Origin of the sequence: Flavobacterium ardleyense (assembly GCF_033547075.1) — a bacterium.
GTDB classification, from domain to species: Bacteria; Bacteroidota; Bacteroidia; order Flavobacteriales; family Flavobacteriaceae; genus Flavobacterium; species Flavobacterium ardleyense_A.
The window spans coordinates 980,414-1,095,756 of record NZ_CP137891.1; the positions used below are offsets into that span (position 1 = coordinate 980,414).

The 115,343-nt window shown below is 36.5% G+C and carries 96 protein-coding genes and 3 tRNA genes (2 of these 99 running past the window's edge); 51 read left to right on the top strand and 48 right to left on the bottom strand.

The features are described 5' to 3' along the window. Window positions 1-837 carry the beginning of a GNAT family N-acyltransferase gene (locus SBO79_RS04220; RefSeq protein WP_318642267.1) on the bottom strand. 972 nt of this gene lie to the left of the window's left edge, so 837 of the gene's 1,809 nt are visible here — the first part of the coding sequence; its start codon is at window positions 835-837; its stop codon lies off the left edge, out of view. Window positions 838-976: 139 nt separating this feature from the next. Here SBO79_RS04220 and SBO79_RS04225 point away from each other — a divergent pair, with 139 nt between their 5' ends. Together SBO79_RS04225 and SBO79_RS04230 are read left to right on the top strand one after the other, a co-directional pair. Beyond that, window positions 977-1,738, top strand: coding sequence for an exodeoxyribonuclease III (locus SBO79_RS04225; protein ID WP_318642269.1), 762 nt, complete (start codon window positions 977-979; stop codon window positions 1,736-1,738). A 37-nt stretch (window positions 1,739-1,775) separates the two neighbouring features. After that, window positions 1,776-2,741, top strand: coding sequence for an OmpA family protein (locus SBO79_RS04230; RefSeq protein WP_318642271.1), 966 nt, complete (start codon window positions 1,776-1,778; stop codon window positions 2,739-2,741). Between the two features lie 77 nt (window positions 2,742-2,818). On the opposite strand, the gene SBO79_RS04235 is transcribed toward SBO79_RS04230, so the two are convergent. From SBO79_RS04235 to panC, 8 genes are all read right to left on the bottom strand, one after another. Beyond that, window positions 2,819-3,325 (bottom strand): pyridoxamine 5'-phosphate oxidase family protein, encoded by a 507-nt coding sequence (locus tag SBO79_RS04235; protein ID WP_318642273.1) that lies wholly within the window; start codon window positions 3,323-3,325, stop codon window positions 2,819-2,821. Window positions 3,326-3,344: 19 nt separating this feature from the next. Beyond that, window positions 3,345-3,716 carry a SpoIIAA family protein gene (locus SBO79_RS04240; RefSeq protein ID WP_318642274.1) on the bottom strand — a complete coding sequence of 124 codons (372 nt, stop codon included), beginning with the start codon at window positions 3,714-3,716 and terminating at the stop codon, window positions 3,345-3,347. Window positions 3,717-3,950: 234 nt separating this feature from the next. Further along, window positions 3,951-5,918 carry a biosynthetic peptidoglycan transglycosylase gene (locus tag SBO79_RS04245; protein ID WP_318642275.1) on the bottom strand — a complete coding sequence of 656 codons (1,968 nt, stop codon included), beginning with the start codon at window positions 5,916-5,918 and terminating at the stop codon, window positions 3,951-3,953. A gap of 11 nt (window positions 5,919-5,929) precedes the next feature. Next, the gene (gene radA, locus SBO79_RS04250) at window positions 5,930-7,291 is read right to left on the bottom strand and encodes a DNA repair protein RadA (RefSeq protein ID WP_318642276.1); all 1,362 of its coding nucleotides are present in this window, start codon (window positions 7,289-7,291) and stop codon (window positions 5,930-5,932) included. Between the two features lie 4 nt (window positions 7,292-7,295). Further along, complete coding sequence (locus SBO79_RS04255) at window positions 7,296-8,432, bottom strand: alpha/beta hydrolase (protein WP_318642277.1); 1,137 nt, start codon at window positions 8,430-8,432, stop codon at window positions 7,296-7,298. 72 nt (window positions 8,433-8,504) lie between these two features. After that, window positions 8,505-9,473 (bottom strand): lysylphosphatidylglycerol synthase transmembrane domain-containing protein, encoded by a 969-nt coding sequence (locus tag SBO79_RS04260; protein WP_318642278.1) that lies wholly within the window; start codon window positions 9,471-9,473, stop codon window positions 8,505-8,507. Between the two features lie 2 nt (window positions 9,474-9,475). Further along, complete coding sequence (gene panD, locus SBO79_RS04265) at window positions 9,476-9,826, bottom strand: aspartate 1-decarboxylase (RefSeq protein WP_318642279.1); 351 nt, start codon at window positions 9,824-9,826, stop codon at window positions 9,476-9,478. A gap of 13 nt (window positions 9,827-9,839) precedes the next feature. After that, window positions 9,840-10,682 (bottom strand): pantoate--beta-alanine ligase, encoded by an 843-nt coding sequence (gene panC, locus SBO79_RS04270; protein WP_318642281.1) that lies wholly within the window; start codon window positions 10,680-10,682, stop codon window positions 9,840-9,842. 105 nt (window positions 10,683-10,787) lie between these two features. Between panC and SBO79_RS04275 the strand changes: the two genes are divergently transcribed. From SBO79_RS04275 to glmS, 3 genes are read left to right on the top strand one after another with little or no spacing between them, the layout of a single operon-like run. Continuing rightward, window positions 10,788-11,594: a glycogen/starch synthase gene (locus SBO79_RS04275; protein ID WP_318642282.1), complete on the top strand. Its 807-nt coding sequence runs from the start codon at window positions 10,788-10,790 to the stop codon at window positions 11,592-11,594. Between the two features lie 19 nt (window positions 11,595-11,613). Beyond that, window positions 11,614-13,224: a BamH family beta-barrel-assembly machinery protein gene (locus tag SBO79_RS04280; protein ID WP_318642283.1), complete on the top strand. Its 1,611-nt coding sequence runs from the start codon at window positions 11,614-11,616 to the stop codon at window positions 13,222-13,224. A gap of 6 nt (window positions 13,225-13,230) precedes the next feature. Continuing rightward, entirely contained in the window at window positions 13,231-15,078 is a 1,848-nt protein-coding gene (gene glmS, locus SBO79_RS04285; RefSeq protein WP_318642284.1) for a glutamine--fructose-6-phosphate transaminase (isomerizing), read from the top strand. A gap of 81 nt (window positions 15,079-15,159) precedes the next feature. On the opposite strand, the gene SBO79_RS04290 is transcribed toward glmS, so the two are convergent. Next, complete coding sequence (locus SBO79_RS04290; RefSeq protein WP_318642286.1) at window positions 15,160-15,630, bottom strand: META domain-containing protein; 471 nt, start codon at window positions 15,628-15,630, stop codon at window positions 15,160-15,162. Window positions 15,631-15,962: 332 nt separating this feature from the next. Here SBO79_RS04290 and SBO79_RS04295 point away from each other — a divergent pair, with 332 nt between their 5' ends. The 5 genes from SBO79_RS04295 (at window position 15,963) to SBO79_RS04315 (ending at window position 24,195) form a co-directional block, all read left to right on the top strand. Then, window positions 15,963-18,773 carry a carboxypeptidase-like regulatory domain-containing protein gene (locus SBO79_RS04295; RefSeq protein WP_318642288.1) on the top strand — a complete coding sequence of 937 codons (2,811 nt, stop codon included), beginning with the start codon at window positions 15,963-15,965 and terminating at the stop codon, window positions 18,771-18,773. Window positions 18,774-18,801: 28 nt separating this feature from the next. Continuing rightward, window positions 18,802-20,277, top strand: coding sequence for a G-D-S-L family lipolytic protein (locus SBO79_RS04300; protein WP_318642290.1), 1,476 nt, complete (start codon window positions 18,802-18,804; stop codon window positions 20,275-20,277). Window positions 20,278-21,317: 1,040 nt separating this feature from the next. Then, window positions 21,318-22,829, top strand: a complete 1,512-nt coding sequence (gene atpD, locus SBO79_RS04305; RefSeq protein ID WP_318642292.1) for a F0F1 ATP synthase subunit beta — start codon at window positions 21,318-21,320, stop codon at window positions 22,827-22,829. Window positions 22,830-22,858: 29 nt separating this feature from the next. Next, complete coding sequence (locus SBO79_RS04310; RefSeq protein ID WP_318642294.1) at window positions 22,859-23,140, top strand: F0F1 ATP synthase subunit delta/epsilon; 282 nt, start codon at window positions 22,859-22,861, stop codon at window positions 23,138-23,140. 767 nt (window positions 23,141-23,907) lie between these two features. Then, window positions 23,908-24,195, top strand: a complete 288-nt coding sequence (locus tag SBO79_RS04315) for a helix-turn-helix domain-containing protein (RefSeq protein ID WP_318642296.1) — start codon at window positions 23,908-23,910, stop codon at window positions 24,193-24,195. 171 nt (window positions 24,196-24,366) lie between these two features. Here SBO79_RS04315 and SBO79_RS04320 read toward each other — a convergent pair whose 3' ends face one another. After that, window positions 24,367-25,329 (bottom strand): mechanosensitive ion channel family protein, encoded by a 963-nt coding sequence (locus SBO79_RS04320; RefSeq protein ID WP_318642297.1) that lies wholly within the window; start codon window positions 25,327-25,329, stop codon window positions 24,367-24,369. Window positions 25,330-25,520: 191 nt separating this feature from the next. Here SBO79_RS04320 and SBO79_RS04325 point away from each other — a divergent pair, with 191 nt between their 5' ends. The 9 genes from SBO79_RS04325 (at window position 25,521) to SBO79_RS04365 (ending at window position 35,639) form a co-directional block, all read left to right on the top strand. Continuing rightward, the gene (locus tag SBO79_RS04325) at window positions 25,521-25,862 is read left to right on the top strand and encodes a hypothetical protein (RefSeq protein ID WP_318642299.1); all 342 of its coding nucleotides are present in this window, start codon (window positions 25,521-25,523) and stop codon (window positions 25,860-25,862) included. 281 nt (window positions 25,863-26,143) lie between these two features. Then, window positions 26,144-26,380, top strand: coding sequence for a hypothetical protein (locus SBO79_RS04330; RefSeq protein WP_318642301.1), 237 nt, complete (start codon window positions 26,144-26,146; stop codon window positions 26,378-26,380). Window positions 26,381-28,476: 2,096 nt separating this feature from the next. Beyond that, complete coding sequence (locus tag SBO79_RS04335; RefSeq protein WP_318642303.1) at window positions 28,477-29,619, top strand: aminotransferase class I/II-fold pyridoxal phosphate-dependent enzyme; 1,143 nt, start codon at window positions 28,477-28,479, stop codon at window positions 29,617-29,619. A 502-nt stretch (window positions 29,620-30,121) separates the two neighbouring features. Further along, a complete protein-coding gene (locus SBO79_RS04340; protein ID WP_318642305.1) occupies window positions 30,122-30,988 on the top strand; it encodes a TraB/GumN family protein in 867 nt (288 codons plus the stop codon). 351 nt (window positions 30,989-31,339) lie between these two features. Further along, complete coding sequence (locus tag SBO79_RS04345; protein ID WP_318642307.1) at window positions 31,340-31,843, top strand: RNA polymerase sigma factor; 504 nt, start codon at window positions 31,340-31,342, stop codon at window positions 31,841-31,843. After that, window positions 31,833-32,438, top strand: a complete 606-nt coding sequence (locus tag SBO79_RS04350) for a hypothetical protein (protein ID WP_318642309.1) — start codon at window positions 31,833-31,835, stop codon at window positions 32,436-32,438. The genes SBO79_RS04345 and SBO79_RS04350 overlap by 11 nt, the downstream gene beginning before the upstream one ends. Window positions 32,439-32,492: 54 nt before the next feature. Next, window positions 32,493-33,116 carry a dethiobiotin synthase gene (gene bioD / locus SBO79_RS04355; RefSeq protein WP_318642311.1) on the top strand — a complete coding sequence of 208 codons (624 nt, stop codon included), beginning with the start codon at window positions 32,493-32,495 and terminating at the stop codon, window positions 33,114-33,116. Window positions 33,117-33,147: 31 nt separating this feature from the next. After that, entirely contained in the window at window positions 33,148-34,425 is a 1,278-nt protein-coding gene (bioA, locus tag SBO79_RS04360) for an adenosylmethionine--8-amino-7-oxononanoate transaminase (protein WP_318642313.1), read from the top strand. Between the two features lie 44 nt (window positions 34,426-34,469). Beyond that, the gene (locus tag SBO79_RS04365) at window positions 34,470-35,639 is read left to right on the top strand and encodes a beta-ketoacyl synthase N-terminal-like domain-containing protein (RefSeq protein WP_318642315.1); all 1,170 of its coding nucleotides are present in this window, start codon (window positions 34,470-34,472) and stop codon (window positions 35,637-35,639) included. Here SBO79_RS04365 and SBO79_RS04370 read toward each other — a convergent pair. Continuing rightward, a complete protein-coding gene (locus tag SBO79_RS04370; protein WP_318642317.1) occupies window positions 35,636-36,109 on the bottom strand; it encodes a regulatory protein RecX in 474 nt (157 codons plus the stop codon). The genes SBO79_RS04365 and SBO79_RS04370 overlap by 4 nt on opposite strands. Before the next feature lie 381 nt (window positions 36,110-36,490). Between SBO79_RS04370 and SBO79_RS04375 the strand changes: the two genes are divergently transcribed. Beyond that, on the top strand, window positions 36,491-42,148 hold the full coding sequence (locus SBO79_RS04375; protein ID WP_318642319.1) for a RemA C-terminal-like gliding motility protein: 5,658 nt from the start codon (window positions 36,491-36,493) through the stop codon (window positions 42,146-42,148). A 100-nt stretch (window positions 42,149-42,248) separates the two neighbouring features. On the opposite strand, the gene bioB is transcribed toward SBO79_RS04375, so the two are convergent. The 4 genes from bioB to SBO79_RS04395 all read right to left on the bottom strand — a co-directional run bounded on the left by bioB (window position 42,249) and on the right by SBO79_RS04395 (window position 47,336). Then, entirely contained in the window at window positions 42,249-43,331 is a 1,083-nt protein-coding gene (gene bioB / locus SBO79_RS04380) for a biotin synthase BioB (RefSeq protein ID WP_318642321.1), read from the bottom strand. Window positions 43,332-43,708: 377 nt separating this feature from the next. Further along, window positions 43,709-44,167, bottom strand: a complete 459-nt coding sequence (locus SBO79_RS04385) for a hypothetical protein (protein WP_318642323.1) — start codon at window positions 44,165-44,167, stop codon at window positions 43,709-43,711. A gap of 116 nt (window positions 44,168-44,283) precedes the next feature. Further along, window positions 44,284-45,213 carry a bifunctional riboflavin kinase/FAD synthetase gene (locus tag SBO79_RS04390; RefSeq protein WP_318642325.1) on the bottom strand — a complete coding sequence of 310 codons (930 nt, stop codon included), beginning with the start codon at window positions 45,211-45,213 and terminating at the stop codon, window positions 44,284-44,286. Between the two features lie 98 nt (window positions 45,214-45,311). Next, on the bottom strand, window positions 45,312-47,336 hold the full coding sequence (locus SBO79_RS04395) for a T9SS type A sorting domain-containing protein (RefSeq protein WP_318642327.1): 2,025 nt from the start codon (window positions 47,334-47,336) through the stop codon (window positions 45,312-45,314). A gap of 181 nt (window positions 47,337-47,517) precedes the next feature. Between SBO79_RS04395 and SBO79_RS04400 the strand changes: the two genes are divergently transcribed. Then, complete coding sequence (locus SBO79_RS04400; protein WP_318642328.1) at window positions 47,518-50,211, top strand: zinc-dependent metalloprotease family protein; 2,694 nt, start codon at window positions 47,518-47,520, stop codon at window positions 50,209-50,211. Window positions 50,212-50,288: 77 nt separating this feature from the next. On the opposite strand, the gene SBO79_RS04405 is transcribed toward SBO79_RS04400, so the two are convergent. From SBO79_RS04405 to SBO79_RS04420, 4 genes are all read right to left on the bottom strand, one after another. Further along, window positions 50,289-50,801 (bottom strand): hypothetical protein, encoded by a 513-nt coding sequence (locus tag SBO79_RS04405; protein WP_318642330.1) that lies wholly within the window; start codon window positions 50,799-50,801, stop codon window positions 50,289-50,291. Window positions 50,802-50,847: 46 nt separating this feature from the next. Continuing rightward, window positions 50,848-51,414: an aminoacyl-tRNA hydrolase gene (pth, locus tag SBO79_RS04410; RefSeq protein WP_318642331.1), complete on the bottom strand. Its 567-nt coding sequence runs from the start codon at window positions 51,412-51,414 to the stop codon at window positions 50,848-50,850. Between the two features lie 344 nt (window positions 51,415-51,758). Further along, a complete protein-coding gene (locus tag SBO79_RS04415) occupies window positions 51,759-52,370 on the bottom strand; it encodes a 50S ribosomal protein L25/general stress protein Ctc (protein ID WP_318642333.1) in 612 nt (203 codons plus the stop codon). A gap of 29 nt (window positions 52,371-52,399) precedes the next feature. After that, on the bottom strand, window positions 52,400-53,341 hold the full coding sequence (locus SBO79_RS04420) for a ribose-phosphate pyrophosphokinase (RefSeq protein WP_318643431.1): 942 nt from the start codon (window positions 53,339-53,341) through the stop codon (window positions 52,400-52,402). A 271-nt stretch (window positions 53,342-53,612) separates the two neighbouring features. Between SBO79_RS04420 and SBO79_RS04425 the strand changes: the two genes are divergently transcribed. Next, window positions 53,613-53,692 (top strand) — tRNA-Leu (locus tag SBO79_RS04425). A gap of 262 nt (window positions 53,693-53,954) precedes the next feature. Here SBO79_RS04425 and SBO79_RS04430 read toward each other — a convergent pair. From SBO79_RS04430 to SBO79_RS04445, 4 genes are all read right to left on the bottom strand, one after another. Continuing rightward, the gene (locus SBO79_RS04430) at window positions 53,955-54,962 is read right to left on the bottom strand and encodes a virulence RhuM family protein (RefSeq protein ID WP_318642335.1); all 1,008 of its coding nucleotides are present in this window, start codon (window positions 54,960-54,962) and stop codon (window positions 53,955-53,957) included. 184 nt (window positions 54,963-55,146) lie between these two features. Further along, on the bottom strand, window positions 55,147-55,704 hold the full coding sequence (locus tag SBO79_RS04435) for a hypothetical protein (RefSeq protein ID WP_318642337.1): 558 nt from the start codon (window positions 55,702-55,704) through the stop codon (window positions 55,147-55,149). 159 nt (window positions 55,705-55,863) lie between these two features. Next, window positions 55,864-57,297, bottom strand: a complete 1,434-nt coding sequence (asnS, locus tag SBO79_RS04440; protein ID WP_318642339.1) for an asparagine--tRNA ligase — start codon at window positions 57,295-57,297, stop codon at window positions 55,864-55,866. 229 nt (window positions 57,298-57,526) lie between these two features. Further along, window positions 57,527-59,959, bottom strand: a complete 2,433-nt coding sequence (locus SBO79_RS04445) for an efflux RND transporter permease subunit (protein ID WP_318642341.1) — start codon at window positions 59,957-59,959, stop codon at window positions 57,527-57,529. A 182-nt stretch (window positions 59,960-60,141) separates the two neighbouring features. On the opposite strand from SBO79_RS04445, the gene SBO79_RS04450 reads away from it, so the two are divergent. The 3 genes from SBO79_RS04450 (at window position 60,142) to SBO79_RS04460 (ending at window position 61,338) form a co-directional block, all read left to right on the top strand. Continuing rightward, window positions 60,142-60,390, top strand: a complete 249-nt coding sequence (locus SBO79_RS04450) for a hypothetical protein (RefSeq protein WP_318642342.1) — start codon at window positions 60,142-60,144, stop codon at window positions 60,388-60,390. Window positions 60,391-60,500: 110 nt separating this feature from the next. After that, window positions 60,501-60,902 carry a ribonuclease E inhibitor RraB gene (locus SBO79_RS04455; protein WP_318642344.1) on the top strand — a complete coding sequence of 134 codons (402 nt, stop codon included), beginning with the start codon at window positions 60,501-60,503 and terminating at the stop codon, window positions 60,900-60,902. 106 nt (window positions 60,903-61,008) lie between these two features. Beyond that, window positions 61,009-61,338 (top strand): DMT family transporter, encoded by a 330-nt coding sequence (locus tag SBO79_RS04460; RefSeq protein WP_318642347.1) that lies wholly within the window; start codon window positions 61,009-61,011, stop codon window positions 61,336-61,338. Here the strand turns inward: SBO79_RS04460 and SBO79_RS04465 are convergent. The 3 genes from SBO79_RS04465 to pyrH form a co-directional block, all read right to left on the bottom strand. Next, window positions 61,335-63,815 carry a DUF5686 family protein gene (locus SBO79_RS04465; RefSeq protein WP_318642349.1) on the bottom strand — a complete coding sequence of 827 codons (2,481 nt, stop codon included), beginning with the start codon at window positions 63,813-63,815 and terminating at the stop codon, window positions 61,335-61,337. The genes SBO79_RS04460 and SBO79_RS04465 overlap by 4 nt on opposite strands. A gap of 102 nt (window positions 63,816-63,917) precedes the next feature. Continuing rightward, window positions 63,918-64,481, bottom strand: a complete 564-nt coding sequence (frr, locus tag SBO79_RS04470; RefSeq protein ID WP_318642351.1) for a ribosome recycling factor — start codon at window positions 64,479-64,481, stop codon at window positions 63,918-63,920. Window positions 64,482-64,528: 47 nt separating this feature from the next. Further along, window positions 64,529-65,236 carry a UMP kinase gene (gene pyrH, locus SBO79_RS04475; RefSeq protein ID WP_318642353.1) on the bottom strand — a complete coding sequence of 236 codons (708 nt, stop codon included), beginning with the start codon at window positions 65,234-65,236 and terminating at the stop codon, window positions 64,529-64,531. Between the two features lie 363 nt (window positions 65,237-65,599). Between pyrH and SBO79_RS04480 the strand changes: the two genes are divergently transcribed. Further along, complete coding sequence (locus SBO79_RS04480) at window positions 65,600-66,625, top strand: glycosyltransferase family 9 protein (RefSeq protein ID WP_318642355.1); 1,026 nt, start codon at window positions 65,600-65,602, stop codon at window positions 66,623-66,625. 173 nt (window positions 66,626-66,798) lie between these two features. On the opposite strand, the gene SBO79_RS04485 is transcribed toward SBO79_RS04480, so the two are convergent. Together SBO79_RS04485 and SBO79_RS04490 are read right to left on the bottom strand one after the other, a co-directional pair. After that, window positions 66,799-67,362, bottom strand: a complete 564-nt coding sequence (locus tag SBO79_RS04485; protein WP_318642356.1) for a magnetosome magnetite crystal formation protein family — start codon at window positions 67,360-67,362, stop codon at window positions 66,799-66,801. Between the two features lie 369 nt (window positions 67,363-67,731). Then, window positions 67,732-68,376, bottom strand: coding sequence for a hypothetical protein (locus SBO79_RS04490; protein ID WP_318642358.1), 645 nt, complete (start codon window positions 68,374-68,376; stop codon window positions 67,732-67,734). 418 nt (window positions 68,377-68,794) lie between these two features. Here SBO79_RS04490 and SBO79_RS04495 point away from each other — a divergent pair, with 418 nt between their 5' ends. From SBO79_RS04495 to SBO79_RS04510, 4 genes are all read left to right on the top strand, one after another. Further along, window positions 68,795-69,565, top strand: a complete 771-nt coding sequence (locus SBO79_RS04495) for a TatD family hydrolase (protein ID WP_318642360.1) — start codon at window positions 68,795-68,797, stop codon at window positions 69,563-69,565. 65 nt (window positions 69,566-69,630) lie between these two features. After that, window positions 69,631-70,767: a 1-acyl-sn-glycerol-3-phosphate acyltransferase gene (locus SBO79_RS04500; protein ID WP_318642362.1), complete on the top strand. Its 1,137-nt coding sequence runs from the start codon at window positions 69,631-69,633 to the stop codon at window positions 70,765-70,767. Continuing rightward, the gene (locus SBO79_RS04505) at window positions 70,760-71,788 is read left to right on the top strand and encodes an asparaginase (RefSeq protein ID WP_318642364.1); all 1,029 of its coding nucleotides are present in this window, start codon (window positions 70,760-70,762) and stop codon (window positions 71,786-71,788) included. Before SBO79_RS04500 ends, SBO79_RS04505 begins: the two co-directional genes overlap by 8 nt. A 55-nt stretch (window positions 71,789-71,843) precedes the next feature. After that, a tRNA-Ser gene (locus SBO79_RS04510) sits at window positions 71,844-71,928 on the top strand. 1,163 nt (window positions 71,929-73,091) lie between these two features. Here SBO79_RS04510 and SBO79_RS04515 read toward each other — a convergent pair. Continuing rightward, on the bottom strand, window positions 73,092-73,637 hold the full coding sequence (locus SBO79_RS04515; protein WP_318642366.1) for a DUF4494 domain-containing protein: 546 nt from the start codon (window positions 73,635-73,637) through the stop codon (window positions 73,092-73,094). A gap of 821 nt (window positions 73,638-74,458) precedes the next feature. Here SBO79_RS04515 and SBO79_RS04520 point away from each other — a divergent pair. From SBO79_RS04520 to SBO79_RS04540, 5 genes are all read left to right on the top strand, one after another. Continuing rightward, complete coding sequence (locus SBO79_RS04520) at window positions 74,459-74,689, top strand: SRPBCC family protein (protein WP_318642368.1); 231 nt, start codon at window positions 74,459-74,461, stop codon at window positions 74,687-74,689. 47 nt (window positions 74,690-74,736) lie between these two features. After that, entirely contained in the window at window positions 74,737-76,416 is a 1,680-nt protein-coding gene (locus tag SBO79_RS04525) for an alpha/beta hydrolase-fold protein (protein ID WP_318642370.1), read from the top strand. Window positions 76,417-76,553: 137 nt separating this feature from the next. Next, window positions 76,554-77,009, top strand: coding sequence for a putative signal transducing protein (locus SBO79_RS04530; protein ID WP_318642372.1), 456 nt, complete (start codon window positions 76,554-76,556; stop codon window positions 77,007-77,009). 153 nt (window positions 77,010-77,162) lie between these two features. Next, window positions 77,163-77,822 carry a hypothetical protein gene (locus SBO79_RS04535; protein ID WP_318642374.1) on the top strand — a complete coding sequence of 220 codons (660 nt, stop codon included), beginning with the start codon at window positions 77,163-77,165 and terminating at the stop codon, window positions 77,820-77,822. A 109-nt stretch (window positions 77,823-77,931) separates the two neighbouring features. Next, window positions 77,932-78,348 (top strand): YidH family protein, encoded by a 417-nt coding sequence (locus SBO79_RS04540; RefSeq protein ID WP_318642376.1) that lies wholly within the window; start codon window positions 77,932-77,934, stop codon window positions 78,346-78,348. 405 nt (window positions 78,349-78,753) lie between these two features. On the opposite strand, the gene SBO79_RS04545 is transcribed toward SBO79_RS04540, so the two are convergent. Then, complete coding sequence (locus tag SBO79_RS04545; RefSeq protein ID WP_318642377.1) at window positions 78,754-80,136, bottom strand: T9SS type A sorting domain-containing protein; 1,383 nt, start codon at window positions 80,134-80,136, stop codon at window positions 78,754-78,756. Between the two features lie 245 nt (window positions 80,137-80,381). Between SBO79_RS04545 and SBO79_RS04550 the strand changes: the two genes are divergently transcribed. Further along, window positions 80,382-81,068 (top strand): porin family protein, encoded by a 687-nt coding sequence (locus SBO79_RS04550; protein WP_318642378.1) that lies wholly within the window; start codon window positions 80,382-80,384, stop codon window positions 81,066-81,068. On the opposite strand, the gene SBO79_RS04555 is transcribed toward SBO79_RS04550, so the two are convergent. From SBO79_RS04555 to SBO79_RS04565, 3 genes are all read right to left on the bottom strand, one after another. Then, window positions 81,051-81,674 (bottom strand): hypothetical protein, encoded by a 624-nt coding sequence (locus SBO79_RS04555; RefSeq protein ID WP_318642379.1) that lies wholly within the window; start codon window positions 81,672-81,674, stop codon window positions 81,051-81,053. The genes SBO79_RS04550 and SBO79_RS04555 overlap by 18 nt on opposite strands. A gap of 13 nt (window positions 81,675-81,687) precedes the next feature. Then, entirely contained in the window at window positions 81,688-83,163 is a 1,476-nt protein-coding gene (gene rpoN / locus SBO79_RS04560; RefSeq protein ID WP_318642380.1) for an RNA polymerase factor sigma-54, read from the bottom strand. A 183-nt stretch (window positions 83,164-83,346) separates the two neighbouring features. Next, the gene (locus SBO79_RS04565; protein WP_318642382.1) at window positions 83,347-84,189 is read right to left on the bottom strand and encodes an Omp28-related outer membrane protein; all 843 of its coding nucleotides are present in this window, start codon (window positions 84,187-84,189) and stop codon (window positions 83,347-83,349) included. Window positions 84,190-84,280: 91 nt separating this feature from the next. On the opposite strand from SBO79_RS04565, the gene SBO79_RS04570 reads away from it, so the two are divergent. The 3 genes from SBO79_RS04570 (at window position 84,281) to SBO79_RS04580 (ending at window position 86,554) form a co-directional block, all read left to right on the top strand. After that, window positions 84,281-84,757: a TlpA family protein disulfide reductase gene (locus tag SBO79_RS04570; RefSeq protein WP_318642385.1), complete on the top strand. Its 477-nt coding sequence runs from the start codon at window positions 84,281-84,283 to the stop codon at window positions 84,755-84,757. An 8-nt stretch (window positions 84,758-84,765) separates the two neighbouring features. Continuing rightward, window positions 84,766-86,451, top strand: coding sequence for a DUF6029 family protein (locus SBO79_RS04575; protein WP_318642386.1), 1,686 nt, complete (start codon window positions 84,766-84,768; stop codon window positions 86,449-86,451). Window positions 86,452-86,480: 29 nt separating this feature from the next. Next, a tRNA-Ala gene (locus SBO79_RS04580) sits at window positions 86,481-86,554 on the top strand. A 326-nt stretch (window positions 86,555-86,880) separates the two neighbouring features. Here the strand turns inward: SBO79_RS04580 and SBO79_RS04585 are convergent. The 6 genes from SBO79_RS04585 to SBO79_RS04610 all read right to left on the bottom strand — a co-directional run bounded on the left by SBO79_RS04585 (window position 86,881) and on the right by SBO79_RS04610 (window position 95,131). Then, entirely contained in the window at window positions 86,881-87,360 is a 480-nt protein-coding gene (locus SBO79_RS04585) for a hypothetical protein (RefSeq protein WP_318642388.1), read from the bottom strand. 73 nt (window positions 87,361-87,433) lie between these two features. After that, entirely contained in the window at window positions 87,434-90,859 is a 3,426-nt protein-coding gene (locus SBO79_RS04590) for a DUF8818 domain-containing protein (protein WP_318642390.1), read from the bottom strand. Window positions 90,860-90,991: 132 nt separating this feature from the next. Next, a complete protein-coding gene (locus tag SBO79_RS04595) occupies window positions 90,992-91,729 on the bottom strand; it encodes a T9SS type A sorting domain-containing protein (protein WP_318642392.1) in 738 nt (245 codons plus the stop codon). A gap of 4 nt (window positions 91,730-91,733) precedes the next feature. Beyond that, window positions 91,734-93,152 (bottom strand): T9SS type A sorting domain-containing protein, encoded by a 1,419-nt coding sequence (locus SBO79_RS04600; protein WP_318642394.1) that lies wholly within the window; start codon window positions 93,150-93,152, stop codon window positions 91,734-91,736. Window positions 93,153-93,403: 251 nt separating this feature from the next. Further along, entirely contained in the window at window positions 93,404-94,657 is a 1,254-nt protein-coding gene (locus SBO79_RS04605) for an aspartate kinase (RefSeq protein ID WP_318642396.1), read from the bottom strand. Beyond that, window positions 94,658-95,131, bottom strand: coding sequence for a GNAT family N-acetyltransferase (locus SBO79_RS04610; RefSeq protein ID WP_318642398.1), 474 nt, complete (start codon window positions 95,129-95,131; stop codon window positions 94,658-94,660). Between the two features lie 132 nt (window positions 95,132-95,263). Between SBO79_RS04610 and fbp the strand changes: the two genes are divergently transcribed. Then, the gene (gene fbp, locus SBO79_RS04615) at window positions 95,264-96,277 is read left to right on the top strand and encodes a class 1 fructose-bisphosphatase (protein ID WP_318642400.1); all 1,014 of its coding nucleotides are present in this window, start codon (window positions 95,264-95,266) and stop codon (window positions 96,275-96,277) included. A gap of 72 nt (window positions 96,278-96,349) precedes the next feature. Here fbp and SBO79_RS04620 read toward each other — a convergent pair whose 3' ends face one another. After that, complete coding sequence (locus SBO79_RS04620; protein WP_318642402.1) at window positions 96,350-96,781, bottom strand: TerB family tellurite resistance protein; 432 nt, start codon at window positions 96,779-96,781, stop codon at window positions 96,350-96,352. 185 nt (window positions 96,782-96,966) lie between these two features. On the opposite strand from SBO79_RS04620, the gene SBO79_RS04625 reads away from it, so the two are divergent. From SBO79_RS04625 to SBO79_RS04635, 3 genes are read left to right on the top strand one after another with little or no spacing between them, the layout of a single operon-like run. Further along, complete coding sequence (locus SBO79_RS04625) at window positions 96,967-97,557, top strand: HupE/UreJ family protein (RefSeq protein ID WP_318642403.1); 591 nt, start codon at window positions 96,967-96,969, stop codon at window positions 97,555-97,557. Between the two features lie 3 nt (window positions 97,558-97,560). Further along, window positions 97,561-98,001 (top strand): deoxycytidylate deaminase, encoded by a 441-nt coding sequence (locus tag SBO79_RS04630; protein WP_318642405.1) that lies wholly within the window; start codon window positions 97,561-97,563, stop codon window positions 97,999-98,001. Further along, a complete protein-coding gene (locus tag SBO79_RS04635; protein ID WP_318642407.1) occupies window positions 98,002-99,582 on the top strand; it encodes a S41 family peptidase in 1,581 nt (526 codons plus the stop codon). On the opposite strand, the gene SBO79_RS04640 is transcribed toward SBO79_RS04635, so the two are convergent. Genes SBO79_RS04640 through SBO79_RS04650 form a run of 3 tightly spaced genes read right to left on the bottom strand, consistent with a single transcriptional unit; the run spans window position 99,579 to window position 101,002 of the window. Further along, complete coding sequence (locus SBO79_RS04640) at window positions 99,579-100,184, bottom strand: FAD-dependent oxidoreductase (protein ID WP_318642409.1); 606 nt, start codon at window positions 100,182-100,184, stop codon at window positions 99,579-99,581. The two genes, SBO79_RS04635 and SBO79_RS04640, sit on opposite strands and share 4 nt — an antisense overlap. Next, entirely contained in the window at window positions 100,184-100,384 is a 201-nt protein-coding gene (locus tag SBO79_RS04645) for a hypothetical protein (RefSeq protein WP_318642411.1), read from the bottom strand. Before SBO79_RS04645 ends, SBO79_RS04640 begins: the two co-directional genes overlap by 1 nt. Before the next feature lie 42 nt (window positions 100,385-100,426). Beyond that, window positions 100,427-101,002 carry a MarC family protein gene (locus SBO79_RS04650; RefSeq protein WP_406600249.1) on the bottom strand — a complete coding sequence of 192 codons (576 nt, stop codon included), beginning with the start codon at window positions 101,000-101,002 and terminating at the stop codon, window positions 100,427-100,429. 180 nt (window positions 101,003-101,182) lie between these two features. On the opposite strand from SBO79_RS04650, the gene SBO79_RS04655 reads away from it, so the two are divergent. The 7 genes from SBO79_RS04655 to dgt all read left to right on the top strand — a co-directional run bounded on the left by SBO79_RS04655 (window position 101,183) and on the right by dgt (window position 108,994). After that, the gene (locus SBO79_RS04655; RefSeq protein WP_318642413.1) at window positions 101,183-101,989 is read left to right on the top strand and encodes a hypothetical protein; all 807 of its coding nucleotides are present in this window, start codon (window positions 101,183-101,185) and stop codon (window positions 101,987-101,989) included. Between the two features lie 56 nt (window positions 101,990-102,045). Further along, the gene (locus SBO79_RS04660; RefSeq protein ID WP_318642415.1) at window positions 102,046-102,618 is read left to right on the top strand and encodes a DUF3109 family protein; all 573 of its coding nucleotides are present in this window, start codon (window positions 102,046-102,048) and stop codon (window positions 102,616-102,618) included. A gap of 260 nt (window positions 102,619-102,878) precedes the next feature. Further along, window positions 102,879-103,856 carry a ribonucleotide-diphosphate reductase subunit beta gene (locus SBO79_RS04665; protein WP_318642417.1) on the top strand — a complete coding sequence of 326 codons (978 nt, stop codon included), beginning with the start codon at window positions 102,879-102,881 and terminating at the stop codon, window positions 103,854-103,856. 177 nt (window positions 103,857-104,033) lie between these two features. After that, on the top strand, window positions 104,034-106,409 hold the full coding sequence (locus SBO79_RS04670) for a ribonucleoside-diphosphate reductase subunit alpha (protein WP_318642419.1): 2,376 nt from the start codon (window positions 104,034-104,036) through the stop codon (window positions 106,407-106,409). A gap of 291 nt (window positions 106,410-106,700) precedes the next feature. Beyond that, the gene (locus SBO79_RS04675) at window positions 106,701-106,925 is read left to right on the top strand and encodes a hypothetical protein (RefSeq protein WP_406600250.1); all 225 of its coding nucleotides are present in this window, start codon (window positions 106,701-106,703) and stop codon (window positions 106,923-106,925) included. Window positions 106,926-106,932: 7 nt separating this feature from the next. After that, window positions 106,933-107,640 carry an AAA family ATPase gene (locus tag SBO79_RS04680; protein ID WP_318642423.1) on the top strand — a complete coding sequence of 236 codons (708 nt, stop codon included), beginning with the start codon at window positions 106,933-106,935 and terminating at the stop codon, window positions 107,638-107,640. Between the two features lie 13 nt (window positions 107,641-107,653). Next, entirely contained in the window at window positions 107,654-108,994 is a 1,341-nt protein-coding gene (gene dgt, locus SBO79_RS04685) for a dGTP triphosphohydrolase (protein ID WP_318643435.1), read from the top strand. A 56-nt stretch (window positions 108,995-109,050) separates the two neighbouring features. Here the strand turns inward: dgt and SBO79_RS04690 are convergent, their stop codons facing one another. Beyond that, window positions 109,051-109,995, bottom strand: coding sequence for a DUF3078 domain-containing protein (locus tag SBO79_RS04690; protein ID WP_318642425.1), 945 nt, complete (start codon window positions 109,993-109,995; stop codon window positions 109,051-109,053). Window positions 109,996-110,025: 30 nt separating this feature from the next. Continuing rightward, window positions 110,026-111,798, bottom strand: coding sequence for a 1-deoxy-D-xylulose-5-phosphate synthase (locus SBO79_RS04695; RefSeq protein ID WP_318642427.1), 1,773 nt, complete (start codon window positions 111,796-111,798; stop codon window positions 110,026-110,028). Window positions 111,799-111,835: 37 nt separating this feature from the next. On the opposite strand from SBO79_RS04695, the gene SBO79_RS04700 reads away from it, so the two are divergent. Next, complete coding sequence (locus SBO79_RS04700; protein WP_318642429.1) at window positions 111,836-112,279, top strand: nucleoside deaminase; 444 nt, start codon at window positions 111,836-111,838, stop codon at window positions 112,277-112,279. 324 nt (window positions 112,280-112,603) lie between these two features. Here SBO79_RS04700 and SBO79_RS04705 read toward each other — a convergent pair whose 3' ends face one another. Then, complete coding sequence (locus SBO79_RS04705; protein ID WP_318642431.1) at window positions 112,604-113,692, bottom strand: DUF4932 domain-containing protein; 1,089 nt, start codon at window positions 113,690-113,692, stop codon at window positions 112,604-112,606. 405 nt (window positions 113,693-114,097) lie between these two features. Next, window positions 114,098-115,343 carry the 3' portion of an Rne/Rng family ribonuclease gene (locus tag SBO79_RS04710; protein WP_318642433.1) on the bottom strand. 299 nt of this gene lie beyond the right edge of the window, so only the last 1,246 of its 1,545 coding nucleotides appear in the window; its start codon lies beyond the right edge, outside the window — the gene reads right to left on this strand; its stop codon occupies window positions 114,098-114,100.

Genomic DNA, 115,343 nt, shown 5'->3' on the forward strand with positions numbered 1-115,343 from the left:
AAGAAAAGAAGCCTCTTTTGCGTAAGTGTTGGAAAGCATATAGGTTTTCCTGCGCAGAAATTCGGTGAAATCCTCAATTGTTTCGTGCTCATTTTGTTCTGCAACTGAAATAGGTTTTCCAATGCGGACTCGAATTATTCTGTCCTTTTGCGAAAACACTTCAGACGGCAATTTAGCGGTCCTAAACATAGCGTTCATTTTGGAAAGAGTGTAGAATAATCTACTATTCTTAGCATGAAAATATATAGGAACAACTGGAACTTTTGCTTTTCTGATTACTTTGATCGCACCTTTTTCCCATTTTTTGTCAACTATAAGTTTGCCATCTACATATGTTGACACTTCGCCCGCTGGAAACATTCCTAAAGGCTTTCCATCTGCTAGATGTCTCAAAGTTTCTTTAATCCCAATTACGCTCGACTTTGCATCCTTATGATTTTCAAAAGGATTAACTGGCATTATATATGGTTTTAGAGGCTCAATTCTGTGAAGTAAAAAGTTGGCAATTATTTTAAAATTTGGCTCTTTTTCCAGCATTAGCTTTAGCAAAAGAATGCCGTCAATTCCACCAAGTGGATGATTTGATATAGTAATATAAGCGCCGTCTTTTGGTAGTCTTTTATAATCTTCTTCAGGAATTTCGAACTTAATTTCAAGTTCATCCACGATTGAATTTAGAAAAGGCAAATCATTCAAATGTTTATTGCGATCATAGATTGCATTAAGATTTGAAATTTTCAAAACTTTCATCAATAACCAGCCTGAAAAAGTACCCAGAAAGCCATATTTATCCGTATTTATTGCTCTTGCAACTTCTTTGGCGGTTACTAAACCCATTTTATAAAATTTTTTTGACAAGAAAACAAAGATAGCATAAATCTCAGTCATCTGGCATTGATCTGCAGAATTTGATTTGATTTTGAACAAGAACTCTATTCGATTTTCACTACTTTTGGGCCACTTAATTAGCAATTTAATGAAAATTATTTCTTACAATGTTAACGGAATTCGTGCTGCCATTACCAAAGGTTTTTTTGAGTGGCTTGCACAAGCAGATCCGGATGTAGTGTGCCTACAAGAAATTAAGGCAAATTCGGAACAGCTTGCCCTAGAAGATTTCGAAAATGCTGGATATCCTTATCACTATTGGTACTCAGCGAACAAAAAAGGCTACAGTGGGGTTGCGATTTTTTCTAAGACGAAACCAGATAAAGTGGTTTATGGAACGGGAATCGATTATATGGATTTTGAAGGTCGAAATATTCGTGCCGACTTTGGCGACATCTCGGTGATGAGTTTATACCTTCCTTCTGGAACAAATATCGAAAGGTTAGAGCATAAATTTACCTACATGGACGACTTTATGCAATACATTACAGAATTGCGTAAAGAAGTTCCAAATTTGATTATTTGCGGAGATTACAATATTTGCCATGAGGCGATCGATATTCATGATCCGATACGAAACGCAAAAGTTTCAGGTTTCTTGCCGTCAGAAAGAGCGTGGCTTTCGGAATTTTTAGAAAGTGGCTTTGTAGATAGCTTTAGAATGTTTAATAAAGAACCACATAATTATACTTGGTGGAGCTATAGAGCTGGCGCTCGAGGCAATAACAAAGGTTGGCGATTGGATTATGCTTTGGTATCAAAACCATTGGTCGCTAGAGTGCAACGTTCAGAAATATTATGCAATGTTGTACATTCAGATCATTGTCCTATTTTGATAGAAGTTGTTTAAATTTAGAAAATATTTTAAAATTCAAAAAACACATAATATGAAAAATAAATTCCTTTGCGGAATACTTCTAATGTCTGTTCTTACATCTTGTGTGTCAAAGAAGGTATACACTGAATTGGAAGATAAGCACACTGCACTTAAAAAGGAAGCTAGACAACTATCTGATACTAATGATGAGCTTACCGCAGCAAACAATCTGTATGAACTCGATAATGCGACGTTGCAAAAATCTCTTGCAGATTGCACCGCGGAGCGCGACAAGCTAAAATCTCAGTTAAAATCTTCCGAAAATAATTTAAGCACTCTTCAATCTTCATATGCTGCTTTAGAAAAAAATAGCGATGATGTTTTGCAGAGTAATATGTCTAAAAACCGTGAACTATTAGCTGAGCTTGAAGCAAAAGGCAAAAAGTTGACAGCAGAGCAAGATAGGCTGAATAAATTGAAAAGTGATTTACTCGCAAGTTCTAACCGCCTTGCGGAGCTCGAAAGTATTATGGCAGCCAAAGATGCTGCGATGAACAAATTAAGAGAAACTTTGTCTAAAGCTTTAAATAATTTTGAAGGCAAGGGATTGAGTGTACATCAGAAAGATGGTAAAGTATATGTCTCTATGGAAAACAAGCTACTTTTCCAGACCGGAAGTTGGGCTGTGGGAACAGAAGGAAGGAAAGCGGTAGAGGAAGTGGCAAAAGTGCTTGCGCAGAATCCTGATATTTCTGTTCTAATCGAAGGGCATACCGATAATGATAAGATTATGGGAACTCTGGGTAGTGGAATTGAAAGTAATTGGGATTTATCAACCAAAAGAGCAACGGCAATCGTAAATATTATTACGGAAAATAAACAGATCAATAAACAAAATCTAACTGCAGCTGGCCGAAGTGAGTTTGAACCAATAGCTTCAAATGCAAATGCTGATGGGAAAGCAAAAAATAGAAGAATTGAGATAATCTTAACTCCCAAGTTGGACGCTATTTCAAAGCTTCTGAATGACTTTTAGATTGTAAAGATTAATAAATAAAAAAAGAGAATTTCGGCACTTGCTAAAATTCTCTTTTTTATTATAAATAAATCAGATTATACTCTAATCTCTCCTTCAATTCCTCCATCGTCAAGATCGGCTCCCATAGCTTTTGCGGTCCATTTTAAAAATGATACAGCTTTTCCGTCTTTGGTATCCCAATAATACGCGTAAGAAGGTGAAACCTTAATTACACTGATATTTGGATCGTCTTTTCCTTCATCAAACCAAGCTTTGGCAATTGGATCCCAAGCTTCGTCAATACTAGCTTTGTCGTAGTAAATAGAGGCCGTTCCATAAACCGAAAGGTACTGTGAGTCTGAGATTTTGGAATAAAATAGCTGTACTTTACTGTCGTGCTTTATATCGTCATTCTTATTACTTTGAGAATTGCTCAAAAACCAGATATTTCCTTGATCATCTACTTTATTAGAACTCATTGGTCTGGCGTCAATTGGTTGTTTATCTAAATTTGTACAGAACATACAGATATCAATGTTTTCTGCAAGTTCCTTTAATTTTTTAATAGTTTCATCTCTGTGGGTGTCGTCTTGATTGCTCATAGCTTTTTTTTATTTGTGGTTATTTATCAATTTTTTCTGAAGTCCAATCTATCGCGTGTTGTAAATCGTCCATTTCAAATCCTCTGAATTCTCCTGGCATAATATCACTAAATACATCGGTGAATTTTTTTACAATTTCTGAATCTGATACAATTGCCGCTCGATTCCATTTGGTTAAATTCTGAACTCCTAATAAGCCGTCCTTAACCCAGGCACCAATTGTGAAATTTGCTGGAGAAGTTTCTAGATAGAGTAGGTAATTAAGTTTGCCAGTTTTCTCTACAATTTCTTCTACTTTTTGCAAAACAATGTCAAAATCATCTTTGATTACTTCTCCGCTTGCGCGAAATCCGACCATATTTTCGGGTAAATCTGTTATTTGCTGAATCATCTAGTTTTGGTTAATTGGTTAACAGTTATAAACTTATGATTTAAAAGTGCAATATGCGGTTATTAAATTGCTAATAAAATGTGAAATTTAATTAGAATTTTATAATTTAATTATGTGAATTAAATTAGAGCTATAAAATTTGGAAGAAATTATATAAGTAATGTAGGCCATTATTATCAAGTGACGAAAATAGCAATTGTAAACTAGAGGTAATTTGGCGAAAGCCTAGTAACTTTAGAAGTTAAACTCAGTAAGATCTTCTATTGAATCATTGTCCACGGGAGCGGACAATTTCATTTTGAAATAGGCAGAAGCAGGACCATTAGCATAAATTTTATTTTGCTGATACAAAGTATCCTCTGTCTGCAACAATCCCCGGCGAAACATAATATTTGTAATATATCGCTGCTTGGTATATCCTGAAGATCTTAGTTCACCTTCGGGGGTAAATTGGTACATAAATTTTTTTGGTCTTGGAACAATGGAAGCAAGGTAAATACTTTCGGCGACCGACAATTGTGATGGTTTTTTAGAAAAGTAAAAATTTGATGCTTCGCCAATGCCGTAAATATTGGGTCCCCATTCTATTATATTAAGATACACTTCAAACATTCGACTTTTGGAGGCAATCCGGTTATTTTCTAAAATATAAACTAGTAAGATTTCTTCTAATTTTCGCGAAAGTGTTTTTTCTCTAGTTAAAAAGACGTTTTTAACAAGCTGCATACTGATCGTACTCGCGCCTCGGGCAAATTTTTTAGCCTTAATGTTTTTGATTATTGATTGCTTGAACGCTTCGCCAATAAAACCGTTATGGGAGAAAAACGATGGATCTTCCATGGTGAGCACAGCATTGCGCAAATAGGGCGAAATCTCGTGCAGTGGTGCAAAGTTAATATTTGTCTCACCTACTATTACCGCACGCTGTGGTATACCGTTGTCGATGGCTCGGTATACAAATGGTGCATTAAGTTTGGACAAGTTTGCCTGACCGTATTTAATAATATTAAGACTTTTCTTGTGAAATTGACTTTCAAAAATCAGATCGTTTGGCTTGTTTTTATTGAATTTGAAATCAAGTTTATAATCAAAACTACCTTCGGCTTGCATGCCATCAAAGTTTGAAAATAAACCTTTGGGCAAAGCATCGATAAAATCCTGGGCTTTGGTTTGCGGAATATCGATTTGCATTGCGTAAGTAGTATCGTTCTTGATGCTGTATTCAATAAACGGATGAAATTTTAATTTGTTAATTTGAACGGTTGAGGTGCTGTCAATGCGAATAAAATCTGGTCCGAATGTAAAGTCGTAATTAAACTGAGCATCTTCAATTTTTACATCCTCAGAGGCAATTCGTCTATGATTTACAGTTAGATTTTTGATAGATGCCAATCCGTTTACTAACATTTCACCACTTTTCATATTCAAATTTTTCAATACAATATGAGCGGTGTCAAATGAAGCAACAAAATTATAGCGATCGTCTAAGTATGGAACTTTGATTGAAGTAGTATCGGCATTATAAAGGCGAACATCTGCGGTTTTTTTTCGAGGATTTGCATTCCCGTTAATGCGCCATTCTTGCGAAAAAGTGTTGGTTTTCACTTTAATATTCGTTGCCAAAATCTCGTCTTCTAGTGACAGTGCGATGATCTTTACCGAAGCTTTACTGCCATTATCGTTTACAAATAATGAAAAATTCCTCAGTTTCATATCGGTCGGAACTAGATTTAATGCCTTTGAAAGTAGCTTGTAAAACTTTTGGGCGTACTGTTTTTCTTCAATATTATTTTGGGTAGTAAGAGAGTCATTCTTTTTTATAAAAGATTCGAAATTCTTTTTGGAACCTTTTTTCACGAGAAGTACAAATCCATTCTCCATATTAAGTTTTCCAATTTGCAGCTCTCCAATAAGAAGTTCGCCCAGATTGACACTAGTGTTTAATTTCTGAACTCGCATAAGAGTATCGGCGTTATGCGGAACGATTGAAATGTCTTGCATAACAAGTCCTGAGAAACCTTCAAATTTTGCGCTCCCAATTTTGAATTCGCTCTTATACTCAGTCTTGAATTTTTCCTGAATTTTGACGATACTCTTTTGTAAAATAACATTCCTAAAACCAAAATAAGAAATAAGCAGCAGCAATAAGATTCCTCCAATAATTTTTGCTGCAAGCACTAATCTTCTTTGTAAAACTGTCATAGTAGAGTTATTTATTCAAATAGCTGAGATGCTAAATCTTCAATTGTGGCAATTAGAACTATTTTTATAAAAGTATTTTTGAGAGTAATCTTATTATATTTCGAAACAAAAATGGTGGAAAAACCGAGCTTTTCTGCTTCCTGAATTCTTTGATCAACTCTATTTACGGGTCTAATTTCGCCAGAAAGTCCAGTTTCTCCAGCAAAACAAAAATGTTTATCTATCGGAATGTCTTCATTTGAAGATAATATGGCTGCTACTACTGCAAGGTCAATCGCTGGATCGTCAACAGAAATTCCGCCAGTAATGTTCAAGAAAACATCCTTGGTACCTAATCTAAATCCAGCTCTCTTTTCTAAAACAGCTAGAATCATGTTCAAACGTTTGGCATTGTATCCTGTTGTACTGCGTTGCGGGGTTCCGTAAACCGCCGTACTTACAAGTGCTTGTATTTCGATCATCAGAGGGCGCATTCCTTCCAAAGTCGAAGCAATTGCAGTTCCTGACAAGCTTTCTTTATTTTGCGAAAGCAATATTTCTGAGGGGTTCGCTACTTCTCGAAGTCCGCTTCCATGCATTTCATAAATCCCTAATTCGGCCGTAGAGCCAAATCTATTTTTTAGAGATCTTAGTATTCTATAAACATGATTCCGATCGCCTTCAAACTGAAGTACAGTATCGACCATGTGTTCCAAAATCTTTGGACCGGCGATAGTGCCATCTTTTGTAATATGACCGATTAGTAGCACAGGAACTCCTGACTCTTTTGAAAATTTAATTAATTCGGCGGTGCATTCTCTAATTTGCGAAATTGAGCCGGGAGATGCTTCGATGTGATCTGTATGCAAGGTTTGTATCGAATCGATAATGACCACATCGGGTTCGATATCTTGAATTTGCTTGAAGATATTTTGAGTTTTTGTTTCGCAGAGAATGTAGCAGTTTTCGCCACTAGCGGTAATTCTCTCCGCCCTCATTTTAATTTGCTTCTGACTTTCTTCGCCAGATACGTAGAGGGTTTTATAAGGTAATTTTAGAGAAATTTGAAGCAACAAAGTACTTTTCCCAATTCCAGGTTCTCCGCCGAGTAGGATCATTGAGCCAGGTACAATTCCGCCACCTAAAACACGATTTAATTCTTGATCGCCTGTATTCATTCGGATTTCGTCAACCGAATCAATTTGAGTAATTTTTAGAGGACGTGATGTTTTTGTTTGAGGAGCTTGAGAGACTTTCCAATCTACCTTTTCCTGTTTCTGAATTATTTCTTCGGCAATAGTATTCCATTCTTTGCACGAATTGCATTGACCCTGCCATCTTGCGTATTGTGCGCCGCAATTCTGACAGAAAAAAGTTGTCTTAACTTTTGCCATATACTTATTTCATATTTTTCATTGCTTCTACTTTGTCCATCATCATATTTTTGGTTAATGGACCTATTTCATCTTTTTGGTTTGCAGACATATATGCCGAGGCGGCTTTTTTGTAATTGCCCATTTTTTCGTACATCATTCCTCTTTGATAGTCAGCTAGCATTGTTTTTGGATAATTCTTCTTAGCAAGATCGGCTAGCTTATCCAGTTCTTCGTATGCTTTGTTTTTTAAAATGGCTGCTTCTATTGCGCGGAAATCGCTTTGTCGAATTGTAACTTCCATATTCAAAGCGCTCTGCATCACCTTATACTTCTCAATTAGATAATCAACATATCCAGAAGATAGTGGTGCTATTTTTTCATTATATTCTGTCGTAGTTATCGGGGCATAAGCTGCAAAAAACGAGTAAAGAGCATTGGGTATTGCCGACATTACCATTGAATAGTGTGATTTTCCTTTAAAGTTGTCAAAAAAGTAGTGAAGTCCTGGATCTGAAATTTTGGAGGCTGCTTCATCAAATAGCAAGATTCTATCTTTCATGTCCGGCAAATCGCCTTCGGCGGCAGCGTGGTAATAAAAAATTGGCTTTTTAAGGACAGCTAGACGTTTTGGAATATTCTCTTCCATGTTTGCTGGCAACTCAGCACTCATAGAAATATAGCCATTGAAGAGTGGCTGGTCTTTATACAAATACAAGTTGGCAAAGCCTGCTGTAAGATCATGTCCAGCAATTATCTTAAATGATCCAACTCGATACGATTTCTGCACGGTTGCTACCACTTCACCTATGTATTCAAAAAAGTCGGAACCAACATTTTCGGGTAGTCCAGTGGCTGGAGATGTTTCGCAATCAGAATCTCGCTGATTTCTTTGATCGATTCCAACCAGAATAATTTCGGGTAAATCGTCCCAATAATTAGCGTAATTTAAAGTGCCCATAACTGGATCAAAAAGATAATTTCCGTCTAGGAGAACTAGTAGTGGATAGGTTCTTTTTGTATCTTGTTTGTATGACGGAGGTAGGCTAATATAGATTTCGCGCTCTATCCCAAGTTTTTTTGATCGAATAGTATCCGTGGATTTTTGCGAAAATCCCGCCATACAAAATGCCATCATCAGAAGTAAATACATTTTTTTCATAATTCAGAAATATATAGACGCTTTTGTGATTGACGGGGCGGTAATCTGCATCATTATTGAACGAGCAAGATACTAAATAATTTGTTTTTTGTTTAAAATGGGAAGCATTATTAAAGATACAGCTCCTAAGAAAACAGTAAGTAAAGTTTGCGAAATCCAAATTAGCCAACCAAAGGCAGTGCCAACGGTTTCGGGTATACTATAAAGTAATAAAATTTGTGCGATAAGCAATGGGAATGCTCCGAATCCGCTGTTGGTAAAACCTATTGCTAAACTACCAAAAACAAATGCTGTAATAACTGCACCTATACCGATATTGCTTGTTTCTGGTAGAGCGAAAATAGAGACGTAAAACATCGCGACGTATGTAAACCAAATAAAAATGCTGTGAAATATAAAGGGCCAACGTTGTTTCATTTGAAAAACACTTAATATTCCTTCTTGCAGTCCTGCGATCTTCTCTTTTAGCTTGGTAATGATTCGCATTTTTGAATAGAGCCAAATTAAAACGGCAATAATCATAAATAAAAACCCGCCAATTGCGAGCAATATAAGTTTCTCTAGCGGTAGTGTGCTTACGAGAAATTCTTTTATAATAGTAAATTGAAATATAAATGCCGCAGCTGCAAACATCATAAAGATGATAAAATCGACAATTCTTTCGGCTACGATTGTTCCAAAAGCTTTATCAAATGGTACGGCTTCATATTTTTTGAGCACTAAGGCTCTGGAAAATTCTCCAGATCTTGGAATAGTTAGGTTGATAAAATAAGCAATACAAACCGCCATTAGATTGTTGGCAAATCTTGAATTGTATCCTAAGTGGTTTATCGCAAATTTCCATCTGTACGCTCTTGACAAAAAACCGAACGACGCTATAATTAAAGATAGCGTTATATAGAAATAATCGGCCGACTTAAAGTAGCCTTTCATTTCGAGTAATTGCGCAGAGGTAAATTGATAGTACTGGTAAATGATAAGTGATACTCCCAGTAATAGCGGCAGTATTATAGAAATCCATTTACTAAGTGGTGCTTTCAATTTTAGGTCAGCGTATTATCCAACTCATTTGGAAAAACAATACTTGGAACAAAAGATTTTGCCTCTTCCATTTCAAAAATACCGTAGGCAATAATAATTATAATGTCACCTTTTTGCACTTTTCTTGCCGCTGGACCATTAAGAGTAATCTCGCCTTTATTTCTGATGCCTTTGATAGCATAGGTTTCTAAGCGTTCGCCATTATTGATATTCACGATCGCAACTTTTTCGCCCTCCATAATGTTTGCAGCTTCCAACAGAGCCTCATCAATTGTGATACTGCCAATGTAGTTAAGATCTGCACCCGTTACGGTTACACGATGGATTTTTGATTTTACTAGTTCTATTTGCATGGGGCAAAGATAATTAATTTAAAGAAATTGTATCGATCAATCGAACATTGTTAATAAAAACTGCTATAAAGGCTTGATACTTTTCACCTTCAACAATTTCTGTGGCTGTAAGCAGAGTTTCGGCATTCGCGATTTCAAAATATTCAAGCGTAAAATGCGGATTATTTGCAAAAACTTCAGATACTTCAGCTACTAATTCTTGCAAAGATTTGGTGCCAAAGTCTTGTCTAACTTTGTATAGAGTACGGCTGATAAGTGTAGCTTCCTCTTTATTTTCTTCGGTCAGTCGTTCATTTCGTGAGCTCATCGCAAGACCGTTATGTTCTCTGTGGATAGGGCAACCGATAATATTGACAGGAATATTGTATTTTGATACCAATTTTTTTACAATTGCCAATTGCTGAAAATCTTTCTCTCCAAAGTAGGCATTTGTGGGTTTAACAATTTCGAAGAATCGCTTTAAAACGGTTCCTACTCCATCAAAATGTCCTTTTCGGAATTTCCCTTCCATTTGATCTTCAATGCCGTCAAAGTCAAAATGCTCTGATAATGTATTGTCTCCATAGACATCATTCACCTCGGGAGCATAGATTACAATCTTGCTGCTTAGATGTTCAATTTTTTCGACATCTCTGTCTAAAGTTCGAGGATATTTTGCTAAATCTTCTGCGTTATTAAACTGCGTTGGGTTTACGAAAATACTTACAACTGTGATGTCGTTTTCTGACATTGCCTTATTCATAAGTGTCAAATGACCTTGATGCAACGCACCCATTGTTGGAACAAATCCGATCGAACTGCTTTTAAGCGACTGTAGATGATCAATTAGGTCGGCTTTCTTGTTGAAAATCAGCATCTATATTTTTTTAAAGGATTGCAAATCTAAGATTTTTGTTAATAACTGAGCAATTTTTCGTAAATTTGCATGTTTTTTAACGCCAAATAAATAAATACAAAGCAAATGGAGGATAAGAGGATATTATACGTATCATCGGAAGTAGTGCCTTATCTGGCTGAGAATGAAGTATCTCTAATGTCTTATGACGTTCCGAAAATGATTAATGATCAAGGAGGACAAATTAGAATCTTTATGCCACGATATGGAAATATTAATGAGAGAAGACACCAATTGCACGAAGTTATCAGGCTTTCGGGGATGAATTTAGTAGTCAATGACTTAGATATGCCATTAATAATTAAGGTGGCTTCTATTCCTAAAGAAAGAATTCAGGTTTACTTTATTGATAATGATGAATACTTCAAACGCAAAGCTACCTTTACGGACGAAGAGGGGATTATGTACCCGGATAATGACGAACGCGCTATTTTCTTTGCAAAGGGAGTTGTCGAGACAGTAAAGAAATTAAATTGGGTTCCAGACATCATACATGTGCACGGTTGGATGGCAGGAGTTTTGCCGCTATACCTAAAACATTACTATAAAGATGATGCTCTTTTTGAAAACACTAAAATTGTAACATCTGTTTATGGACAGTCATTTGAGGGATCTTTAAATGAGAAGATGATTGACAAAATATTGTTTGATGGAATCGCGAAGGATGAGGTTGAGTTGCTTGAAGATCCAAGTTATGAAAATATTATTAAAATATCTGTAAACAACTCAGATGCAGTGATTATAGCATCGGAAAGCGTGCCTGCAAATTTAACTAAATATATAGAATCGTCCGGTAAACCTTTTTTACCTTTCGTGCCGAAAGACGGGTTCGCAGAAGCGTATACTGAATTTTACAAAAATACTGTTCTATAATTAACTATTCTATTGTTTTATGAATTTCAACTCTTTGTTTAAAACTGTTGTTTTTGCTTGTGCTATTAGCTTGTTTGCGTCTTGTGATAAAGATTATAATGAAATCGGTTCGGAAATTGTGGGCGACGATAATTTTGGTTTTGAGAAATACAGCGACGCTAGCGTGGTACTGTACAATCAGAAAATCGGTCCTGTAGCTACCAATAATCTTCCCTTAAATAAGTTGGGAATTTATAACAGTCCTGTTTTTGGGAAAACTACGGCCAATATAGTTACACAAATCGCCTTAGCTGCGCAAAATATTTCTATTGGAACAAATCCAGAAGTGACAAGCGTTGATCTTTCTATAGAATACTTTAGTACAAAAAGATCTACCGACGCTACAACTGGAAACAGTATTTACGAGTTAGATTCGATTTATGGATCGGGGAAAATAAATTTAGAAGTCTTTGAGTCTACTTTCTATATGAAGGATTTAGATCCATCTAGTGGTTTTCAAGAAGGTCAGAAATATTACTCCAACCAAGCTGCTGATTTTGATGCAGCAAAAAATCCTGTAGCACTCAATGACGATGCTGCCGCTACTCAAAATGATGAATTTGTTTTTAGTCCTGCTGAAATACTTACTTATAAAGATGTTGATGGTGTTCAGGTCGTAGATACGAGGTCGAATCCAGCATTACAATTGAAGCTTAACAAAGCGTTTTTTCAAAATAAATTATTTGGACCTCAGGCAGCAGGTAAATTAGTTAATAATAATATCTTCCAAGAATATTTTAGAGGTTTGTACTTTAAAGCAAGTCCAGCAGCAGGTGCCGCAGATGCGGGATCTATGGCTTTACTAAATATGTCAAAAGGTACTGTCAAAGTAACCTATAAGCAAGATGGTACTACTAGTACCGACGGCGTAGTGGATAGAGTTGAAAAGACTTTAGAATTAAAATTAAATGGCAATATTGCCAATGTTTATACCTACGAGAATAATGCAACTTACATAGCAAATACAACTCAAAACGTAAATACTACCGTTGGTGATGATAAGCTTTACCTTAATGGAGGTGAAGGCTCGATGGCAGTTATAAATCTTTTTGGAGCTGATGCAAATAATGATGGATTGGCGGACGAATTGGCAGATTTACGTACAAAAGGCTGGTTGATCAATGATGCAAGTATTACGTTTTTTATTGATAATGCGACGATGGCAAATACGCCAGAACCAAATCGCGTTTACTTGTATGACTTAAAAAATAAGCGACCTCTTCCTGACTATTATAATGCTGATACGAGTGTTGATCCAAAGTTTAAGCGTAAGATCCACGGAGGCATCATTACAAAAGAATCTGGTACTGGTGGTCGTGGTGTTTACTACAAAGTAAGAATTACAAATCACATCAGAAATTTATTAAAATCAACATCCGATTCAACTAATGTTCCTTTAGGGCTTGTAGTTACAGAAGGAATTGATATTATTGTAAATTCAAAATTAAAGACGGCAATTTCGCCTCTTATAAAAGAAGTCCCAGCAGCAAGCGTTTTAAATCCTTTGGGGACTGTCCTTTTTGGTAACACAGCAAATGTTCCAGCGGACAAAAGAGTTAAGTTAGAAATTTATTATACCAAACCAAATTAGAAGCGTATGTGTGGAATTGTAGGTTACATCGGGCACCGAGAAGCATATCCAATTATTATAAAAGGATTACAGAGATTAGAATACCGTGGATACGATAGTGCCGGTGTTATGGTCTATAATGAAGATGGAATGTTAGTTTGCAAAACCAAAGGAAAAGTTGCAGATTTAGCATCAAAATGTGAAAGCGAATTAAATCTTGTAGGAAATCTAGGAATGGGTCACACTAGGTGGGCTACCCATGGAGTTCCTAACGATGTCAACTCTCATCCTCACGTTTCAAATTCTGGTAATCTTTCAATTATTCATAATGGAATCATTGAAAATTATGAGCCATTAAAAATTGAACTGATCAAAAGAGGATATACTTTTACTTCTGATACTGATACAGAAGTGTTAATAAATTTGATAGAAGACGTTCAGAAGACTGATAATCTTAAATTAGGAAAAGCAGTTCAAGTAGCGCTTAATCAGGTTGTCGGTGCATACGCGATTGTTGTATTTGATGTGCGTAAACCTAATGAACTAGTGGTAGCTCGTTTGGGTAGTCCATTAGCGATTGGTATTGGTGAAAATGAATATTTCATCGCGTCTGATGCTACTCCATTTATCGAATATACTTCAAATGCAATCTATCTCGAAGATGAGGAAATGGCAATTGTAAGACTTCATAAACCTTTGAAGATTCGCAAAATTAAAGACGACACTTATGTTGATCCTTATATTCAAGAATTACAGTTGAATTTGGAGCAGATAGAGAAAAGTGGTTACGATCACTTTATGCTTAAAGAAATTTATGAGCAGCCTAGTGTTATCAAGGATACATACAGAGGACGTTTGCTAGCAGATCAAGGCATTATCAGAATGGCTGGAATTGAGGATAATTTAGAAAAGTTCCTCCAAGCCCCGCGTATTATTATTATCGCTTGTGGTACTTCTTGGCATGCTGGTCTTGTAGCTGAATATATATTTGAAGAATTTGTAAGAATTCCAGTAGAAGTAGAGTATGCTTCTGAATTTAGATACAGAAATCCAGTTATAAATAAAGGAGATATCGTTATTGCAATTTCACAATCAGGTGAAACGGCAGATACTCTTGCAGCTATCAAATTAGCAAAACAAAAAGGTGCTTTCGTATTTGGAGTTTGTAACGTGGTAGGATCTTCAATCTCTCGTGAGACAGATGCTGGAGCTTATACACACGCAGGTCCAGAAATAGGAGTAGCTTCTACAAAAGCATTCACGACTCAAATTACTGTTCTTACAATGATTGCATTGAGACTTGCTCAAGCAAAAGGCACGTTGAGCAAATCTGAATTACAATTATATTTACAAGAGTTGTCTAATATCCCTACTAAGGTAGAAGAGTGTTTAGAAACTAACGAACAGGCAAAAATTATTGCAGCAGCAATGAAAGATGCGCCAAACTGTCTGTACTTAGGTCGAGGATATAATTTTCCAGTAGCCCTTGAAGGAGCATTAAAATTAAAAGAGATTTCTTATATTCATGCAGAAGGATATCCGGCGGCAGAAATGAAGCACGGACCGATTGCTTTGATTGATGAACATATGCCAGTTGTGGTAATTGCGCCTAAGCAAGGTCATTACGATAAAGTGGTAAGTAATATTCAAGAAATTAAAGCGCGTAAGGGACAGATTATCGCGGTTGTAACCAAAGGCGATACTCAAGTTCGTGAGCTTGCAGATTACGTCTTGGAAGTTCCAGATACAGCTGATGCATTATCGCCACTACTAACAACAATTCCGTTGCAATTACTGTCTTATCACATTGCAGTGATGAGAGAGTGTAACGTAGATCAGCCTAGAAACTTAGCGAAGTCTGTTACAGTTGAATAAGTAATTAAACTGAATAAATATAAAAAGGGTCTAAATATAAATTTAGACCCTTTTGCATTTAATATAAGTAGCGAATTTGCACTATTTCATATAAACGGCTTTAAAAACTGCCAAGGGTGCTCTTCTGCCCACATTCAGGCTTAATTCGTCGTTTACAATTGTATAATTATCTGCCTGATCAAGTACTTGCAAAAATGTGTGTTCAGTTACAACTCCGTCACAAGCTTTCATCGTAGTTGCAATTGTTCCAAATTTAATCCGGTTTCCATCTTCAAGGGTGTAATCGCCAGAAAAAGAGTTACAACCCGCAAAGCCATTAACTGTTTTATCATGTGATTTTAGAGTTAAAAATACTTCTCTTTCTTGTCCTTCAACCATTGTTACTGCTTGTCCTTCGAGTGTAACTAATTTCCAATATTTATCAGTAATTACATTGTCCTTTTCTACCTCTGTATCGGCATTATTCTGTGTTGCTGAATCAGTTTTCTTAGTAGTGTTACAACTTACCATTGTAGCAATAATGGCAAATAATGTGATAATTTTTACTTTCATAGCTTTTGTTTTTATGTAAAGTTGTCATTAAATCTTCAATCATCCAACCATGCAACTTGTAACTTTAATCATTTTCAACTACTATTGTTAAACTAAGGTCGCGAAATCTTAAAATTATTCCCAAAAATATATGCTTGCATAGTATCATGAATTTTTGCAATTGCCTGATAAATGTGTAATTAGTATTGATTTAGTAGTTATGCTTTTCACAATCGTCAATAATTACTGTTAAAATCAAATTAAAATTGTTAATTTAATAATTTTTTAGAAATATTCTCAGATCGTAATTTTATTTGTACTTTGGCATTAACTAACCATTAAACCAAATCGAAATGAAAATGTATTTATTAATGTTGTCATTGTTTCTTTGCGGCACCGCCTTTGCGCAAAATTCAATTACAGGTACCGTACTTGATGGTTCTAATATGCCAATTCCGGGAGCCAACATCACACTTTTAGGAGAGACGATAGGCACGGTTTCTGACGATGATGGTAAATTTATTTTGGCTACAGCCAAAACTTTACCTATTCAAATCGAAATCTCCAGTATAGGATATACGACACAGATTGTCAGAGTAAGTAATCAAAATCCTATTTCAGTTAAACTTTTAGACGAATCAACAAAATTAAATGAAATTGTAGTTTCTGCTTCGAGAACGCCAGAACGTATTATTGAATCGCCGGTAACTATTGAAAGAATGGGACTTAAAGATATTAAGGAAACAACTGCTGCAACTTTTTATGATGGTCTAGAAAATCTGAAGGAAGTACACTTTAATACTAGTAGTCTCTCTTTTAAAACTGTTAATACTAGGGGGTTTGCATCAGTAGGAAATACCCGTTTTATGCAATTAGTGGATGGAATGGATAACTCGTCACCAGCGCTGAACTTTATTTTAGGAAATCTTATCGGACTTTCTGAACTTGATGTTGCAAGTGTCGAACTTTTACCAGGTGCATCATCTGCGCTTTATGGAGCAAATGCTTTTAATGGTATTTTGTTTATGAATAGTAAAAGTCCATTTACCTATCAAGGAATTAGTACTTATTTTAAATATGGAAAGACTTCGCAGCAAGCTGCTGGAACCAACGATTATTATGATTTTGGATTTAGAGCTGCTACTGCTTTTACAGAAAAATGGGCAGCAAAAGGGAATTTTACTTTGCTAAAAGGTAAAGAGTGGATTGCCAATGATGATAGAAGTGTTACTAAAGGTGGAAACACTAGAGATACTAATCAAAACTACGATGGATTAAATATATACGGAGATGAAGTAACAACTTTCATTCCTAATGTTGGTCAAGTAAGTCGTACAGGTTATAGAGAACAAGATTTAAGTGATAATAAAATTGAAAGTGTAAAGGCGGATTTCTCTCTTCACTTTAAGCCAATTACAGATAGCAATCTTGAATTAATTGCCCAATACAAATTAGGGTTAGGAAGCACTATTTATCAGGGTGCAAACCGTTACTCACTGAAAAACTTTTTTATGAATCAAATTAAGTTTGAAGTAAAAAATGACAACTTCTTTGTGCGTGCATATATGACGGGTGAGGATGCAGGAGATTCTTACGACATGCGTTTCGCGGGATGGAATGTAAATAGAGCTTGGAAATCAGATCAGCAGTGGTTTACAAATTACGCGACCGCGTTTCAATTAGCGGGGGCCGTTTTGGGATCTACAGCTGATCAAGCTGCCGGAATTGGAAGACAATATGCAGATTACAATCAATTGCCAGCAGGACTTCAAGGATTGCCACAATTTGCAGTGCCACCAACAGGAGGGCCAAGATACATGCCTGGAACGGCACAATTTGATCAAGCGTTGGCAAAAGTAATTTTGAATCCAGATCTTAGAGAAGGAGCGAAATTTGAAGACAACTCTAAAATTTACCATGCTGATGTAAATTACAACTTTAAAGAAATTGTCAAAATTGCCGAAATACAAGTTGGAGGTTCGGTTAGAGAGTACGAAATGAATTCAAACGGGTCGATCTTTACAGATTATGACGGACCAATCAAATACAATGAATACGGTATATATACACAAGTTACTAAAAAATTTCTTGCTGACGATCGTTTAAAATTCACGGGATCTATACGATATGACAAAAGTGAAAACTTTGACGGATCTTATTCTCCACGTCTGGCATTTGTGTATGGAGCAGGAGCTCAGAAAAGACATAACTTTAGAGTTTCTTATCAGACAGGGTTTAGAAATCCTACTACACAAGATCAATACATTGGTCTTGATCTAGGGCCCTTTGCATTAATTGGATCAGCGCCAGAAAATCTTACAAGATTTGTTGAAACTCAGAATGTGAGTGCAAGCGGACAGAATTTGCCTGGAGTTGGTGCAACAGTTGTTATGGATGGTACAAACGCCTATAACAATTCTTACACAGTAGCTTCGGTTCAAAAATTTGCTGCGTCTCAAAATCCTGCAGACTTGCAAGTTGCAAATATTGGGCTAGTAAAGCCAGAGCGTGTTCAAGCTTTTGAATTAGGATATCGCTCGGTTTTAGAAAATGATTTTTCTATTGATATCAATGGATATTACAATATCTACAACGATTTCTTGAATACCTCTAGAGTGATTTCTCCATATTATGGAACTGTTGGAACAGATATGACAAATCCAGCAACACAACTTACTTACGCAGCAATTGCAAATGGTGACCGAAGAGTATACCAAGTTTATTCAAACTCCAAAACAGAAGTAAACTCGGTAGGTGTAGGGGTTGGACTTAATAAAAAAGTGTATGCCGATTTTGAAGCAGGAATAAGCTATAACTTCTCCGACTTCGATTTTGATGCAGAGAAAAGCCCAGGTTTTATCCCAGGATTTAACACACCTAAACATAGGGTAAAAGCTTCTTTAGGAAATTCAAAATTATTTACAAACTTTGGTTTTAACCTTAATGTAAGATGGAATGATAGTTACTTATGGCAATCAAGTTTTGGTGATGGTATCATCAAAGAAAATACTGTTCTTGATGCGCAGGTTAATTATGCTATACCAAAACTTAAATCTGTTATCAAGCTAGGTGCTTCAAATTTATTTGGAGAAGATTATACTCAGGTAATTGGTGCGGGTGCTATAGGACAGCAATGGTTTGCATCTATAACAATCAATCCTTAATTAATTAGATTCTTTAAATTTATATCCAATGATAAAAAACTTTAAATGGCTACTATTTGTTTCTTTAGCATTTGTAGCGTGCGATAATAATGATCTTGAAGATGATGTGGTACAATTGGCACCGCTGACCGCTGGATCTGCCGACTTTTCTAAATATGTTGCGGTTGGAAATTCTCTAACTTCTGGTTTTAGTGACAACGCCTTATTTAGATCGGGCCAAGAAAATTCCTTTCCTAATATTTTAGCGAAGCAATTTGCAGAAGTTGGAGGAGGCGAATTTAAAATCCCCTATACTAATGACAATCTTGGCGGCTTGTTATTTATGGGCAATGTGATTCAGCCAACAAGATTGTATTTTAATGGTGTGGGACCAGTCAATGTTGCCGGCACTCCAACTAATGAAGTTACACAGAAATTAACGGGACCTTTTAATAATATGGGAGTTCCTGGAGCTAAGATATTCCACTTAGTTGCTCCTGGTTACGGCAATCCCGCGGGAGTTCCTACTGGGCAAGCAAATCCATATTTTGCTAGATTTGCCTCTTCAAATACTGCGACTATCTTAGGAGATGCTATGGCGCAAGCGCCAACATTCTTTTCTCTTTGGATTGGTAACAATGATGTGTTGAGTTATGCTACTTCTGGAGGTTCAGGGACCAATCAGTTAGGAAATACGGATCCATCAACTTATGGCGGCAATGACATTACAGATCCTCAAGTGTTTGGGGCTATTTATAGTTCTTTAGTAAATGGTCTTATTGGGTCGGGTGGAGCAAAAGGCGTCGTTGCCAATATTCCTTATGTGACTTCTATTCCATTTTTCAGGACTGTACCATTTAATGCCGTGCCATTACCAGAAGCTAATGCAGCACAATTAAATGCTGGTTACGCGCAGTACAACGGTGGTTTGCAGCAAGCTTTAGGTTTGGGAGCAATCACTGCCGAAGAAGCAGCAAGGAGAAAGATTGTATTTAAAGCAGGTCAAAATGCAGTGGTGATGGTAGATAGTTACCTAACAGATCTTAGTGCGTTTGGAATTCCTTCTTATAGACAAGCAACCAAAGACGATTTAATTATCCTGACTGCTCGTACCTTTATTGGAACTACAGTGGGTGGAAATCCAGCGCTTATCAACGGTGTATCGGTACCACTCGCAGACAATTGGGTCTTGTCAAAAGAAGAGGTTGCCGAAGTAAAAGTAGCAGTTGATTCGTATAATGCAATAATCAAGAGTATTGCTACAGAGAAAAATTTAGCTTTTGTGGATGTTAATAAAACTCTGTCAGCTTTGTTTGCCAGCGGATTAAACTACGGGAATTACAATTTGACTGCAACTTACGTAACTGGAGGCGCTTTCTCACTTGACGGAGTTCACCCGGGCGCGAGAGGATATGCTTATATGGCTAATAAATTTGCCGAAGCAATCAATGCGCAATATGGTTCAACCTTGAGAGGAGTTGACATAGGACAATATTCTGCCTTATATCCGCAGAATTTACCATAAATGATTGATAGTTGATTATTTGAATTTGTTTATTTGTTTAAAAAAAACCACCGAAATTCTCGGTGGTTTTTGATTTTAATAATAGAGAAGGTAATCGGAGATAAAAGAATAGGAAATAGGAATTGGGGAATAGGGTTGAGCCTAGCCAATGTGGAGAAGATTAAAGATTGGGCAATGGAGAATCGGCAAATACTATGCTCCAAAAGATTTGATGAATATTTGACAGTCAAAATCAACACTAGGAGCTATAGTCTATTCAAAAAAGGAAATCCATTTAAAAGAAAAATCCAATCACAATCAACCAACAAATCATCAATCAATCCACAAGTCTTCAGCCCCGATAGCAACGGAAATCCCGGCATTGGGAATTTGCTTTTTTGGTAGCAGCGGCGGGCAAGAGCGACCAACGGAAGCTCCTTGCCTGCGACTGCTACCGCAAATACCCTTGCCGAATTGCAGAGAATAGCGGGAAATGCTGCACTGAAAAATTGTATAATGTAAGAATTGTATAATGTCTGTATATTGTAATAATTGTCCACTGTAGGAATAGATAGTGGTTAATATGAGAATTGTAGAAGTACAACCATAAAATTTAATTAGTAGATTGGAATTTACGGGTCAGGTACTCTAACAGTGATCCACCCTTAAACAAACGTATAAAATGCCAATCGAGAATATCTTTTAGAGAAATCCACTTGATTATAAAATATTATATTTAGGCAACCTAAATTCCAGAGATGCTTTTCCATATCAAAAAATGCAAATCGTAAATTCCTATTCCCACTCCTTAAATCGCGCAAAATCTCCCCTTAATAATTGATTAAGCATCTTTTAAGTTTTTATATTGATTATCTATTGATTTTTTATTTAAAAAAAATTACCTTTGCGCTCTGAAAAAGGAGGTTAGTCATAATTCGTAGAGACACTTAGGTGCTCTTGAAATTTTATAAAAATCTCTTAAACCGACCTATAGCATAAAAAAAATGCTGTTTCGGAGTTTTCAAACAAACCTAAAACGCTATTTAATAAATACATAAGCAATGTCAAAAGTAATAGGAAAAGTTGCACAAATTATCGGGCCAGTTGTCGATGTAGTTTTCAACGGTAAAGATGTTGAACTTCCAAAAATTTATGATTCACTAGAAATCACTAAAAAAGACGGTACATTATTGATTCTTGAAGTACAATCTCACATTGGAGAAAACACTGTACGTACCATTTCTATGGACTCTACAGATGGTTTGAGCCGTGGATGGGAAGTTGTAGGAACAGGAAATCCTATTAAAATGCCAATTGGACCAGACGTTTACGGACGTTTGTTCAACGTAATTGGTGACGCTATCGACGGATTGGGTAATTTGCCTAAAACTGGAGACGACGGATTGTCAATTCACCGCCAAGCACCAAAATTCGAGGATCTATCTACTTCTTCTGAAGTGCTTTTTACTGGAATTAAAGTAATTGACCTTATTGAGCCTTACTCAAAAGGGGGTAAAATTGGATTGTTCGGTGGAGCAGGAGTTGGAAAAACAGTATTGATTCAGGAATTGATTAACAATATCGCAAAAGGACACGGTGGACTTTCTGTATTTGCAGGAGTAGGTGAAAGAACACGTGAAGGAAACGATTTGTTGCGTGAGATGCTTGAGTCTGGAATTATAAAATACGGTGACGAATTTATGCACTCTATGGAAAATGGAGGATGGGATTTGTCTAAAGTAGATATGCCAGGAATGAGAGAGTCAAAAGCTACTTTCGTTTTCGGTCAAATGAATGAGCCACCAGGAGCTCGTGCTCGTGTAGCACTTTCTGGACTTTCTATCGCTGAATATTTCCGTGATGGGGCAGGAACAGATCAAGGAAAAGACGTTTTGTTTTTCGTTGATAATATTTTCCGTTTTACACAAGCAGGATCAGAGGTTTCGGCATTATTAGGTCGTATGCCATCTGCAGTAGGATACCAGCCAACATTGGCAACAGAAATGGGTGCGATGCAAGAACGTATTACATCTACAAACAAAGGATCTATTACATCTGTACAGGCGGTTTACGTTCCTGCGGATGATTTAACTGACCCTGCACCGGCAACAACATTTGCCCACCTTGACGCAACAACGGTATTGTCTCGTAAAATTGCGGAGCTTGGAATTTACCCAGCGGTAGATCCTCTAGATTCAACTTCTAGAATCCTTACGCCAGAAATTTTAGGAAATGAGCACTACGACTGTGCACAAAGAGTAAAAGAGATTCTACAAAAATATAAGCAACTTCAAGATATTATCGCTATTCTTGGTATGGAGGAACTTTCTGAAGAGGATAAACTTTCGGTATCTAGAGCACGTCGTGTACAGCGTTTCTTGTCTCAGCCGTTCCACGTTGCAGAGCAATTTACAGGATTAAAAGGTGTTCTTGTAGACATTAAAGATACCATCAAAGGATTTAATATGATCATTGATGGAGAACTTGACCACTTGCCAGAATCTGCTTTCAACCTTAAAGGGACAATTGAAGAAGCAATCGAAGCAGGAGAAAAAATGTTGGCAGAAGCTTAATAGCAGCCTAATTTTAAGTAAAGAAAATTATGACTTTAGAAATAATATCTCCAGAAGCAGCTTTGTTTAAAGGTGTGGTTAGCTCGGTAAAATTGCCAGGAATTGATGGGAGTTTTCAAATCCTTAACAATCACGCGCCGATAGTTTCTACTCTTACAGAAGGTATTGTAGATGTGGAAGTTCTTAATGTTGAGTACGTTCAGGAACTAGAACCGAGCATTACAAAAGTGACACCAACCCGTTTCACTTTCGCAATCGGATCAGGAACACTCGAGATGAATAACAATAAAATCATCGTTCTAGTAGACTAAACGACAGATTATTATATATAGAAAATGCCTAGCAGAGATGTTAGGCATTTTTTTTTCGTTTTTTTTTGAAGCTAATCCAGCTTTCCACTTCAATTCCTCGGCACAAAACTTTTTTTGCAATGCCACATAAGGAGCTTCCGCTGGTCGCTCTTCTGTGTCAGCAAAAAATAGTTTTCTTGCCTGCGGGATTTTCGCTGCAATCTGGGCTAGGGATGGGCGGTGTGATTAGAAGATTTAATTTTTAATTGAGATCTTGGGAACTTGATGTAGTTGTTAAAGGAGATTATAATGTTTCTTCTATGCAGCGCAAATTTGTCATTTGGATGAAGGAGACGAACGCAAAGCAAACGAGCGAAATAAATCACATAATATTTCGCGAAAAAAATGCACTTACTTGTCATTTCTCGAAATAACTCTAATCTTTAGCAACAACAATAATAGGTTTTTCATTTCGATGAATCATTTCTTACTATCGCAAACCGCTACCGCAAACTTGTCATTTCGACGAAGGAGACCCGAGCAAAGCGAACGGGCGAAGCAAATCACATAATATTTCGCGATAAAATGCACATATTTTGTTATTTTATTTCAGGAAGAGTTATGAGACGAAGGAGACCCGAGCAAAGCGAAGAGGTGAAGCAAATGACATAACACTTCGAAATTTACTCTTTAAAGTTACTTTAAATAGTCAAAAATGTAGTTTACATGTATATTATATTATCTATTTTTATCTTATTTCACTATATTTGTATAATATACTATCTATTATGTCTCAATACAGTATTATAAAATCGCCTGCCAAAGTTATGCAGGAGCTAGTTACAAAAACTCAGCAACTGCGTAAACAAAACGGAGTATCACAACTCGAGTTGGCTAAACGTTCTGGAGTTTCTTTTGGCAGTATCAAACGATTTGAAACAACGGGTCAAATATCATTAGAATCTCTACTAAAGATTGGTTACTTTTTTAATCGTCTCGAAGATTTCACAACAGTATTCAAGGTTAATGAAGATTTAAAAAATGTGGAAAAATTATTCAGCGATAAAACCCGATAGGTATGAAACGCATAGAAAAAGTTGTCGTTTCCATTGACTTTGGAGATAGGGGAGCATAGTTAAAGATTCGAGGGACTTAATCGAAAAAAAAATGCAGAGCATTTTAAAACTATAGCTTATTTTTAAATATTGTGGATCGCAAGATAGAGTTCGTTTCGCTTTATAAAAATCCTACCTCGCCACACCATCAGGAAATTTCACTTTATCCGGCGATGCATTCAAGATCGGCAATGCTGCGGTCAAAATACGTGTTCGTCTTGGAGTAGTTTCAGATGGAAGTACAGGATACGAAACCACTGCTTCCATCCAAGCGTAAGCGTTGGTTCTAAAGTACACCGCAGGCTCAAGATTTACCGCAGTGTAAACGTTGAGATAATTCTCTTCAAAATCTTGTCGAGCTGCTTGGCATAAAACCTCTGCTACAAAATTTAAATCACTGGTATATGCAATTTGAACTGCTGTCTCATTCCAAATAAAAGGAGCTTGTGGTCCAGAGTAATTTAAAACCTCCGATTTTAATACCATCGAATTCGGAAATCGAATCACTCGACCACTCATACGGTCGTTTGTGAGATAGTTACCGCTAAGCTCAAGTAAAGTGGTATCTAAGTAATTGATTTCGATTACATCGCCTTTAAAGCCATTTAATTCGATTCTTTCGCCAACACGATAAGGAGTTCTAAAGATGATATAAAGCCAGCCAATAAATGACGAAATAGGCGTCTGCAAAGCAAAACCTAAAATAAGAGACAAAAGTCCAAAGGAAACTGCTGCAGTGTACCAGTTTTGGAAAAGGAATGAGAGCAGCATCACAAATACCAAAAGGTTGATGACAAGATGTGAGATTCGGACAAGATTGTAATTATGTCCAACCGACTGATTACGAGAAACTATATACCTTTCGACCAATTTTCCAATAAATAAAAAAACGGCAATGATCAGAAAAGTGATGGATGCTTTTAAAATTACAGGCAAATAGTCACGAGGAATTTCAAAAATTTTAAAGCTTACCAAAAGATATATTGCTAGAAAAACGACTGCCGCTATCAGATAGAAAGTAAGCCAATACCGTCTCTTGGCGTTGGCTTCGGGAGTATTTAAATTTACTTTCGATTTAACTTTATCTACTATCATATTAAATTGTTTTCTTTTTGATTCTGCATTTGCTTTTTAACAACTTGAAAAGTACTTATTTTATTTTACATGAGACTTACGTAATTTTTGGATTGTTCTGAAGATTGGATGGAAGTTTGTAACTTTGATTCATTAAATTGCATTACTATAGTAGTGAATTATTTATTGACGGTTTTAAGTTTGATGAAAAAATGATGCGAAATCAGCTGGCGATATTTTTTGCTCCCGCAGATCCCGCAGATAAATTCATAAAAAAATCTCTGATAATTTGCGAAATCAGTGGGCGATATATTTTGCTTCCGCAGATCCCGCAGAAATCTTCAGAAAAATTCATAATAAAACTCTCCGATAATTTGCGAAATCAGTGGGCGATATCTTTTGATCCCGCAGATCCCGCAGAAATTACAGATAAATTCATAAAAAAACTCTCCGATAATTTGCGAAATCAGCGGGCAATATTACTTGCTCCCGCAGATCTCGCAGATCCCGCAGATTTTCTCAGATCCCGCAGATATTTTCTGATAAATTCATAAAAAAACTCTCCGATAATTTGCGAAATCAGTGGGTAATATTTTTCGCTTCCGCAGATCCCGCAGATCCCGCAGAAATTCTCAGATAAATTCATAGAAAACTCTCCGATAATTTGCGAAATCAGTGGGCGATATCTTTTGCTCCCGCAGATCCCGCAGATATTCTCAGATAAATTCATAAAAAAAAACTCTCCGATAATCTGCAAAATCAGCGGGCAATATCTTTTGCTCCCGCAGATCCCGCAGAAATTCTCAGATAAATTCATAAAAAACTCTCCGATAATTTGCGAAATCAGTGGACGATATTATTTGCTCCCGCAGATCCCGCAGATCCCGCAGATCCCGCAGATAAATTCATAAAGAAACTCTCCGATAATTTGCGAAATCAGCGGGCGATATTTTTTGCTTCCGGAGATCCCGCAGAAATTACAGATAAATTCATAAAAAAACTCTCCGATAATCTGCAAAATCAGCGAGCAATATTATTTGCTCCCGCAGATCCTGCAGAAATTCTCAGATAAATTCATAAAAAACTCTCCGATAATGTGCGAAATCAGCGGGCGATATTTTTTGCTTCCGGAGATCCCGCAGAAATTACAGATAAATTCATAATAAAACTCTCCGATAATTTGCGAAATCAGTGGGCGATATCTTTTGATCCCGCAGATCCCGCAGAAATTTTCAGATAAATTCATAAAAAAACTCTCCGATAATCTGCGAAATCAGCGAGTAATATTATTTGCTTCCGCAGATCCCGCAGATATTCTCAGATAAATTCATAAAAAAAACTCTCCGAGAATCTGCAAAATCAGCGAGAAATATTTTTTGCTTCCGCAGATCCCTCAGATATTTTCTGATAAATTCATAAAAAACTCTCCGATAATTTGCGAAATCAGTGGGCGATATTTTTTGCTTCCGCAGATCCCGCAGATATTCTCAGATAAATTCATAAAAAAACTCTCCGATAATTTGCGAAATCAGCGGGCGATATTTTTTGCTTCCGCAGATCTCGCAGAAATTTTCAGATAAATTCATAAAAAAACTCTCCGATAATCTGTGAAATCAGCGAGCGATATCTTTTGCTCCCGCAGATATTCTCAGATAAATTCATAAAAAAACTCTCCGATAATCTGCGAAATCAGCGAGCAATATTATTTGCTCCCGCAGATCTCGCAGATATTCGCAGAAATTCTCAGATAAATTCATAAATAAACTCTCCGATAATCTGCGAAATCAGCGGGCGATATTTTTTGCTCCCCCAGATCCCCCAGATATTCTCAGAGAAATTCATAAAAAAACTCTCCGATAATTTGCGAAATCAGCGGGCGGTATTTTTTGCTCCCGCAGATCCCGCAGAAATTCTCAGATAAATTCATAAAAAACTCTCCGATAATCTGCGAAATCAGCGGGCAATATTTTTTGCTTCCGCAGATCCCGTAGATATTCTCAAATAAATTCATAAAAAAACTCTCCGATAATTTGCGAAATCAGCGGGCAATATTTTCGCTTCCGCAGATCTCGCAGATAAATTCATAAAAAACTCTCCGATAATCTGCGAAATCAGCGGGCAATATTTTTTGCTTCCGCAGATCCCGCCGATATTCTCAGATAAATTCATAAAAAAACTCTACGATAATCTGCGAAATCAGCGGGCAATATTTTTCGCTTCCGCAGATCCCGCAGAAATTCTCAGATAAATTCATAAAAAACTCTCCGATAATTTGCGAAATCAGTGGGCGATATCTTCTGCTCCCGCAGATCCCGCAGAAATTCTCAGATAAATTCATAAAAAAACTCTCCGATAATTTGCGAAATCAGCGAGCAATATTTTTTGCTCCCGCAGATCCCGCAGAAATTCTCAGATAAATTCATAAAAAAACTCTCCGATAATTTGCTAAATCAGCGGGCGATATTTTTTGCTCCCGCAGATCCCGCAGAAATTCTCAGATAAATTCATAAAAAAACTCTCCAATAATCTGCGAAATCAGCGGGCAATATTTTTTGCTCCCGCAGATCCCGCTGATATTCGCAGATAAATTCATAAAAAAAATCTTCGATAATCTTCGATAATCTGCGAAATCAGCGGGTAATATTTTTCGCTTCCGCAGATCCCGCAGAAATTACAGATAAATTCATAAAGAAACTCTCCGATAATCTGCGAAATCAGCGGGCGATATTTTTTGCTCCCCCAGATCCCCCAGATATTCTCAGAAAAATTCATAAAAAAACTCTCCGATAATTAGCGAAATCAGCGGGCAATATTTTTTGCTCCCGCAGATCCCTCAGATATTTGCAGATTAACTCATAAAAAAGCTTTGCGATAATCGACAGCATTACTTTTTACTCTCTCAGATTCCGCAGATATTCGCAGATTAACTCATAAAAAAACTCTGCGAAAATTCGACAGCATTATTTTTTACTCCCGCAGATCCCGCAGAATTTCTCAGATAAATTCATAAAAAAAACTCTCCGCAGAAAAAAATAATTGAAAAGTTTGTAATTGGATTTCTAATAGCTATTCCAGTTCTTGCAATTGTGGGATTAGTATCAGTTATTATGTGGCTGTTTGATCAAAATAGAACTTATCAAATCCATTTTCTCCCTACATTTGCGGTCTATGCAAAATTTCCCTTCTTCTCTTTCTAAAAAACTTGACAAACGTCTTGAAGACAATGCACTCCGAAAACTCGGTTCGCAATCATCATTGATTGATTTTGCATCGAATGATTATTTAGGTTTTGCAAAATCAGAAGTTCTATTCGAAAAGACACATGAGCTACTTTTGGAAAGAGGAATATCCTCCAGCGGCGCAACTGGATCTCGATTGCTTTCGGGAAATCACTCATTATATACCGAAGCCGAAGATTTGCTTTGCAAATTTCATCAATCAGAATCTGCGTTGATATTTAATTCGGGTTATGACGCCAACCTTGGTTTTTTTGGATCGGTGCCGCAAAGAGGCGAAATAGTTTTGTATGACGAACTATGTCATGCTTCTATTAGAGATGGACTTTTATTGTCAAATGCCAAGGCGATAAAATTCACCCACAACGACTGCGAGCATTTGCAAGAGCTGATCGAAAGATTTAGCGGAAACACTATTTATATCGTTACCGAAACCGTTTTCTCTATGGACGGCGATTGCCCGCCGATTGAGCAAATCGTAGAAATTGCCGAAAAAAACAATTGTTATCTAGTTGTAGACGAAGCGCACGCTCTAGGCGTAATGGGCGAAAAAGGTCAAGGATTGTTGCAATCTTTAAATCTGCATAATCAAGTTTTTGCACGAATAGTGACCTTCGGAAAAGCTTTGGGTTGCCATGGTGCGGCGGTTTTAGGAAGTACTCAACTAACTAATTATTTGGTGAATTTTGCACGTAGTTTTATTTATACTACTGGACTTTCGCCACATTCGGTCGCGACAATTATGGTTGGATATCATCAATTGGAAAACGATTCAGAAACTTTGGAAGATTTACGGTCTAATATTATTTATTTTAATCAGCAGAAGAAGCTCCTTGGTTTGACGCCTCTGTTTGTTCGATCCTATTCGTCCATTCAATGTGTGATTGTTCAAGGAAATGAGAATGTAAAAAATCTTGCCGCTTTTTTTCAAGAAAATGGCTTTGATGTTAAAGCTATATTATCACCAACAGTTCCTGCAGATCAGGAAAGACTTCGATTTTGTATTCATAGCTTTAATACCAAGCAGCAGATTGACGGAATTCTAAATCTTCTTGCTACCTCAATCTTCAAATAACCCTCAAATTATCTCGATAATCCCTTTCCCTTTATGGCTTCGGCTGTAGTTGAGGCATCGATTCATGGATTGTGTTTCTATTACATTTCACGAAAATTTTATGATTGATAAAAGGCCTAATTTTTCTTTCAAAAAGATGACTAATGAATTGAATGCGAGTGACTTTAGCGAAAGCGAAATAAAAATAATGCAAAAAAGTAAAAATTTCTGTAACGTTACACTGTTTCTTTTACTAATTCATTATAATTCGGAAATCTATTATCATTAATCAACCACTTTAACTACAACCAACATGAAAAAATTCTATTTAATTGCCATCTTCGTAACCGCTGCAGGCTTGGGTTATTCTCTAACACAATATTTTTTTGCCGGAGAGTCAAGTTTAAGTTTAGTAATAATTATGGCCTGCTTCTTTGTAGCATCTATAGCTGCGTGGCAACGAATGAAATTAACAAATAATCAAAAATCATAATAATAAAACAAAATTTTTAAATTTAAAACAATGAAAAAACTATACAAATTATTTACGGCAGCATTTTTAGTACTATTTGTTTCTACGACATTGGCGCAATCAAAAGTTCAAAAGCCACTAGAAAGTTCTTTGCTATGGGAGGTTTCTGGAAAAGGTCTTACCAAGCCATCCTTTCTTTTTGGGACAATTCACATGATATGTTCTCCCGATTTCATAATGACCGAACAAGCAAAAAACGCGTTTGCAAAAACAGACAAACTAACATTAGAAATTGATATGTCTGATCCTGAGCAAATGACGGCAATGCAGAAAATGGCAATGGGCGACAAACCTTTGAGTGAAACTTTGACCGCAACTGAATATGCCCGCCTTGATGCGATTGTCCAAAAACACGCAGGAATATCGGTAAAGCAACTAGACTCTTTTAGTTTAGTGACCGTAATGAGTGTGCTTTCTAGTCGCAGTTTTGGCTGTACGGATTTAAAATTCTACGAAATGGAATTTATAGAAATGGCTAAAAATTCAAAAAAACCGGTTAGCGGACTTGAAACAGTGCAAGATCAAATTGCACTTTTTCAAGAGGGAATTTCGACCAAAGATATTTTGGAAATGATGGAAGCTGCCGATAATGAAGTAACCAAGAAAATGGTGGAAATCTACAAAAAACAAAATTTGCAAGAATTATTTGCTCTTACAACTGACGAGAAAATGATGACTGCCGAAGCTAGAAAGTTGATGCTTGACAACCGTAACATCAAATGGCTGGAAGTTATGCCTGCAATGATGAAAAAAGAATCTGTGTTTTTTGCGGTAGGAGCGGCGCATCTACCAGGACAGAATGGGGTAATCGAACTTCTTAGAAAAGCTGGATATACTGTAAAAGCGGTAAAAAAGTAATCGCATTAGAAAAAGTAGCAATTGATTGAAAATAATAATAATAAGAAACCCGCCGACTTGGCGGGATTTCTGTTTTTAAGAGCGAAATAGTAGAAATTTATTGGCAGAAAATTAGTAGAATTACAACAATTACAAATACTTTAAATAAATTTTGTAACGTTTTACTCTTTGTCAATACTTACCGTTTGATCTCGGCATTGGCAGAAATTTAATTATAAATACTAAAAATAATAAGCCTTATAAACTACTATCGAAAAAAATTAGTATTTGATAGCGATAATCATTTAGCTCGTATCGTTTAGTGGTTCGAAACATACAATATATACTAAGGTCGTAATGAATTAAGAAGTTTTGAAAGAGAAAGAACAATCATTTTTACAACGCATCGAGAAGCATAAGGGAATTTTGTATAAGGTTTCCAAAATGTACATGGACACTAGCGATGATCAGCAAGATCTCTTTCAAGAAATTATTTGTCAACTTTGGAAGTCTTATGATTCATTTCGGAATGAAAGTCAGTTTTCTACCTGGATGTACCGAGTGGCCATCAATACTGCAATAGTCTTTCTAAAAAAAGAAAAAAGGAAGATTGATAAATATGATATTCCCTCCGAAAATATAAAAGAAGAAGAAAGTGATTCTGCCGAAAAAGAAAGTCAAATAGAACATTTTTATAAAGCAGTTCAGAAATTAGAGAAAATTGACAAAGCAATTATCTTTTATCAACTAGAAGGATTTTCGCACCGTGAAATCGGAGAGAATTTAGGAATTTCAGAAGGGAATGCCCGAGTAAAACTAAATAGAGCAAAGGATAAATTAAAGGAAATTATTAAAAATCAAGGATATGGATTTTAACGATATACAAAATATGTGGAATAACGACAAGGCGGATGATGTTGCACTTCCCGACAATTTAGAGAAAATTAAGGCGGCAAATACACCTTTGGATAAAATTAGGAAAAACCTCAAAAGTGAATTTATTTACCAAATTATTTCAATATTTATTATAGGTCTAGCGCCGCTAGTTTATAATTTTTCAGACAAATCAATTGTGCCTTTCTATCTCTTGTACAGTATGTTTACGGCAGTTTGTGTTTATTTTTTAATTCGCCTTTTTATTTTTTACAAAAGATTAAATAATATCACTCTAAAGACAAAAGATAGTTTGTACGAAACCTATTTTGATATTAGATTAAATATGGAATTGTATAAAACATTCGGGTTTGCCTTAACTCCCTTTTTGGTATTATTTCTGTTAGGCTTAGCGTATTTCAGAGTACCTAATCTTGATATTACCGAATTATCTACTAGAATGCTGTTGGGATTGGTATTATTAGCAGCTTTTTCCATCTTATTAATGGGCTTAATGTTAGAGTGGTGGGTGCATTACTTCTACGGAAAATATGCCAAGGAAATCAGAAAAGTACTTGACGAATTAAAAGAAGACTAACATTTAACCCATCCTTGCGATGGGTTTTGTATTTTTGTAACATAACAACTTACTATGAAAATCTTCATCACCGGAATATCCACAGAGGTTGGAAAAACTATAACATCGGCAATCGTGGTCGAATCGCTTAAAGCGGATTATTGGAAACCTATTCAGGCTGGAGACCTTGAAAACTCGGATTCGAGCAAGGTAAAACGCTTGATTTCTAATTCGACATCAACACTTTATTCTAATTCGTATAAGCTTAATACGCCCGCAAGTCCACATCTTGCAGCCAAAATTGATGGTATCGAAATTAAAATTTCTGCAATCAAAACACCCGAAACTAAAAATAATCTTGTAATTGAAGGAGCCGGCGGATTATTTGTGCCGCTTAATGACAAGGATTATATAATTGATTTGATAAAACCAGAGTACAAAATAGTATTAGTTTCTCGTCACTATTTGGGCAGTATAAATCATACTATTTTGAGTATCGAAGCTTTAAAATCTCGCGGTCTTGAAGTAGCTGGAATTATTTTTAATGGTAAAGAAGACGAGGCGACAGAGGCGATTATTGAATCGAAATTTCAAATTCCAGTAATCGGTCGAATCGAGGAAGAGCCTTATTTTGATCAAGATGTAATCCTCGATTATGCTGAACAATTCAGAGAAAATTTAGAAGCAATGATCGCTTAGATTTTCTTTAAAACTTACAAAAAAAAACAGAATGACGCTTCTTGAAAAAGATCAAAAATATATTTGGCATCCTTACACACAACATAAAACGGCCGCTTTGCCAGTGGTTATAAAGAGCGGAAATGGCGCGTTACTGTACGACATTGACGGGAAAGAGTACATTGATGCCATCGCTTCTTGGTGGGTAAATCCGTTTGGGCATAGCAACAAATTTATTGCAGATGCCATTTACAAACAACTTACAACTTTAGAGCACGTACTTTTCGGAGGTTTTACGCACGAGCCTGCCATTCAAGTTTCTGAACAATTATTAGCGATGATGCCCAGTAATCAACAGAAAGTTTTCTTTTCGGATAATGGATCTACAGCAGTGGAAGTGGCGATAAAAGTCGCATTTCAATATTTCTTTAATCAAAATCAGAAAAAAACTACGCTGATAGCTTTTGAAGATGCTTTTCACGGCGATACTTTTGCAGCCATGGCGGCAAGTGGGATTTCGTTTTATACTCAGGCTTTCGCCGAAATGTTTCTGGATGTTATCAGGATTCCAGTTCCCGTAAAAGGAAAAGAGCAGGAAAGTTACGATTCACTTCAAAAGGTGATTGATACTTACGAAGTTTCTGCATTTATCTTTGAGCCACTTGTTCTTGGCGCTGCAGGAATGGTGATGTACGAGCCAGAAGCACTAGATAAACTGATGGAAATCTGTAAAAAAAATAATGTTCTTACTATTGCTGACGAAGTAATGACCGGTTTCGGGAAAACAGGAAAGACCTTTGCCTGTGATTATTTGCAAAACCAGCCCGATATGATGTGCGTATCAAAAGCACTAACTGGCGGAACAATTCCGATGGCGATTACGACTTTTACACAAGAAGTTTTTTACGCTTTTTATAGCGACGATATCAATAAAGCATTATTTCACGGACATACTTTTACAGCAAATCCAACAGGTTGTGCGGCGGCATTAGCAAGTTTTGAATTACTTCAAACAGACGAAATTCAGAATAATATTCAGCATATCAATCAACGTCATCTTCAATTTCAAGAAAAAATAAAAGGACATTCAAAAGTTCTGACCACTAGAGTTTTGGGAGTTATTTTTGCGCTCGAAATTCAAAGTGCCGAAGATGAGCAGTATTACGGAAATATGCGAAATAAACTGTACAATTTCTTTATAGACAATGGCGTAGTTTTGCGTCCGGTTGGAAATACTGTCTATATTTTGCCACCTTATATTATGACTGATAGTCAGCTTGATAAAATTTATAAAACCATAGAAGATGCTATAGAGCACGTAAGTTCGTAAGACCGAGGTTACTCTAAAATAGAATCTTTAAAACATACCCCATTTTGCAGCTACCCATTGCTATAACTTCAATCGCTTCAATTTCTCCATTAGGACATTCGTCAGAAGGTTTATGGAAAAAATACAGCGATAATTCTCATTGTTTTGAAATGTATGATTTTGGTAAAAACCAAGCCTTTGCCGCGTTTTTGCCGGAAAATACAAAGGTGGAAATTCAATATTTGAGAGATTCCGATCATAAATATAAATTTCTAGACAAATCGGTTTTGTACGGAATCTACGCTTCGAGAATGGCGGTGAAAAATGCAGGTTGGAAAAGCGGCGATAATTTCGGAATCAATATCGGCTCTTCTCGGGGAGCCACAGACTTATTCGAAAAACACCACTCCGATTTTCTGAAAACTGGAAAAGTCAACACACTTGCCTCACCAGTGACAACCTTGGGAAATATCTCGTCTTGGGTTTCTCACGATTTGCAATCTGACGGACCAGAAATCTCACATTCGATCACTTGCTCGACGGCTTTGCACGCAATGCTTAACGGTGTTGCTTGGCTAAAAGCTGGTATGGCCGAAAAGTTTCTAGTCGGAGGAAGTGAAGCACCGCTAACAGATTTCACCATTGCTCAGATGAAAGCTTTAAAAATTTATGCTTTTCAAGAGCAGGAATATCCTTGTCAAGCACTCAATATGAATAAGGAAAAAAGTACGATGATTTTGGGCGAAGGCGCTTCTGTCTGCTGTCTCGAAACTGGCGAACGAGATAATGCCTTAGGATATATTGCAGGAATTGGATATGCTACCGAAGTTTTGGAACACAATATTTCCATCTCGACCGATGCTATCTGCTTCCAGAAATCGATGGCAATGGCGCTAAAGGATATTGATATTTCAGAGGTTGATGCGATCGTAATGCACGCTCCTGGCACGAGAGTTGGCGATTTGTCAGAAATGAAAGCTATTGAAAAAGTTTTTGGTGATAAGCTGCCATTGCTAACCTCAAATAAATGGAAAATCGGTCACACTTTTGGCGCTTCGGGAATGTTGAGTGTAGAGTTGGCGCTGCTGATGATGCGCGAGCAATCTTACGTAGGAATTCCTTTTACGGATAGAATTTCGCAAAAGGCAAAGATTCGCAAAGTCTTGGTCAATGCCGTTGGTTTTGGCGGAAATGCCGTGAGTATTCTTCTTAGTATTTCGGCGAAAGCCAATTAATCAAGGGCTTCCAATTCTTTGACTTTTGCGTAAATCATCGGCTGTTCCCAACCTTTTCTGATCATAAAGTCACAGAATTTTTTGCGCTTTTTCATCAAATTGGATTCCCGAATCGTGTCCCAATGATGTTCGGAAAGTTTTTCAAAAGTATCCCAATAATCTTCATCGGGAATTTCTTTCAACGCCGTTTTTATAATATATGCCGACGCGTGTCGCAGTTTTAATTCGCCTGTAATTCTGATTTTCCCCCATTGTTTTATGCGGAATTTCCCCCTTGCAAACGCACAAGCAAACCGCTCTTCGTTGAGAAAATCGTTTTCCAATAGATGAAAAATCACTTCATCACTTTCCGCACGAGTCATCCCAAGCTGATACAGTTTTGTCTGCACCTCGTCGTGACAACGCTCTTGGTAACTACAATAATATTCCAACTTCTGCTTGGCTTCGGGCAGTAAAATTATCTTATTCATAGGTTTTTGCTCGTTCTGCCAAAGCTAGTAAATTGTGTTTAAAGTCCATAAATATTGATATTGAAAGTATTGTTTTTTATTTGGAGCTGATCCGGCTTTTCACTGCAAGTCCTCACAAAAAAAGCAGTATTTGCTACTAGAAATAGAGCTTCCGCTGGTCGCCTATTTCTAGCAGCAACTACAAAAGTGCTTTTTTTTGCTCCGGGCTTTTCGTTGCAATCCGGGCTAAAAAGACTAATATTTTCAAAACAAAAATCATACAAGTAATTTATAACCAATTGTGAATAAAATAGTTATCGCAATACGGTAAATCAAGATAAATTAATATTACTTTTACTAAGCCTCAATATATTGAATATATTAACATTAATATGCGAAGATATGGCAAGTTTACGGAGTTTATTGATTTTCTTGCTATTCGCGACAACACCTTCTTTTGGGCAAGGTTTGGAGAATTTTGCTAATATGCCAGTGAATAACCCGGGCACTTATTATAACTTTTCGTATGTTGGCAATAATGGTTTAAGTTGGACTGCTGTAGAAGGTAGAACTGACCAAACATTAATAGGTAAAGCCTTTTGCGGAAGAGGGCAATTACCTGGTAGTAAGATTACTTCTGCACAATTCCCAAATGGTATCGGTACTTTGCAGTTTGATTATGTTAGAGGTTTTACAAATACTAGGGCTCGAAATTTAATAGTTTTCGTGAATGGTACTCAGTTTGGAGTAGCAATTCCTGTCGATGGGACAAGTGATACTCCAGCCCATTATTCTCAACAGATAAATGTTGCCGGAAATGTTAGCATTTCAATTCGATTTTCTGGTGAACAAAGTATCGTGGATAATATTCAGTGGACAGCATATTCATCTACACCTCAGCCCGAAATTAATTTAATTGGAAATTCCAATACTATCATTTCTGGAACCACAACAACTTCAATGGCAAATCATACAAATTTTGGCACTGCCGAAGTTGGAGTAGGATCACAACTGCATACTTTTACAATAGAAAATACCGGAACTGCAAATCTGACTCTTACTGCGGTAGCTCCCTATTTATCAATTAGTGGGGCAAATGCTTCAGACTTTGTACTCACATCACCGCCATCCACAGCAATTGCTGCTTCGGGTCAAACTTCTTTCCAAATTACGTTTAATCCTTCAGCACTTGGAATTCGGAATGCGTTAGTAACAATTGCCAATAACGACTCGGACGAAAATCCCTATACTTTTGCAATCAGCGGAACGGGTACATATAGCAATCAGTCGCAAATTCTAGATGTTACCAATTATCAGACAACATCGCCAGAGTTTAATAGTAACACTGAATATATTAATTTCATTGATGGCTCTCCCACAGCAGCTGGAAAGTTTATTCCAATGAAATTGCGAATACTAGACGGTGCAGATTCCGATGCCTTGCCAACAATTTTGACTGATCTTCGACTTTCCGTTACCGATTTGGCAGCAGCCAATCAACTGTCAATGATAAAAACTGCTATTCTTACAACTACTGGCGGTACTGTTATAAGTACCGCTACAAAAGTGGCAGGCGAATTGGTTTTTTCAGGTATGAGTGGCACAAATGTAACTGCTAATGATGATGGATATAAAGATGTTCATTTACGAATTTCTATAGATGAAACTCAGGTAGTAGATCAAACAAAACTTATTTTCCTAGTTACATCGGCGACATCTTCTCCAAGCGGATCTGCATTTACCATGCCTGATGCGGGAGGAGCACAAACTGATGTAAGCAGTTCAAACAATCGAAATCGTTTGAATGTTACTGCAACCAAATTGCTCTATACTGCGCAACCTCAAACAACCGCTATAAATACGGCAATGTCTGACGTTGTTATTGAAGCTGTTGATTTTTATAATCGAAGAGATAGTAATTATCTTAATATAGCTTCAATAACTTCCGCAGGAACTATGACAGGGTCGCCGCTTTCTGCTAATTTCATATCTGGTCTTGCTACTTTTTCTTCAATTATACACACTGCTGCTGGAATTGGATTGAAACTGACCGCTACTTCAGCAGGCTTTTCACCTGTGCTCAGTAGCGCTTTTAATATCACAGGAGTTATTTATAATACTGGTGATTACAGAACGACTGCAAATGGATTCTGGTATCCCAATACCTCAAGTCCAGCAATTTGGGAGCAGTATAATGGAACAAGCTGGGACAGCAATATATCATCTCCGCCATCTAATACTACTGCAAATGTTTATATACAACACAATATTACAACAGGCGGTTCTTTTAATGGTGTGAATTTAAAGGTTAGGAACGGGGGGTTTTTTTATGTGAAAAGTATGAGCTCAAGTACAAGCAGTATTTATATTTATGGAGGAGGAAAACTTCGAATGGACTTGGCAATGCAAAATAATGGCTTATTTGAAGTAGAGAATAACGGAACTGTCGAAATTGATGATATCGTAGCTTATAACTCCAAAATATGGTTCGGTATAGAAAAATTTCACCCAAAATCAAATTTAGTTTTAATCGAACTTTATGCTTCAACTCCTTTCTTCAATGGATTAACGGTAACTCAAAATACGTTTGATGGGTATTCGGCAGCTTTTGGAAATATCATCATTGATGTGGTTGCCACTGCAAATGCAACATTACTAAACCCAGGCTTAACCGCAAATTTGGCCCACGGTAGTTTAATCTTTAGAAAATTTCCTTTTGCCACATCTCTTAGGCTGTCCAATGGTGGAGCAATCACTACCGAGATAGGTGGAAACTTTATTGTCGAATCTGGCTTTATAAATAATATCAATAGTTGTACAAGTGGCAATCTTAACTTTACTATCAAAGGCAATATGATTTTAAATAACGGTCAAATGAGAATTTCGACCGCGTCATCATCAAGTACTTCGACTTTTACCGTGGAAGGAAATGTAGATTTGGCAGGTTCAGCAATTCTGAATATGAATTCAACTGCAGCCGGTGGAGCATTTACCACTCTCAATATTAGAGGAAATATTACTTGCCCGACAACCGCTAAAATTTTCAGCGGAAACGCTTCGCCTAATGACAATATAAATTTCGTCGGATCTTCATTACAAACTATAGATATTGCAACCACAACAGCATCTAGTAATTCGAATGTTATTTTTAATGCAGGTTTTGGCAGCAATGTGCAATTAATAAATCAAGATTTGCAGCTTGGAACTAATGGAGTGTTTAATGTTTTGGATGGTGGAACTTTCGATTTTGGATTTAATGGCACAAATGCGCTCAATATTTCTCGCGCGGGATCGGCAACTAGTACTAAGTTTTCTAGTGCAGCTGGATCAACTTTAAAAATAACATCTCCCGACGGAATTAGCGGCTCATCGGGAACGGTGGGAAATGTTCAAACAACTATTGCTCCAACATATAATAGTCTCGCCACATTCTGGTATCAAGGAAAGCAAAATCAAGTAACGGGATCGGGGCTTCCTATCACCGCGAGTGGTAAATTAGTCTATGTCAATATGGATCAAGATAATTTGTCATTGACATTGACCGGAGATGTAAATATTACAAATGCAACAACCCTTGATCCTTTAGGAGGTAAACTCGAAATTCAAAAAGGAATTGTTCTGGGATTTAATACCAAAGATTTCTTTGGTACCGGTAGATTAAAAATGAATGGTGGCGAATATAAGATTTCAACCTACTATACTTCGAATTCCGAAACCACGTATCTTCCCAGACTTAGTAATTATGGAAATTATGACCTTAATGGTGGAATAATTCACTTGTCTGGAAGTGATCAAACCCAAATTCTTTCGGGGACACCAAGTTACTTCAGCCTTAAATTTAGCGGAAGCAATACTCTGGGCAATAATTATAAAGGAATAAGTACCGCCACCGCAGTTGAGAATAGTATTTCGATTTCCGATAATGCGATTGTGGATGTAAAGTCGAGCTCCTTTGGTATGTTGCCTCAAGCGCCCACATTTACTATGACCGATAATGCACGCCTTATTACTGCAGGAACTGGAGTAAAACCCGATATGACTGGAGCCTACAGTTTAGCGCAAAATACCATAATTGAGTTTAGCAACAATGCCGCAAGTACTATGCAAAGGCCAAGGCTTAGCAGTCCTGTGCCTTCTTATGCCAATATAGTTGTGTCAGGATCGAATGTGGGAAATATTTCTCCCGGCGGTGGTCCAAATTCAAATTTAAGTTTCCAACCTTCAGGAAGTTTTAAAGTTACTTCCACAGGGACTTATAAGTTATATAATAGTTTTGGATTCAGTGGTTCAGCAAATTCAGCAATCAAAAACACAAATTCTCCAACCATTAATTTGGAAGATGGCTCAACCATAGAATATGCTGGAGCCAATCAAACCATAAGTTTGCTTAATCAAAATGTAAATCCATTAACGCAATATTACACTAATTTGACTATTAGCGGAAGCGGACAAAAAACTCTAGAAAACCCGTCAAATACTCTTATTAATGAAAATTTAAAACTCAACTCTTCCAATCTTCTAGTTAATACAAATGAAGTTATAACAGTCCGAGAAGCAGTAATTAGTACTTCTGGCACTTTGCAGATTGAAAATAATGGACAACTAATACAGATTAGCGATGGAGCAGTGAATTCTGGAGCGGGAATGAATTATAAGCGAACCGCACAAGCAGTACATTTGGATTATATTTACTGGAGTAGTCCAGTAGACAACTTTGCAACTTTAAGCTTGCCAGGAAATAATCATTATCAATGGAATACACTGTTTGTAAACACGAATGGTACACAAGGAAATTGGGAAGCACCATCAGCAATCATGACCAAAGGTCGAGGATATATCGCAAGAGCTTCCAACAGTGCCACAACTCCGCAAGATTTGACTAGTATCTTTGTAGGTAAGCCTAATAATGGTGTGGTGACTATTCCAATATTTCGAGGCTTATATGATGGTATAGCTTATGATGCCGAACCGCTAAATCCAAATAATGCATGGACCACAAAAGATGATGACAATTGGAACCTGATTGGAAATCCCTATCCATCGGCAATTGATGCAGAAAAATTTCTAATGCAAAACCAGTTGCTGATTCAAGGTGCAGTTCATATCTGGACACATGCGAATTTGCCAACTTCAACAACAGATTTTTATTATGGTGATTTTGCCTATAATTATTATGCGTCAGATTATACTATTTACAACAAATTGGGAACTTCTATACCAAATACCTTTAATGGAAAAATTGCCGCAGGTCAGGGATTTATGGTTAATATGCTTCACACTGCAGCCTCAGGAGCATCAGTAGTGTTTAATAACGCAATGCGCTATCAAGCGGCCTTTGCGCCTTATGATAATACAAACTTCTACCGAACTAATAATATCGAGACCGAAGATAAGAGTAGAATTTGGCTGGATTTAGTCAATACGACAACCGCCGAAGTAGGAACAATTCTAGTTGGTTATGCCGATGAAGCAACTATGGGAAAAGATTATTTTTATGATTGCAATTTTGAGAGTAGAGGAGAGCACAGCCTTTATTCACTAATTGACTCCGAATCATTTGTAATTCAAGGTCGCGCACTGCCATTTAGTAGTGATGATATTGTGCCGCTCGGATTTTCGGTTAATAGACTTGGAGACTTGGCAATCAGCATCCGAAACGTTGATGGCATTTTCGCTGCAGATACTCCAATTTTTCTCGAAGACAAGGATTTAAATGTTTTCCACAATCTCAAAAGTTCACCGTATTTTTTCAAATCAGAAATTGGAACATTTGATAATAGATTCCAACTTAGATATGGAACAGTATTGTCAAATTCAGACTTTGGCTCAGCATCTGCAATTCAGATAATCGGACGTGATGGAATTGTCTATTTAAAATCCAAAGATAATTTGATCGATGAGGTTTTCATCTTTGATGTGTTGGGTAGGTTACTATCAAAATCTACTGCCGCCAATACATTGTATCTTGAAATTCCACTTAACATTTTAGCCAAACAGGCAATTATTGTAAAAGCGAAACTTAGCAATGGGCAATCTGTGTCTCAAAAAATTATTTTCTAATGAATTTTAGAAGAAGGCCAAAAATGTTGAGGGTAACCTAAATAAAAAAAATCCCAAAGATTTCTCCTTGGGACTTCTACTTTTAGCAACAGCTAAAAAATTATTTCTTTCCTGAATGCTCAAGATTTCTTTCGATTTTATGCTCAGGACGCGTCCATTTTGGCTTTTCGCCAAGCGATTCAAATTGAGAATCTGATGCTTCGACAGTTTTTGGTTGAGAGATTTTTGTAAAAGGTTTTTGAGTTATCATTCCCAAAGTCTCAAACATTTTCATGTCTTCGTTTACATCAGGATTTGGAGTAGTTAACAATTTATCACCGGCAAAAATCGAATTCGCTCCAGCAAAGAAGCACATTGCCTGTCCTTCACGACTCATATTTGTTCTTCCAGCAGACAACCTTACCTGAGTTTCTGGCATCACAATTCTAGCCGTAGCCACCATTCTGATCATTTCCCAAATCTCAACAGGTTTTTCTTCTTCCATTGGCGTTCCTTCTACCGGAACAAGTGCATTAATTGGCACCGATTCTGGTTGAGGGTCCAAAGTAGCCAAAGCAACAAGCATTCCCGCTCTGTCTTCAACACTTTCGCCCATTCCGATAATTCCACCGCTGCACACCGTAACGTTCGTTTTACGTACGTTTTCGATGGTTTGAAGACGATCGTTAAATCCTCTAGTCGAAATTACTTCTTTATAATATTCTTCAGACGTATCTAAATTGTGATTGTAGGCATACAAACCAGCTTCGGCAAGCCTGTGCGCCTGATTTTCGGTCAACATTCCCAACGTACAACATACCTCCATATCAAGTTTATTGATGGTACGCACCATTTCAAGTACATCGTCAAATTCGGCACCGTCTTTTACATTTCGCCAAGCAGCACCCATGCATACACGTGAAGATCCACCCGCTTTTGCTCGTAAAGCCTGCGCTTTCACTTGAGAGACAGACATAAGATCATTTCCTTCCACTTTTGTATGATATCTCGCAGCTTGTGGGCAATAGCCACAATCTTCAGGACAACCACCAGTTTTTATAGAAAGCAAAGTCGAAACTTGTACAACATTAGGATCGTGGTGAAGTCGGTGTGTGGTAGCAGCTTCATAAAGAAGATCCATCAAAGGTCTATTGTAGATCTCAATAATTTCTTCCTTAGTCCAGTTGTGCTTAATAGTACTCATCGATATAAATTTATTTTTCCCAAAAGTATGCAATTAGACTTTAAGTAAAAATAAATCAGCATAAATATTAGAGTCTTTCTAGGAGATCACTTTCCGAAAACGCTTAGATGTGTAGCTTCAAAGTGATAAGGTTATGCATAAACGCAAGTTCATTACTAATTAAATAGCATTGCATTCTAAATCTTAAGTAGATTGCATTAGAATTACAACTTTCAAATCTTTCGAGCATGATTATAAATGCGCAATCGTGCAATTTATTTAATTATAGGAGAGATTATATGGCAAAAAACATATGGGAGCTTAGCAGATTGTACAAAAAAATCCTGTATGAAAAATTAATCATACAGGATTTTATAGTGTTGCTAATGATAGATATATTATCTGCGATCAACGGTATTTATGTTTTCAACCTTCCCTTTCCAATATTGCATTAGTACAAAAACTACTGCAAAAGCTCCCGCCGTAGATTCAAATAGTAATCCGAGGCAATATTGTTCAATACTTAGTTCTCCACCTCCAAAAATGAAATTTTCGGATAATGATTTTAGATATTCTTCGCCACCTTTAAAGTTAATATAAAATAGCAAAGCTGCAATTGATAGGACTGCTCCAATCATTGCTGTTAGAAGACCAGAGATGAAATTTGTAAAATATCCATGAACGCCAGACTCTGCGTTTGCTTTGATTGTGCGATTAACTCCGAAGATTACGAAAACTATGTTTAACATTCTTAGATAAGCTTGATCTGAGATGCCTAAAAGTTCCAAGATCATAAAGTAAATCCCAATCCCTAGGAAGATTATTATACCATTTGTGATTTCGCGTTTAAATTTCATAATGTTTTTTAATTGGTTAGAAGTTAGGTTTTTTGTGGTTATGTTCTAAACTTACTAAAATTAAGTAAAAATATGATTCTTCTTAGTAAAATTTTAATAAAATTCGCGAAAAGCGATTAGTCTAGTTTGAAAATGGATCTAGCACTTAATGCATCGTATGATAACTGATTTTTAAGTTCAGCAAGAGATTCAAATTTTTTCTCGTCCCTAAGTCTCTGTAAGACATCAATTTGCAAAAATTCGCCGTAAAGATCAGCTTCAAAATCGAAGAAATTTATTTCAACTGTCATTAATTTTCCGTCAACCGTCGGGTTAAAACCAATATTCATCATTCCACAAATTCTTTTGCCGTTAATGCTCGCAGTAGCGGCGTAGACTCCGGTTTTTGGAATGAGTTTATACGATTCTAAAATATTTATGTTGGCAGTGGGATACCCAATTGTTCTGCCTAATTGTTTGCCCTTTACAACTGTCCCGGCAATGCTATAGTTATATCCTAGGTAGTTATTGGCAAGTTTAATGTTCCCGTTTTCTAAAGCGATTCGGATCTTTGTTGAACTGATAGAGACATCATTGAGCTCTTTAACCTCGATCTGTTCTACTTCAAAATTATATTTTTCGCCAAATCGAATTAAGTCGTTAATATCTGCACTTCTATTTTTACCAAACCGATGATCATATCCAATAATTATCTTTTGAATGTTAAAGCGATCCACCAAGACGGTTTTTACAAATTCTTCTGCTTCAATATTTGAGAAATCTTTATCGAAAGGATGAATGATTAAATTATCCAACCCAATTTCCTCGAGCAGGATTTTTTTTTCGTCAATAGTGTTGAGAAGTTTTATGTCAGCCTCAGGTTGTACAACCATTCTTGGATGTGGAAAAAAGGTGAGCAGAAGACTTTCGTAATTTGAGTCTTTTGCAGATGCTATGAGTTTATCCAAAATTTTACGATGCCCAATATGCACGCCGTCAAATGTGCCGATAGTAGCAATGGTTTTTTTGCTGCAACTAAAAGATTTTATGGAATTAAAGACTTTCAAACTTTTTTTTTAAGAGTGCAAATTTAACTGATTATAAGTCATAAAAAAAAGGATTAGAGTCGAAACCCTAATCCTTTTGCTTATTCAATGTCAGAAAGTTATTCTTTGATAAAACGCAATGTTTTAGTTGCAGTACCTTTTGATAATTTAATAAAATAAACTCCCGTAGAAAGTGCACTTGTATTAATTGTCAAATCTGAATTTGATGTAATTTTCTGTGAAGAAATTTGCTGTCCAATAGTGTTGTAAATACTATAGTTATCTGGAGTCTCAGTAGAATGAGAGACAGAAATTGTCATCGTATTTCTAGTTGGATTAGGATATAGTTGAATAGTATTTGCAGCATCAAAACTATTTGTACCTAATGCTTCTGCAGTTGCAAAAACTTTAGTTTGCTTGTTTCCAAATTGTCCACCAGCAGCTATCGTCTGTCCGGTCAGAGTTTTAATATTGTAATAGCCTGATCCAATAAGTCCATCACCGTATGAGTCGTTAATGGTAAAAACGTAACAACCATCAGCAGGCAAAGTCCACTCTTCTGTTAATAACGGTGGATTATTTTGATTTGTCCATGGTCCGCCACTGTAAAGGATAGTACCTGCAGCATTTTTTAAATTCCAAGTAGTTTCTGACGCGTAATTATCACGTTTTAAGTTAAACTGAACTTTATTTACTTCGTAAGCGATTGGACTTGTAGGTAGTAAATAGATTCCTTCGGATGTATTATTTGTAATTCTTTGATCAGTTGTACCATTTACTGTTGTAATTGTAGCATTTACTACTCCTGAATCTGTTGCTTCAAATGGTAATGATACCATTGTAGAGTTTGTTGGAGCGATATTTCCTGTAAAGGTAAAAGTTTGTGGAGCACCGTTATTAAAAGTGTAAGTAATTACCGCCGATGTAATTGGCGATGTTCCAACATTTGTAATATAAGCTTTTACAGCAACTGGCGCAACTTCGCAGCTAGCAACAGCAGTACAAGATTCGTCTAACTTCAACTTAGCGTCAGTTGCAAATAAAGCAATTGGCTGATCTTTAGTCGAAGTCTTCAAAGTCATTCTTCTTACCGAATTGTTCATAACAGCAACCATTCTCGCTTTTTGATCTTGTGTAAAGATGTTCATACAAGTATCATTTGTATAGTCCATATAATTTTGAACCATTTCAACTCCAGTCCCGTCGCAATCTGCAATGTTAGGATTACAGTTGTAATTTGCGGTGTGAGCAGTCGGCGTGTCAGCGCAGTAGTCATTACCACAAGCTGAATCTCCCCAAATATGTCTAAGACCTAACCAGTGACCTACTTCATGTGTCATCGTACGACCTTTGTCATAAGGGGCACTCATTATAAATGTTCCGTCGTTAAAATCTGAACTTCCAAAAGTAGCATAATTACTTACCACTCCGTCAGAATTTGCTGGGCCACCATTTGCTTGCATACCTGGTAAGCCAGATCCTGATGGAAACTGTGCGTATCCTAAAAGAGATGCATCACTAAAATTTACAGACCACATATTAAGGTACTGCATCGGATCCCAAATTGTGGTAGGTTTTACTATAGTATTAATTTCTGTTGTGCTCCAAGATTCTTGACAAAGATTTACGTGGTTTACACCGTTGGTTGGATTTCCATCTGGATCTGATTTTGCAAGAGCAAACTGAATCATAGTATCCGCGCCAGCAGGGTGTGAATTTGCACCACGTGTACCAGCCATTTTGCGATAATCGTTGTTCATTGCAGTTATTTGCGATAGCACTTGAGAGTCTGTAATATTAGGAGCAACACCTACTGCTTGTCCACTGTGAATAACATGAACTACAACTGGAATAGTAATGATGCCCGCATTTTCAGATCTGTAAACAGGATCAGTTTTGTATCTATCTACATAAGGAGCGATCCATGCTTCAAACTGAGCATCATTCATACGTGAAGAATCAGAATCTTGTAAGTGTTTTTCGTATTCATTTGTGATACATCTCACAAAACCATTTTCAGGATTTATGCTTTCTGGCGCTAATGTTTTTCCAAAAGCAGTTGGTGCTTTCTGAGCTTGAGTGCTTCCAAAGGTAAACATGGCAGCTACTAGAAGAACGTGAAATAGGGTATTAGTTCGTTTCATTTTAAAAAATTTTGGCATAAAAATAGGTCTTTTTTACCTTATAGCTAAATTTAAATCATAATTAACATTATTAAGTTTTTCGAAACTTAAAAAAACTTCTGCTGATTTTAGGGCAACAGTGGTTAATAATCGCTAAATTTAAAACCTTAAAAATAAACTATCAATCCTTAAATATAGAACTATGAAAAACAAATTACTTTTAACGTGTATAGCTTTGTTAACCTTCTTTGCAGGGTTCGCGCAACAGCTTTGGCGCCCCACAACACAACAGCGTCTGCAAGGAATGGAAAAAATGGAAAGATCTTCAATGGTTTATACAACCACTTTTTTTAATTTGAATTTGGAACAGATGAAACAAAAACTTCAAGTTGCTCCAGCCCGAAATTCTGGAATTACTTCCAATGTTATCATTGACTTTCCAGATGCCAACGGAAAATTGAAGCAATTTAAAATTTACGAGGCATCAGTAATGCACCCTATACTTGCGGCAAAGTATAGTGATTTGCAGACATATGTAGGACAAGGAATAACAAATCCTAACGAGGTTATCCGGATTTCTACCACTTTATTTGGTTTTCATGCAATGACTTTTACAGATCAAGGGATTGAATATATTGATCCATATACCAAAGATTTGCAAAGTTATATTGTGTACAGAAAGCAGGATGTAAGCTCTAATATTACCAGAGAATGTCTTGTAGAAAACACTCTATCAGAAGCAGAAATGATTACTATCGCAGATAATAACAAAATAAGTGATAGTAAATTTAGAACTTATCGTCTAGCTATGGCATGTACCATCGAGTACGCGGCATTTCACGTCAATGCTGCGGGAGTCAATGCAGGTACATTGCAACAAAAAAAAGCAGCTGTACTCTCTGCAATGGTCGTGTCGATGGAACGTATTAATGGTGTATATGAGCGTGAATTGTCTCTGGAAATGCAACTTGTTCCAAACAATGACGAAATAATATTTATTACTTCTGATAACTTTAATAATAACAATGCTCAGGTTTTAATAAACCAAAGTCAAACCGTTATTGATGGAATTATTGGTTCTGCAAATTACGACATCGGACACACTGTAAGCACAGGCGGCGGCGGATTGGCTCAAAAGCCGAGTGTTTGTACAACGTCAAAAGCAAGAGGGATTACTGGATCATCTGCGCCGGTAGGAGATCCATTTGATATAGATTATGTTGCGCATGAAATGGGACATCAATTTGGTGCTGATCACACTTTTAATGGTATTGGTGGATCGTGCTCTTCAGGTACTAGATCGCCAGGATTTGCAGTGGAGCCAGGTAGTGGAAGTACCATCATGGCATATGCAGGAATTTGCGCCCCAGTGAATGTTCAAAATAATAGTGACGCCTATTTTCATGCAGTTAGTTTAACGCAAATGGTTAATCACATCAATAATGGTGGAAACTGTGCAGCAGAAATTTCTAATGGCAATTTACCGCCAGTAGTAAATGCAGGAGCTAATTACACAATTCCAAACGGAACTGCTTTCGTGCTGAAAGGTACCGCAAGCGATACCAACAATGCTACTCTTACGTACGCTTGGGAGCAAACTAATAATAATATTTCAACTCAACCACCAGTTTCTACAGCTACCGGCGGCCCTAATTTTAGATCTATCGCCCCTTCGCTTTCTGGAAATAGATACATGCCGCGTATGCAAGATGTCTTGGCTAATAATTTATCTCCTGTATGGGAAGTAGTTCCTACAGTGGCTAGAACAATGAATTTTGCATTGACGGTACGAGATAACGAAGCGCAAAATGGAGGGCAAACTGCTCGTGATAACATGAGTGTAATATTTTCGGCAGTTGGACCTTTTAAAGTTACTTCTCACAATACTGCGCAACTGGTATTGCCTTCCAACTCAGCACAGACGATTACTTGGGATGTTGCTGGAACAACAGAAAACAACATTAATACAAGTATGGTAAACATTTTACTATCTACAGATAACGGAGAAACATTTACGACAATTTTGGCCGAAAACACTCCGAATGATGGGTCGGAATCTGTAACTCTTCCAAATATTACTGCTCCAAATTGCAGGATTATGGTGCAAGCTGTAGGGAATATCTACTATGCGTTAAATGAAAGCAATATTGCAATTGGCCCATATACGTACGAACAAGTTGATATATGTAATGACTATGTAGTAGAAGGACCTATATTAGTTGAAGAAAATGATGTTTCATATTCAGGCTTTGTAATTAATGTGCCAGATAGCTTCATTATATCAGATGTAAATATTAATCCGGTATTTACGCATCCTAATGTTGGAGAATTATATTTCGGAATTAGACCAGCAGCTCAAACTAGTGGGTTGATAAGAATGGCATCTGGTTCATGTGCCGGAAATGCTAATATGGATTTTGTGTTTGATAGTCAAGGTCAAAATATTGATTGTTCTAATACAACTAGTGGAGCTCCAACAAAACCTCAAGACACCTTTAACGTAATGAATGGGCAACAGGCTAATGGCGATTGGCTTTTCTTTATGACCGACGTTATGATTGATGGTGATGCTGGAACTTTAGATCAAGTAACTTTAACTTTATGTTCGACTACCACAGCGCCTGTATTAAAAACTGAAGACTTTGGATTGAATAATTTCACGATTTATCCAAATCCAAATTCAGGAGCGTTTACTGTATCATTGAATTCTGATAGTGGCGAATTAGTTTCTGTTAATGTGCACGATATCCAAGGTAGACAGATTTTAACCAAGCAGATTGCTAATACAGGAAATGTCAGCGAAGTTATCACATTGCCTAACGTTCAAGCCGGAATTTACCTTGTAACAGTTCAGGATGGAAATAAAAAAGAAGTGAAAAGAGTTATTGTTCAATAATTCTCAAGTTCTCTAAAATGAGAAAAGCGGTATCAATTTTTTGATACCGCTTTTTTTATGTCTTGTAATTTAAATCTCTATTCTACTGTCGCATTAAAACTTGTAATGATTTGAGGAACTCCAGCAACATCAAACTTTAAAGCTACTGCGGTTTTTTTTCCATCTTTAGAAATTGATAAATTGTGATCTTTCACCATAAAATAACCGGTGTTTTCGCGGCTGAAAAGGAAACGTCCAAAAAGCATATTCATCTGATTAGGATCTTTTTCTGAGATAGCTTGAAATTCCGAATCGGTTTCAAAAACAATTTCTTCTCTGTATCCTGCATCTTGAAGCATGGTGTCTTTTACTATTCGGTTGTATTCGTATTTAATGACATTACGATTTGGATTGTCGATTATTTTATAATAGAGATTGCCAAATTGGTCCTTCTCTACTAAAATTGATTTGCTTTTAAAAACTTCAACGGTACATTGTCCATCCTTAGGACAAGTACTTGTAACCGAAACTGAATTTTTCTCTATGACTTTTTGACTTTGGCAAGCAGTCAATAATCCAACTGCAATTAATATAAAAAGATTTTTTTTCATTTTGTATAATTTTGAGGATGGAATAAAGGTAAGAGAAATTCTAATTCTATTTACCATTAAAAGAAGTCATTGCAATTTCGATACCGCTCAAGGCGAAAGTTTTTACGATTTCGGCACTTACTTCGTATCGCTCTTTGAGAGCTGTTTTTTCTTCCTCTGACCATTCTCCTAATACGTAGTCTACTTGTTGTCCTTTTTTAAATGCATCGCTAATTCCGAATCTGAATCGTGGATAGACTGAGCCTCCAAGGGTCTGCTGAATACTTTTGAGTCCATTGTGGCCGCCATCGCTACCTTTCGGTTTAATACGGATTGTACCAAACGATAAGTTGAGGTCGTCTGTGATAATCAGTAAATTTTCTAAAGGAATATTTTCTTTCTCCATCCAATAGGCTACCGCTTTTCCGCTGAGGTTCATAAAAGTGTTAGGCTTCAACAACAATATTTGTCTTCCTTTAACGCTGAATTTTGCAAGAGCACCAAGTCTGACAGTTTCAAAAGATGTGTTTTCTTGAGATGCAATATAGTCTACGATTTTGAATCCTATATTATGACGTGTATTTACGTAATCGGCACCGATGTTTCCGAGGCCGACAATTAAAAATTTCTTCATGGGTATTTCTGTAGTTTCCGCTTTAGGTTTTGTCCAAATTTTTGAAAGCCATTGTATCATAGTTGCAAAAATAAGCTAATCTTAATAATTGTAGTTTAAATTTATCTGGAAATGGTTCTGGAATCTATTTCGAAATTTAACTGGAGGCGGAGTGTTGCAGCTTATTATTGTTGATTAAAGGAATAATGTCGTTGCCTAGCCCCGATAGCAGTGGCATCCTCCGGTGAAGCCGGAGATATAACGGATAGCGGGAGGAATCTTGAATTAAAACCAAAGTGCTCTGCTCCAAAATAAAAAAAGCACCAGTAAAATACTGATGCTTTGATTTATGGAGCTGAAAAATATTATTTTTTCTTTCCTTTTGCAGGAGTTGCTTTTGCTGCTTTTGCTGCTTCTTGAGCTGCTTTCATAGCCGCACGAGAGATTCTTACTTGTGCAACAACAGTGTTGTCTGGGTGCAGAAGTTTGTAATTATCTGACGCTAATTTGGTAACGTAAAGTTTGTTACCCATTTGAAGCTCAGAAATATTTGCTTCTATAACATCTGGAAGATTTTTTGGAAGTGCTTTAACTTTCAATTTTCGAGTATTCAATGTAAGAATACCACCACCTAATACACCTGGAGAAGTTCCTGTAATTTTTACTGGGATCTCGATAGTTACTTCCTTGTCATCAAATAACTGGAAGAAATCTACGTGTAGAATTTGGTCTGAAACAGGATGTACCTGTAAATCTTGCAATACTGCCTCATATTTGTTTTCACCTAAATCAATTGCAACTGTATGCGCATTTGGTGTGTAAATCAAATTTCTGAATGCCGCAACCTCTGCTGAGAAGTGCACAGTTTGATTTCCTCCGTATAATACGCAAGGAACCAATCCAGCATTACGTAAGGCTTTAGTTGCTACTTTGCCCACGCTTTCTCTTTCTGATCCTTTAATTGTAATCGCTTTCATTGTAAAAAAATATAATAATTAATAATATGTTACATTAGGAATTTTCCGCTGATAGAATTGTTGTGCTGAACCATTTGCATAACTTCGGCAAATAATGGCGCACAGCTTACTACGCGAATTTTTGGTGTTGATTTGCGCAACGGAATTGAATCTGTTACGATCAACTCGGTTAACTTTGAGTTTTCGATTTTCTCGTAAGCATCGCCCGATAATAGGGGATGTGTACAAATTGCACGAACGCTTAAAGCACCTTTTTCTATCATCAAGTCGGCAGCTTTTGCAAGCGTACCACCTGTATCAATCATATCGTCTACAAGAATCACGTTGCGACCTTTTACATCTCCGATAAGTTCCATTGTATCGATGATATTGGCAACTTTACGTTGTTTGTAGCAGATTACTACATCTGATTCTAGGAATTTTGAGTATGCGTAAGCTCTTTTTGAACCTCCCATATCTGGTGAGGCAATTGTTAGATTCTCAAGATTTAGACTCTTTACATAAGGCAAAAAGATTGTAGACGCAAAAAGATGATCTACTGGTTTCTCAAAGAATCCTTGTATTTGGTCTGCGTGCAGATCCATGGTCATTACACGAGTTGCTCCAGCTGCTTGCAGCAAATTTGCTACGAGTTTTGCTCCAATTGGCACACGTGGTTTGTCTTTACGATCCTGACGAGCCCAACCAAAATATGGTATTACCGCAGTAATATGTCTGGCTGATGCACGTTTTGCAGCGTCAATCATTAGGAGTAATTCCATCAAATTGTCTGCATTAGGAAACGTAGAGCATACTATAAAAACACGTAACCCTCGGATAGACTCTTCGTAAGAAGGCTGGAATTCACCATCACTATAAACGGAGAAAGTTACTTTACCTAGTGGAATGCCGTATTCTTGGGCAATCTTTTCTGCTAGATATACACTTTTCGAACAGGCAAAAATCTTTGCTTCTGGCTCTTGGTGTTGCATTTTCATTTAATTTTTTGTTCCGATATGCTTTGCGGTTTGTCTTATTAAATAAGTTTACGGCTATAAACGTCTCGGGTGTAGTTAGTTGTTGTTGTGTTTTTTGTAACGAGGTGCAAATTTAGGGATTATATTGTTGAGGTACGATTAAATTTTTAGTTTTTTTTGTTGATATAGAATAATATTTATTTACATTTGCACACTGCTAAGAGGAAATGATGTTTTAGGAGATTTTATAAAAATCTTTTAGTCATTTATCAACTCTAAAATTTCTGCCCGGATGGCGGAATTGGTAGACGCGCTGGTCTCAAACACCAGTAGGAAACTGTGCCGGTTCGATCCCGGCTCCGGGTACTGGAAAACCTCTTAATTGTAAAATTAAGAGGTTTTTGCTTTTAATATGGCTTACAGTTTACGGTTTACAGTTAACAGTTTTCTAAGATTGTGTGACATTAGAGAAGAGTTGACGGTTTACGATGTACAGTTAACAGTTTTCTCTAATACTTAAAACTTTATTTATTAGGGTTCTTGAACTGTTGGGAATTTCCTGACGGTTGAAATTAAGTTATTATTTAGTAGGCTAAAAGCTAAAAGCTAAAAGCTGACAGCTAAAAATTCACTCTTTTCCTTGATTCATATCTCTCAACAATTTATCAAAGTCCGAAATAATCTTTTGAGTTTTATTAAAAGTATCATATTCGCCTGACGCTTTAGCCACAGCTTGTAAATGGGAGATTTTTCCAAGTCCTTCTAAAACTTCGTATTCATTAAAGCTCAGAAATTTATTGACGCTTTCGGCTAAAGTTATCATTGTAAAAGTATTCTTGCGTTCTATCAGATTTTCGATATAATCAAAATAGCCTGATACGGTGCGCTCCAATTGCTTAATTTCCTTTTCTTCCAAATAATTTTTAGCAATTTCAGTGTCGGATTTCAGAATTCTGCCTTCTGGCGAATTTTTCCAAGTACTTAATCCCATATTTGGAGATTGACTGTTTGCTTTTTTGTAAATTATCTCTGCTGCTGTATTGCCCGTGATTGCGAAGTGAAATTTATTCTGAACGGTTGCGTAAAACTTTTTTGTTACCTCCGCTTTCGGATCATAATCGATGCTACATTCCGCAAAAATGTCTGTAATTTGCTGGTATATTCTACGTTCACTAGTACGGATAGAGCGAACTCTATCCAGAAGCTCTCGAAAGTAATCTTTGCCGAAAGTAGTTGTTCCTTGCTTTAAGCGCTCGTCATTCATCACAAAGCCTTTAATGATGTATTCTTTCAAAGTTTGCGTAGCCCAGATTCGGAATTGTACAGCTTTTATTGAATTAACTCTGTATCCTACCGATATTATAGCATCGAGATTGTAATGTTTTGTTTTGTAATTTTTACCGTCAGCGGCAGTTGCCGAGAAAACCTCGGTAACTGAATTTTCCTGCAATTCATTGATTTCAAAAATGTTTTTTAGATGTAATGAAATATTATCTGTAGAACATTCGAAAAGTAATGCCATAAATTTCTGCGATAGCCAAACTGTTTCATCTCGCAATAAAACGTCAAGTCGAACTACACCATCAGGGGCAGTATATAAAACAAAACTTTTCTCATTTGGAATTAAATCACTCATAATAGAAGGTTTAGGATGCAACTTAATGCAATTTACTATTTTTAAAGCACTCAGTTAATATTTTTTACAAATCAAATTCGACTTGCGTGAAATGTCTATTTATCAAATGTCGGATCGGAATTACGCTGTTTTCAAGATGAGAATAACTTTATCTAATTTTGAAGTTTACTTTGTTCAAATATTACTATAATACTCTTTTCTTCTTATCGCCATCGATCTTTATCATCAAAAACACAACTGCGCCGAGAGCCGCTCCAATTGATATTATAGAATCTATTCCTGTCAATTGTGCAATGAATATTGAAGGTGTTCCGCCAATTAGTCCTCCTATTACAGCCCAGCCTACATATTTTAGATTTTTGCTTTTTGTTGATTTTAAATTTTCAGAATTTTCAAGTAGGAAATCAAAATTTGACTCACAAACATATTTCTGGTAATTGGCAATAAATGTTTCCCAGAGTTCTTCATCTTTGGTTGTCGGCATTTGGCCCGCTGCATTAATATTAAAAATCGCTTTAACTTCTTTTCCATTAATGTCAATTTCAATTTCAGATTTCCATTTTAATGGATTAAACGTCCACATATTTGAAGCAATGGACCCACGTTCAAATCGTATCTTTTTCTCGGTCGAATTGCTGACGATCTGTTTAAAACCGGATTTCGTAAAATATTCGAGTGTCTTTTTATTCAGGTCGAAATCTTCAGAAACTGTGAATTCTAATTTCTTTAATATTAATGCCATTTTCTTTGTGTCGTTCTTATTTAATAATTTGGTATCACTAAGACCACATAGCGACTACCCACCAGCCAAGAAGCTAAAGCTGATAGCTGACAGCTTACAGCTAAAAAAAAATCCCAACTTCTCAGTCAGGATCTCTTTTAAAATATATATATCGTAGAATTAAAACTCTGCATTCCCAGGAGTTCTTGGGAAAGGAATTACATCGCGAATATTTGACATACCCGTAACAAATAACACCAATCTCTCGAATCCTAGTCCAAATCCAGAGTGAACAGCACTACCAAAACGACGTGTGTCAAGGTACCAATTCAGTTCTTCTTTGTCGATTCCTAATGCATCCATTTTTTCTACTAGTACATCATAACGCTCTTCACGCTGTGATCCGCCAACCATTTCTCCAATTTGTGGAAACAAAACGTCCATGGCGCGCACCGTTTTTCCATCCTCGTTCAAGCGCATATAAAAAGCCTTGATATTTGCAGGATAATCAAACAAAATTACAGGACATTTAAAGTGCTTTTCTACAAGGTAACGCTCGTGCTCACTTTGCAAATCTGCTCCCCATTCGTCAATAGGATATTTGAATTTCTTGTTTTTATTTGGTTTGCAATTGCGTAAAATGTCAATCGCTTCGGTATAAGAAACACGTTTGAAATTGTTTTCAAGAACAAAATTAAGTTTTTCTAGAAGTGCCAATTCACTACGTTCCGCTTGAGGTTTTGCTTTTTCTTCGTCCAGAAGTCTGGTTTCTAAAAACTTTAAATCATCCGCACATTTCTCCATTGTATAACGAATTACGTACTGAATAAAATCTTCGGCAAGATCCATATTGTCGTCAAGATCATTAAAAGCAACTTCAGGCTCAATCATCCAAAATTCTGCCAAGTGACGAGAAGTGTTCGAGTTTTCAGCACGGAAAGTTGGTCCAAAAGTATAAATCTGACCCAATGCCATTGCAAAGGTTTCACCTTCTAGCTGTCCTGAAACAGTTAAATTGGTTTCTTTTCCAAAAAAGTCTTCGCTATAATCTACTTTTCCATCTTCAGTTCGTGGCGTATTGTCAAAAGGAAGTGCAGTAACTTTAAACATTTCTCCAGCACCTTCAGCATCAGATCCGGTAATAATTGGTGTATTTACGTACACAAATCCTTTTTCTTGAAAATATTGATGCACTGCAAAAGACAATACAGAACGCACTCTCATAATCGCACCAAAAGCATTTGTACGTACACGAAGGTGTGCATTCTCTCTCAAAAATTCTAAAGAGTGTTTTTTAGGCTGCATTGGGAATTTATCCGGATCAGAATCTCCTAAAATTTCAAGGTGTTTTACTTTAATTTCAAACTTTTGTCCGGCACCTTGACTTTCTACAAGATCTCCTGTAACTGCAATGGCAGCGCCAGTTGTGATGCGTTTTAAAGTTTCATCAGGCGTATTTTCAAAGTCAACTACACACTGAATATTGTGCAAAGTAGAGCCGTCATTAAGCGCGATAAATTGATTATTTCTAAAAGTTCTTACCCAACCTTTCGCCTTTACTTCGTGCAAAGAACGTGTGCTATTAAGTAAATCTTTGACTTTTGTATGTTTCATTTTCTAATTTTTTGTAGCGTGAAATAGTGGATTTCAACCCAAATTTTAGGTCAAAATCTCTGCAAAGATAATTCTTTTGTTTTAAAGATTTACGTCAAGTGTTTGTGGTTTTTTTGGAGCTTTCTGCTTCGCCAGTTCGCTTCGCTCGGGTTCCGCTGATGCTGTATCCCCGATAGCTATCGGGGGATGCCGTTCCCATCGGGGCTAGGGCAGTAGTTTTCAGTAGTAATTAATTCTTTGATTCTTGCTCTCTCGATTCCATTTCGTCAATTTCCTCGTCAGATTCTCCAAGGACATCTATATAAGGAGTGCCAAATTCCTGTTCGTTCGCCAATGTTTTGTTCAAGGTTAAAACCAAAGAAGGTAAGAGCATCAAGTTTGATAATAGCCCAAAAATCAGGGTTAAAGCGACAAGTCCTCCAAGCGCTTTTGTTCCTCCAAAATCTGATAATAAGAAAACTAGAAACCCGAAGAACAATACAATCGAAGTATAAAACATACTCAAACTAGCTTCTCTATAAGCAGAAAATACAGATTGTCTGATTCTCCAATTATTCTTGCGAAGCTCTTCTCGATATTGTGCCAAATATCGAATTGTATCATCTACCGAAAGTCCAAAGGCAATTCCGAAAACTAAAATCGTCGACGGTTTTAAGGGTATGTCCAAGAATCCCATCAATCCTGCGGTCATCAAAAGTGGTAGTAAATTCGGAATTAGCGAAACCAAAACCATTTTGAAAGATCTAAACATAAATGCCACCAGCAAAGAAGTCAAGAACAATGCAAAGAGTAACGAAACCACTAAGTTTTTCAACAGGTAGCTTGTTCCTTTTTGGAAAACCAATGCTTTTCCAGTTACACTAACGTTATAACGATCTTCAGGAAAAAGTTGTTTGGCTCTTTCCAAAACTTCGGCTTCAATGATTGGCATCCGGCTACCATTTTCATCCTTCATAAAAGTGGTGATGCGAGCATATTGTCCAGTCGAATCAACATAACTTTTCATTACATTCTCTTTGGAATCTTTCGCAGCATTTTTGGCATAACTCAAAATAAAGTTTTGCTCCTGAGAAGTTGGTAAGTCGTAGTATTCTGGATTTCCGTTGTAGTAAGCTTGTTTTGAATATTTTATTAAATTGACAATCGAAATTGGTTTTGACAATTCGGGAATATGATTGATTGTCTCTTCCAGTTGATCCATCTTTTTCAAGGTCGAAAGTTTCATCACGCCTTTTTTGCGCTTGGTATCAATTACAATTTCCAAAGGCATCACACCGTCAAACTCCTTTTCAAAAAATACTATGTCTTCAAAAAATGGCGCTCCTTTCGGCATATCTTCAATGATACTTCCTGAGATTCGCATTTCGTAGATCCCCATTATTCCGATTATCAGAATTCCAATCGAAGATGCATACACTGCAAATCGGTGGTTTTTGATGCATCTGAGAATCCAATCTAAAAAGTTGCGAACATAATTGCGATCTAAGTGATGCAAGTGTCTTTCTTTTGGCGGAGTCATATAACTAAAGAAAATAGGAAGAGCAACGATACAGAGTGCACAAAGCAACATTATCATTAATGAAGTAACAATTCCAAACTCAATTAAGAGTCGGTTATTACTAGTAGCAAAAGTTGCAAATCCAATCGCTGTAGTAAGATTTGTCATTACAGTTGCCATACCAATTTTGGTGATAACACGCTGAATTGCTTTTACTTTATTGCGGTGGGTTTTATATTCTTGATGGTATTTGTTGGTTAAGAAAATGCAATTGGGGACTCCAATTACTATTACTAAAGTTGGCAAAAGCGCAGTCAGTACAGTTATTGGATAGTTCAAAAGTCCCAGAATTCCAAAAGACCACATTACGCCAATGAACACAATTCCAACCGTGAGCATTGTCAATTTAAAAGATCTAAAGAAAAAGAAAAACATCAGTGAGGTAATTCCCAAAGCTGCAAAAATGAAAATTCCAATTTCAGCCTTAATTGTTTCGGCATTCATCGTTCGGATGTAGGGCATTCCGGAAACTCTCAAATCAATTCCTGTCGCTGTCTCAAACTTCTCAACTTCTGGAATCAATTTCTCAATCACGAAGTCTTTTCGCGCAAGCGTATTGATAATTTCTTTGTCAAGGTAAATTGCTGATCGTACGCTTCCTGACTTTTTATTAAACAACAAACCTTCATAGAATGGAAGATCAGTAAAAAGTTCAGCTCGAATTTCTCGAAGGTAGTTGGGATCTCCAACATTAGCGCTTTCTACAAATGGAACGGTTTCAAAAGTTTGAAGTGAATCGTTTTTTTGAAGTTTCTTGAGATCATTTACCGCAATAATTAGAGAAACCTCCTTATTGGCTTTCAGATTTTTCATCATTTCACCATAAGCAGCATAAGCTTTAGGAGTAAATAATGTCGAATCTTTAACGCCAACAATGATCAAGTTTCCTTCCTCACCAAATTTGTCAAGGAAAGCATTGTACTCAACATTTACAACGTGATCCTGCGGCAGAAGGTTTGCTTCTGTGTAAGTAAATTCTATATTTTTCCATTGTAATGCAAGAAGTACAGTGATAACACCAATTCCAACAAGCATCGCAGTTCTGTTTCTTAAAACTATTCGAGCAACTGTTTGCCAGAAGCTTAATCCAAACCATTTTGTCATGTCATCGCTTTAAGTTTCAAAGATACTGAAAACACAATTATTTTCTGAATTTGTCTAGATATTTAGTCGTAAAAGTAGTTGTTTGTAAAGATTCTTGTCTAGGTAGAAAAGACCTGATAAATTTTTAGAAAGAGAGAATTTCAACATATAAGGATTTTTTAAAATTATCAAAAACTGTATCTTTGAAAGAAACGATGACTTTAGAACAACGTAAATTGGATTTTATCCAAGAAATTCTCTTACTCGAGGATTTAGAAGTTTTGAGTAATTTAGAAAAAGCAATTGAAGAATATAACATTCAAACGTTGCATTCTAACATTCAACCTATGAGTTTCGAAAAATTTCAGAATGATATCGATCAGTCTATCTCTGGTGCAGAAAATGGACGAGTAATTTCGGCAGAAGAGTTAAGGGCTAAAATCAAGAAGTGAAGTTAAAATTTAATTGAAGCAAGAAATAGAGTAAGACTAACAAATTTAAAACTGAGGATATCTAAAATACGCGAATTTTCTTGAGTTAAGGATTACTAAAAAACACACCTATGAAATCTGACTCTACAAATGGCAAATCGAAGATTAAGAAGTTCGTTAGTATAGATACTTTTCTAGACAACCGCAATATTCAAGCGCAAATGGTGCCACGCACGGTTGAACAATTGCAAAAATTTAATATTAGTTCCGAGAAAAAATCACAACTAGAATACTTTTTTTATAGTAATTCAGCGGAAAAAGCGGCGAGATTAGCAGCTGAAATGAAAAAGCTAAATTACATAGTTTATGACGAAACTCCTGCAGCAAACAAAGAACTGTTTTCAATAAATGGTTTGACAACAAAAATGCAGATGTCAGATGAAGTTTTAATTCAATGGGTAAAGGAAATGTGCGAAATTGGATATACATTTGACTGCGAGTTTGACGGGTGGGGAACTTTAATAGATCAATGATGCAAAATATTTTATGACACTGTAAAACACAGTACCATTTGATTCTAAATTTCAAATAATTTTACAACCACATCACCCCTTAAATTATAAACACTCTACAAAAACTATGAACTGGATTTTACTTATTATTGGCGGTTTCTTTGAAGTTGGATTCGCATCTTGTCTTGGTAAAGCTAACGAAACAACTGGAAGAACATCGTTTTTCTGGATGATGGGATTTTTAGTATGTCTTGCAATTAGTATGTTTTTACTTTATAAATCAACTCAAACTCTTCCAATCGGAACGGCTTATGCTGTTTGGACAGGAATTGGAGCTGTGGGAACGGTGTTGGTTGGGATATTTGTTTTCAAAGAACCAGCTACTTTTTGGAGAATATTCTTTCTGATTACTCTAATATCTTCGATTATCGGACTGAAATTTGTCTCAAGTAATTAGAATCCTAAATTGATTTGGAAACTTAGTTTGATTGCAATATTATCTTCAAATCTTGATAATTGATTGGGACCGTATCTGTAAAATGCCGTAAGTCCAAAAAAGCGCAACATCTGATTTAATTCCACGCCAGATTCAAAATATCCTTGATCTAGAGTTTTATAATCGATCCCCAAATGTTGTTCAGGTTTCTCCATATTTCCCCAAGCCGCGCGACTGACTAGCACGATGGTTGGCGAAAAAGCTCCTGCAAAAGTCGACTTCTTAAAGCCGTGCTTCAATTGAAACATCACGTACTGACTGGAGAAAAATTCATTAAAGTACATAGTTTCAAAGGCGTTCTTACCAGCAAAAGTTATACGCTGGATAATATTATCCTTATTCAAATTATTGGGAGAGTTGTTATAAAGATGGGTCAATGGAGTATCGCCATAGGCATAACCAGCTTCACTTAAGAAAGAACTTTTCTGACCATTAAGGTATTTCTTTTCGAATTCCACCCGCAAATCAATTTTCCCAAATTCAAAATCATTCTTTGCGATTTCAGGCAACGACTGGGTAAACTGAAAAGTGAATTTCGGAAATCGCTTGCCTATTTCTAATTTGCCGGAAGGCGTCTGCATAAAATCGCTGTAAGGATTCCATTGCAAAGAAACCATCGCCGTTGTCATATTATAAGAAGTATATGATTTTCCGTTGTTCAAGAAAACATAATTGAATTTCGGCTCAACTGCTGTGGTCGAAACTTGCCAAATACTTTCGGTTTTAGGCAAAATGCGATTTTCTATATACATTTTGTACATTTTGTAATTGTAAAAAGTACTGATGTTAATTGGTCTAGGATCGTAAATCTTAAAATTGCGTTTGTCAATCGCAAAGGAAGTACTTGCGATTTCCTTAACATCATCGGTATAGGAAGCGCCAAACCAGGAGTTCGAACTTTTACCAATTCTTGTTGCGGCTCCAAAATTATATTTAAAAGTTCCATCTTTCGTGCCGTACGCAGCGTAACCTTCAAATCGCAATTTCTCCGATAAATGTTCATTCGTAACGCCGCCAAGTCCCAATCGAAAGCCTTCGTAATTATTGAAACTCAATAAATGTCGTAAATCTAAATCTACCGCACCAAAGGGAATATAGCCGTTGTAAATCTTTCTGCCTAATCGCAATTTTCTCTCAATATTACTATTAATTGCCAAGCTGTCCATAGCGAGATACGTGTTTATTTCTCGCTGAGTTAAAGTGTCTTTCCGATATTCTTTCCAAAAATCTGGTGGCTGATTAATCGCTGATTCTTTAATAACCATCGATATGCTCGGACGTTTAATTTCAACAGCTTCATTAATTTCTAAATCAGAGTAAATCGTGGTCGACAATAAATAAGTAAGATCTGAAGGATCATTGCGTCGGTCGATTCCTGAAATATTATCGCTTCGGTCAAATTTCATTATACCACCCAGGAGTTTAATATCTTCTTCCTTACTTCCTTTTACAATCCGAAAAGTCGTTTTCTTAGGCCACCATAATTGCTGCTCATCGAGGAACGTAAAATCGTGAATACCGCTAATGTCGAGGACGCCGCCAATGTGCATTATAGATTTTGCAACAGCATAATTCTGACTGTCGATAAAAAGAAGTCCTTCAAGTCCCGCAGCACGACTAAGTTTTTTATTTTTGAAAAAGATTAGAAAAGTTTTTCGACCTTCAATATTCACACTGTCGAGAACTTGGTAGTAGTAATCGAGAAGAGCGTCTTTGGCTATCGGACTGTTGTATTTGGTTTCAAAGAGCGTATAACTTTCATCGTAAATAGAATATGACTGTAGATTAAATCCTAAAATTTCATAAATAGGTTTTTTCAATCCAGACATTTTTACGCCAAGAATATTTTCCTGAAAATGCTTGCCATCATACTTAAAAAGCGACGCCTTTTCAGTCTGAATCAGATCGCGATAATCGATTATTTTTTTGAATTTATAAAGAGAAGAATCGATTTTCTGTGTGCGTTTGCCAAAGAAATTTCGTTTTGTAATAGTATCAAATTCAACTTTTATCGAATCTGGATTCGCACTTACCAGAAGTTTATTATACCCTTTAAATTGATATGAATTTAGCTTCTTCGCCGGATTATTTTTATCCCGAAAAGAAATTGCCATACTTATAATTTGCTGTGCTCGAATATCTGTATGTTCATCAACATTGCTTGGAGCAAGCGATAGTACAATCTGGCTCTGATTATTCTTTACCACAAATTGTTCTTTGCTAAAGCCAATTTGAGCCGCTTCGATAATCGTAAATGGTGTGTCACTTTCTATTTCGAACAAACCGTTAATATCCGCAGTTTTATTGGACGAATTAAAGGAAATCGTCGCAAACGGAACCGCTTTTCCAGTCGCTTTATTTTTGACAATTCCGTTCAACGAAAACTGCCCTTGCATACTTAAGGTGAAAATTAGAAATAAAAAACTGAGATATTTCATTAGCAACAACTGCTGATTTTATTAGATATAAAAAGTAAAAGTCTGTCCCAGCATAATCAAAAATTATGACGGACAGACTTTTAATAAGTTTTAGAAAGTAGATTATACTTTCATTATTTCAGCTTCTTTCACTGCCAAATGCTCATCAATTTTTTTGATATAAGCATTTGTTAATGTCTGTACTTCGTCTTCTGCACTTTTGCACACGTCTTCGGAAGTTCCAGCTTTTTCAAGTTTCTTAATTTCAGTATTGGCATCTTTACGAGAATTTCTAATTCCGATTTTCGCATCTTCGGCCTCAACTTTCGCCTGTTTAGCAAGGTCACGTCTGCGTTCTTCAGTAAGCGCAGGTACGGTAATGATAATCAAATCACCATTATTCATTGGATTGAAACCAATGTTGGCAACCATAATCGCTTTCTCTATTGGATGAAGCATATTTTTTTCCCACGGCTGAATTGTAATTGTTCGCGCGTCAGGCACGTTAATATTCGCCACTTGCGAAATTTGAGTTGCAGATCCGTAATAATCTACAAATACACTTCCCAACATCGCCGGAGATGCTTTCCCCGCACGAATATTAGCAAACTCTTTTTCCAAATGTTCAATAGAACCTTCCATAGATTCCTTTGTACTGTCTAATATAAAATCAATTTCCTCGTTCATCTCTATTTTTTCAGTTTAATTCTCTAATTTCTCAGCTGCCTAAATTGTTAGACATTCACAACCGTTCCAATGTTTTCGCCTTGACAGATCTTCAGAAGATTTCCTTCTTTATTCATATCAAAGACCACAATTGGCAATTTATTTTCTAGACTCAAAGTAAAAGCTGTCGTGTCCATAACATTCAGATTTTTCTTCAAGCAATCGTCAAAACTAATCGTATCAAATTTCACTGCATCCGGAAATTTCTCTGGATCTTGATCATAAATTCCATCTACGCGAGTTCCTTTTAGGATTACATCAGCGTGAACTTCCACACCTCTAAGTACTGCCGCAGTATCCGTAGTAAAATACGGATTTCCTGTTCCAGCACCAAAGATTACGATTCTACCTTTCTCAAGGTGACGCACCGCACGACGCTTAATATAAGGTTCAGCAATCGCCTCAATTTTCAAGGCAGTTTGCAAACGAGTCAGCATTCCAGCATCTTCAAGAGCACCTTGAAGCGCCATACCATTGATAACAGTGGCAAGCATTCCCATATAATCACCTTGTACACGATCCATACCATTTGCAGCTCCAGCCAATCCGCGGAAAATATTTCCTCCTCCAATAACTATAGCAATCTGAATACCCTGCTCGTGAATTTGTTTAATTTCGGCTGCATATTCGGCCAATCTTACAGGATCAATTCCGTATTGACGGTCTCCCATTAATGCCTCACCGCTAAGTTTTAAGAGAATTCTTTTATATTTCATTATCATCAGATTAAGTTTTGCAAATATAGTGATTATCTCATTTTAGAAAATAGAGTTTCGGGAAATTATTAAAAGATTGAATAATTGAAAGATTTAAACATTCCTGTAAAGTTTTTGATTGATGTTTTTCTTTTTTTGGGCGCGTCCTTTCGCCAGAGAATTTGTACTAACATTCAGCAGTAATCTGGCTCAGGTCAGGCTGTTCGTTATATCTTTGCAGCCAGAAATTCAGTGCAAAATTTCATAATTTGAATAGGCAGCAAAGGATGCCACTGCCATCCCTCGCGCAAAACCAAAAATCGGAAAAGAAAAAAATTCTGAAAAATTAGATTAGAAGACTTTTAAATTTAAGAACTTTACCTCATGAGCATAAATTCTATTCGAAGAAAAATTACACATCTACTTACTCGAGGTCTAGGGGAGTCAGGTAAAAATTTAAACGGTACGATCGAGCAAAGCAAAATTCGTCGTGTCTTAATTTCTCGTCCAAATCATAGGTTAGGTAATACACTTCTGATTACGCCTTTAATTCAGGAAGTTCACAAAGTTTTTCCTGAAGCAAAAATCGATTTATTTCTGAAAGGAGGAGTGGGTCATATAGTTTTTCAGGAATATGACTATGTGGAAAGAGTGATTACATTACCGAAAAAACATTTTAAGGAATTGGGTAAATACATCAGTGCATGGTTTAGCCTAAAAAAAATGCAATACGATCTTGCAATTAATGTGGAACAAAGCTCTTCTTCGGGACGGATTTCACTGCAAATTGCCAATGCCAAGTTCAAGTTTTTTGGAGATGATCTGGAAGATTCCAAAAAAGATTCGGAACATATCGCTAAATATCCTGTACTGAATTTTCGGAATTATTGTACTAGTTTAGGTATAAAGGATAACAATGTTGACGTTCCTAATTTAAATCTAATGCTCACAGATCAAGAAAAGGAACTGGGTAAAACTGAATTATATCAGCTTACAAAATCTCACAAACCAACAATCTGTTTATTTACTTATGCAACTGGAGAAAAATGTTTTTCACAAGATTGGTGGACTACTTTTTACGAGCATTTACACAAAAGCTATCCACAATTTAATTTTATCGAGATTTTACCTATCGAAAATGTCTCACAAATCAACTTTAAAGCTCCCTCATTTTACAGTTCAGATATCCGACTAATGACAGCAACAATGCACAATTGCATTGCTTTTATAGGAGCAGATAGTGGGATTATGCATTTGGCTTCATCCGCACAAATTCCTGTGATTGGCTTATTTAAATCTCGTGCAGAAAAATATGGTCCTTATGGAAATTCCAGCCAAGCCATCACGATTACTGAAAACAATATGCAAGAGTGTTTATCTATTGTAGATAGTATTTTGACAAAATTGTAGGCGAATGGATTTTATCCAATTATGAGCGGCAGGTAAGCGATAGGTTGGATTAAATGACACTCCTTCTGGTGCTCGTTTTACAACGAGAGCCTACTTTCTTAATCGGCGTAAACATATCGTTTGTGACGCGTACTTTGCACACGTTCAAAAAGAACGATAGTTTTAGGAGTCTTTTACTTTATAAGCCTTAATATATTAGGATAAAGATGTCCAACAGTACCCTTATATGTTTTAACCGCAAAAGTAATTGCAATAACTACATTGATTAATGACAGCGAGATCCAAGCATATCCCAAAATTTCAGACAGAGGATAATGAGAAATTTTAAAATATAAATAAGTAAGAAGGACAAGAGCGCTTAGAGTTGACCATAGAATTTGAAAGTTCAAAAGATTGGCACCAACTTCCTGTAGTCCTGCTATTTTATCTCTTTTGGTTAGCCATAAAATTAGAGGCAAAATAATATTCCCTATTGGAATAAATATAAAGGTAATGACGGAAAGATGAAAGAAGGTGAGGAACGTTTTGTCAGAGTGTTTACCAATATCGGAAATTTTTAGATTTTCGATTTCCAAGACTGCAAGAATGCTCTTCAAAGTATTACCACTTGGTTGATTTTCATTATTCTCAACTCGCTGAATTGTACGCAAATTTATACCGCATAATTCGGCTAATTCTTCTTGAGTATATCCCTTTGCTTTTCGCGCTTCTCTAATATTTTTTCCAATCTCATTCATAACTCAAAGTATTAATTTCTTTGGCAAAATTATGCATATATATACTTTTTACTAGCGGTACTTTTACGACATCTCTATGACATTTGGTGAATTAAGAGTCTGTTTGGTATAATTCGACACTTATTACTTATGTAAAAGTGCTTTTAAATACTTTAAAAAAAGTATCCTTTCCTCTTGCTGCAGTACTTATATAGCGGATTTGAGCTCCTTTCGTTCGGAGGGAGTTGGTGTGGAAAACTCGCGTTAGGGATAGGGCGCAACCGAGCGAAGCGTACTGGCGAACCAAATTATTTTAGCACTTTTTCTGTCCAAAAAGATCGGGAGTGGCAACCCGCCCGAAGGGAACACCCAAAAAAACAAAAAAAAATACTATTTGCTAACTGGCTTTGACCGAATTAGTCCAATCATATATCCAACACCAATTCCGTAATAGCTACTCTCTGAATTTAAAATGGCAGATGGCGATACTGTGAATCCAAAAATACGTCCGAGTGGAATCTCCAATTTAGGATTGATGATCAAGCTTGCAGTAGATTTACTTCGGATATCGTATGTATAATTTCCACTAAAGAAATTGGACCCTGTTTTTTGCCAGTTTTCAACTGTTTCGACCGAGGTGTAGCCGACGCCTACCGCAGCATTTATCCGAAGAGTTTTGCGTGTATTTAGATTATAGAGTTTTCCTACCATAAGATGTACATCTACCGTTATTTCTCGAGCTGATGCTGCACCGTAAGTTACTAATCCTGCCAATCCAGAATTATAGTCACTTGGTTGGTCAGGAGATCTTCTGAAATTTGCATTTAAACCAAATTTCGCTGTATAGGTTTCTTCGTATATATAATTGAAATCTGTAGCAATTCCGACATAGTTCCCCAAATTTAGCTCGCTACTTAAGTAAACTAGATGTTTTTCAATTTCTTGTGCTGAAACCTCACCAATTGAGAAAAATGTGAAAAATGAAGCAATTAAAAAAACTTTTGAAGTTTTAAGAGAAAAATAAGGGTTTGTCATATTGGTAAATTAAGGCACCTATTTTGAGTCGCTAATATAGATTATATTCTATTTGAAAATGACAATAACTTTTTTAAAAAGTTGACTTTCAGATTTGATGAATTGTAACAGTTATAATTGGTAAACAGCTATTAAGTTTTCTTTTATTTTGGTTATCTGAAATATTTATATTGTGATTGAGTTGATAATAGCTGAGGTAAGAACTTTTGCGTTAGGGATAGAGCGCACCCGAGCGAAGCGAACTGGCGAAGCAAATCCTTTTTGGGCTTTTTCTGCCCAAAAAGATTGGGAGTGGCAGCCCGACCGAAGGGAACGCCCAAATGAAAATCATCAAAATAGTACTAAATCCTAATGCTTAACGCTTTTTTGACAAGTGCACTAGCTGAAACTTTGTAACTTTGCTACAAAATAATTTTTGATGAATTTGATTGATACGCATGTGCATATTTATAGTGAGGAGTATGATGCCGATAGAGCGCAAATGATGGTACGTGCTGCAGATGCTGGTATCTCTAAATTTGTGATTCCTGCGATTGACTCTGAAGCAACTCCCAAAATGTATGCGCTAGAACAAGAATATCCCGGAAAGGTACATTTAATGATGGGATTGCATCCTACTTATGTAAAACCGGAAAACTACCTCGAAGAGCTCGCACATGTGGAGCGAGAATTGGCAAGTAGAAAATTTGTGGCTGTAGGCGAAATAGGGATTGATCTTTTTTGGGATCAAAGCACTTTGGCAATTCAGCAGGAAGCTTTTAAAAGACAAATTCAGCTAGCAAAAAAATACAAACTTCCGATAAATATCCATTGTCGAAGTGCTTTTGACGAAGTTTTTGAGGTGCTAGAGCAGGAGAGAAGTGATGAATTATTCGGAATTTTTCATTGCTTTACAGGAACTTTTGAACAAGCGCAACAAGCAATTTCTCTAAATATGAAACTCGGAATTGGCGGCGTGGCTACTTTTAAAAACGGAAAAATCGACCAATTTCTGAATCAAATTCCACTATCCAACATCGTCCTTGAAACTGACGGACCTTATTTAGCGCCAGTGCCGTACCGTGGGAAGCGCAACGAAAGCAGTTACTTGAAGGAGGTCGTTGCAAAATTGGCATTGATTTATAATGTAGCGGAAGAGGAAATTGCACTTGCTACAACAAATAACGCTTGTGAAGTCTATAGCATTTAACAGATTATTATCTTAAAATTAAGAATTATTTTGTTCATTTGTTTACTAAAATATAAAATTCGATAATGTCTAAATTTGATACGATTCGCCCTTTCTCTGACACAGAAGTCAATGAGGGTATTAAATCTTCTATGCACCATCCGATGATGAAAGCATTGATGAATTTTAGTTTTCCAGGAACGCCAGATGAGGAATGGAAAGCACAGTTGCTGAAAACACATTCTATACGCGATTTCCAATGTAATTTTATCTACCAATCGCTACAGCAAGTTTTACAAAAAAGCTCCGAAGGCCTTAGTACTTCTGGTTTTGATAAACTTGATAAAAATACTTCTTACCTCTATATCTCCAATCACAGAGATATTATCCTTGATACTTCACTGCTTAATATGTGTCTTTTTGATCACGGATTAATTATGACGGCTTCGGCAATCGGCGATAATCTGGTTCAGAAATCCTTTATAAAAACATTGGCTCGATTAAATCGAAATTTCCTTGTACAGCGAGGATTATCGCCGAGAGAAATGTTGGCAAGTTCAAAATTATTGGCTGAATACATAGGTCATTTAATTACCGAAGAAAATCGGTCAGTATGGATTGCACAGCGTGAAGGCCGTACCAAAGATGGAAATGATTCAACTCATCAAGGTGTTTTGAAAATGCTGGGAATGGGAAATACCGAAGGTTTGGATATTATGCAATATTTCCGAAAGCTGAAAATTGTTCCGGTGAGTATTTCGTATGAATATGATCCGACCGATGCTCTAAAAATGCCGCAGATTATAGCTGAGGCCAAAAAAGAAGTGTACGTTAAAAACCAAAACGAAGATTTCGAAAATCTTTTGAGTGGTGTAATGGGTCAGAAGAAGCACATTCATATTCATTTAGGAGATGTCCTAGATATTGAATTAGATGAGGTTGCTGCTGAAGAATCAAGTTCAAACAAGCAGATTCAGGCATTGGCAGGAAAAATTGACGATGCTATTTTGAGAAATTATAGATTGTGGCCTACAAATTTTATCGCCTACGATATTGTAAATAAAACCGAAAAATATTCCGATCGTTACAGAGACGAGGAGAAAGGTATTTTTGAGCGTCGTATGATGTTACGAATAAATGAAGACAATCCAATTGAGCTTGCTGCTTTTCTAGCAATGTATGCCAATCCAGTGGTTAATAAAGAGAAATACGGCGATGTCTAAACCTACAGTACTTCTTATTTATACCGGCGGTACCATTGGGATGATGAAGGATTTTGCCACCGGCGCACTCAAGGCATTCGACTTTGATCAGCTGCTGGATAAAATACCCGAATTGCATTTATTGGACTGTGAGATAGCTACTTATTCTTTTGAAACTCCAATCGATTCCTCCAATATGAATCCGCAACAGTGGATTCGGATTGCAGCGGTAATCGAGGAGAATTATGAAAAGTACGACGCCTTTGTAGTATTGCACGGCTCCGATACGATGTCATATTCCGCATCAGCATTGAGTTTTATGCTGGAGAATCTGAGCAAACCAGTAATTTTCACGGGATCTCAGTTGCCAATTGGAGATTTGCGCACTGATGCCAAAGAAAATCTGATTACGGCGATTCAAGTTGCTACTTTGAGAGAAGGAGATTCTTCTATTTTGCAGGAAGTAGCTTTGTATTTTGAATATAAATTATACCGCGGAAATCGAAGTAGTAAAATCAATGCTGAGCATTTTAATGCATTTGCATCACCTAACTATCCGTGTCTTGCCGAATCTGGCGTTCACTTGAAAGTGGGGAATGAATTTCTTTTAAAGGCAGATAAAACGCAGTCATTAATTGTCCGCACATCTATAAATGAAGATGTTGCAATCATCAAATTGTTCCCAGGAATTAATGAGACGATTTTTGCGGGTATGGTATCAATTCCGGGACTTAAAGGCGTTGTTTTGGAAACCTACGGATCTGGAAATGCACCTACAGAAAGGTGGTTTACCGACACATTGAAGGATGCGATTTCGCGAGGAATTCACATTGTAAATGTCACGCAATGCAGCGGCGGTAGTGTGAATATGGGTCAGTATGAAACCTCTACGATGCTCAAGGAGTTGGGAGTCATTTCGGGTAAAGATATTACCACAGAAGCAGCAATCACAAAGCTTATGTACTTATTAGGACAGCAAATTCCAGCAGCCGATTTCAAAGATATTTTCGAAACTCCCCTTCGTGGTGAGCTAACGAAATAAGTGAAATATTATTTTTTAAAGCCGAAATTTTTGGTGTTATTTGCACACGTTAATTAGAGGGGTGGCCGAGTGGCTGAAGGCGCACGCTTGGAAAGCGTGTATATGGCAACATATCGTGGGTTCGAATCCCATCTCCTCTGCAAAGAAAAAATGCTTCCCGAAGGGGAAGCTTTTTTTGTTTTATAGCGTGACAAACTTTTAGTTTGGCAAAGCTCTAAAACAAAAAAGGCTTAGGCATGCAATGCCAAGCATTTTTTCTTTGTGAAAAATATCCTTTCAGGGATCAGCGAAGCTAATCCCATTCTGTAGAGCGTGGCAAACTTTTAGTTTGGCACGCTCTAAAACAAAAAAGGCTTAGGCATGCAATGCCAAGCATTTTTTCTTTGTGAAAAATCTCCTTTCAGGGATCAGCGGAGCTAATACCATTCTGTAGGATGTGACAAACTTTTAGTTTGGCACAGCTCTAAAACAAAAAAGGCTTTGGCATGCAATGCCAAGCATTTTATCTTTGTGAAAAACACAATTTCAGGGATCAGCGGAGCTAATACCATCTCCTCTGCTATGTTTTTTCTTAACTAGCTAATTAAAGGATTTACGCTCGAGAAACGCTTAACCATATTCACTATACTGAAATATAGAAAAATTAACTCTATACTTGGCATTTCTTATTAAATACAATTAAACTATTTAAGTTAACTTTTGGTATCTTCTTTAACGCGATAAAACAACGTATTGGTTTTTAAGGTTTTTGCTGGTATCAAATAATGTCGAAGAAAGAAAAATAAATTTTTAAGCTTATGAATTTTTCGTGATATTCTTTGTTGAGTTGAAATTTGTTATTTGATGTCTTTCATTTTTCGGGCGGCTTGTGGCTGTCTCATTCTTCACAGCCACAACCGAGCTTTCCGTTGTATCTTAACTACTTTAGACTTTTACTAAAATTGAAATTTAGGAAAGCAGCAAAGGATGCCGCTGCAAATGATATTCATCGAATACCTTTTCAAAATATTAACCAATGAGATAATCCCTGCCGCGGAATGGTTTCTCGTTTGTTGGAAACAATTCACATAATTATTTTGACTTGATTTTTGATATTGTACAGGGAGAAATTTTTGACATATACCAATGTAAGAGCTTTGAGTGCAAAACTTCAGTTATAGACAAACACATTGAGATAAAGATTCATAAAACCTAAGTCATCATAAGGAAAATAATTTCGAAATAAAGAAGAATTTCCGAAAACCCCTCAAAGATTACCATCAACCTATAAAAAAACCCGCTTTCGCGGGTTTTCCTAATTACCTTAAGCTTCTTGCTCTTCCGTCACAAACTCCATGTGATCTTCAACTTCTACCGCCTCCGGTTTTGAAGCTTTCAGAGCATTGAATTTCTCTAGTTGTTCTAATTCATTTTCGTCTCCAGAGAAGTACGGAAATACGTCAAGAATTGGCGATTCGGTAATTGCCGGAATCGTATAGTCGCCCATTGTGCCTTTCATGACGCTAACAGTATTGTCATAAGCTTCCTTCACGTCGTTGGCTTGAACAAGCAAATACATGCTCGTTTTGCGCTCTTTACCACTTTCTTCGTCAAATGCAATCAAAGAAACTTTCGATTTAAACCAACGATCAGCATTTTCAAACGGATGAATCTCCGCGTAATTAGCCATCTTGATATTCGTGATTTTAAACTCCTCACTTATATATGCCGACATTTCTTCGGTAATTCTACTCTCAGCTTCGGTGTATGATAAAGCGTCTACCAAATACGGTTCACTAATAATCTTTTGTGCGCCAGACTCTTCTAATTTTCTATATTTTACTTTGCATTCGTACCAAATATTGCTCATCTCATTTTATTTTTAGGAAGTCAAAGATAGATTTAAAAAGGAAATTTAATCCCATTATTCCGACTTTAACAAGGTGATTATTTAAAGTTTTGAAACTTATTTATTTTCGAAATTACTGCCGAACAAAATTGATTTTTACATAAAAACCATCGCAAGGATACTTGTGAGATTTCCATTTTTGATGATTAGGATAATTTTCACCTTTAGTTTTTTTTGGGCGGCTTGTGGCTGTTTCATTCTTCACAGCCACAACCGGGCTGTGCACTGTATCTTTGCTGCCAAGAACTATTTTGCAAATATTTCATATATAATATGGCAGCAAAGGATGCCGTTTCCATCCCTGCCGCGATCGTAAAGAAGAAATTTCTACCTTTTAAGAATTCATAAAAACATTAATCAAACACAAAATAACAATTGTATAAAACGTCGTTCCTATACCATCGTAGCAGCTATATTTTTCTCAAAGGAAATCCGCATTAGAATAATTGACAATACTACGAGCAATTGTACTAAAATACCGCAGCAAAACCGCCTATCATTACTAACTTCGTGCTAAAATCGATTAACTTACCAATATGCCCCTAATCCAACTTACCACCAAAATTTGCGCGCCAATATCAACTGTTTTCGACTTATCACGAAGCATTGATTTGCATAAAATTTCGACCCAACATACAAATGAGGAGGCAATCGCTGGACGCACTTCTGGATTAATCAATTTTGGCGAAAGCGTCACTTGGCGAGCAAAACACTTTGGAATATATTAAACTCTTACATCCAAAATTACCGTCTTCGAAAATCCAAATTTCTTTGTAGACGAAATGCAAAGTGGAATTTTTAAATCTTTCAAACATCAACACCTATTTTCTGAAGAGCAAAATGAAACAGTGATGACTGACATTTTTGAGTATCAATCTCCATTCGGAATTTTAGGAAAACTTGCCGACAAACTATTCCTCAAAATGTATATGACACAACTCCTAGAAAAGAGAAATCAAACAATTAAAGTTTTTGCGGAATCAAATCGTTGGGAAGAAGTACTTTCAAAGTAAATGGAAAGATGTTTTGCATTATATTTAGATCTGCAAAATTCTACCTTATGAAGATATTTTTATTTTTATCATTCTTGTTGTTGACGATGCCAATTAGTGCCCAAGAATCCTATTCTAAACTTACTGCCCAAGCAAGTAATATCGTAAAATCGCAAGATTCTTTAAATTACGGCCAAGCATCAAAACAGTTTCAAGAAGCTTTTGCAAAATATCCAGACAGCATCAAAGACACGGATTTTTATTACGCTTCAATTTTGTATTCGGAGTTGAAAGAACTGGACAAAGCTTTTAGATATCTCACTCCATTAGTAGCAAAGGAAACGGATGATGAGGGATTTCCGGGCTGGACTTTCGTATTGGACAGCTATGCTCAAGATGATTACAAAAATCTGCTAACTGACCCAAGATGGACCGAGCTGACAAAATCTGCCAGTATAGCTAAAAATCAATTTTTCGAAAAACTTGATGCTCAGCAAACGGAATTTTTTGATACTAAGGCAGAATTTAAAATGCATGGATCTGCGGAGGAACTGTATCAGCACTTAAAAAACTTCAACCCTTATAAGCAAAAACATCAGCAGAATTATTCGATTTCCTTTAAAGTAAATGATACTTTAATTACTTCTTATTTGGTACATCTACCAGCAAACTACAATCCCAAGAAGAAATATTCGGCATTAATTTTTCTGCATGGAGCAGTGCGTTTTACAAATTTTGCCGAATATCAGATTGCACAGCAAGTTTTAGGTTACGGAAATAAATTTTTGACCAAACATGGCGATTTGAATGATCAAATTCTGATTTTTCCAAGCGCGGACAAAAAATTTAATTGGATGACCGCGGATGCAGGATTTTATATTGTTCCTGAAATTGTCAAGCAACTAAAGTCAGCACTAAATATTGATGATAATAAAGTTTTTGTCACCGGGCATTCTAATGGAGCTACCGGATCTTTTTCTTACGCTATAAAGCAACCTACACAGTTTGCTGGTTTTTATGGATTTAATACTTTTCCGAAAGTTTTTACAGGAGGTACTTTTATCAACAATATTCTTAACCGATCTTTTCTAAACTTCTCAACCGACCAAGATTACTACTATCCTCCAAATGCAAATGATACTCTAAATAAAGTAATGGCTACAATTAAAGCTGATTACAAAGATTATCGATACAACGGTTTTCCGCACTGGTTTCCTGATTTTGAGGCGTCCGAACCCGCTTTCAAAATTCTATTTGCAGATCTAAAATCAAGAGAGAGAAATCCATTTCCCAAAAGATTGGAGTGGGAATTTGATGATGACAAATACGGCGCTGTTGACTGGCTAAGCGAGATTAGACTAGACACTCTGCAGACTAGAAAACCGTGGCATCAGAATCTGAATTTTGAGATAAAAAAGCGTCTAAAATATGACGACAAAGATGTTTTGGTCGAGTATGAAGTAGATGAGAAAGCTTTTGATTTTCCTCGAAAGTCGGGTAAAATAATCGCAGAATATCAAGACAACACTTTTAAAATTCAAACATCTTGTATATCTTCTTTTACCATTTTGATATCTCCTGAAATGGTTAATCTAAAAAAGAAAGTCAAGATTTATTTGAACGGAAAAATATACAAAAAGGTGAAAATTGATGCTGAAAAAGCATTTATAATCCAGAATTATCAAGAGAATAAAGATCGTGCTCAGATTTGGGTCAACGAAGTGGAGGTGAAAGTTCTATATAATTAATTTGCCATAAATTTTTCCATAATTTAATTGCAAATACCTACTTAGGTTATATCTTTATTTAGATCACTTGCAGCACACACCTACTGAAAGGTGTGTGCAGCAAGAATTTAGGTTTTTAATACGTTTAGCGAACAAACATGGAAAATAATAAGTTTAAAAAAATCGGTCAGTTTCAGTATTCTAGCGAAGCCTATATTTATAAAGGGAAACTAGAATCCGAAGGTATAGAAGTTTTTGTTCGCGACAATCACACTGTTGATACAGATCCATTAATCAGCAATGCCATTGGAGGTGTAAAATTATTCGTGAGGGTAGAAGATTATGCAGAAGCAATGGAAATTCTTTCTGAAATCAGTACATTTTCTGTGGACGACACTGGAAATCTCATCAAATGTCCGAGTTGTGGTGCGGAGAAAATCCAACTGCTGACTTCCATCAAAGATTTAAAATCCTTTATCTCGTTTTTATTTTCATTTCTCGTTTTTGTACTACCGTTTTACAATAGATACCAATACAAATGTGAATCTTGTGGTTTTGAATTTTCTGATGAAACGACCAAACCGCGGGGAATTAGTTCCAAGAATATTGCTTAATTTAAAAAGGTATGATTCTTCAAAATCTTGATATCTACTTGTCAAGTACACGACACGCAATTCATCTACAAAATGCAACATTTCGGTGATTTTATTTGCTAGAATTAAATTTTTATTTCCAATTTTACTTTTCGAAAAAAAAGCAACAATAGTATGGAGCATGCAATAAAAATTATGATCTACATCCACGCGTTTTTTGGTGGAATTGGTTTAATAACTGGCTTAGGGAGTGTAATAGTACAAAAAGGTAGTAATATCCATAAGAAATTAGGAACTGCATTTTCGTATTCGATGATTTTGAGTTCAATCATTTCTTTGATTGTGGCACGAATGCCTAATCACGAGAATTTATTTTTGTTCTTAATTGGAATCTTTACTATTTACCTGGTTTTGTCTGGTACGAGAGCCCTCAAGCTTCGAGCTAAATATAAAACCAAAGCCGATTTAATGGATAAAATAATTTCGGGAAGCATGTTGCTTTTATCTTTGATTATGCTCTCGGTGGGTATTATAGGAATTCTGCAGGAAATAGCCAACAGTATTCTATATGTATTTTTCGGAGGTTTTGGACTCTTAATGAGCATCAAAGATTTTCGAACTTTCAAAACTTTTAGCAGCAACAAAAATGCTTGGATCAAAAGTCACATTGGGCGTATGGTAGGTGCTCTGATTGCATCTATTACAGCTTTTATGGTAGCTGGACTTAATATCGGAACAGTTGTGGTTTGGATTACACCAACCATTGTGGGGACTATTTATATCATTTTTTGGACCAGAAAATTTAGCAACCCAAAAGTAGTAGTTAAGGAATAGCGGACATCGCATTTAGGTCGTGCCTGATACTGCTGTAAAAAATGTGCCTTATTTTATAAAACTTTGGCTACACCAACATGTATTTTTACAACTTCAGATACTTAAAACTATGCAAGACGACAAACCACAATTTAGCCAACATCTCTCAAACGAACAGACTTTTCTTTCTTGGGTCCGCACTGGTCTCGAAGTAATGGCTTTTGGAATTGTCTCGGTGAAATTTTCTTTATTCACTAATCAACTAGTAGGAATTCTTCTTGTGGGTGGTGGTGCTTTGATGAACCTATTTGCTTACTTAAAATACCGACAAAATCTCCGCCGACTTCGGGAAGCTGAATTTAAATATTCGCATAAAATGGTGACGGTTGTAATAATCGGAATTATGATGATAAGCATTACGCTACTCGTTATTTTGTATGACGCTTATATTACCGGCGATGCCACGCCCGTGCCTCTAAAGGATAAAATTGAAGAAACGAGCGGTTTGCCCGCAGACTCATCCTTTACCGAAGCTCCTAAAAATTAAAATATTTTTAATTAGTGTTCAAAAGAAAGCGGTTCGCAGTTTACAATCTACGGGCCGCTTTTAATGAAGTGTTTTGTTTCTGCCATTTGAAAGAAAATTTCCCTTGGATGAAATTTAGATTGTTGACTGTCGATATTTAGTATTGGTCATTTGAAAACCTTTTTCAAGTTATTTTACTGAGTCTTTAATCGAAGGTATTTATTGCAGCCCGGATGGCAATGGAAAGCCCGGAGCAAAAAAAGCCAGTTTTTTGGGCAGAAAAGAGCGACCAACGGAAGCTCCTTTTATGCCTTTGAAAAAACGGCTTTTTTTGTGAGGACTTGGAAAGTACAGCCGGAAATGCTGCCCAAAAAAAAAGTCACCACAATTAAGTGATGACTTTCTATAGTTGAAGTGTTGTCTAAATTAGTTTTTTACAAACTTTCTAGTCACTTTTCCTTGATCTGTAGTAATTTGTATAATGTAAATTCCTGCAGCCAATCCGTCAGCAGAAATTTGTGCTGATGTACTGTTTAACTTATTTGAAGAAATTTGCTGTCCTGAGATTGAATAGATTGCGTATCCTGAAAGATTTGCCGCTGTCTCAATATTGATTACTGCATCTACCAGTGTTGGGTAAATTGAAACTGCTAATTCTGTTGCAAAACCAGGTGTAGAAAGTACTGCAAATTGGAAGGTTGGATAACCATTATTCACTGCTTCGCTTCTAGTCCATGGAGTTGATGCTTGCGCTGCGTTTAGCAAAGTTACCATTGCATCTGATTTCATTTCGGAAGTCGTTTTGGAAGTAGAATTAATTACCACTTCTGGGCCTTCCCAAAGACCTACAAGATTGGTAATTCCTGAAGCTTGTGCATCCCAAAAAAGGTTTTCGGTAGTGATGTTTGCAACAGTACCAATTAGAGCACCTATGTACTCAGGTCCAGTAACGATTCCTGTAGAGTATGAATTTTTGATAATAAGTTCGCCTGCTGATCCTCCGTAAAAGCCACCTGCGCGTCCAAAAGATACTGTAACATTTCCTGTAGAAAAACAGTTATTTATAGTGATTGGACGGTTTGGAAAAAAGGTTGGTGCAGTGTAACCTGCAACTCCACCGGCAAGATATAATGCTGAAACTGCTGCAGAAGAATAGCTTTCTGTGATGGTTGCAAGATCCCACGGACCGCCTACGATTCCACCTACTTGTGCTTCTCCAACTACTGTTCCTGCAACTGAGCAACGTAGTATGTGAGAATTTGTCAGTAATGAACCGGCGATTCCTCCAATATTTGCTCCTAATTCTGCCGAAAGATCCAATCCAGTAACGTGGCAATCAGTAACTGTAGATCTCATTAATCCGCCAGCAATTCCTCCTGAACTATCTTTTCCTCTAACGTAAAGATTGTTAAACTTTAGGTTTTTGATCGTAGCATCGGTTGCTTGTCCAAAAAATCCTGTGAAAGCACCAGCTGGAGTTACTATAAAACCATTGCTGATTGTGTGGTTGTTACCATCAAAGGTACCTGAAAACGTTAGTGCAACTGTTTTTCCAATTGGTGAAAATAAATGCGCTCCCAAATCAATATCAGCACCTAGCACGATTGTTTTTCCAACAAATTTGTTTCCACCTTCAACCAAGACTGCTAATCCTGCTAATTCTTGTGGAGTAGAAAGTGTAAAAGACGTTGCGTCATTATACCAAAGTGTGTTGGCTTCTGTTGACCAATTAGTGGTTGGTACAGTTTGTGCAAAAGTTGTACTTACAATTAAGCAAGCAAAACTTAGAAAGAGTAGAATTTTTTTCATGATATTGTACTTTTGTTAAATGAAATTAGATATTTCACAAAAGTAAGTTATATAAGTGTATAATTACAACAAGATTTACCTTTCAACATTTCTCGAAAAAAATGCTATTTCTGACATTACAACATTTCGCGGTTCATTTAATTAAGAAGCAGGAGGTAGGCAATATTTTTTTCGGCTTTGCGTGAACTTTTTGGTACTTTTGTTGAGATTAAATTATTAAAATTTTTTCACAATTATTTGATGATATGCGATTATACCTAATATTTGTACTTTTTTGCGGTTCGGCTGTCTTTGCTCAAGATACAATTCCAAATTTTTCAGCAATTGATTCTCTGTACCGAGAAGATCAATTTTATATGGGTATCTCTTATAATTTGCTTCAAAATCGTAATGACGGAATTAGACAAAACAAAATTTCTTACGGAATAACTGGTGGTTTCCTGCGCGATATGCCGATTAATGCCCGCCGAAACTTTTCGATTGCCGCAGGTTTAGGGTATTCGTTTCAGAATTATAATCAGAATATTTTGGTTAGCAAAAAAGATAATGTCTATTCTTATTCAACGATAGATCCCGCAGCACCGTTCAATAAAAACAAAGTTCAGACCCACGCGATCGAATTGCCAATTGAAATAAGATGGCGAACTTCCAACGCCGAAAGTCATAAGTTTTGGAGAGTTTATACAGGTTTTAAAGTAGGGTATGTGTTTTATGACGTTTCGAAATATGAAGGGTCACAAGGAAAATTTGTCTATACCAATAATCCGGATATAAGTAAAGTCAATTATACTGTTTACACTGCATTAGGGTATAATACTTGGAATGCCACGGTTTCTTACGGCATAAATCCAATCTTTGAAAACGGAAATTTGAATGGAAATCCTATAAAATTGAATGCGCTGAGTTTGGGATTGCTATTTTATATTTTGTAAAAAGATCCAAGGAATTAGAAACAACTGAGGTATAAAACCTACGAAGAAACCTGCGAGTAACTCCTTTGGTGTATGCGCCTTCATATAAAGGCGTGAGGTGCCTACAAGTCCGTTTAAGAAAAATAATATCGAAATTTCGAGAAGTAAATTCCGTTGAGTATAGACGCTCATTGCAATGCAAAAGGAGACTAACGAACTGACTCCCACCATATGCAAACTTGCTTTTACATCTATTAAAACAAGAAGAAGGGCAAGGAGTGTGCTAATAAAACAGCCCAGAAAAAAGTAGTACAATCCTGGAATGTAGACAAACATATTTCCTTGGGTAATGAGTACTAAGAATAATATTGACTGAATAAGTAGAGGAATTTTGCGCTGCGATACAATAGGCAGCATTATCGAATCTATTTTATTAATTGATTTTAAAAATAAAAAGCAAAGTACAGGAAGTATAATTGTGAAGATTATTCCTTGCGTATAAACCAATAATTGTTCTGAAGCAGTTAGAGAATTGGTTGATACCAGAAAATAAAATACAATCGCTAGTAGCGGTATAAAGAGGGGATGAAAAAAATAGGAAAATATGGGTAGAACTTTTTTTAGCATACTTTCTTGCTTCCTATATTTTTTTACGCATTCTTGCCACAGGAATGTCTAGTTGCTCTCTATACTTTGCAATTGTACGTCTGGCAATTGGATATCCCTTTTCCTTAAGCAAATCGGCTAATTGGTCGTCTGGATACGGCTTTTGTTTGTCTTCGGCTTCGATAATGTTTTGAAGAATTTTTTTAATTTCCAAAGTGGAGACCTCTTCGCCCTGATCATTCATCATCGCTTCTGAGAAAAATTCTTTAATCAATTTTGTTCCGTAAGGAGTGTCTACGTATTTTGAATTAGCAACTCTCGAAATAGTCGAAATGTCCATTCCCACCATATCGGCGATATCTTTTAAGATCATCGGTTTCAATTTGGTCTCGTCGCCATCAAGAAAATATTCTGCTTGATAATGCATAATTGCATTCATCGTAACAAAAAGTGTTTCTTGTCGCTGTCTGATTGCTTCGATAAACCACTTGGCCGAATCTAATTTTTGTTTGATAAACTGTACCGCATCCTTCTGTGAATCTGATTTATCGGCAGAAACTTTATAGGTCTGCATCATATCTTGGTAATCCTTGGACACGTGCAAAGTCGGGGCATTACGGCCGTTTAGCGTAAGCTCTAATTCTCCTTCTACAATTCTAATTGCAAAATCGGGAACGACATGCTCAATCATTTTGTTGTTTCCAGTAAAGGAATTTCCAGGCTTTGGATTAAGCTTTTCTATTTCACCCACCGCATTTTTCAAGCTTTCTAAGGATATGTTGTAGCGCTGTTGCAATTTCTCGTAATGCTTTTTGGTAAAAGCATCAAAGTTGTTTTGCAAGATATCGGTTGCAAGTTCAATAGACTGAGTGGGCGTTTTGTGTTTTAGTTGAAGTAATAAACATTCTTGCAAATCTTGGGCGCCCACACCTGAGGGTTCCAGTTGATGTACTATTTGTAAAATTCTGCTTACGGTTTCCTCATCAGTATAAATCCCTTGAGTAAAAGCCATGTCGTCTACTAATTCCTGAAAACTTCTGCGGATGTAGCCCATGTCATCTATGCTACCCACTAGAAATTCGGCAATAGCGCGCTCATCCTCACTCAAAATAAAAGTATTAAGTTGATTGAGTAAATCTTGGTGAAAAGTTACGGGTGAGGCGAGTGGACTCGAAATTAACTCGTCGTCAGCACTGTAGTTATTTGCCTGAAGTTTGTATTCGGGCGTTTCGTCATTGCTCAGATACTCGTCAATATTAATATCTTCGGCTTCGATGCGATCACTTTCAAATTCATCATAATCATCAAACTCCTCATTGTCAAATTCGTCTTTTTCAAATTCATCCTCGTCATCTTCTTCTTTGCCTGTTTCGAGAGCTGGATTTTCGTTCATTTCTTCTTTGATACGTTGCTCAAAAGCTTGCGTAGGAAGTTGAATTAACTTCATCAGCTGTATTTGCTGAGGAGATAATTTCTGAGATAATTTTAAATTTAAAAACTGCTTTAGCATTTCGGGATGTCAAATTGTTTGATAGTTCAAATCTAAGCATTTTTATGATAAAAAAAACCCGCAGTAATCAACTTACTACGGGCTTTTACGAAATTTTTAAAATTTGTTGCTGTTGCGTAATTTTAGAATTAGAAATGCTTAAAAAAGATTTGAAAAAACTTCTTTAGGCGTGTGCAGCATCTTTTATGGGTTTTGTTCCAATGCTTGCGTTTGATTTACACTGTTACTTCTAGTGTTTATTGCTTTGTTATCTTCGCCAACTACAAATGCCACAAAACGAATATTTGATGGATTTTCGACATTTGCAGGAACTGCTACGTTAAATGATCTTTCAAAAGTACTTCCGGCTGCGAATGTTGTTCCCATTTCATCACCCAAAATGTTGGTAACCATGCTTCTTACCACATTGTCGTGTGTGTAATTTGGAATAGGATCTTGACCTCCGTAATAAGAACTTGTATAATTTACTTGAAAATAGGTAAGGTCATCTTCTAGTAAGTAGACTACTAGTTTCAAATTTTGATAATCTTCAGCAAATTTTACTTTAACATTTAAATTAATATTTTGTCCTGTCATTGAGGAATTTACCGCAAGTCCAAGACCACAGTTATATCCTGTTAAATTGACTGCTTGTTGAACGTTGTTAGTCTCTGGAAATTTCCAAACTACCGTTCTATTCAGACGTGACGTTGGCAAAGGTAAATCTGTCAATCCTGGGTAAATTAAATTTTGAAGTGGTCCAATACCATTAAAATGATATGGGTCGTCACCATTATGAATAGCAACAATCTCTGCTCTATCAGTTTTTTCTAAAACGCGCTCAATTGCTAATGCTACTCGGGTACAGTTGCCACACCATGTTCCGGTATAATCTTCAATTAATACTCTTTTTGTAAAATATCCACTAGTAATCGAGTCATTTACAGGCTCTTGATTTTCAGCGCCAACATTGACAATAGTATCGCTGCATGAACTAAAAAGAGCTAAAAAGACAACTAATGTTAAATACCTTTTGATATTCTTCATCTCTATATTTTTTATGTTTAAATGCAAATTAAGTCAATAAAGTTTTATTTTGGCTTAGAAATTGTATTTATTTGCACATAAATCAACTACAATGAAGAAATTATTCCTACTTGTGCTTCTTGCAAGCACTTCGATGTTCTCTCAAAAACAGCTACCAGATCTTACTTTACCTAATCTTGATGGCAAGAAATTCTCATTACAAAAGGATTTTGCTGAAAAAGATAAATTGTATGTTTACTCATTTTGGGCTACTTGGTGTGTGCCTTGTATTCAAGAATTAGAAGAAATCAATGATCTTCAAGATGATTGGAAAAAAGAGGTAAATATGGAAATTATCGCTGTTTCTACAGATGATTCTCGTACTGCCAAACGTGTAAAACCAATGATAAACGGTAAAGGTTGGTCGTATAATGTACTATTGGATAATAATCAAGCCTTTAAAAGAGCCCTTTCTATCGTAAACATTCCTTACACGATCGTTGTAAAGAATGGCGAGATTGTACACGTACAAAACGGGTATTCTCCAGGAAGTGAAATTGAATTATTCGAAAAATTGAAGACTCTATAATACGATCGATGAAAAAATTATTATTAGGTCTTTGTGTGACCTTTTCCCTAACAGCACTAGCACAAGAAGCAGATACTATTAGCAAACCAAAAGTTGATAGAGGAAACTTCTTCGGAGGTTTTGAATCAAATTCACAATGGTATCTTAACGATAAAGGAATTAATATTTCGCATCCTGAAGATCCAATCCGTTCTAATAATTATCTTTTTTTAAATTACGTTTACAAAAATTGGTCGGCAGGAATTCAGGCTGAAGCGTATGAAGAAAATGCCTTGTTAAACTACAATCCAAAATTCAACGAAACCAATATAGCCACATACTTTGTGCGTTATGCCAATGATAAGGTAGATGTTACAGCTGGTTATTTTTACGAGCAGTTTGGAAGTGGAATTCTGTTTAGAAGTTGGGAAGATCGTGCTTTAGGTATTAACAATGCGCTGCGTGGCGGTCGTGTAATTTTTAGACCGGCCGAATTTCTTACAGTAAAAGGTGTTTATGGTCGTCAGCGTTCTGGTTTTGATGTTGCTAATTCGGATATTTTCGGTACTGACGTTGAATTTAATATTGGAGACGTTTTAAAATTTGAGACTACAGACTTATCTATCGGAGGAAGTTTTATTCGCCGCGATGAGAAGACAGATATTATTGATCCTAATTTTAAAAATGCCACTGACGGATATGCTGCACGTGTGGCTTTTGGTCACAATGCATTTTATTTTACTTCAGAATATAATTACAAAACTGAAGATGCCATTGTACAAGTGCAAGGACAGATTGATAATGAATTTGTAAAACCAGGTTCGGCACTTTTATTTAATGCAGGATATTCTACCAAAGGTTTTGGTATGGACGCTACTTTTAGAAGAATCGAAAATATGAGTTTTTTCTCAGAGAGAGATGCAAAAGGGAATGCTTATAATGACAAAGTAATGAATTTTGTACCAAGTCTTACCAAGCAGCACCACTTCAACCTTTCCAATATCTATGTGTATCAAGCACAGCCAAACGTAATCTTGACCGATGCTTCGCTAGTAAAAACTGGTGAGATAGGAGGTCAGATCGATTTGTACTATGATTTCCAAAAGGGAACGAAATTGGGAGGAAAATATGGAACAAAAGTGGCAATTAATGTTTCTAATTGGAATGCATTAGGCGGTACTTTCAACGTTAGCAATCCAAAAGGGTACGATACAGATTTCTTTGGATTTGGGAAAAAATATTTTTCTGACTACAATCTCGAAATCTCCAAAAAGTTCAGCAATGATTTCAATGGAGCTATAGCTTATATCAATCAGTACTATGACAAAAAGCTAATTGAAGAAACCTCGGGGTTAGTTAAAACAAATATTATCGCTGCCGAAGGAACTTACAAATTCTCAACTTATCAATCACTACGATTGGTTGGAGAGCATATGTGGGCCAATTCTGATAAAGGGAACTGGGCAAGTGCTACCGCCGAATTCAATATCAATAGTAAGTATTCAGTTTACGCAATGGATATGTATAATTACGGTAATGAAGTTGCAGCAGATCAAACTCATTATTACAATATTGGTGGTGCATTCAGAAAAGGATCTACTCGTATTGCATTAGCTTATGGACGTCAACGTGGCGGTCTTGTTTGCGTGGGTGGAGTATGTAGATATGTAGAAGAAAGCACTGGATTATCTTTATCTCTAAATACGACATTCTAAGAAATTAACTCTATATTTGCGATGGTTTTGGGGGATTAGCTCATTTGGCTAGAGCGCTTGCCTGGCAGGCAAGAGGTGATCGGTTCGAATCCGATATTCTCCACTTCAAACCCTAATTGGATTCGTCCAGTTAGGGTTTTCGCGTATTAGGACCTTTCTGAATTAGGCTTACGCCGAAAGAAGTGCGGTACCATTGAAGTATGCAATCATGTTAAATCCTACTGTCATGATGATATTATTTTTGAGATTGTCTTTTCATTTTATGAAATTTCCTCATTTAAAATCCTTCGGTTAGCGGGATCATATTTACAACAATTATTAATTTGATTCAATCATTTCGCTTTATACGATCTTATAGATATTTCTTAATATAAAAATGCCCCTTCGAAAAACTTTCAAAGGGGCATTTTTATGTAAAAGAATTGAGATCTATAACGGTGCTCCCACTGCAACATCACATTTATGACCTGGCTGTCCGTGCGCAGGATTCATTCCCACAGCTGTATTTCCTGAGGGTGCGTTCAATATTGAAGGCGCTGCTGGCATTGACTGTTGCACCGGTGTTGTAATAGGTTGTGGTGCTGGTTTTCCTGCTGGCGAATTCAATGGCGCTCCAACTTGTATGTCGCATCTGTGGCCTGGCTGTCCGTGCGCGGGATTCATGCCGGCGGCAACTTTCGAAACAGGTTGTTGTGCAGGTTGCATTTGCGGTGAATCCATTATTTGTGGCTGTGCGTTAGCTTGTTCCCCACCTTGCATCTGGATATTACCACCATTAGGATCTTGTGTAGCTTCCGTTATAGCAGCACTTTCATCAATTGGACTGTCTTGTGGTTGTAAATCTTGCTTACATGAATATAAGGCCATCGATGCCATTACTATAAGTGCTAAATTTGTTTTAATCGCCATTTTTTTATTTTTAATGACTTCAAATATAAGGTTTTAATTACACCTATAAAATCTCTAGTGGACTAATTTTGTCTTAAAAGAATGCTCGTAATTGTATACTTCCAGTATGAATAGCCTTGCTAGTCTCACTTTTCCGTCCTTGGTAATTGACATTTACATCAAGATATTGAGTAATATTTCTTTGCAGTAGCAATTGCCACACGCTGTTTTTTCCCGCTTGAAGACCCTCTAGCATCTGAAATCCAACTGCCGAGTTAGGTTCGCCGCTATATTCATTATTTAAGTAAGCAAAGCTACCACTCATGGTATACTTCTGATCGCTACTATAATTAAAAGAGGTTCCGAGTTTATTTTGCGAAAGCATTTCTCCTGCTCCAATCTGATTCTCTTTCATTCTCAATACGTAAAATAGGTCAAGGCTTGCATTTCGGGAGAAGATATAGGATATTTTTGGAAGGAGGTACTCACTTCGTATTTCATAATTTTTCTGATCAAAATTATCCGAAGTCACCGATGCATAGTTCTGTTGCAGACCTAAATTAAAAAGCCAATACTTCTTTAGTAAATGAGTGTATTGTATTTGCTGTGAACGATTATTATTTAAAACTGCTCCTACCGATAGTAGATTCTTTGCCGTAGAATTTAGAACAGTCCAAGTAACAGAATGCGTCTGCTTGCCGCGGTTGTAGTAAAGGCTATTTCTAAAGTTTGCATTATTCCCCAATAATTCGTCGCCGCCAGACCCGAAAGGATTCAAATCAAATGAAGTATTAGTGCGTTTTATCTTCCGATCTATGATGTACGAAGTTTGGTTGTAAAATAGTGACAGTATTTTTTTGAAACCTACCTTATTTTGCCACTGGGCGGGATTTACAATTACTGACTGTGAAAATTTGTTTTGGTGTGTTTTGAGATATACCTGATTTGGCAAAAATATTCGAATAAATTTTGCTAAATCTTGAAATGGCGCCACTTCAAATTCTTCAAGCTCCTGAATTCCGTTGCCGTTATAATCATTCCAGATGTATATTCCTTGGCCAGCTTCTACCTCAAGATAGGTAAATTCTTGTTGCGGAATAGTCCCTGAACTCGTTTCGTACGTGGTCGCAATTTGTATAAGTTGATCAAAAAACCTGTCGTTGTAGATGATTCGGCTGTTTAGAGCGTCCTCGTTCTTGAGCAGTGGATTGGTATATTTTAAAGTTCGATAGTTTATATATGCCGCTAATGTTGTTTTATCAGTCTGAATTAATCGGGATTTCAGATAAAACGAATTCGACTTGCTTACTTGCTGTACCGCAACATTTTGAAGGCTGTCTGTGGATCTACTCGCAAAACCTATCTCGCCGTAAACCGCGGTGCTATCACCGCGCCCTAACAATGCGCCGTATTCTGTAAATTTCTGGCTTAATGCCAAAGGCTTACCACTCGCTTTATCACGTTGTAAATTATCTTCAAAACGACCGTTAATCCCAACCCAATTTTTAGTATTAAAATGATATTTTCCAACTGCCCATCCTCTATTAAAAGTGGATTCTTGGAGTTGTCCATCGCTTTTAAGCAAGCTTGCATCTCCCTTTATTCTGATTTTATTTACAGCCAAATTCACACTTCCAATCTGTCTAATTCCCGAAAATGTTTCGCGATAATCTAATTTTTCGACTTTATATTCAACAGTTCCCAATTGCAAACTATCAGAATTTTGAAAAAGCATATTCACCCCCGCAACCAGCAAACTCTGATCTCCTCTTGCATCAAAGCTATTCCAATCGCGGTCAAATTCAATGGTATTCAATCGCTCTACCGTTTTAAAATTCTGTCCTATAAATTGATAATTTGCAAAGGCAGTCGCTTTTTGACTGGCTAATTTAAATTTGTGAGTCGCATTGATTTTGGCTGCATATCCAAAATTATCGTCATTATCTATCTTCGAAAATAAATTTAGATCATTATTACTTGCTGCAAATTCAAATCGAATGTCGGTTTTATCTGTTGGTTCAAATCGACCTTGGATAGTGGCGATCTGCAGTTTAGTGGGAGGTATAAGTCTACTTATTGGTTCGTAGTTTCCTTGTTTTACACCAGCAATTGGCGAAACGTAACTGTATATTTTTGTTATTGCGGCGCTGCTTTCAAGTTTGTAATTTCCTTGATTAGCACCAACTAATAAGAAACGCACATTATAAAGCTCGGCGGTTTCGTCGTTAGAATATTCGAAAATTTGGACACCATCAATAAATTTCTTTTCGTATAGAACTTTATTAGCAGAGTAGCCATCGAGATAGGCCGACGGTGCAGTCATCAAATCCTGATTGTCACCAGCATTTAGTAATATCTGAGCTTGTTCTTCGGATAAATTTTGCTGTAAAGATTGATTTTTTATATCGTTTTCAGAATAAACATAGGCTCCCAAACTCCATTTTTCGCGTTCGTGTAATGCGCCAGCATAAGCAAGAAGTCTTGTATAATTTCTGTCAGAATACTGATATTCTACGGTAATTCTCATATCCGAATTTATCGGAAAAATGGTGGTAAAGGTGATTTCTCCCGCATTATAGTCAATAATATAATCATTGTTCTCTCCGCGCTGAAGTTGGACGCCATTTACATACACTCTTTCAGATCCGGAAATTACCAAGACGTAAAGCGCCTCATTACTGCCTTTTAATTTATATGGGCCTTGGTTTCCTTCCTGTCCTAAAAAATTACTTTTCGCGTACTGACCTTTTACGAGTGCCGCGCTACTAAAGATTGAAGTTTTGGCATCTACATCGCCAAAGTTGAAATTAGCAGATACGCCTTGCACTTTCTTATTAAAATTCAAAAAAGTGGAACTTCTGTTTTCTAGAAACAAATCTCCACCACGTATTGTCCAATTTTTACTAGCAAGTTCGATAAATATCTGATCAAATTCGTCAAGTTTTTGGCTATAGCCACCTTCTTGCAACGGAATATTACTGTCTTGCAAGGACGCTTTTAAGGTTACATCTTCGGATATCTTTCCTGTAATCTGTAAATCTAAATTGGAGTTTACTACCGCGCTCTGATTGTTTCCAACTGTAATTCCGCGACTGATACTTCCCACTGTGTTTAGTCCGTCAAATGGCACAAACTTTTTTACATTCTCCTGAGGAATTTGGTATAATTTTGATTCGGTTACAGAGTTATCTAAAATCTGTGGATCGTCGTAAATGCTATAAGTTTTGGTTAGAAATTCAGGATATTCTGTCAATACTACGGTGATACTATCCGTTTGAATAGTTGAATTTTTAAACACTATAGCACCCGTATTAGAGTTTAAAGTATAATCGGAATTGGGGATCAGCTGATTTTTCGAGTCAAATAATTTTAGACTTCCTTTTTGCAATGCTATACTATCAACTTTTATCGTGTCAGAAATGGAGAATTTTTTTCGAGTTGTTGTGGTTGTTTTGATCTCCTGTGCAAAAAGCGCAGAAAAACTAAACAGTAGGAATATAATAAAACTCGATTTAATCATACTTTTAATAACGGCATTACTACAAATGTAGTGTGTTTTTTGAGAGATGGAATTGAGAATTTGACACAAAAAAAAGTCGTCTATTGAAAGACGACTTTTAAAGTATTTAAAACCTAGAACTTTTGAAAATTTTTAGTTTTTCACAAATTTTACAGTAGCTTTTTGACCATTTTCGTTTGTGAAACTAGCCATATAAATTCCTGTAGCAAAACTTGAAGTATTAACAGAATTATTTCCAGAGTTCAAAGTCTGCTGACCCACAACTTTACCATTGATGTCAATGATGCTCATTTGAGTCTGATTCTCAGCGCTAACTTGAAGACTGCTTGTTGCAATTGTGTTGTTTAAAACTACACCTACACTTGCAAGATCGTTTTTGCTAACAGCCAATGTTGGGCTATATTTAAATGAAAAGTTCTTAAGTACTGCCGTCTGAACTCCAGTTTCGGTAATTTGAATAAGCTGAAAGTTATAAACCACAGGTAATGCAGGATTAATTCCAGCAGTATCAAGTCTAAAGTGATCGTTATACTCTAAATTAGATCTATTTGCTTCAATTAATGTATTAGGAAGTACAGTAGGGTATGCTGTTCCTGCTGAAACAGTTCCAAAACATAAAGTACCAACACATAGTTGTAATCCAGTACCAGCATGATTTTCGATACTAACAACTTTAACTTGAATATTTACATCATAATCATAGTTATTACTAATTAGCAAGGGTAGGTAGTTGTCCGGCGCTTGTATTGACGTTACAACAAATTGTTGACCATCTGTCACTAGCGTCTGTCCACCATCTGTAGATAGAGTAATTTGAGAGAAAGCTGCGAAACTACTGAAGCAGATAACTGCTAAGAATATTTTTTTCATTTTATTAGTTTAAGATAATTTTTTCTGTCTGAGTTGTATTTTCACCTACAATTTTAGCCATGTAAATTCCTTTTTGGAACGATGATAAGTTGATTTGAGTTTGAGCGTCTACTGAAGCATTTTCATAAACTACTTTACCTAACATATCAACTACAGTTACTTTAACGGTTTCAGCAGTGCTGATTTGTACAATACCAGTTGTTGGATTTGGATATAGTCTAACTTTCTCAATTGCTGAATCAGCAAGACCAAGAGCAGTAGTTGCCAATGCATTCGCTTTTTTCAATGATTTTGCACCGAATTCTCCGTCAATGAATAATACAGTATAGTCACCATTAAAAACTTCAAGACCGTGCTGAGTTGGTCCTGCATTCCATCCATCTCCGTAAGTATCTTTAAGCTCAATTGAATAACAATCATTTGGCGCTAAAGTAACTTCGTGAATTTTCGTAGTATTTTTATCAGCATTTGTGTATGGACCACCTTGTGCAATAATTGTATTTGCAGAGTTTCTAATGTTCCAAGAAATTTCTGTTGGGTAATTATCTGTGTAAACTTTAATTGTCGCGTTCGAATAACTTCCTTTTGCTATAACAATATTAGAATTTTGCGTTGCAACATCAGGATTAATCATTGGTGCACCATTAACACTCGTAATTGTAGTAGTATAAGTATTAGCAAGATCAAACGTGTAATTAGCAAAAGTTACTTCCTTTTCTTGAAATGTGTTAATTTGACCAGCGTAATTTGCAGTTGATACTACAGTTCCATTTTCTTTTAACTCTACAGTTGCAGCAGTGATTGCATTACCTCCGTAGTTTTTAATTTTTGCGTTGATTGCACCAGTTGCAGAACAAATTCCGTTTTCAATAGGTGTAGAGATTGCATTATTATCAATTCCTTGAAGAGTTACAGAACATCCACTATTTACTAAACTTTTTAATTGCGTAGCACTTTTTGCTCCAATATTAGTTATTACTCCAGTAGGACAAATTCTATATACTGTAGGGAAATATGTTATTGCATATTGTTGTGCAATAGCACCACTATTAATAATTGGATATAATGATGTACTTACCCAGTCACCCTGAGTGTTAGTACCAGTTCCATTAAGATCTGCAATTGTAGTTGCATTATCTCCTTCTATAAATAATACTACAACCTCTTCTGATCCACCTTGTCCATAAGATGAATAAAAATCATTTAAAGCATTGGATCCGTGGTAACTCCAACATGGTCCGCACCACGTAGCCGAAATATCCATAATTACAGTTTTCCCTGCAGCAAGATATTCTGACAATGTGTGAACATTTCCATTAAGGTCGGTGGCAGTAAAGTCTGGAGCTATTGATCCATCTGGAAGCTGTGCGCTAGCGGTAGCCGTGATAAACAAGCTCGCTAAGAGTAGAGTAATTTTTTTCATAAATTGAAAGTTAGTTGTTTTATATTATGATAATTTTAATAGATTTTCCAAAACTATGAAAAAGTATTGGAAATTCTTCTACTTCAGAAGTATATTTTGTCTTTTTGGAATGTTAATTAACTTTAAGGTTAATGTGCTGATTGCTAATGTAGTTAGCGTTTATTAGTCATTTGACTGCAATTTTATAAAACAAAGACTCTTCTGTAATTTTTAAGATTTATCTTATAGGATCTTGAGTACATGTTACTACTTTAGGTTGCAGCAACTATCTGAATAGTTTCTCTACTTGTTTGAGTTAACAAGACTTTCTTATTTTCTGTAATCGAATTTGCCGAAAGGTCGTCAAAGTGTCGAATGGTATATAAAGATATGTTTTCATTGTAGCTTACGCTAAATTTACTAGAAAGAACAGCCTTTAATACTTCAAAATTACCGTAATTGTCGTCGCAACAAACCGAAAAGCTTATCGCAGAATTCTGAATCAAATGCACCTTTAGCTTGTATTTATGGAGAAGTGCAAAAATTTCGCTAATATTTTCTTCCATAATAAATTCAAAATTTAGTGAAGACAAGGAAATAAGTAGTTGATTTCGCTTTACAATAAAACATGGTACGAGAGGTTGCAAGTCACTTCCTTTGCCCACTTTTGTCCCTGGCAATTTTGGATTTAGAAATGATTTCACGTATAGCGGGATTTCCTTTCTTTGCAAGGGCTGCAAAGTTTTCGGGTGAATTACCGTAGCTCCATAAAATGCCAATTCTATAGCTTCTCTGTAAGAAATATTTTCGAGCAAAATAGCGTTTTCAAAGAATCGCGGATCGGCATTCATAACTCCAGGTACATCTTTCCAGATAGTCACGCTATCCGCATTTAGGCAATACCCAAAAATAGCCGCTGTATAGTCAGAGCCTTCGCGACCTAAAGAAGTGCTAAAATTATTTTCGTCAGATCCCAAAAAACCCTGTGTGATATTTAAAGTAGCTTTTACTTTAATTGCCGAAATGTTTTTCTGTGTTAATTGCCAGTCCACTTCTGCTTCTCTAAAGTTGGAATTGGTTTTAATGTATTGTCGAACGTCAAGAAGATTAGTGTCAATGTTTTTGTGACTGAAAAAGTATGTTAGAATAGTTGTCGAAAGCAATTCGCCATATCCAATTAATTGATCGTAAACATAATTGTAATTAGGAGATTTATTATTCTGAAGAAACAATTCCATTTCATCAAACAATTTTTTCAAAGCCGCAAATACGGGATTTTGATCATCTTCAAATAAATCCAGTAAAATTTCATTGTGGTATTTTTTCACTTCTTGGATGGAAGCTTTTAACTCTGCAGATTTTTCAAAATAATTGTTGATCACAACTTCAATTGCATTTGTTGTTTTGCCCATTGCCGAAACTACGAGAAGTACATCGCTATGACCAGTAATTTGTAAAACATCATAAATATTGCGTACCGCTTCTGCATCCTTAATAGATGCACCTCCAAACTTAAAAATCCTCATTTACTCTTTTGTTACAAATTTCTCAATCTGTTCTCTACTCATTTGGGCCACCATCCAATCTTGCAAAACGGTCGCTCCAGATTTTCTGTAGAATTCAATCGCAGGGGTATTCCAATTCAAAACATTCCATTCGATGCGCTGTACATTATCTTCATAGCCAGTTTTTATAATTTCAGAATAGAGTGCAAAACCAACTCCGCTACCGCGCTGATTTTCTTTGACAACTAAATCTTCCAGATGCAAAGTTCTACCTTTCCAAGTGCTATATCTGTAGTAATAAAGTGCCATTCCCACGATGGTGCCATCTTCCACGGCAACATAGCAGTAAAATAATGGATCTTCACCGTACCCATCACGAATCAAATCTTCGACCGTAACGATTACAGCATCGGGTTCTTTTTCATAAATGGCGAGCTCTTTAATTAGCTCTAATGCAGCTTCCATATCTTCGGCTCTAGCTTTTCGGATAATCATAAAAAATTTATTTATAGCTTTCGCTAAATTGTGAAAAACAAATATACAAATACCAAAAACTATCAAGCAATAAAGGTCAAATTTTGGCAAAAAAACCGATATTTGTAAAATTACAAACACATTCGTATCATTATGGCAGATCGCAGTAGAACTCTAGGAGAGTTTATTATCGAAAAACAAGAAGAATTTAAATACTCTTCGGGTGAATTATCACGTATTATGAATGCTATTCGGCTAGCGGCCAAAGTAGTGAACTATAAAGTAAATAAAGCGGGACTTGTAGATATTACTGGAGCTGTCGGACAGATTAACATTCAAGGCGAAGACCAGCAAAAACTCGATGTATACGCAAATGATGTTTTTATTAAAACTCTTACAAACCGCGAAATTGTTTGCGGAATTGCATCAGAAGAAAATGACGATTTCATCACTGTTCCAGGTTGCGATAATAGTCACAGCAATAAATATGTATTATTGATGGATCCACTAGACGGATCTTCAAATATTGATGTCAATGTATCTGTAGGAACTATCTTTTCAGTTTATAAAAGAATTTCTCCTATTGGAAGCCCAGTCACAAAAGAAGATTTTCTTCAGCCAGGAACAGCGCAAGTTGCTGCTGGATATGTAATTTATGGAACATCGACAATGCTCGTTTACACAACAGGACATGGCGTTAACGGATTTACTTTAAATCCGGCAATTGGAACATTCTATCTTTCGCACCCAAATATGACCTTTGCTCCCGACGGAAAAATTTATAGTATTAACGAAGGAAATTACATACACTTTCACCCAGGAATAAAAAATTATATCAAATATTGCCAATCAGAAGAAGGAGATCGTCCATATACATCTCGCTATATTGGAAGTTTGGTGGCAGATGTTCACAGAAATATGATCAAAGGTGGAATTTACATGTATCCTAAGAGTTCTAAAAGCGAAAAAGGAAAATTGCGTTTGCTATACGAATGCAACCCAATGGCCTTTATCGTAGAGCAAGCTGGTGGAAAAGCAACCGATGGTGTAACTAGAATTTTGCAACTCAAACCAGAAGAGTTACATGAGCGTGTGCCCTTTATTTGCGGAAGCAAAAATATGGTTGAGAAAGCGGAAGAATTTATCGCCGCTGCGCAGAATATGTAACATATTTAATTAAAATAAAGAATGCCCGTGAAGCCTAAAGTTTCACGGGCATTCTTTATATACAACAATTTCTTATTTGTTCATATTAGTCATCTCGTAAATAAAAGTATCTAAGTCAACTTCTTGTTTTACAAGTTCAAAAGCTTTGGCTACGATATAATCAACGTTACTTGGCGTGAAACCAAGTCCTACGCAAAATTTCTTAAGCATATTTACTTGACTATCTCCCAAATTGTGATCGACATAAACCATGCGAGCAAGGTCATACAAACGATCAAGTCTTTGAGAATATAAATAAGGTGGATTTATAGGGTATTTTAAAGGATCAGCAAGAATTTCGGCGTACTCTTCTTCAGATACATCCAATCTGCGAGCGAGTTGATCCAAGAATACTTTTTCCACGTCTGCAAGTTTGCCGTCAGCAAGCGCAACACGTACTATTGCAGAGAAATGGCCACGATTTCGTGATGAAAACGAAGTACTAAAAAGATCTGAAAATGACATAATGTTCGGGTTTTATTCTGCAAATATAATTCGATTTAAATTATGTCAAAATGTTTTTACGAAAGTTTAGCAGCCAATCGCATTTTATCCTAAAAATCATTCTCAATTAAGTGGTCGTGCGAGTTGTTTTTGAAAATAAATCGTAAGTTTACAGTCCTTAAAAATCAATTAATAAGTCCCTAGTAATGTCGGAGTTTTGGATATTTTTTCAACTTGGTTTGAGACACGTTTTAGATATTAACGGATACGATCATTTATTATTTCTAGTAGCCTTAACAGCACCGTTTTTATTTAAAGATTGGAAGCAAATTCTGATATTGGTAAGTGTTTTTACTTTAGGTCATACAGTGGCGATGTTACTCAATGTGTATAATATTCTTAGCATTCGAAGCGCAATTATTGAGTTTTTAATTCCGATTTCTATTTTGATTACCGCACTTTTTACACTTCTAAGTGGCGGAAAACCCGCAAAACCTCAAAGTAAAAATGCCATAATGTTTATAACGCTTTTCTTCGGAATTATACATGGACTTGGATTTTCGACCTATTTCAAATCATTATTAAGCGGAACTCCAACAGATAAACTTTTACCTTTGTTTGAATTTGCTTTAGGAATTGAAGCAGCACAGATAATAATTGTTACCATAGTTTTGATAGCGTCATACGCCGTACAGACTTTTACTAAATTTAATAAACGAGACTGGACCTTGGTGCTCTCGGCCTTTGTCATTGGCGTAGTGTTGCCATTGATAGTAGAAAATGATATTTGGAAATAAAAAATGGATATAAAAAAAATAGCTCGCTACGATCATGCCTATCTTAAAATTGCCAAAGAGTGGGGCAAGTTATCACATTGCAACCGTAAAAAAGTAGGTGCGATTATTGTAAAGGATCGCATGATAATTTCAGATGGATATAATGGAACACCGTCTGGATTTGATAATACTTGCGAGAATGATATTGGAGAAACGCATTGGTATGTGCTGCATGCCGAAGCAAATGCGATATTAAAAGTTGCTTCGTCAACGCAATCTTGTGATGGCGCAACGCTTTATATTACGATGTCACCTTGCAAGGATTGCAGCAAATTAATACATCAAGCTGGAATTACTCGAGTTGTTTATTTGTCGGGATATAAAGACATGTCTGGCGTAGATTTCTTGATTAGAGCAGGAGTAAAAGTAGATAATATAAATCTAGATGAGTATGAAAACGTATAAATGAAAAAGAAAAGGATTTTTGGGCCACTTATAGTTTTTTCCAGCATAGCCTTTGGTATTTTGCTGGGAAGTCTTCTCAATTTCTCTAGTCCATCCTTAGTTTTAGAAAAGAATAGTTATAAAAATAAACTCAATAAACTTATTGACTTTATCGAAAATGAATACGTCGATTCTATCAATACAGATTCAATCGTAGATATTACAGTTAATAATATTCTCGAAAAATTAGATCCACATTCTGTCTACATTCCTGCTGACGAGTTTGAGGCTTCCGCCGAATCTATGAAAGGTGACTTCGTTGGAATTGGAATTAATTTTTATATGTATAAAGATACGGTCGCGGTTATCAAGACGATTGAAGACGGCCCTTCGGCAAAAGCAGGAATCAAAGCTGGCGACCGAATTCTCTTCGCAGATAAAGATCAGTTATTTGGCCGAAAACTCCCTACCGATAGTTTATTTTCGAAATTAAAAGGTGCCGAAGGTTCGAAAGTTCTTTTAAAAGTTTTTAGAAAATCAGAGAATAAAACATTCACAATTGATCTAATCCGTGGAACAATTCCGATAAAAAGTGTAGACGTAGCCGAAATGATTGATCAGAAAACGGGGTATATTAAGATCAATCGATTTGCAGAAACAACCGCAACCGAATTTAATACCTCTCTTCAAAAATTGTTAGACTTACAGATGGAAAACCTAGTTATCGACCTTAGAGATAATGGTGGTGGTTATTTAGAGAAAGCAAATGAAATTGCTGATGAACTGTTAAAAGCTGGTGAACTCATCGTACAGACAAAAAACAAAAAACAACGTACAGACAAGACTGTTGCCACCAAAGGGGGATTATTTGAAAAAGGAAAACTTTATATTCTTATAAATGAAAATAGTGCATCTGCAAGCGAAATCATAGCGGGTGCTATTCAAGATAATGATAGGGGAAAAATTGTGGGGAGACGTTCTTTTGGAAAGGGATTGGTGCAACGCGAAATGAATTTTCAAGATGGATCGGCAGTGAGATTAACCGTAGCCCGGTATTACACTCCTTCTGGAAGGTCTATTCAAAAGCCTTATGCTAATGGAGTTGAAGATTATTACAGCGAATTTGATCATAGATTTGAAAGTGGCGAACTTTATGAAAGAGATAGTATTAAAGTTGCCGATACCTTAAAATTTAAAACTAAAAATGGACGCATCGTTTATGGAGGTGGCGGAATTGTTCCAGACATTTTTGTGCCTATAGAAAAGGAGCATGGGCTGGAAGGTCTTGGTTATTTAATGCAATCGGGAATTGTAGGGCATTTTGCCTTTGAGCAACTTGACAAACACCGAGCGGAATTTAAGGGAATGAAATTCGAAGAATTTAGCGATGCGATGGCAAAAACTGATAAATATTTTAAAGCTTTTGACAACTATCTTTCAGAAAGTGGTTTCGGAATGAACCTAAAGAAAAATAAAGATTTTGTAAAAAGTTTTATCACTGCCGAATTTGCACGTCAGTTATTTTCTGAAAATCGGTATTACGAAATTATAAAAAGGAATGATGCAATGATAAAAGCTGTACAAGTAGATTTAGAAAACTAGCGCAAAGAATCGTGGCTATGAGTGTCAATTCCGTTATTCCACATTGTAAGAATATCAGTTGCAACCGCAGCACCACTTCCAGCGGCAATTGCGACTTGACTGCGCCAGCCGGCAAGAGTTCCAGCAACGTACATCCCTTGAGCAATTTGATGATCAGTGTTAATTAGCTGAATTCGATTTTTATCCGCAATGGTCTTCATGTGTGGAATAACGAAGTCTTGTAAACCGGTAATGTTGAAACTATTCGAATTTCCGACTGCAATTACTACAGATCTGGCCTGATAAATGTTTTTATTGGTAGTGATAGTAAAGAGGGGAAAATCTCCAGATATGCTACTTACTTTTTCTTTTGCAATCTGGGTAATGTGAGGATAAGCATCCTGTAACTGCCTAAGTCCATTTGTCAAAGTATCTGAACCTAATGTGTAAAGTGGCATTCCATAAGCGTTATTAAGAACCGCATCTTGAAGAGCTGACGCCTTTTGATGGGCTATAATGCCTACTTTCTTTTCATGGGCAAATTCGCGTTTGTGCGCAGATCCCAAAACTAAAGCGCAAGAAACACCGGCAGCGCCGCCACCGATTATTAATACATCAAACATTATTTGTCGTTTAGTTTTTCTTGTAACTGCACAGAAGTTTTGAAAATCAATAATATGAAAACAGCGCAAAATGCTGCTGCAATTCCAATTAATGCAATCATACTGTTTCCATCAGTAAGATGATCAAAATCTAGAAGTGTAATATTAAATACTATAAGTGCTAGGGCAATAAATATAAGAATGTACGTAAATATTTTCATAAGAGTAAAATTTTGAAACGGTATAAAAGTACTAAATTCCCTTTAAACAAAGAGCGCTTTAACATTGCCTGCAAATAATTTAACAGCAATAGCTAAAAGTATAACACCGAAAAATTTTCTAATAATACCTAGTCCGTTTTTACCTAAAACTTTTTCAATTTTTGATGAAGATTTCAAAACGATATAGACTAATATGATATTTAATACAATTGCGATCAAGATATTGATAGTTTGATACTGTGCTTTTAAAGATAGCAGGGTGGTCAAGGTTCCCGCTCCCGCAATTAGAGGAAATGCAATTGGTACAATTGAGGCAGAATTTGTTTCTTCGTCTCGATATAGTGTGATTCCTAAAATCATTTCGAGCGCTAGAAAAAACAATACAAATGATCCAGCTACTGCAAAAGAATAGACATCAATTCCAATAACAGTTAGCATTTCTTCACCTATAAATAAAAAAGTAATTAGCATGATACAAGCTGCAATCGCTGCCTTTTCAGATTCAATCTTACCATGTTTTTGCTTTAAACTTACAATTACTGGCACGCCACCTACAATATCAATTACTGCAAAAAGTACCATGGCAACGGTGACAATCTCTTGAAAAACTAAATTCATAATTCTCTTTTTTAGAAAGTGCAAAAGTAGAAGTTAAATCAATGAAAATACGATAAAATAATAATAATTCGTAAATTATCAATCAGAGGTAGTAGGTTCAACTACAATATGTTACAGTTTGTCGACTTTTTTGTTTATTGTGGAAACTCTTTGTTAAATTTAAAATTAACTTTAAAAGAAATGATGATGAAAAAGCTACTAATTCTTATATTTTTAATAATATTCAGCGCGACAACAAATGCACAAAATCCTTTATTAAAAAGATTGCAGAAGAAAATTGAAAATAGACTCGAAAACAAGGTGGAGAGTAAAGTGATGCAAAAGACAGATCAATCGGTTGATAAAGTTTTGGAGGGTCAATTTGAAAGTCTAGCAAAACCATCATCCAAAATTTCAGCCGATGCACTACCTGGAAAGTATTCTTTCAGCTATGAATATGAAACCGAGATACAGTCACAAAACAACAAACCAGTGAGTATGACTTATTTTTTACAACCAAATGCCTCCTATCAAGGAATGGCTATGGGTGACATAAAATCAGATATGTTTATGGTTATGGATTTTGATAAGGAGCTTATGGTAAGTTTTATGAATATGTCTGGGACAAAAATGGCTCAAACAATCAGCTTTGCTAATACAAATGATTCTTCTGAGGAAGCTGCGCTCTCAGACTACCAAACTTCTGCACTTCCAGATCTAATAATAGCAGGGTACAATTGTAAAGGTCTTCAATTAAAAAACAAAGATTATCTTATTAAATATTATTTTACCAACGAAGTTCCAGTTTCTCTAAATGGAATGGGGAGAGATAAAAAAAGCGCCGCTTTTAATAAAATCATTAATGGAATAAATACTAAAGACCCAGGATTGATGATGAAAATGGATCTAACGGACTTGAAAAATAAAAAAAATAATATGGTGATGCTGTGCAAAAGTTTAAAGAAAACTACCAAAGAAATTTCGAAAAGCGATTATAAATTTATGTAAATTGAAATTAGGTTGGTATTTTTTGATTTGATTCTGATAAAGAGTACTTTTGCAAAATGTTTCAACTAGGAAAAACCATCGTATCTGAGGATATCCTCGAAAAAGATTTTGTTTGTAATCTTACTGCTTGCAAAGGTGCTTGTTGTGTAGCTGGTGATGCCGGTGCACCACTAACTCTTGAGGAGACCAAGATTCTTGAGGAAATTTATCCAAAAATTAAGTCAATGCTACGTCCAGAGGGAATTGCTGCAATTGAAGGGCAAGGAACTTGGGTCACTGGCGAGGATGGCGAACTAGAGACGCCACTTATTGGTGGAGCAGATTGCGCTTATGTTATATTTGACGAAGGAACTGCTCTTTGTGGAATAGAACAAGCATACAACGAAGGATTAGTAAGCTGGAAAAAACCAGTTTCCTGTCACTTATATCCAGTACGAGTAAAAGACTTTTCAGATTTTGCCGCAGTCAATTATGATCGGTGGGACATTTGTGATGATGCTTGTACTCTTGGTCAAGAATTAGGCGTTCCTGTATATAAATTTGTCAAAGAAGCGCTAATTAGACGTTTTGGAGAAGATTGGTACATGGAACTTGAAAAAGTAGCCGAAGACCTCAAAAAATCCAAATAATATTTTTTAATTTTAGGTTAATTCTTAATTATCTTTGTGTTATTTTATAGCACGAACAAATTTAGTATTGCCTGTATTAACCTCTTAATGAGCGGATTAGAACATCTATGTGCCCCAGCTCCCGTAAACAAAGGATTGTTTAAAACTATCATCCATTTGTGAATAACTATGATTTTTTTTAAGGTGTAAATTTGCAATCTTTGTATTCGCAAGACACAGATATTTGCCAAATTATTCAAATACTTTAATAAAAAACCTATATGTCACAGATAGAGCCGATACTTCAAGAAAACAGCGACCGATTTGTAATTTTTCCAATCAAACATCCCGATATTTGGGATTGGTATAAAAAAATGGAAGCTAGTTTCTGGACTGCCGAAGAAATTGACTTGTCTCAAGATCTTACAGATTGGAATGAAAAACTAACTGGAGACGAACGGTATTTTATAAAGCATATTTTAGCATTCTTCGCAGCTTCGGACGGAATTGTGAACGAGAATCTAGCTGAGAATTTTGTAAATGAAGTTAAGTACGCTGAGGCGAAATTCTTTTATGGTTTCCAAATCATGATGGAAAATATTCACTCCGAAACATATTCACTACTTATAGACACTTACGTGAAAGATGATACAGAAAAAGACCTTCTTTTCCGTGCTTTAGATGTTTTCCCAGCGATTAAGAAAAAAGCGGATTGGGCTCTAAAGTGGATTGAATCGCCATCTTTTGCCGAAAGACTTATTGCCTTTGCAGCAGTAGAAGGAATTTTCTTCTCTGGAGCTTTCTGTTCAATTTTCTGGTTAAAGAAACGTGGCTTGATGCCGGGATTAACTTTCTCTAACGAACTGATTTCTCGTGACGAAGGTGTTCACTGTGATTTTGCAGTGCATTTGCACAACCACCACTTGATTAATAAAGTTTCAAAATCTCGCATTAAAGAAATTATCGTCGATGCACTTAATATCGAAAGAGAATTTATCACAGAATCGCTTCCGGTAAGTTTGATTGGAATGAATGCGAAGCTAATGACTCAATATTTAGAATTTGTTGCAGACAGACTTCTAGTTGAATTAGAGTGCGAAAGAGTTTACAACACTTCAAATCCTTTTGATTTTATGGATATGATTTCGCTTCAGGGAAAGACAAATTTCTTCGAAAAGAAAGTTGCCGAATATCAAAAAGCAGGAGTTATGAACACAGATTCTGAAGCTCAAAAAATTACTTTCGACGCTGATTTCTAGGATTTCGAAAACTTCTAAATCTGAAAATCTTATTGCTTAATTGCAAAAGTGCCCTAGCCCCGATTGCAGCGAAATCCCCCGATAGCTATCGGGGATTGGAGCGGAAAGTGGGATAAAGCACCAAAAAACAACGAAATTATACCAAGAACGACTCTTTTGGTTTAAAAATATAGAAAAATGTACGTAATAAAAAGAAACGGGACGAAAGAGCCTGTGATGTTTGACAAAATTACCGATAGGATTAAGAAATTATGTTACGGCCTCAACGATCTTGTAGATCCTGTGAAGGTAGCAATGCGAGTGATAGAAGGACTTTACGACGGTGTAGCCACTTCTGAACTTGATAATCTTGCTGCCGAAACTGCCGCTGCAATGACGATTTCGCATCCTGATTATGCGCAATTAGCGGCTAGAATTGCAATTTCAAACTTACATAGTAATACTACAAAATCGTTTTCAGAAACGATGACCGAAATGTACAATTATGTGAATCCTCGTACAAATCAAGCGTCGCCTTTATTGTCCGATGAGGTGTATGATGTAATTCAGAAAAATGCCGTTTTCCTAGATTCTCACGTAATTTACAACCGTGATTTTAACTATGATTATTTCGGATTTAAAACCTTGGAACGTAGTTATTTACTAAAGTTAAATGGCAAAATAGTGGAGCGTCCTCAGCACATGTTGATGCGTGTTTCTGTGGGAATTCACTTAGATGATTTGGATTCGGTTTTAGAAACTTACGACCTCATGTCTAAGAAATTTTTTACCCACGCGACGCCAACTTTGTTTAATGCAGGTACTCCAAAACCACAAATGTCGAGCTGTTTCTTGCTTGCGATGCAGGATGATAGTATTGATGGAATTTACGATACGCTAAAGCAAACTGCCAAAATTTCGCAATCTGCAGGTGGAGTAGGACTGTCTATTCACAACGTTCGTGCGACTGGATCATATATTCGTGGTACAAATGGAACTTCAAACGGAATTGTTCCAATGTTGAGAGTTTTCAATGATACTGCACGTTATGTAGATCAAGGTGGTGGAAAACGCAAAGGAAGTTTTGCGATTTACATCGAAACTTGGCATGCTGATATTTTTGATTTCCTCGACCTGAAAAAGAATCACGGAAAAGAAGAAATGCGCGCGCGCGACTTATTTTTTGCAATGTGGACTTCAGATTTATTTATGAAAAGAGTGGAGTTAGACACAACTTGGACCTTGATGTGCCCGAGCGAATGTCCTGGACTTTACGACGTTCACGGAGATGAGTTTGAAACTCTTTACGAATCTTACGAAGCAGCTGGCAAAGGTCGCAAAACAATTAGAGCTCGCGAATTATGGGAGAAAATTCTAGAATCGCAAATCGAAACTGGTACTCCTTATATGTTGTACAAAGATGCGGTGAATAGAAAATCGAATCAGAAAAATTTGGGTACGATTAGATCTTCGAATCTTTGTACCGAAATTATGGAATATACATCGGCAGATGAGGTTGCAGTTTGTAATCTCGCATCGATTTCGCTTCCAATGTTTGTAGAAAATGGTGCTTTTAATCACCAATTATTATATGACGTTACCAAACGGGTAACGCGCAACTTAAACAAGGTAATTGACCGCAATTATTACCCTGTTCCAGAGGCCGAAAATTCAAATATGCGCCACCGTCCCGTAGGATTGGGTGTACAAGGATTGGCAGATGCGTTTATTATGCTCAGACTGCCTTTTACAAGTGATGAGGCTAAGAAACTGAATCAGGAAATCTTCGAAACCCTTTACTTTGCTGCGGTTACCGCTTCAATGGAGCTAGCAAAAGAGGAAGGTCCTTACAGCACTTACGAAGGTTCGCCGATCTCGCAAGGGGAGTTTCAATATAATTTATGGGGACTTAAAGACGAGGAACTTTCGGGTCGTTGGGATTGGGCTGCATTGCGTACAGACGTGCTTGCAAACGGGGTGAGAAACTCACTGCTTGTGGCACCGATGCCAACTGCCTCTACATCTCAAATACTAGGAAATAACGAAGCTTTTGAGCCATATACTTCAAATATTTATACTCGTCGTACGCTTTCTGGTGAGTTTATCATCGTCAACAAGCACCTTTTAGAAGATCTTGTGGAGCGCGGATTATGGAATGAAACTTTGAAGCAAGAGATTATGCGTCACAACGGATCTGTCCAAAATATCGCGGAAATTCCTGCAGATTTAAAGGAGCTTTATAAGACGGTTTGGGAGTTAAGTATGAAAGACATCATCGATATGTCGCGTCAACGCGGCTATTTTATCGATCAGTCTCAGTCCTTAAATCTATTTATGCAAGATGCGAACTTTGCAAAATTAACTTCGATGCATTTCTACGCTTGGAAGTCTGGTCTTAAGACTGGAATGTACTATTTGCGTACCAAAAGTGCGGTTGATGCAATCAAATTCACTTTGAATAATGACAAGAAAGCCGCGCCGGTAGCCGAGGCGATTGCTGCAAATGAGTTTAAATCAATGATCGATTTAGCTCGAAATGCTGAGCCGGATGACTGCGATATGTGCGGATCTTAAGCAAATACTATTTTTAAAATTTACAGCTGTCAAGAAGTTGATGGCTGTTTTTTTTGGCAGCTAGTCCTGCTATCTGCGGCAATTCCTCGGCAAGAATCTTTTTTTGTTGCCCGCATAAGGAGCTTCCGTTGGTCGCTCTTCTGCAAGCACAAAAAATAGATTCTTCGCCTCCGGGATTTGCTTCGCCAGTTCGCTACGCTCGGGTATGCGCCTATCAGGGCTGTACATTGTCGTGATTAGTTGATAGAAGCACGTTTTAATTTTCTAAATTTGCACTTCAAAATGACAATTATGGAAGTTAAAGGAATTTATACAGGAATTATAGAAAAAGACGAAGAAGGAAATTACTTCTGCGGAGAATATTTACTTGATTATCAATATACAGAAGCTAGTTTTAAACTAGGTGATGAGATCAATATCAAATCGGTAATTGTAAATCCAAGCGATCGTAGCTATAATAAATACAACAAAAAATCGCGCAATTTTTTCTTAGCAAACGACAAACCTGCTCAATAGTTGAGATATGAGTAATTTCTTTTTTCAAGATCGATCGATTGTAAATTTAGATGAAGTAGTTTTTAATGAAACTGCTGCGGCTCAAATCAAACGATTTCTTGACGAATACCAACACCGCGAAATTCTTGCAAAATATGATTTGCCAGTTGTAAACAAAATTTTACTACACGGTAAAACCGGTTGTGGGAAAACGATGACTGCCAAAGCAATTGCGCAAACGCTCAACTGTAAATTATTTACCGTAAATCTTTCTACTATCGTTTCTTCGCGCCTTGGCGAAACTGCTAAGAACATCGAGTCACTTTTTAAAGAAGCAAATTACGAACGTTCGGTTTTATTCTTTGACGAATTTGATTCACTCGGACAAATCCGTGATTACGATAATAAGGACAATAGTGAAATGAAACGAGTGGTGAATGCCATTTTGCAACTCATCGATAATTTTCCAGCTAAGTCAGTTTTGATTGCTGCCACAAATCAGTTGCACATGATTGACGAAGCATTAACGCGTCGATTTGAAATGCTGATCGAATATACGGCACCTTCAAAAGAAGTTCTTGATATTTACTACAATAATCTTTTACAGAAATATCCTGTAGAATATCAAAAGCTAGATAGAATTTACGATGTCTCATTTGCAGAAGCAAAAAACCATTTATTTACTGTGGTGAAAAATAATATTATTGCCGCCGAAAGGTCAAAAATAACTCAATAAAAACCTGAATATGATGCAGTGGGAACAATTGCTGTCGTTAAGACGTCAAGGCGATAAGCACAAACGACTTAGAAAAGAGGAAGACGAGACTCGTCTGGGTTTTGAGGTTGATTACGACCGAATTATTTTCTCATCATCTTTCAGAAGTTTGCAGGACAAAACGCAAGTTATTCCACTGTCAAAAACAGATTTCGTTCACACAAGACTTACTCACAGTTTAGAGGTTTCGGTGGTTGGAAGATCAATCGGCCGACTTGTGGGTAAGAAAGTTCTGGAAAAATATCCATACTTAAAGGAGATTCACGGTTATCAGATGAACGACTTTGGAGCAATTGTAGCTGCAGCTTCATTATCTCACGATATCGGAAATCCCCCTTTTGGCCACTCGGGCGAAAAAGCAATTGGAGAATATTTTTCGATTGGTAAAGGATTGAAATATAAGGAAGGACTTACTGCTAAGCAATGGCAAGACCTTTGCGATTTTGAAGGAAATGCCAATGGTTTCTCGGTGCTTACAAGTAGCAGGCCTGGAATTTCTGGAAGTATCAGGCTAACTTATGCCACTTTGGGTGCTTTTATGAAATACCCTAAAGAAAGTTTGCCAAAGAAACCAACCAAAAATATCGCGGATAAAAAATATGGATTCTTCCAATCTGACAAAGCCTTCTTTCAGGAAGTAGCGTCAGAATTGGGATTAATACCGAATAAAACTGGAGATGATATTGGTTACGAAAGACATCCACTTGCCTATCTTGTAGAAGCAGCAGATGATATTTGCTACACAATTATCGATTTTGAAGACGGAATTAATTTGGGATTAGTTTCGGAAGATTATGCTTTAGAATATCTTATAAAACTCGTAAAAGACACAATAGATTCCGCTAAGTATAATGTTCTAGAAAGCAAGGAAGACCGGATTAGTTATCTGAGAGCGCTGGCAATTGGAAGCTTGATTCAGGATGCGGTTAAAATATTTTTGGAAAATGAACCCGCTATCTTGGAAGGAAAATTTCCATATTCTCTAATGGACAAAAGCAAGTACAAAGTTCAGATGGATGAAATTATAAATCTCAGTGCGAAAAATGTCTATGAAAGTAAAGAAGTAATTGAAAAAGAACTTACAGGATATCAGATAATAAATCATTTATTAGACGTTTTTATTACTGCTTACAACAATCAATATGATGATAAAATGACCAACTATGACAAGCTTTTGTTGAAGTTGTTGCCAGAAAGACATCATCAGGAGAAAAATACTTTGTACGAACGTCTTTTGCATATTGCACATTTCGTGTCGTTACTTACAGATGGGAAAGCGCTTCTATACAGCAAAATTCTTGGAAATAAAGAATAAAAAAAATCGCAGCTGAAGTTTCTCAGACTGCGGTTTTTTCTTACTAGAGATAATTTCTAAAATTCGTAAACTACTCCAATTCCTAAAATTTGTTTAAGCTGAATTTTTGCTCCGCGAGTAACTTCTTCTTCACCTACAGTTTGTTTGGTTTTGATATCATCGTCATAGACAATGTGAGTACCAATGTTGGCACGAACATATTTATTCACCTTAAGATCTAATTGAAGTTTCCAATCCACATCGATGTTCCCAAATCGGTTTATGTAATCAGAATAAAGACTTAACCTATTTTCAAGCATAATATTTTCAAAAACCTCCGTTTTGTAAATACTAGAAACTAGAAAACCTAGTTCTGTTTTGTGATTTTCTCCACGTACTAAAAGTTCTTTTGTAATCGGGTCATAGATTGCACCTTTAACTCCAAAAGCTCCTCTATTAGCCAGAATCTGATCCATTACCATCGTATTTTTCATTGTTAATGGCGAAATATAAGCAGTGAAACTCTTGTCTTTGCTAGCATATTCAGCTCCAATTCCAAGGAAAGTATAAGCTGGACTAAAGGGTTTTGAAATTGGTTTTTCGGTATTTGGGTATGAGTAGCCATTAGTAAACTGAGTACTGAAACTAAGTTTGGCTGAATAATACCAGTTGGTTATTGTATCTGCTCGATAACCAAAAGCAGAATTGTATTGCAGTGCGTCATCGGTTTTCCGGAATTCGACACCATCTTGTTTATTCATTCCATACCGAACAAGAAGTTCATTGCCCCATTTGGTGTTCTTATCGGCATAATTTCTAGTAAATGTCCCTTTGATTAGACCCGAAACTGAACTTGTTCCACCCTGACTCCAATTTACAAAAGCTATTTCATTAATGTCAAAAGCTACAATATTCTTGTTCGTCCAAGGGGAAACAACTTTCACCGTATCAATTTCAATAATTTGCGAAAATCCGGCTGAAGTGAAAAAGAGGAATAGAAAGAAATAATGAAAAAGTTTCATAAGAGAATTTAATTTTTGCAAAAGTCTAAATTAAATGGTTCTTTGCAAAACATTTTGAAGACTATTAACGTCCAAACCGCACATATATTGTTGTTCTGCGACCGTCGCGTGCTCAACGAAATGATCTGGAATTCCAATGATCTGAATTTTTGCTTTATAATCATATAAATGTGCAAATTCGGATATAGCGCTTCCAAAGCCTCCTTTGACAACGCCTTCTTCCAATGTAATGAGAGAATTGAACTTTTGAAAAATCTCATGCAGCAGATTTTCGTCCAAAGGTTTAATGAAAGCAAAATCAAAATGAGCAAAGTTTTCAGCGTTTTCCAACAAATTTATTGCTTCAATCATATTATTGCCTATAAATCCATTGGAAAGAATGGCGACTTTGTTTCCTTCTTTTAGTTGAGTGGCTTTTCCGATTACAATTTCTCTAAAAGCAACTGGAAACTCAGGATCTATTCCTCTACCTTTTGGATATCTGATAGCGATTGGATTTTTTAAGCCCAATTGTGCGGTATAAAGTATATTTCGAAATTCACTTTCGTTAAGTGGACTGTAGATAATCAAATTTGGAATGCATCTCAAATAAGCTATATCAAAAACACCTTGATGGGTTGCGCCATCTTCGCCTACAAGCCCTGCGCGATCTAGACACAAAATTACCGGAAGGTTTTGCAATGCGATGTCATGAATAATTTGGTCGTACGCGCGCTGCATAAATGTGCTGTAAATAGTACAAAAGACTATCATTCCTTGAGTTGCCATTCCTGCGGCGAATGTTACTGCGTGCTGCTCCGCGATCCCCACATCAAAAGCTCTATTTGGAAATTCTTCCATCATATATTTGAGCGAACTTCCTGTGGGCATTGCAGGAGTAATTCCGATGATTCTTTTATTCTTTCGAGCTAATTCAACCAAAGTTAATCCAAAAACATCTTGGAATTTTGGCGGAAGATTTTGAGATTCTTGCTGAATGATTAAACCGGTTAACTTATCGAATTTTCCAGGTGCGTGGTATTGCACTTGATGTTCTTCTGCTTGTTGCAGTCCCTTTCCTTTTTTCGTGATTACGTGGAGAAACTTTGGACCTTTTACGGTTTTTAGTCGCTGTAATTCAGAAATTAATAACGGCAAATCATGGCCGTCAATCGGGCCGGAGCAGTCAAAATTCAGGGACTTTATCATATTATTTTGCCGAGGATTTTTTCCTTCCTTGATGGCAGTAAAGTAATTTTTTAGCGCGCCAACACTAGGATCGATTCCGATGGCATTGTCGTTGAGAATTACCAAGATGTTTGCGTCTGTTACTCCTGCGTGGTTTAGACCTTCAAAAGCCATTCCTGATGCAATAGAGGCGTCGCCAATGACTGCGATATGTTGTTTTTCTAATTCACCCTTCAGCTGAGAGGCTATTGCCATTCCCAAAACTGCCGAAATCGAAGTTGAAGAGTGTCCAACGCCAAAAGCGTCGTAAATACTTTCGGTGATTTTCGGAAAGCCTGAGATTCCGTTGAGTTGTCTATTCGAATCAAAGGCATCTCTTCTGCCGGTTAGAATCTTGTGTCCATAAGCCTGATGGCCTACATCCCAAACCAACAAATCTGTTGGAGTATTGAAGACATAATGTAGTGCGATAGTAAGTTCGACCACGCCAAGGCTTGCGCCAAGATGTCCTTCTTTTGTAGCGACAATATCGATGATAAAAGCACGCAATTCTGCAGCTAACTCTATGAGTTGTGCTGAGTTCAAATGCCGCAAATCTGCAGGAGAATTGATGTTTTTGAGTAAATCTGTAGACATAAAACAAATGTACAACTTGAATTAGTATTTTTGTAATATGGAGAACATTTATACCGACGAATATTTTATGAAAAAGGCTTTGCAAGAAGCAGAATATGCATTGGCAAAAGGTGAAATTCCCATTGGAGCAGTAGTCGTAGTTAACGATCGAATTATCGCCAGATCGCACAATCTCACCGAAATGCTAACGGATGTCACTGCTCACGCCGAAATGCAAGCAATCACGTCTGCTGCCAACTATCTCGGTGGAAAATATTTGAAAGAATGTGTAATGTATATCACAGTCGAACCTTGTCAAATGTGTGCGGGTGCTTTGTATTGGAGTCAGATTACCAAGATTGTTTATGGCGCTTCTGATAATAAACGTGGTTATACTTCGATGGGTGGGAAGTTGCATCCGAAAACGGTCGTGGTTTCTGGAGTTATGGAAGAGGAGTGCGGGACTATGATGAAGCGTTTTTTTGAGGATAAGAGGAGGTAGGGTTCATAGTATTTTTTGTAGATTTTGATTACGCTTATACTTGTCTTCCTGACGAAGGTAGGATATCATTGGAAGCTCAATCTAATCTGTAGTTTTTCGTAAATGTTTTAGTAACCATCCTTAATAATGCGTGTTTGCGAAGCAAATCACATAATCCAACTCAATGTTGCTTCAGATGCTTGCTTGTATAATAGAAGTAGTGTTTTTACAATTCCACTATTAGACTAATTAAAAACCAAATACAAAGCCAATATTATGTGATATGCTTCGCTTGATTGCTTTGCCCGGACGTTGGCCTTTTTAAGAACTAAAGTTTGCAAGCTGCTAGCGGAAATTTTTGATTTCAATTAAAGCTTTTTCAACACTTTCGTGGTAAGAAATTTTATCTTTATTATCGTTATAATAATTCAGGTGTTTTAGAATAATTGGAATGTAAATAAAATTATTTTTTAACACGTGATGTTCAAATAAAAATTTACTTCCTTCTGTATTCCCAAGATTAGAGGCCAGTATAATTTCACCTGCTCTTACAAAATGCTCATATAAACATATTTTCCAATTTGAATATCCCTGATTCTCCATTGACAATTTTATGGGTGGGAAGAGGAAGCTTGAATCGTCAATTAATTTCTGATTTATATTGTCAATTATATGATTTACAAAAGAATGTCCAAATTCATGTGTAGCTAATGTTAAGATAGCACTTTGATTAGAGAAGTTTGTTATGTTTTTTTCAACATCAACTCCACCAAAACTGCCAAAGAAATTATAGACATTATTGTCTAAATTTGGACCGAACCCCATTCCGCTCGGAATTAATAAAGAAGGATTTAAAATGAACGACTTTTTATCATATTGATTATAAAAAAGTTGCATTTCAGTTACAAATCTTTGCTCAGGGAGGTTATTTTCTACTTCACTAATTACTCTTTTATATAAATGTTCATTCTTATTTAAAAAATTATCAAAAGCGATTTTTACATAAAATTTGTTTAGGTCGGAGATTACTTCTTTAGTAATTTTTCTTTTTTCCTTTATTGATAAATCATCTTCGTAGCTTATAAAGTCATCCGAAGGAATATCGTCATTTAATTGTGCGTTTGGAAAATCTTCAAGTTGTGCGAACAACCAAATGTAGCTGCTTAAACCCTCATTTTGATTTACTTTTTTAAAATTTTCAAGTAGATCGTCATCTATAAAAGTTTTAAAATTGTTATATGTAGCGAGCTGAAACTTCTGATTTTCCCAAATCAGTGTGCTATCACCATTTTCGAAAGAGCTACCAAAATCAACTAACCAACATCTTAACGCAGCAAATTCAACGTTTTTATTTACAGAAACTGTTATTTGTTTTGCCTGAGGAAATGCGCTGATTGAAAATATAATTAGCAAAGTGAGTATCAAATTTTTCATTAGGATTTGATGATTATGTTTTAAATATTTTTCTTTTAAGGATTTTTTTTAAAGTGACTTTTTCAAATTTACCTTCAAGGTTTGAAAAAAACCTTGCAGGATATCAAAAATATTTTCACCCTTTAGCTAAATTATCCTAAGAACGAACTGCATTTTTTCAATATATAGTCCTACAATATACAATTCTACGATATACATTATACAATCCTACATTATACAATCCTACAATATACAGTCATGCAATATACAGTCATACAATATACAGTTATACAATATACAATCCTACAATTTACAATCCTACAATATACAGTCATACATTAGCGAGAATTTGTAGAGCAAAGCCGGAATAGCTGCCAAAAAAAAGAGCAAAAAAAAACCGCTGATCTATCGATAGCGGTTTTAATTTTATTCTGAAAGTTCTTTGCCTGTATTATCAAAGAAATGATATTCTAAAAACGTGTAAGCATCACGAGGTATTATTTTTACCCATTTTTTATGCTCTAAGAACCACTTAGTTCGCTGGGATGGGAATCCCTTGGTGAGATATGCTTGGACAAATGGATGTACGTTGAGTACTATTTTGGCATTTGTTTTTAGCTGTCTTTCTAAGTCCATATTGATCTTATCAATAATCAAAATTGGTGCTTCGATTTCGCCGGCATTGTTATTCGGGTCTTCTTCGCGGGTTTTGATATTGACTTCTGGACGTACCCTTTGTCGAGTAATTTGGATTAATCCAAATTTACTTGGCGGCAGGATTTTGTGTTTTGCCTTGTCATCGCTCATTTCGTCTCGTAAGAATTCGAAAAGTTTTTTGCGATTGTCAGGATTGGACATGTCGATAAAATCGACTACAATGATGCCTCCCATATCGCGCAGACGGAGCTGACGTGCAATCTCTGCTGCGGCAATCATATTTACTTCGAGAGCAGTATCTTCTTGGTTTGTTGCCTTATTTGAGCGGTTTCCGCTGTTGACATCTATTACGTGTAGGGCCTCTGTGTGCTCTATGATTAGATAAGCACCTTTGCTCATCGACACTGTTTTTCCGAATGAAGTTTTGATCTGTCTTTCTATATTAAATTTTTCAAAAATAGGAGTATCCTTTGATTGATAATACTTTACGATTGATTGTTTGGAAGGAGCTATTTCCTGTAGATAGTCCTTTGTTTCTTGGTACAACTCTTCATCATCAATATGAATACCGCTAAAGGTATCATTGAATACGTCTCTAAGAATGGACGATGCTCGGTTGAGCTCGCCTAGAATTTTGGACGGATGATGAGCCGTAGGAATTTTTTTACACATTGCGTCCCATCTATTCAAGAGGGTTTGCAAGTCTTTGTCTAGCTCTGCAACTTTCTTGCCCTCGGCTACTGTGCGTACGATGACGCCAAAGCCTTTTGGTCTTATTGATTGCACGAGTCTTTTAAGTCTGTCTTTTTCTTCCTTTTCTTCTATTTTTTGGGAAATAGAAATTCGATCCGAAAATGGCACAAGTACGATGTACCTGCCGGCCAATGAAAGTTCAGAACTTATACGTGGTCCTTTGGTAGAAATAGGTTCTTTTACTACCTGAACCAGTAATGATTGATTGGTGTTGAGAACATCTGTAATGCTGCCATCCTTGTCAATCTCTTTCTCAAACTGA

Coding starts and splice junctions, on each gene's coding strand:
- SBO79_RS04225 (WP_318642269.1), top strand. CDS start 977: ATGAAAATTATTTCTTACAATGTTAACGGAATTCGTGCTGCCATTACC.
- SBO79_RS04230 (WP_318642271.1), top strand. CDS start 1,776: ATGAAAAATAAATTCCTTTGCGGAATACTTCTAATGTCTGTTCTTACA.
- SBO79_RS04235 (WP_318642273.1), bottom strand. CDS start 3,325: ATGAGCAATCAAGACGACACCCACAGAGATGAAACTATTAAAAAATTA.
- SBO79_RS04240 (WP_318642274.1), bottom strand. CDS start 3,716: ATGATTCAGCAAATAACAGATTTACCCGAAAATATGGTCGGATTTCGC.
- SBO79_RS04245 (WP_318642275.1), bottom strand. CDS start 5,918: ATGACAGTTTTACAAAGAAGATTAGTGCTTGCAGCAAAAATTATTGGA.
- radA (WP_318642276.1), bottom strand. CDS start 7,291: ATGGCAAAAGTTAAGACAACTTTTTTCTGTCAGAATTGCGGCGCACAA.
- SBO79_RS04255 (WP_318642277.1), bottom strand. CDS start 8,432: ATGAAAAAAATGTATTTACTTCTGATGATGGCATTTTGTATGGCGGGA.
- panD (WP_318642279.1), bottom strand. CDS start 9,826: ATGCAAATAGAACTAGTAAAATCAAAAATCCATCGTGTAACCGTAACG.
- panC (WP_318642281.1), bottom strand. CDS start 10,682: ATGCTGATTTTCAACAAGAAAGCCGACCTAATTGATCATCTACAGTCG.
- SBO79_RS04275 (WP_318642282.1), top strand. CDS start 10,788: ATGGAGGATAAGAGGATATTATACGTATCATCGGAAGTAGTGCCTTAT.
- SBO79_RS04280 (WP_318642283.1), top strand. CDS start 11,614: ATGAATTTCAACTCTTTGTTTAAAACTGTTGTTTTTGCTTGTGCTATT.
- glmS (WP_318642284.1), top strand. CDS start 13,231: ATGTGTGGAATTGTAGGTTACATCGGGCACCGAGAAGCATATCCAATT.
- SBO79_RS04290 (WP_318642286.1), bottom strand. CDS start 15,630: ATGAAAGTAAAAATTATCACATTATTTGCCATTATTGCTACAATGGTA.
- SBO79_RS04295 (WP_318642288.1), top strand. CDS start 15,963: ATGAAAATGTATTTATTAATGTTGTCATTGTTTCTTTGCGGCACCGCC.
- SBO79_RS04300 (WP_318642290.1), top strand. CDS start 18,802: ATGATAAAAAACTTTAAATGGCTACTATTTGTTTCTTTAGCATTTGTA.
- atpD (WP_318642292.1), top strand. CDS start 21,318: ATGTCAAAAGTAATAGGAAAAGTTGCACAAATTATCGGGCCAGTTGTC.
- SBO79_RS04310 (WP_318642294.1), top strand. CDS start 22,859: ATGACTTTAGAAATAATATCTCCAGAAGCAGCTTTGTTTAAAGGTGTG.
- SBO79_RS04315 (WP_318642296.1), top strand. CDS start 23,908: ATGTCTCAATACAGTATTATAAAATCGCCTGCCAAAGTTATGCAGGAG.
- SBO79_RS04320 (WP_318642297.1), bottom strand. CDS start 25,329: ATGATAGTAGATAAAGTTAAATCGAAAGTAAATTTAAATACTCCCGAA.
- SBO79_RS04325 (WP_318642299.1), top strand. CDS start 25,521: ATGATGCGAAATCAGCTGGCGATATTTTTTGCTCCCGCAGATCCCGCA.
- SBO79_RS04335 (WP_318642303.1), top strand. CDS start 28,477: ATGCAAAATTTCCCTTCTTCTCTTTCTAAAAAACTTGACAAACGTCTT.
- SBO79_RS04340 (WP_318642305.1), top strand. CDS start 30,122: ATGAAAAAACTATACAAATTATTTACGGCAGCATTTTTAGTACTATTT.
- SBO79_RS04350 (WP_318642309.1), top strand. CDS start 31,833: ATGGATTTTAACGATATACAAAATATGTGGAATAACGACAAGGCGGAT.
- bioD (WP_318642311.1), top strand. CDS start 32,493: ATGAAAATCTTCATCACCGGAATATCCACAGAGGTTGGAAAAACTATA.
- bioA (WP_318642313.1), top strand. CDS start 33,148: ATGACGCTTCTTGAAAAAGATCAAAAATATATTTGGCATCCTTACACA.
- SBO79_RS04370 (WP_318642317.1), bottom strand. CDS start 36,109: ATGAATAAGATAATTTTACTGCCCGAAGCCAAGCAGAAGTTGGAATAT.
- SBO79_RS04375 (WP_318642319.1), top strand. CDS start 36,491: ATGGCAAGTTTACGGAGTTTATTGATTTTCTTGCTATTCGCGACAACA.
- bioB (WP_318642321.1), bottom strand. CDS start 43,331: ATGAGTACTATTAAGCACAACTGGACTAAGGAAGAAATTATTGAGATC.
- SBO79_RS04385 (WP_318642323.1), bottom strand. CDS start 44,167: ATGAAATTTAAACGCGAAATCACAAATGGTATAATAATCTTCCTAGGG.
- SBO79_RS04395 (WP_318642327.1), bottom strand. CDS start 47,336: ATGAAACGAACTAATACCCTATTTCACGTTCTTCTAGTAGCTGCCATG.
- SBO79_RS04400 (WP_318642328.1), top strand. CDS start 47,518: ATGAAAAACAAATTACTTTTAACGTGTATAGCTTTGTTAACCTTCTTT.
- SBO79_RS04405 (WP_318642330.1), bottom strand. CDS start 50,801: ATGAAAAAAAATCTTTTTATATTAATTGCAGTTGGATTATTGACTGCT.
- pth (WP_318642331.1), bottom strand. CDS start 51,414: ATGAAGAAATTTTTAATTGTCGGCCTCGGAAACATCGGTGCCGATTAC.
- SBO79_RS04415 (WP_318642333.1), bottom strand. CDS start 52,370: ATGAAAGCGATTACAATTAAAGGATCAGAAAGAGAAAGCGTGGGCAAA.
- SBO79_RS04420 (WP_318643431.1), bottom strand. CDS start 53,341: ATGCAACACCAAGAGCCAGAAGCAAAGATTTTTGCCTGTTCGAAAAGT.
- SBO79_RS04430 (WP_318642335.1), bottom strand. CDS start 54,962: ATGAGTGATTTAATTCCAAATGAGAAAAGTTTTGTTTTATATACTGCC.
- SBO79_RS04435 (WP_318642337.1), bottom strand. CDS start 55,704: ATGGCATTAATATTAAAGAAATTAGAATTCACAGTTTCTGAAGATTTC.
- asnS (WP_318642339.1), bottom strand. CDS start 57,297: ATGAAACATACAAAAGTCAAAGATTTACTTAATAGCACACGTTCTTTG.
- SBO79_RS04445 (WP_318642341.1), bottom strand. CDS start 59,959: ATGACAAAATGGTTTGGATTAAGCTTCTGGCAAACAGTTGCTCGAATA.
- SBO79_RS04455 (WP_318642344.1), top strand. CDS start 60,501: ATGAAATCTGACTCTACAAATGGCAAATCGAAGATTAAGAAGTTCGTT.
- SBO79_RS04460 (WP_318642347.1), top strand. CDS start 61,009: ATGAACTGGATTTTACTTATTATTGGCGGTTTCTTTGAAGTTGGATTC.
- SBO79_RS04465 (WP_318642349.1), bottom strand. CDS start 63,815: ATGAAATATCTCAGTTTTTTATTTCTAATTTTCACCTTAAGTATGCAA.
- frr (WP_318642351.1), bottom strand. CDS start 64,481: ATGAACGAGGAAATTGATTTTATATTAGACAGTACAAAGGAATCTATG.
- pyrH (WP_318642353.1), bottom strand. CDS start 65,236: ATGAAATATAAAAGAATTCTCTTAAAACTTAGCGGTGAGGCATTAATG.
- SBO79_RS04480 (WP_318642355.1), top strand. CDS start 65,600: ATGAGCATAAATTCTATTCGAAGAAAAATTACACATCTACTTACTCGA.
- SBO79_RS04485 (WP_318642356.1), bottom strand. CDS start 67,362: ATGAATGAGATTGGAAAAAATATTAGAGAAGCGCGAAAAGCAAAGGGA.
- SBO79_RS04490 (WP_318642358.1), bottom strand. CDS start 68,376: ATGACAAACCCTTATTTTTCTCTTAAAACTTCAAAAGTTTTTTTAATT.
- SBO79_RS04495 (WP_318642360.1), top strand. CDS start 68,795: ATGAATTTGATTGATACGCATGTGCATATTTATAGTGAGGAGTATGAT.
- SBO79_RS04500 (WP_318642362.1), top strand. CDS start 69,631: ATGTCTAAATTTGATACGATTCGCCCTTTCTCTGACACAGAAGTCAAT.
- SBO79_RS04505 (WP_318642364.1), top strand. CDS start 70,760: ATGTCTAAACCTACAGTACTTCTTATTTATACCGGCGGTACCATTGGG.
- SBO79_RS04515 (WP_318642366.1), bottom strand. CDS start 73,637: ATGAGCAATATTTGGTACGAATGCAAAGTAAAATATAGAAAATTAGAA.
- SBO79_RS04520 (WP_318642368.1), top strand. CDS start 74,459: ATGCAAAGTGGAATTTTTAAATCTTTCAAACATCAACACCTATTTTCT.
- SBO79_RS04525 (WP_318642370.1), top strand. CDS start 74,737: ATGAAGATATTTTTATTTTTATCATTCTTGTTGTTGACGATGCCAATT.
- SBO79_RS04530 (WP_318642372.1), top strand. CDS start 76,554: ATGGAAAATAATAAGTTTAAAAAAATCGGTCAGTTTCAGTATTCTAGC.
- SBO79_RS04535 (WP_318642374.1), top strand. CDS start 77,163: ATGGAGCATGCAATAAAAATTATGATCTACATCCACGCGTTTTTTGGT.
- SBO79_RS04540 (WP_318642376.1), top strand. CDS start 77,932: ATGCAAGACGACAAACCACAATTTAGCCAACATCTCTCAAACGAACAG.
- SBO79_RS04545 (WP_318642377.1), bottom strand. CDS start 80,136: ATGAAAAAAATTCTACTCTTTCTAAGTTTTGCTTGCTTAATTGTAAGT.
- SBO79_RS04550 (WP_318642378.1), top strand. CDS start 80,382: ATGCGATTATACCTAATATTTGTACTTTTTTGCGGTTCGGCTGTCTTT.
- SBO79_RS04555 (WP_318642379.1), bottom strand. CDS start 81,674: ATGCTAAAAAAAGTTCTACCCATATTTTCCTATTTTTTTCATCCCCTC.
- rpoN (WP_318642380.1), bottom strand. CDS start 83,163: ATGCTAAAGCAGTTTTTAAATTTAAAATTATCTCAGAAATTATCTCCT.
- SBO79_RS04565 (WP_318642382.1), bottom strand. CDS start 84,189: ATGAAGAATATCAAAAGGTATTTAACATTAGTTGTCTTTTTAGCTCTT.
- SBO79_RS04570 (WP_318642385.1), top strand. CDS start 84,281: ATGAAGAAATTATTCCTACTTGTGCTTCTTGCAAGCACTTCGATGTTC.
- SBO79_RS04575 (WP_318642386.1), top strand. CDS start 84,766: ATGAAAAAATTATTATTAGGTCTTTGTGTGACCTTTTCCCTAACAGCA.
- SBO79_RS04585 (WP_318642388.1), bottom strand. CDS start 87,360: ATGGCGATTAAAACAAATTTAGCACTTATAGTAATGGCATCGATGGCC.
- SBO79_RS04590 (WP_318642390.1), bottom strand. CDS start 90,859: ATGATTAAATCGAGTTTTATTATATTCCTACTGTTTAGTTTTTCTGCG.
- SBO79_RS04595 (WP_318642392.1), bottom strand. CDS start 91,729: ATGAAAAAAATATTCTTAGCAGTTATCTGCTTCAGTAGTTTCGCAGCT.
- SBO79_RS04600 (WP_318642394.1), bottom strand. CDS start 93,152: ATGAAAAAAATTACTCTACTCTTAGCGAGCTTGTTTATCACGGCTACC.
- SBO79_RS04605 (WP_318642396.1), bottom strand. CDS start 94,657: ATGAGGATTTTTAAGTTTGGAGGTGCATCTATTAAGGATGCAGAAGCG.
- SBO79_RS04610 (WP_318642398.1), bottom strand. CDS start 95,131: ATGATTATCCGAAAAGCTAGAGCCGAAGATATGGAAGCTGCATTAGAG.
- fbp (WP_318642400.1), top strand. CDS start 95,264: ATGGCAGATCGCAGTAGAACTCTAGGAGAGTTTATTATCGAAAAACAA.
- SBO79_RS04620 (WP_318642402.1), bottom strand. CDS start 96,781: ATGTCATTTTCAGATCTTTTTAGTACTTCGTTTTCATCACGAAATCGT.
- SBO79_RS04625 (WP_318642403.1), top strand. CDS start 96,967: ATGTCGGAGTTTTGGATATTTTTTCAACTTGGTTTGAGACACGTTTTA.
- SBO79_RS04630 (WP_318642405.1), top strand. CDS start 97,561: ATGGATATAAAAAAAATAGCTCGCTACGATCATGCCTATCTTAAAATT.
- SBO79_RS04635 (WP_318642407.1), top strand. CDS start 98,002: ATGAAAAAGAAAAGGATTTTTGGGCCACTTATAGTTTTTTCCAGCATA.
- SBO79_RS04640 (WP_318642409.1), bottom strand. CDS start 100,184: ATGTTTGATGTATTAATAATCGGTGGCGGCGCTGCCGGTGTTTCTTGC.
- SBO79_RS04645 (WP_318642411.1), bottom strand. CDS start 100,384: ATGAAAATATTTACGTACATTCTTATATTTATTGCCCTAGCACTTATA.
- SBO79_RS04650 (WP_406600249.1), bottom strand. CDS start 101,002: ATGAATTTAGTTTTTCAAGAGATTGTCACCGTTGCCATGGTACTTTTT.
- SBO79_RS04655 (WP_318642413.1), top strand. CDS start 101,183: ATGATGATGAAAAAGCTACTAATTCTTATATTTTTAATAATATTCAGC.
- SBO79_RS04660 (WP_318642415.1), top strand. CDS start 102,046: ATGTTTCAACTAGGAAAAACCATCGTATCTGAGGATATCCTCGAAAAA.
- SBO79_RS04665 (WP_318642417.1), top strand. CDS start 102,879: ATGTCACAGATAGAGCCGATACTTCAAGAAAACAGCGACCGATTTGTA.
- SBO79_RS04670 (WP_318642419.1), top strand. CDS start 104,034: ATGTACGTAATAAAAAGAAACGGGACGAAAGAGCCTGTGATGTTTGAC.
- SBO79_RS04675 (WP_406600250.1), top strand. CDS start 106,701: ATGGAAGTTAAAGGAATTTATACAGGAATTATAGAAAAAGACGAAGAA.
- SBO79_RS04680 (WP_318642423.1), top strand. CDS start 106,933: ATGAGTAATTTCTTTTTTCAAGATCGATCGATTGTAAATTTAGATGAA.
- dgt (WP_318643435.1), top strand. CDS start 107,654: ATGCAGTGGGAACAATTGCTGTCGTTAAGACGTCAAGGCGATAAGCAC.
- SBO79_RS04690 (WP_318642425.1), bottom strand. CDS start 109,995: ATGAAACTTTTTCATTATTTCTTTCTATTCCTCTTTTTCACTTCAGCC.
- SBO79_RS04695 (WP_318642427.1), bottom strand. CDS start 111,798: ATGTCTACAGATTTACTCAAAAACATCAATTCTCCTGCAGATTTGCGG.
- SBO79_RS04700 (WP_318642429.1), top strand. CDS start 111,836: ATGGAGAACATTTATACCGACGAATATTTTATGAAAAAGGCTTTGCAA.
- SBO79_RS04705 (WP_318642431.1), bottom strand. CDS start 113,692: ATGAAAAATTTGATACTCACTTTGCTAATTATATTTTCAATCAGCGCA.